Below are 115,343 nucleotides of genomic sequence, written 5' to 3'. Positions count from 1 at the left end.
CGACAACAGCTCTGTCATGAATGAAATACTTAAGCTGCGACATGAAAAAGCAAAACTGCTGGGATTTGCCAACTATGCAGAATTGTCATTGGCCACAAAAATGGCAAAATCACCTCATCAGGTGATGGAATTTCTTATGGATTTAAGTCAGCGGGTATACCAACAAGGACAACGTGAATTTCAACATTTAGAAAAATTTGCTGCTGAGCATCATGGAATCACCTCGATTCAGCCATGGGATGTCGCCTATCTGTCAGAGAAAAAAAGGCAGCGACTATATGCTTTCTCGCAAGAGGACTTACGAGCTTATTTTCCCCAGCAGAAGGTTTTTGCAGGCATGTTTGCCATTGTCAATAAACTTTATGGTATTCAGTTTGAAGAAGTGGAGGGAGTTGATATCTGGCATGCCGATGTGAAATGCTATCGTATTCTTGATGAACATAAGACGCCACGAGGCTATATATATACCGATCTCTATGCGCGCTCGGCCAAACGAGGAGGAGCCTGGATGGATGCCTTACAAAGCCGGCGCAAATTGAACGATGGAAGCATTCAGCTTCCTATAGCCACCTTGACTTGCAATTTTGCCAAAGCTTCTGTCAATAAACCTGCCATGTTATCTCATGAAGAAGTGCTTACCATGTTTCATGAGTTTGGTCATTGCCTGCATCATGTATTAACTCAGGTAGATTATCTCAACGCCTCAGGAATTCATGGTGTCGAGTGGGATGCCGTTGAGTTTCCCAGTCAGTTTTTTGAAAACTGGTGCTGGGAAGAGCATGCTTTGTCTTTTTTAACAGCGCATGTTGAAACCGGAAAACCATTGCCAAAGGATTTATATGATAAATTATGGGCAACCAAAAACTACCAATCAGCCATGGCCATGTTGCGCCAGCTTGAGTTTTCCTTGTTTGATTTCAAAATTCATCTTGATTTTCGTCCACAGGATGATTTTATCATGACAACCCTGGCTGAAGTTCGAGAACAAACCTGTGTAACCCCGCTTGTTTCCTATAACCGTTTTCCTCACAGCTTCAGTCATATTTTCGCCGGTGGCTATGCCGCTGGGTATTACAGCTATAAATGGGCTGAAGTCCTTTCAAGCGATGCCTATGCGCGTTTTGAAGAAGAGGGTATTTTTAATGGCGAAACAGGACGCGATTTTCTCCATTTTGTGCTTGAAGCTGGTGGCTCTGCACCAGCTATAGAGGCTTTTATGGCCTTCAGGGGGCGTGAGGCTGAACTCGATGCTTTCTTAAGGCACAATGGCATTCAAGCAGAAAAAAGCTAAAATCGAACTCCCAGTCTTTTTTAACAAGAAAGCGGGGGAAGAATCGTGGTTAAAAGGAAGAAAGCACGCATTTACCCACGCTTTTCCCGCTTTCAATCAACTCATGGGCGCGGCTTAGATTGTTGGCATTGATGGTTCCAAAATGATTTGCCGCCGTTGATTGAATAATTTTTTTATCGACCAGTTCCGCCAGGGTATTTAAAATATCGTGGTGTTTTTGCATATCTTCTGTTTGATATGTGGGGCGGGTAAACATAAACTCGCTGTGAATGGACACGCTTTTTGACTTAAAAGCCATCACATGAAAGTTCTGAGGATCATCAATAAAGGCAATTTTACCTCTTGGCGCTATGATTTCGGCATATTGCTCTATATAATCCTGAGTATGTGTCAGGCTGATGATGGCATCGACCGCTTTAATCTTATTGTCGTTTAACTGAGCTTGAATATTTTGTCGATGATTGAGTGTCAAATCAGCCCCTAAACTTAAAAGCCATTGTTTCGATTCTTCCCGGCCAAAACTGGCAATCACATGACATTTCGTTAATGTTTTTAAAATTTGCAGCAATATAGAACCCACGCCTCCTGCTGCACCAATGACCAGAACATTAAGTGGTTCATCCTTAGGCAAGGCCAAACTGTCAAAAACCAGTTCCCAGGCCGTTATCCCTGTTAAAGGCAAGGCGGCTGCCTGCTCAAAGCTGATGGTTTTGGGCTTGTGCCCGACAATGCGCTCATCCACCAGTTGATATTCGCTATTACTGCCATCACGAGTAATATCTCCGGCATACCATACTTCATCACCCGGTTTGAATAAACAGACCTCACTGCCAACCTCTTTAACAATACCTGCTGCATCCCAGCCCAAAACCCTGTCTTGTTGATTTGCTTGTTTGAGCCTGTTTTTTACTTTATAGTCCACAGGATTAACAGAAACGGCTTTAACCTCAATGAGCAGATCCCTTCCTTTGGCTTCAGGTTGGGCGAGTTCAACGTCTTTAAATCCTGATTGCTCCTGCGCATTGGTAGCAAGATGATAAACAACGGCTTTCATGAAAATGTCCTTGTTATTTATGGATCCCATTATATTATAAAAATAAAGGAAAATTGACCATGATGAGAGAGAGGGTTATTGGAAGTAAAACACATTGCTTGTTAAGTGTATGCCGCCTCTTTGATTTTATGTTATAATTAAATAGTAAAGGGGGCGACCTGGCTTCGACGCGGGTTGCGAAACCTGAAGTGCATGCCGAGAATGAGAACTCTCGTAAAAAAGACTCACTTAAATATAAATGCAAACGATGAAAACTTTGCAGGTGATGCTATCGCTGCGTAAGCATTGATAGATAAACCGCACAGCGTGCTGCCACAAAACCAGCACCCCGTTGACCGAGCCTGCTTATCGGTATCGAATCAACGGTCATAAGAGATAAGCTAGTGTTCAGCCCTGTCCCGGGACTGAATGCAAAACTTAAGGGAATCGCCGTTAACCATCCTGCCTGTCGGAGGGGAGACGGTTAAAATAAAAAGACAAGGCTAAGCATGTAGACCTGAAGGCAGAGGACTTGCGGACGCGGGTTCAATTCCCGCCGCCTCCACCAATTATTAAAACCACTCCTGACCACCAAAGACCATCATAAACTCTTGTAAATCAAAGGGTTAAAGCTCGTTTTTTCTCTATTAAAGTTGTCTTTTGTGGTCTCCTATTGGCTCAAAAATCACCCAAAAAATGCCCAAAATTCTGAAAAAAACATCCAATATCTGCCCAAAATATTCGGTCATTTTTGGAGTAAACATGAAATATAATTGGCTAGAAAGGCCATGGGATTGAACACGCTACACTTAATTTTGACCCAATCACGATAAACAACAAACGGCCACTAAAAACCATAAGAAATCAGATAGTTAACGTGAATTTTAAGAGGTGGTCATGTTGTCTATAAAAGTCGGTTATTGTCAATAAATAAATTCGCAATAAACTCTTTTTTTATTTAACGAATTATTCACTCTACCCTTGCCTTCACGCATGGCGTCCCTGGTCGCCTTATTAGGAACGCTGACTTCAAAAGTCATACGCTTTTCATCAGCAATACACAGCATCAGCAGGCGAATGGCATCAGATACTGAAAGTCCTATCGCTTCTAGGCACCGGTTGCTCGCATTTTCGTTTCTGAATCAATTCTGGCACGTACATAGGTATCTACATTACCCATGATAGCCCTCCAAAAACTCTATATTTTATTAGCGTAGTCTCATCGTGACTACAAGCTCAATGGTTATCGGGATGGGGTAATCATTGGAAACGAAAGGATAGCTAATGCAATTCAAATTTCACCCAAGTACATATCTACCAATAGCAGAACGCCCATTTTAACGATGATACAAGTTTTCCTGGATGATCTGAAAACCACGCCATCCCCAATAAACTCGATGGTATTGGATTTTTCCTTCTTTTATCTCCATTACTTCCATAAAATCCATTTGTTCGCCATCAGGTGTTTGTCTAGGATATTCAAAAATCAGTGTTTTTCCATCTGTAAAGAAATTTTGTTTAAAATGTTTGCGTATGAAAGGCTTACGTTCCGCGACTTTTTCAATTAATAAGCGCAATTCACTTTTTCCTCTTAAAATTCCACTGTCCGTTTCCAATAAATGGGGTATAAGTGGACTTTCTATAACGGCATCATCTGCATAAAGCTCTAAAAGGCTTTCAATATCATTATTTGCAAGTGCTTTATCCCATGCTTTGTAAATATTTTCTGCTTGTTGTTTTAACTCATCTTGATTAGCCATATTATGCTTCATAATTTTACCTTATCGGTTTAATTAGTTATTTAAGGCAAGGTATCAATAAAAATAAATGCGCGGAAATTTTATTGAAAGCAATCGCGTTAGTATATCAGAAGATGATAGCCGTATTATAGAAAGGGCTGGTCTTGTGTCGCGACCAAACCCATTGGATTGACACAAAGCAAGTCCAACCTCGCTTGTTACGTAACATTATACAAATATATGATTGAGCATCAATATAGAATTATTACTAATCTTAAGAATGAGAAATATCTTACAAACCATTCAGAATTTATACTCGTGACTTCATGCTTTATTTTGTTATGATGAAAAAACGAGAAGGCGGATTTAAGGCATCAAGCAGGATGTAAGCCATATGGATAGTGGCCTTCAATTCCCCCTCGACCAGTCTTTTAAAAATCCTAGCGACTGGCGTAAGCCACCGAATAGGGTTGGCCAAAATATAATAGATTATCGACAACATCTAGATTAGGTTTCTTTCCATTTAAAATGGGGCCATCAGCAATTTTATTTCGCCGAAATTTTAATTCAGTCAAATCCTTATTCAGAAATGCAATGGTTGCATAAACATAGTCATTCCAAAGAGTGGGGGTATTATCGGGTTCGCTTGGATTGATGGAATGTATAAATCGATGTTCTGCCATCTCATAATCATTACCAAATGCATACATTTGTCCTGCATGCCAGGTGACTCCAATCACCTGCCAATCTGAAAGGATATTTCTATTCTTATCGAGATATTTATCAATCAAAACTCCCATTTCATCATAACAAGCGAGCTTAGCATATTTCCGCCATCCAGTTTCGGATTGATCGAAACTGTCATAATCCATGGACAAGAGTTTTTCTTCTTCGATAATGGATATATTACAACTTGCAGAAAAAGCCGACGGTATTAAATTGCATAACAATAAGGCAAAACAAATAATTCTTGTATTCATATTTTTTTATAATCTTTGGGGATAATTAATAAGGCATCTCAAATATAGCCATTTGCATCTGGTGCTTTATTTAAACTCAGGGTTTCTTTTTTCAGCAATAACCAGCATGATAATATGCTGGAAAAAAACTTGGATTCCTTAATAACGTGAATTCGATATAACTGGTCAAACGACAGCCACGAACGTTTTTTCAATATTCAAGGAAGGTTTCTTTGGCTTAAGTGCATAAGCTGCCAAACCAGCCAAGATATTGACCATAAAATTAAAGACAGAACGATGCCTTGAGTGTTCGATATTTGAAATATTTTTTAATTGGTCAATAACAGATTCAACAATGACTCTTTTTCTCAGCAGGACTTTGTCAAAGGCATCGAGCACTTTTTGCTTCATATTTTTTCTGACTTTGGTCAGTAGTTGCAAGCCTCTTTCAGCAAGTTTCTCGGTCAGATTTTGGGAAATATATCCCTTATCTCCAATCATTTTACCCAACAGATTTTTACTTAAATCGGGCACAACCGTTCGGTCATCTGTTCGGCTTGAGGTTATTTTAAAAGCCATTAGCTCACCTTTATCATTGGCCACCAAATGAAGTTTAAAACCAAAATACCATCCCATAGTTGATTTGGACTTCTCCGCTAACCCCTTAAATGTTTTATTCTGTTGCGCTCTTTTAACGTGGCAGACCTCAATAGGGGTTGAGTCTACGAAATAAATGCCAGTTAGAGTCTTTGATTGATTGTGGCAAAATGCCGTTAATGGCACTATACAAGATGACATCAGCTCAGTCATTCTGCTATAGCTGACCAGTTTTGGGAAATAGGGACGTAAATCTTTCTGCAAAACATAAGAATAATAGCTTTTGAAGTTTCGATAATTGGATTGGTGATAGTGTATCACTATCGTCATTATTTCGGACATAGACAGGCTACAGGGTTTCTTCCTGACTTTGCCTGAAATATTTATAAGTTGCTGCTCAAAGATTGGTAAAAACTTTTGACAAAAATCATCGACAATACAGAATAATTCGACTAACTTATCCATTCTAGGCCTCTTGTATCCTATTACTGTTCTTAGAAAAAACAAATAAGATCACAAAAGGTCTGGGTTTTCAATATATTTTCTCTTTGCAGGATAATCCTTAAACAGTTACATCGAATTCACGTTTAATATGTAAACTATACGATTATTGCGTTCAAAGCAGAGGATGTGGAAATCGTAATACATCTTTAATTAATAACGAAATTGCTACTTTTTCCTTATCTGCAGAAGATATAAAAAATGCTGAAAAACATCCTAACAGCAATAACTTTAAAAACAGCAGGTTTACGAGAAAGATAGATAAAAACTGTATAATATCTCGGCTAAACGATTTAATGGAGTGATATGACTAAAACAATCTATAAAAAAGAAGTCTTTGGTAATGGCGATACAACCTTTGTACTCGATAAAAATAACCACTTTCCCTGTTTAACCAATATCAAAAAACAAGCTAATGCGCGCTGGGATCTTCATTCGATGGCCTTAACAATGGATGGTTCGGTTTACGTTTTTGGTTGTAATTATGAGGGACAACTTGGCCTTGGTGATACAAACGAGCAAAAAAAACCCACTAAAATTGAAGGATTACCGCCAATCAAAGATTTTGCCTTAGGTCATATGTCTTCATTTCTTATTGATGAAAAAAATAACGTGTATAGTTTTGGTGAAAATCGATATGGTCAATTAGGTTTGGGACACAAAAATAATGTTTCAGTGCCCCAAGAAGTGACGGCTTTAAAAGGTTGCAATATAACAAGAATTCATTACTGGCACTCCGCAGCCTTTTTCTTGAGCACGGAAGGTAAGGTTTATTACAGTGGCAGCTTTGATCACTCTGCGATGTTCTCACCTACAAAACCAAGAGTTTTTTATGGCCTGCCACCTATAACTAAAATTCATTCAACAACTGATTTCACAGTGTTCCTGGCCGGTACAGGTGAAGTTTATGTGCAACCAGATAATAATTGTGTTCATACCTACCATAAGCCTGCTAAATTACAAAAATTACCGTTTAAAGACATCATTGATATTGGTATATATAACATTACAACTTATTCAGGGTGTGGTATATCCACGCAGCTGTTACTAGATAATTTCGGCAAAGTGTTTGTGAGTGGTTTTTTAGATGAGCCTTTGGATTTGCCTAAAGTCAAACGTATGACTCAATATATTCAATTAGAACAAAGTAAGTGTCTTGATAATATCTTTGAGTTATGCGATGGATCATTTGCCATTGTGGGAATCAAACAAAAGTCTAACCTGGACTTTGAAATAATAGATAACAGGGTTGTACCAGATAGTAAGCTAGCGGAGCAGCTCAGAAAAGCTATGGATGAGCGTGCGATGGAGGAAGCACCATTGAAGCTTGAAAAGGATACATTTGGCTTAGGTATATGTCAGATATTTTAATAGACCATTTTGATGAACTGCCTGATCCGAGGACAAGAGGCATACAGGCGGATATCAATGCTATATGTCTAATAATTGTCAGTAAATTGCGGGGTTTGCGGCTAACTCGCCAACTTAGATATTTTTTATTTGCTTGGCTAAAGAAACAAGGATAGATAATCCATGAATACAGCCTTATTCGGGTAACGAAAAGTCGAAAATAGATTGAAATTTAGTCAAAATTATCACCTTCGGATGCTCAAGAAATTACTGACATTATCGAGCACGTGAAAGAATATAAGGGTTCGGATAGCCTTCAATTTTAGCGACTCTCCGCGCCCATTCCTTTTCCCAATCGCCTGGCGGGTGCTCTTTGTTCCATACCTCAAAAAGCTTTCTTTGTGCCTTGCTTAATCGTATGTGGTATTTTTCTGCCATAAACAAATTGGCTCTGGCTACAACCCCCTTCACGCGCGCAGGCGGCTCTGCTTTCCTTAAACTTCGATCGGCGGTGAAATCACAACCATAAGTTAAATGCTTATGGCTTAAGGGGGAATAGCGATAATTTGAGCGCAGCTGATTAATCACTCCTACAGCTGGCCAAAGGTTATAAAGTTCAGCTTCGGCTTTTCGAAAGTCAGCATCCACCTTCTCACAGCATGGACGCCCTTTATAAGGTTTACCGTGTTTGCTGCATATCGGCTCACGCCAGCATTTAAAATGCTGTCCAAAATGTTCAGCGGGCATCATGTGTTCCCATTCCATACGGTGCGCCCTTTTGATAATGGATGCTTTTTGCATATGACAGCTCGCCAAGTCCACCTGCTTTTGAGCATTGTACTTACAGCCGCAATACAAGGTTTCGCGTTTATCATAGAAGATTTGAGCGGCTATTTTTTTGGCTTGCAGGAAATTGGCAGGAGCCTTAGCGTAAGCCACTGTGACCGCGCAAAGGACAATGAGAAGTCTTGAAATAAAGCTCATTTTTTATTCTTTTTCATTAAGGGGTGCTAACGGTATCACATATTTTTCAAAAAACAATCAACCGTTCAACCAAACGACAAGCGCTACTCCAATGCTTGGTGTCTTAAAAATTTTTTTATTCAAGATAGTTTGATTTTACATGCACTTAATGATGCCCTGCCCTCTTTTGCGCAAAATCCCTGTTTACAAAATAAGCAACGCTGTCTATGATTTGATAAATGTACGATTATCAAATGAGGTATCACATGACCCATCAAAGCAAAACTCATGGCGGTAAACGAGAGGGTGCGGGTAGACCAAGAGGAAGTAACGTCTATGGTGAGCCCACCAGGCCCCTTCGTGTTCCTGTATCCCGTCTTGATGACGTTAAGGCTTTTCTCGCATCGGGGCAAGGTATGGAGTTACCGCTTTATTCAAGCACCGTTCGTGCCGGCTTCCCCTCTCCTGCGGACGATTACATTGAATGCAGGCTCGATTTAAACCAGCATTTAATCAAACATCCGGCCGCCACCTTTTTTGTGAGAGCCTCTGGTGATTCCATGAACCATGCGGGCATTCAATCCGGTGACATGCTCGTGGTTGACCGAAGCATAGAGGCCATACACGGTAAAATCGTCATTGCCGCCATTGATGGAGAGCTCACCGTTAAACGGCTCTTTAAAAAAGAAGGCCAGGTCAAGCTTTTGGCTGAAAACCCAAATTATCCGCCCATAGATATCACCGAAGAACAGGATGTCATCATCTGGGGCGTGGTGACTCATGTCATTCATGAGGCTGAATAAATGTTTGCCCTTATCGATTGCAATAATTTTTATGCCTCATGTGAACGGCTTTTTCGACCGGATTTACGGGATAAACCTATCGTTGTGCTGTCCAACAATGACGGTTGCGCCATTGCGCGCTCCAATGAAGCCAAAGCCTTAGGCATTAAAATGGGAGACCCTTATTTTCAGATTAAAGACCTCTGTACAAAACATCAGGTTCAAGTCTTTTCTTCCAATTACACGCTGTATGGTGATTTATCTCAACGGGTGATGTCTGTTATTCAAAACAGTTGGCCAGAGGTGGAAATTTATTCCATCGATGAAGCCTTTCTGCATTTAAAGCATTTACCGGAGCACCAACACACCGCATTTTGTGAACAACTACAAAAAACAATCCTAAAAGTCGTGGGCATTCCAACCTCTATCGGTATCGGCAAAACCAAAACTCTGGCTAAACTTGCCAATCACATCGCTAAAAAACGATTAAAAATTCCTGTGTTTAACATCCACTCTTTTTCGGACTGGCTCGATAAAATTGACGTCGAGGACATTTGGGGTGTCGGAAGGCGTTGGAGTTCTAAACTACGCTCCATGGGCATTCAAACCGCAGGGGATTTATCCCGCGCTCATCCAGCGCTCATTAAAAAACGCTTTAATGTCGTCTTACAACGAACCCTGTATGAGTTAAGGGGCTTAGCCTGCCTTGAGCTTGAAGAAATAGAGCCCAAACAGTCCATCGTCTCATCCAAATCCTTTGGCATCATGCAGACAGACTATCACCAACTGGCTGAAGCCATCAGCGCTCATGTCGCCAGCGCCTGGGGAAAGTTACGCCAACAACATCTGGTTGCACAATACCTGTCCGTCTTTGTGCTGTCCAACAAACACCGTAAAGACTTAGACCAATATTCCAATTCGCTGGGCTTTAAACTCATTAACCCCTCCGATGACATCAGGCAACTCACCAAATGCGCGAAGTTCTGTCTCAAACGCATCTATAAACCTGGCGTTTATTATAAAAAAGCAGGCGTGCTTTTAGATGGATTAATCCCTAAAGAGCCAAGGCAAATCGACTTGTTTAATCCCCTACCCCATGAGTCCACAGTCCATTCAGAACAATTGATGAAACGATAGAGCTTATCAATCATCGTTTCGGAAAAAGTACTGTGCATCTTGCATCCGAAGGACACACCAAACTTTGGAAAATGCGGCGTGAGATGAAATCACCCAATTACACCACTCAGTGGAGTGAGCTGCCGGTGGCTAAGTTTACTTAGCAGCACTATATCAATCAGATACGACCGTACCACCAAGGTTGATAAGCTTAGATTTGTATTTTACAGATCAAGTAACCTATCGGGTGGTTAATATAGAAAAGTAACGTTATTAAAAGACTACGAACCAGCTTCTTCAAATTGAGTTTAGAACAATTGTCAGACAACTTGTCCCCCAAAATATACAAGTAGAAGTTGACTCATGAAGTTTTGTCCTGCACAGAGCGGGCCTCCTTTGTACGGGACAAAAAATCATAAAAAAATAATGGTGAGGGAGGGGGGGTTAGAAATAACTCGCTGATTTTAAAAGTATTTCATATAATCATTTCGTCTAAAAAAGGATGTAATATGAAATATATCAGCGAGTTGGTGGAAATTTTAGGTCAACAATTATCTTGGCACAAGTCTCGATTGGATTGTTTTGGACAAATGTTATTAGCTTTATTTATGGTACGCAGTGTAAATCTAAGTGAAATTGCAGTGGCAATGCCAGGTGAAGCCTTAATCGAATCACGTTATAAACGAGTAAAACGATTTTTTTCTGGATTTACCTTTCCCTTTGAACCGATTTCTCGCTGGATTTATTTATTATTTTTTTCGCAATCGCAATCAGTCTATCTTGCGATAGACAGAACCAATTGGTTCTGGGGAAAGGCAAAAATCAATATTTTTATGTTATCAGTTTGTTATGAAGGTCTCGCTATCCCCTTGTTTTGGACGCTCTTGGATAAAGCAGGCACGACCACTGCAAAAGAACAAATCAATCTTATTTCTCGCTTTATCGCCCTTTTTGGTAAAGAACCTATTCAAGGTGTTCTAGCCGACCGTGAATTTCCTAATAAAGCGCTTATAGCCTGGCTCGTTGAAGAAAATATCCCTTTCTATTTACGAATTAAGGGCAATATGGATGTCTGTATCGGTAAAAAGAAATTTAAAACTTCGGCACAACTTTTCTCACATCTTGCTCCCTTTCAACAACAGGTATTTGGTATGCGGGTCCATGTCTTTGGGCAGCCTCTCTATTTGGCTGGGAGCAAAAATTCACGTGATGAACTGATGATTGTAGTGACCAATAAAAACCCCAAAAATGCTATTGCATGCTATTTGCGCCGCTGGGAAATTGAAACGCTTTTTTGTGCCTTAAAATCTCGTGGATGGCGGTTTGAAGAAACCCATATAGTCGATCAAAGTCGGATTGAAAAACTTATTGCTCTTCTTGCTATTGGTTTCGTATGGGCTCATAAAATTGGGGAGGGGAGAGCTCAGCTAAGACCAATCCCTCTTAAAAAATTACGTCATCAAAAAAGACCTCAAAATTCGTTCTTTAGGCTGGGTCTTGATACCTTGCGTGATTTTTTAACCAATTTTAAAATCAATTCTAATTTGTTCCTTAAATACTTAAGCTGTATTGATATTAAGCCAATGGAGAATTGCTTTTAAAAAATTGTCCCGTACAAAGGCGGGCCTCAACAGGGCGATTTCATCAAAGTTCAAAAATCAAACGATAAGAGTATCTCAACTGTAGAAGAGAGCGTTGATTTATCTGGCAAATTAAAATAGAAAGTGTTAATAATCAGGCACCTACGTTGACCGACGTAGATTATAAAAATCTTAAGAAGGAGCCTGATTGTGTTAGAAAGTACGCGTAAATTTGGAAAAAATCAATATTTGTTTCATTGTTTCCTATCCATTGAGGACCCACGTGTTGGAGGTCGTTGCACGTATTCACTTTTAACGACACTGATTATTGTTTTATGCGGATTAATTTGTGGCTGTGATGGATGGAAAGCCATGGAGATATTTGCCAGGAGCCGCAAGCGCTGGTTAAGCCAATTTATTGATGTAAGTGAAGGTTTGCCAAGCCATCACACATTGGCACGGGTATTTTCTCTGATTGACCCTTTAGAATTTGAGCGTTGTTTAAGTTCATGGATAGAAGGAATCAGTCAATTTTTTATGGATGAGCTGATTGCGATTGATGGTAAGACGAGTCGTGGCTCCTCTTATCACTGTTGCTACACAAACATTTGATTACGATGGGAACATATTTTACTGATGCTACAATCGAAGAACCAGAAGCAAAGGATGTGTGAGAATTTACGGTTTCAGAGCAAATCTAACCTTCAAACCGTAAATTTTGCCACGACTGGGTCAATACCCCACTTAATGGTAATTTCTGATTTTATTTAAAAAATGTTCTTTTATTCTACAGATTAATATATTATCTTCTTTTAAAATTTCTAAATAATTTAAGTCTATTAAATACCTGATGCCATCTATAACAAGTGGGGTTTTGTCAGTATAGTAATAAAAACGCACTCTACCTGGCTTACTATTAAAAATACAATGGCTGTCTAACACTACTAGTTCTCTGATACTTTTATTCTCTGGCTTGGTAATGTCATCTTTCATTTCGTTCGCAAGCTCTTTATAGGTCTCAAAAAAATACTCTAAATTTTTGTTTTCTTCTTTTAATAAAAATTTTCGTTCTGATCGTGCAGACAATTTATTTGTTATAAAGTATGTGCACAATGCAGTAATTGGGGCTGTAATAATTACTGTTAAAAAAACGGTCCACACTAAATTTATTGTACTTTCCATACATCAGTTCCTTAGAAATGGTTAATTATCAAAAAGAGATTCAATGGTTGACTGCATTTCTTCTTCACTTGGCTTGACATAGCGAAATATCTCTTTAATCGACACATTACCGCTGACCTCCTGAGCAAAATGCACGCCATGTTTGTCAGTCACTCTTTTTAAAAAAGTGTGACGAAGTTTATGTGAGCTAAAGTTGAATTTTTCTTCATCCGGCAAAAAGGCCAATGCCTGTTTAACTAAGCGTTGACAACCCCGATACACATCAAGTGTTTTTAAGCGGGTATTATAACGAGAAATAAATAATGGATCTTCTATATCTGGCTGCCTTTGCTCTAAGTATTGATCTAAAAATTGTCTGGATTCAATTGGTAAAGGCACTCTTCCAGTCACCCTCTTGCTTTTATGTCGAACCACATTCGATAGTCCTTTGCGTTCATACTGATAAACATCCAAAGAAACCAGCTCCGATGCCCGAAGGCCACTTCCTAATAAGGTATAAAAGATAGCCACTTCTAAAAGTGGGTTTTGATTTCTACGAGTGCAGCTTTTGATACGTTGTTCACAAGCTGATTTAAGTCGCATTAATTGTTTTGAATTTAGTCCATTCCAGTCTGGCGAATCAACCTGAACATCTTTGACCTGGGATAAGGGCTCACCAGCCAAAAGTGGCCGATGTTGATGTAACCACCTACCCACATGACGAATGGTAGCCATCGTGCGATTAACCGTTGTTGCCTTATAGGGTTTTCCTGTCACTGATGAAATAGTGGAGGATAAACTTTTTTGAAACTGTTTGCTTACAGCTGGCGTCCAACTGTCCACATGATCATGCCCTACTTCCATTTCAAAGAACTGAATAAATTTTGTCAGGTCCTTCATTTTGGCTTGTTCAGTTTTTTCAGGTGCTCCTTTGACATGAACCTCATAATAATATCCAAGCCATGCCTTCAAAGAATTGATATCAAATTGAACACTCACCTTGCTTGAAATCTTATCTAGGAAAGTAGACCAGCGGACCTTCCCCGCCAGCCCCCTCGCAGAACCGTACGTGAACCTCTCGATTCATACGGCTCCCATCAAGCAAAGTAACCACCTATACCTACTCCCCAATGGACAAACAAGGCTGGATGTTTTTGTCTCATGGACTCTAACATCTTTCCTGCTCTCATTTTTCCATTAAGTTTTCTATACTTACGCATGACCCATTTTACTAGTACTGAGTTAAATTGATTCCATATTGGTCCAAGGCTCGAGGGACAATATTTACCGTAATATTGCATCCATCCTCTTAGAGTTGGATTACAATAGGTAGCTATTTCCTCAAGACTTAGTTCCACTCTGTATTTCAACTTCCATTGCCTGACTCTTTCTCTCATTGCTTTACCGGCAGAAGAACTCACTGCGGGAGTGAAACTCACAAATAATATCTTGGTGTCACGACTTCTGACTAATCTAGGTTTAAATTCATAACCCAAAAATTCAAAAGAAGTTACAGAATATTTGCCCTTACGGTTACTGTCTTTGCAATAGATCACCTTCGTTTTTTCAGGATGTATCTCTAGGCCGCATTGTTTAAATCTTTGTTTAAGCTGATTAAGCATATCCAACGATTGCTTTTCTGTTCTACAATGCACAAGCCCATCATCAGCATATCTACACCACGGTTTCCCAGGGTGATTGATCTGCATCCACTTATCAAAGACATAATGTAGAAATAAATTACTCAATACTGGACTAATAACCCCGCCTTGTGGTGTGCCTTTTACTCTCAGGACTTTACTACCGTCAGGCATTATGATCGGCGCAGTGAGCCAACGTTTTATGTAAAGGATTATCCACTTTTCTTGGGTATGTTTTTCTACTGCTTTTATAAGAAGATTATGCGAAATATTATCGAATAGACCTTTGATATCAAATTCGAGAACCCAGTTATGTTTCCAACATCTTTTTCGTGTAATTCCTACTGCATCAAGCGCAGATTTGTTAGGTCTATACCCATAGGAATCTTCTAGAAAATATGGCTCCACCTTGGGTTCAAAAGATAATTTGACCACCATTTGAGCTATTCGATCACTTACTGTAGGAATACCTAAAGTCCGTGTTCCTCCTGATTTCTTTGGAATTAAAGCTGCCATAACAGGTGGCGGAAAATAACTACCCGATGATAACCGATTCCAAATTTTATAAAGGTTCCCTTTCAGATTTTGTTCAAAATCTGTGAGACTTTGTCGATCAATACCAGCTGAGCCTGCCTTAGCTTTAACAAGTTTATAGGCTTCCAAAACCTGTTTCTTCGGTATATTAAACACTTTTGTCATCTTTAATATCTCCTCCCAGCTATCGCTGGTTGAATATTTAATCAGACTACTTGACCCAACCCCTTTGCTCTACGATCATTACAACCGCTTCATAGCTACTACGAGCTGGTCCGCCCCAGTGCCTTGCTTTGGTACTCTAATCCTTGTGGGATCTCCACTTGGACATCTCCCTTAACATCAAGACGACTGGTTCCCGTAGTTCCACAGAAAAGCCTGAATTAAGATCACGCCACCTTTACGCCGAGCACCACTTACCCAGAATCCAGATTGCCGATAAGTTTATCTCAAAGATTTGTGACGTCCTTGATTTTGATGCTACTTAATTCAATTTCGACGCGTCAACAGTGGTTCGCTGCCACTCGTCTTCTTAATTCTTACCTTGCCAGATCATTGTCTGACGTTCCTCATCACTCACGACCACTGCTCTTAACAGCCGCCGCATGAGGTGGTTTGAGATCTACCGCTGGTGATCGATCTCGGTGGGCCTACCACCATCTTTTCCGTAGCTTGCTACGGCATACTCACAAACTTCGGATTTTTGTCGTTTTGCGGATCGAGCAAATTCAAGGGTCACTCCTGTGGCTTTTTCTTGATATTACCCTATTTGAGATGGATAAGGTACCGACCTGTTGTAAAAGTTGAAAATGTTATTTACAAAACATATAGATAGTGATCTAATCTGTTTTTTATTAATGCTCCTTTTTTAAATGCAAGGTAAACTGATTCTAAATCATAACGATCATGACTACCTTTATTTGGATAGTCTAATCCCTAAAGAGCACTTCCTTAGAAAAGTTAACAGCAGAATTGAGCTGTCATTTATAGGCTCAATAACAGAGGATTTATACTGCCCCAATAATGGGCGTCCTTCCATTGCCCCAGAACTATATTTCAGAATAATGCTGCTAGGTTATTTATTTTCAATCAAATCTACCAGAAAACTTATGGAGCAGATTCAATATAACATAGCCTATCGATGGTTTTGTGGCCTTAGCTTAAAAGATAAAATTCCCCATCATGCAAGTTTGAGCAGAATAAAGAAAAGATTAAAAAAAGATATATTTGAACAAGTATTTTTTAATATTGTTAGTCAATGCGAACAGGCTGGGTTAATGGATGGCCAGAGTATAATGGCTGACAGTACCTTTATTCAAGCAAATGCATCACTCAATTCAATGAATCCCATAGATGAGAATTCACCTCGTAATAGAAGGCCGAATGAAGCTAGGGAAAACTCAAAATGGCAACTTTCAAATAAAACTCACCGCAGTAAAACAGATCCAGATGCAAGTCTTGCTTTTAAGACAGGAACAGCAAGAAGCTTGAAATATAAAGCACACGTTTGTTGTGACAGTAAAAACAGGGTAATAACAGATATTCTTGTTACTACAGGCTCAACACATGATTCACAGCCGTTTATTGGCTTAATTAAAAAGTTAAAAACCAAACTATCCTACCCAGTCAGTGAAGTGATAGCTGATAGAGCTTATGGTTCTGGAACAATTTTATCCTTTCTTAAGGATTATAAAATTCGTTCTTTCATTCCTCTTTTTACAACTCGTACTGGCAATAATAGTACTGAATTAGAGGGAATAACCTATGATTATGACCAAGAAACATATATTTGCAGAAACAATGTTCCATTTCATGCCAGCAAGGTAAGTTCCCAAGGGTTTATTACTTATCGAACAAGGGTGAAAGATTGCAGAAACTGCTCATTAGCTGGATCCTGCCAAGCTCCTATTGCAAAAGGGAGAGGCATTCGAGTCATGTCACGACATATTCACGACGACATTTTTAAGCAAGTCAAAAAAGAGATGGAAACAGATATTTTCAAGCAAAAATTAAGAGAAAGACTCTGGAAAATTGAAGGTGTTATGAATGAACTAAAAAACCAAAATGGTTTGCTTAGGGCACAGTCTCGAGGAATAGAAAATGTCCAGAAACAAGCATATTTAGCAGCTATCGCTATCAACATTAAACGGTTGGTATTTTTTGTTCTAATAATAATTAGCTTAAGATGATTAAAAAGATCAAAATATGCCATCTTTTACAACAGGCCGGTACCTTAAATATCTCAAACATAAAAGACACTATTTCCATATCAAACAAGGAAATTGGGGCTTCACTTAACCTTAAAATTGATCACCTAACACTGGCTTATCTTCTGCATAACTTTTCCAACTATCTCAATTTCAAGTCCATCATCTACTTTAATACTCGGCCAATTATCATTAAGCGTCAGCAATTCAAATTCAGAAGAGGTATAAGATAGTTTCTTATACTGGCAAACGATTGTTTCAGGTTTATCCGCCAACTTGACTAAGACAAAATCCCCTGGCTGAGGCGAAGTTGAAGGATCGATCACGAGTATATCATTCACCCTAATTTCAGGCATCATGCTCTCATCAGTCATCTTCAGCGCAAATGCTTCGTCGCCTAATTCAGGTAGTAGTACAGCGCTCACAGAAATCAAAACCACATCACTAGATGAACTCCGATCATGAATGGCTTCGATATGTGACTTAGCATCACAAGCCTGATGACGATCCAAAAGCGGGATTAAATGGCTAGGGCTTTTGGTTTTCTTTACCTGTTGCTCATCTGACAAGCACATTAAAAAAGCAGGTGATACGTCTAACGCCTGTGCCAGTTGCTTAATTTCTTCCGGGCCAGGAGTACGTGTGCCTTGTTCCCAATTAGTTAGGCGCGTTTGTTTCAAACCGCCAGCAAGTTCCCCGAGAGCTTTTAGCGTTAAGCCCTTAGCTTTCCTAGCCTCGAGAATGCGTCTGCCAATTTCTTTTTTAATGTTTAGCTCAGCCAAAGTTGCTCCAAAAAATAAGGATTATGTATTGCAATGTCACATTTCGTGATATATATTGAAACCTATTATTCACATATTGTGATTTTGTATTCCATTTTTTATAAAGATATCACATTATGAAAATAAAAACGAGGATTAACAGGAATATGTACCGATGATGGATTTTGTCATTAATGGTGAGGAGCTGGCGGCAATGAGTGGCTTGCCTCATATCCAGCAATTGGCTTATCTAAGAGGAATAAGACCGTATATGGATATTAAAACAGGAATAACTGGTATTAAGCGGCGAATCAGTTATCAGTCGATATCTGAACAGCTTTATATCGAGCCGCATCAAGGAATTAAAAGCCAAAGCTTTTCTCGTGATCAAGTACGTCGTGCAGTTTCAGGTTTGGAACGTGCGGGCATGATTGAAGTTCAATCTGACGGCATGCAACTCATTTTAAAATGTCCATTAGCTTCAAAGTATTATTCTGTCCAAAATAAAGCCGCCATAAACCAGCCACAGAAAGCCACCACAAAGCCGCACGATAAAGGCCTTGAAAATACTGGGGTTTTTGAAGGTGAGGCTATAAAAGCCGACATGGCTGAACCCCAAAAAGCCGCCACACCTCTTAAAGATAATAATTATATTTATTTATTAAGCCGCTTCGAACAATTTTGGAATTTATATCCCGAGAAAAAGTCACGCGAGCGTGCTTTTGAAACCTTCAAACAAATTAATCCAGACAAGCATCTGCTACGAACGATGCTGCAAGCACTCGATCAACAAACCAAAGCAAGAAAAGCAAAAGAAGCACACGGCGAATGGGTGCCACCCTGGAAATACCCAACCAACTGGCTGGCACAAAAATGCTGGGAAGATGAAGTCAAAACTGAAGTAATACAGGAGAAAAGGAATGCAAAGCGCCGCTCAAGTACTGAAACAACAGCCCATGATCCCTTCTGGAACCCAGAAACAGAAGACACAACAAGCACCGCAAAAGATGAATACGAACAGGACAACGTCGTCAAACTGCAATGCTACCGACAGCAATAAAAAGCGGATTGAGAACTTGTTTACTCGCTTTGCTGTTTTTTACGGGCACTTGTGGCGCAGCCAGTTCAAGAGCGATGGCTTTTTGGAGTTTGCTAAAAAGGAATGGCTGGAAGGCTTGAATCAATTCAGTGATGACGTTTTGCATCAGGCCATCATCGAATGTCGGGACTATTGTGAAATGCCGCCCAGCTTGCCGCAATTGATTGGCATTTGTCGTGGCATAAAAAAGCGTAACAACTTTTACGTCACACCCAAAGAATATACACCTGCCTCAAAAGAGGTCGTAAAAACAAACATCAAGCAATGCAAAGCATTTTTATTTAAATAAACCAAAAGGAGAAAAGACATGTTGGTTTTAACAAGAAGAATTGGGGAATCTGTTGTTATTCACGATGATGTTTATTGCACGGTTTTAGACTATCAAAACGGTGAGGTTCGCCTGGCTTTTGATGCGCCGATTTCCATCCCTGTTCACCGTGATGAAATCCAGCGCCGCATTTACCGCGATCGAATAAGGGATAACTGGTTTATCGATAAAACTCCAAACAAAGAAAGCATTGTCGACAGGCTCATTAATAAATTTAAAAGCAGTGCGGCTTAAGTCAAATGCTTAATGGGAATGATTCGATGAATATTGATGAACAACAGCTAGTAACGGTTAAAGACCGAGCCAAAGAAAAGCTAAGGCGGGATTTAGGTGGCTTGATTGAACAGGCTTTAAATGATCCAAAAACTGTCGAAATCATGCTTAACGCTGACGGCAGACTTTGGCAGGAACGACTCGGTGAAACAATGCGCTGCATTGGAACTATCACCGAGGCGCGAGCTGAAAGCATCATCAAAACCATCGCAGGTTTTCACGGTAAAGAAGTGACCCGATTGAAACCGATGATTGAGGGTGAATTGCCGCTGGATGGTTCACGCTTTGCGGGTCAACTTCCGCCAGTTGTCTCAAACCCGACCTTTGCTATCCGTAAAAAAGCGATATCGGTGTTTACATTGGATGAATACGTTCAATCGGACATTATGACGGCTGCACAGTGTGAGGTGATTAAAAAAGCAGTATCGAATCACCGAAATATTTTAGTCATTGGCGGTACGGGTTCAGGCAAAACCACATTGGTGAATGCCATCATCAATGAAATGGTGCAAAGCGCACCGGAAGAGCGCATTTTTATCATTGAGGATACTGGCGAAATCCAATGTTCAGCTGAAAACTGTGTTCAGTACCACACCACGCTTGATGTCAGCATGACCCAGCTTTTAAAAACGACGCTCAGGATGAGACCTGACCGCATCCTGGTTGGTGAAGTTCGAGGCAGTGAGGCTTTGGATTTATTAGATGCCTGGAACACGGGCCATGAAGGAGGAGCAGCCACCTTGCATGCCAATAATGCTCTTGCAGGGCTTCATCGTTTGAAATCTCTGATTACCAGAAACCCTGCTGCCCCGGCTGAAATTGAACCTTTAATTGGTGAGGCAGTTCATTGTGTAGTGCATATCGCAAGAACACCACAGGGACGTAAAGTTGAAGAAATCATATCCGTTAATGGCTTTGAAAACGGCCAATACCTAGTCGAAAAACTTGTTTGAGGAGAATATGAATGAACTATTTTGGCACTTTGAATTATAAAAGAATTGGGATGATAGGATTGGTCGTTTTATTTTTATTGTTTATGACCCATCCCGTCCTTGCATCTACAACGGGTGGAGGACTGCCCTTTGATTCATGGCTGACTAAAATCCAGAAATCCATCACCGGCCCTTTTGCTTTTAGTGCTGCCATCATTGGACTGGTTGCCGCTGGTGCTACGTTGATTTTTGGCGGTGATATGAATGGCTTTATGCGAACCCTTGTCTTTTTTGTTCTGGTTCTTTCATTTTTGGTTGCGGCACAAAACACCATGACGGCCATTACCGGCAAAGGTGCAGAAGTTACCAAACCATCTGTGGAATTATATAAAGCGGAGCATAAGTCATGAGTCTTCGCACTATACCTATTCGTCGCTGTGGAAACCGCGCAAGTCTTTTTATGGGTGGGGATCGTGAGCTGGTTATGTTCTCTGGATTGTTGTCGGCCATTTTAGTGTTTGCCGCTCAGGATTGGTTAGCTGCTATTGCTGGTATTGTTATGTGGTTTTTATCGCTGAAAGGACTTCGCTTAATGGCGAAATCAGATCCTTGCATGCGCGCAATCTATCTTAGGCAGCGAAGTTATCAAGCCTATTACCCTGCGCGTTCAACTCCATTCAGGGTTAATAAAAGAGGTAAACATGATTGAATTAATCACTATTTTACTCAGTATAACGGGGCTTGTCTTCTTAAGTTTCCTGTTTTACCAAGCTCGCCTGAAAAGCCAGGCGTATCATTTAAAAAAACATCGAAATACTAAGGCGGGTTTTGTTGATTTACTCAATTACGCTGCGGTGGTTGATGATGGCGTGATTATAGGCAAGAACGGCTCTTTTATGGCAGCTTGGCTTTATCGAGGCGAGGATAATGCCAGTACCACCGATGAAGCTCGGGAGATGGTGTCGTTTCGCATTAATCAAGCTTTGTCTGCTATGGGCAGTGGTTGGATGGTGCACGTTGATGCCATTAGACGTGCTGCCCCCGGGTACAGTGAAAGAGGTGGTTCGCACTTCCCAGATGCCATATCACAGGCTGTAGATGAGGAAAGAAGGCAGCTATTTGAAAGCATGGGGACATTATATGAGGGCTATTTTGTCATTACCTTGACTTGGTATCCACCGGTATTGGCGCAAAAACGTTTTGTTGAGTTGATGTTTGACGACAGCCAGGAACGTTTAAGCAAGAAAGCCAAAACCCATCAGCTGATTGAAGAATTTAAGCAATCCTGCCGGAACTTTGAATCACGCATGAGTTCAGCCCTTGATCTTGAAAGGCTACAGTCTGAACAGTGTATTGATGATGAAGGACAAACGGTTACGCATGACAACTTTTTAAGACATCTACAATTTTGTGTTACTGGCCTAAATCATCCGGTCAACTTACCTAAAAATCCTGTTTATCTTGATGCCTTAATCGGTGGTCAGGAATTAACGCCAGGTATCACGCCAAAGATTGGTCGAAAGTTCATTCAGTGCGTGGCCATTGAAGGATTCCCCATGGAGTCCTACCCTGGCATTTTAACAGCGCTCACCCAACTCCCTGTTGAATATCGATGGAGTTCTCGTTTTATCTTTATGGATGCGCATGAAGCGGTAGCGCATTTCACCAAATTTCGTAAAAAGTGGAAGCAAAAAGTCAGAGGCTTTTTCGATCAGATGTTTAATACTAATTCAGGTATTGTCGATGAAGATGCGCTTAGCATGGTAAATGATGCGCAGTCAGCGATTGCTGAAACCAACTCAGGCATGGTGGGGCAAGGTTATTATACCTCAGTTGTTGTTTTAATGGATGAAGACAGAACTTTAGTAGAAAAATCAGCGCTTTTCATTGAAAAGAATATCAACGCGCTAGGATTTACCGCAAGAACTGAAACCATTAACACCATGGATGCTTTCATGGGTAGCCTTCCTGGTCATGGCGTTGAAAATATCAGGCGGCCACTCATCAACACCATGAATTTGGCCGACTTGTTGCCTACATCCAGCATCTGGACTGGAGAAAACAAAGCGCCTTGCCCGCTGTTTCCACCGATGTCACCGCCTTTGATGCATTGTGTCACCAATGGTAATGCGCCATTTCGCTTGAGCCTTCATGTTAGAGATTTAGGCCATGGCATTATGTTTGGTCCTACCCGTTCTGGTAAATCTACTCATCTTGGTTTATTAGCTCTGTCCTGGAGACGTTATAAAGATGCTCGCATTTATTCCTTTGATAAAGGGATGTCGATGTATCCAACTTGCAAAGCCACTGGTGGTGAGCATTACACCATTGCTGATAAAGATTCACTGCTTGCATTTGCGCCCTTACAGTTTTTAGCAACCAAAGGGGACCGCGCCTGGGCCATGGAGTGGATTGATACCATTCTGGCACTAAATGGCTTAAATACCACAGCAGCACAACGCAATGAAATCGGACATGCCATTATCGGCATGCATGAAAGTGGTTCTAAAACCCTATCTGAATTTGTCATGACCATTCAAGATGAATCTATTCGCGAAACACTTAAACAATACACCATTGATGGATTGATGGGGCATCTGCTGGATGCTGAAAGCGATGGTTTAGGCCTTTCTTCATTTATGACGTTTGAAATCGAGCATTTAATGGGATTAGGTGAGAAATTTGCGCTACCCGTTTTGTTGTATCTGTTTCGGCGCATCGAAACTTCTCTGGATGGCCGGCCAACCCTAATTTTATTGGATGAGGCATGGCTGATGCTGGCACATCCTGTCTTTAAAAACAAAATTGCTGAATGGCTAGATTCGATGGCCAAAAAGAACTGTGTGGTGTTCATGGCAACACAACATTTATCCCATGCAGCGGGTTCTGGCATTTTAGACATTATTGTTGAATCAACCGCCAGTAAAATTTTCTTACCTAATCTCTATGCCAGAGATCCAGAAACTCGTGTGATTTATGAGCGCATGGGTTTAAACCCTCGCCAGATAGACATCATCGCGTCTGCCCAGCCAAAACGTGATTACTACTATGTCAGTGAAAAAGGACAACGCCTGTATCAACTGGCATTAGGTCCCTTGGCTCTGGCGTTTGTGTGTGCCACCGATCCCGACTCCATTGAGCGTATGAAGCAACTTGAGCAGAAATACGGTACTGAGTGGGTGTCTTATTGGCTGTCAGAAAAAGGAATTGAACTCAATCAATACGGAGAAGCCGCATGAGTAAACTAAACCTTTGGCTTAAAAAGCTAAGCCAGAAAACAAAAAATGAAGCATTAACTGATAATCCTTATCTCAATGCTAAACGAGCCTGGAATGTCCATACCGCGGGATTGATGAAATCCTTACAGGTCTGGCAGTTAGTTGGACTGAGTAGTTTATTAATAACACTGGCCGCCGTTGGTGGACTGATATCAATTGGCAGTCAGTCTAAATTTATCCCACTGGTGTTTCAACAAGATGCCAACGGCAATACCCTTTCAGTAACTCGCGCCGATAGAGTGGGTCAACCCTCCATTGATGATTATCGAGCGGCAGCGGCGCATTTCATTGAAAATATTCGCATGGTCAGTGCAGATGTCGAGTTACAAAAAAAGGCCGTTTTTCAAGTCTATTCCTATTTAAACCAAAACGATGCAGCGCTTAATAAAGTCCAGGAATTTTATAACGACAAGCAGCGCTCTAATCCTTTTGAACGCGCCACGCGTGAAATTGTGAACATTGAAATTCGTTCAGTTCTTCAGGAGTCAGAAAACACCTGGCAAGTGGATTGGGTCGAGACGGTAAGAAATCGTGACGGCACTGTTAAAGAAAAACCATCTGTCATGAAAGCAATGGTAACGATGTATCAAGACAACGAACTTAACGATATTTCCAGTGAGTCCATTTTGAAGAATCCTCACTTGATCTATGTGCGCGATTTCAACTGGTCTTATGACCTAAAGCATGGGGAACAATAATGAAAAGACTATTTCTCTTTATGATTTTGGCTTTGCCGCTGAGCGCTTTCGCCCAGGATAATGATGAACTGGGCAATCTCTATTTTTCTAAAAATATGCCGAAATTATCCGGCAAAGACAAGTTGGCTTTAAATATAGCCGAGCGCTTTCAACAAGGCGATAAAACCAGCAAGCCTTTTCAATCCTCGGATGGTTCAGTCAGTTTTGTCTATGGCTCAGGTCAAATCAGGGTTGTATGTGCGCCCTTGCAGGTTTGTGATATCGCTTTGCAAAAAGGCGAGCAGTTTAATGATATGAATGTTGGCGATCCTCGCTTTATTGTTGAGCCTTCGATTACGGGTGTTGGAGCCAGTCAGCAAATTCATCTCATTATCAAGCCAAGAGATGTGGGACTTGATTCTTCTTTGGTCGTGACTACAGACAGGAGAACTTATCATTTCCGCTTAAAATCTGATCGCTATGAGTTTATGCCCTATGTCTCATTTATTTATCCAGATGAAGCCAAAGCAAAATGGCGTTTGATACAAAAGATTCAAGCAGAACATAGAGCCGCCAATACCTTCCCTGAAACGAATGAATACTTAGGCAATCTAAATTTCAATTACCGAATCCAGGGCAATGCCCGCTTCAAGCCAGTACGAATATATAACAATGGCGTTAAAACCATCATTGAAATGCCTAAAGCAATAATGCAAAGCGAAGCGCCTGCTCTCCTGGTATTAAGAAAAGGTGGTTTCTTCCAGAAATCAGAGACAGTGATGGTCAATTATCGCTTGCAAGATTGTCGCTATATTGTCGATAGCGTGTTCGACAAGGCTATGTTGGTTGTCGGCAGTGGCTCATCTCAAGAAAAAATTACCATTACGAGGTGCTAATAATGAAAAAATTAAGCGTGTTACTTCTGACTATTTTGTTATCGAGCTGTGCCAGCATGCGTTATGGAAATTTTACGGAAACCTCCCAAAACAAGGATATCTATTTGGCTAAAGATGCCGTATCCCAATTAACTCGTGTTTATCCGCCAGCTAGAAATACCTTTTGTATCAGTCAGAAAGTAAGGGATGCTTTTGGTATCAAGCTTATTCAAGAGATGCGCAAAAAAGGGTATGGCGTAGTTGAAAATATCCGCCCAAGGCAAAAGGCAAATTTCTTTTATGTGGTGGATGAGGCGGAAATTGGCCGTCTGTACCGAGTCAGTCTTTATATTGGTCAAGAGACTCTGAGTAGAGTCTACGCAAAAACGAATGGCAAGCTTACCCCAATTAGCCCATGGTCACATAAGGAGTGATAAAAATGCGTCAGAATAACGATCTATTATCACCGGATTCCTCGCCCCAAAAGCTCTCCACAGCTGGCGTCAAGCGGGTAAACAATATGCCCTTGTTCATTGCGGTTGGTGTTTTGACGGTTTTTGTTGTGTTGATAGCGCTCGCAGCCCTTAAAAGAGCAAATGCACAGAACCAAATCGCAGAACCATTAAGGCTAAAAACAGCCAAGAAAAATACCATGAACCTTGCTTATGAGGTTGTGGGGGATCATAAGTCAGGGATGATTGCAGCAAATAATGTAGCAAAGGCAAATCCCTTGGAACCTTCATTGCCAATGCCTATACCGCAGCAACCAACGGTAAAACTTGAAACAGAGGATCAGTCTATATCTGATAATGAAGTTGAACGTATTCGCCAGGAAAAGACCCAAGCGTTTGAAGAAGCAGTGAAAGCAAAAACATCCATCATGGTGGAAAACGCTCGTTTCAATGTTAGAGACAATACAGTTGGGGATAATGTCAATGGTACCAACTCTTTTAAAGAGCATCTTCAACAGTTACAAACTATGCAAAACTCCAGACCAATGCCACAAACTTTGGGTGGGGCAGAAAATGAAAGTCGCTGGCATTTAAACTCAAAACTTGAAAATCCAAACAGTCGCTATGAATTAAGAGCCGGAGGTGTGATTCCAGGGGTGATGGTCAGTGGTATTTCCTCAGAATTACCAGGGCAGATTATCGGCCAGGTATCACAAAATGTTTATGATACGACAACAGGCCGCTTTCTTTTAATCCCACAAGGCACAAAGCTGATTGGAATATATTCTAGTGATGTGAGCTTTGGTCAGAATTCAGTATTGGTAGCCTGGCAGCGTCTGGTTTTCCCAGATGGCAAAGCATTGGATATTGGTTCCATGCCTGGGGCTGATAGTGCCGGATATGGCGGGTTTAGAGATCAGGTTGATCATCATTATGCAAGAATTTATGGCTCGGCCCTTTTAATGTCGGGCATTGTTGCGGGTATTACCTACAGCCAAACCGCCAACCAGTCTAACCAAATTGGTTATAACCAACCTACTGCTGGCAATGTTTTGAGCCAAGCATTAGGTCAGCAACTCGGTGAAGTGACCTCTCAATTGGTGTCCAAAAATCTAAATGTTTCACCGACCATTCATGTTCGACCTGGTTACCGTTTCAATGTCATCGTCGTAAAAGATTTAACGTTTAAACAGCCCTATCGGCAGTTTGTTTATTGAATAAGGGGAGTCCAATGAAACTAAAATTAATGCTTGTATTTTTGTGGTCTGCAAATGTTTTTTCCAGTGGCGCACCTGTGTTTGACTTCGCCAACTGGATTGAAAATGGAAAAATTATCATTAATCAGGTGAGCCAATATAAGACTCAAGTCGATCAATACCAAAATCAACTCCAGCAATATCAGAACATGCTGGAAAACACAAAATCCTTGACCTCTTTTCAATGGGATAATGCCAACTCTGTCATCAATAACCTGCTTGATACAACGAATACGATTGATTATTACAAACAGGAAGCTGGCAGCCTACAAGGTTATCTCGACCGTTTCCAAAGCCAAGAGTATTATCAAAAAACAGCCTGTTTTAATGAAAGTGGCAGGTGTTCACCAGAGGAACTCAAAAAAATTAAACAAAACAAAATGGCGGCCTCCGTGGCTGAAAAACGTGCCAATGATGCCATGCTCAAGGGCATTGATAAGCAACAGCAGAACTTAAAAAAGGATTCTGAAAAATTACGAGTCTTACAATCCCAAGCCCAAACTGCACAAGGACAAAAACAAGCACTTCAAGCCGCTTCACAATTGTCCAGCAATCAAGCGCATCAATTATTGCAAATCAGGGGACTATTAGTCGCTCAACAAAACGCACAGGCGGTAAGGGATGCTGCGGCGACAAATAAAGAAGCCATACAGACCGCTGGAGATGATCGTTTTCGGGAAGGCGTCTACCATAAAAGTTCCGGCAAGAAATGGTAACTAATTCATAACATCAAGGAGAATAACAAATGAAAATTTTAACTTTATCTTTAGCACTTTTGGTTTGCTTGCTTTCAGGCTGTGACAGTGCTGAAACCAAAGCGAGAAAAAAAGCAGAGCATCTTGCCTCACTGACCTGTGACAGTTCTAAAAAAGGACGTACCAAAGAAGAACTGCAAGCGATAGCAGATGCTTGCTTTAAACGCGGCAGTTACTCCAAAAGTTCCGGCACGAAATGGTAATACTATGAAAAAGACAATAACAAGCTTCACTCTATTATTTTTAATTGGATTTTCAGGCATTTGCCACGCCCAGGGGGTTGGTATGGATAGCAGAGATTTACTTGATAACATCCTCTATCGCTTCTCCAATAATGCCTCAATGTGGAGTCACACCATTTTAAGCTATGCCCGATACCTGTTTTGGTCTTTGGCTACCATTAGCATGGTATGGACCTATGGCTTAATGGCGTTGCGCAAGGCAGATATTCAAGAGTTTATGGCAGAAACCGTTCGGTTTTTAGTGGTAGTCGGTTTTTTCTACTGGATTTTAGATAATGGTCCTGCCATTGCAACCGCCATCATGGACTCTTTGCGCAAGCTCGCAGCAAATGCTTCTGGTATCTCGGCTACTGTATCGCCTTCTGATATCGTTGATGTGGGTTTTGATATTGTTTCAAAGGCAATTGATAACTCATCCATCTGGTCACCAGCAGCAACGACGGTTGGACTGATAGTCGCAGGCATCATCCTCATCGTTTTGGCATTAGTCAGTATCAATATGCTCATCATCCTGATTACCGCCTGGATTTTAACTTACGGTGGCATCGTTCTATTGGGTTTTGGCGGTGGCCGCTGGACGCAGGATATTGCCATTCAATATTACAAAACTGTACTTGGTATCGCATTACAGGCGTTTGCCATGATTTTGATTATCGGCATCGGTAAGTCGTTTGTTGACCAATATTATGCTGCCATGGCCAAAGACATTCTCTTAAAAGAAATGTTTATCATGCTTGTTGTAGCCGTTGTATTACTGGTACTCATCAACAAAATTCCACCTGTTTTGGCAGGTATTGTTTCTGGTGGCGGTTCAGGTGGCGGTGGTGGCGGTCTTGGCTTGGGTGGTGCCTTAGGTGCTGCGGGCATTGCAGGCACCGCTTTAGCGGGTGCGGCAGGAGCAGTAAGCGCTCATAGTGCTGGCGGTCTTTCTGCACTGAATGCCGCATTCAAAGCGGCTTCTCAAAGTGTTGGCGCAGGTGACACGGGTGCCTTTTCAGGCAGTAGTTCGGGTTCAAAACTAGGTAGTTTAGCTCAAGCCATGGGACAAGCTTCAAAATTTGCCGGCTCTTTTGGTTCGCACTTAGCTTCTGGTGCATTTGATGTAGCTCGTGAAAAAGCAGGTGGCATGAAGGCTTCCTTTTCTGCAAAAGCCTCTGATACCACAGGTGGAAAGATTGCCGATGCTATTCATCAACGAGCATCAATCAATACCGAATCATCTTCGTCAGAGCATCAATCATCTGAATCTCAAAATGTCACATCCATGGGTGCGCCAGAAGGTAGCTTTAGTTCTGGAAGTGATGACTTCGTTCCTCAAGAAGATTGCTCTGATGAAGTCAGTCAGTTTGTCAATCAAAAGGCATCGGGAGACAGTCAATGAGTCTGATTAAGCCCAATAAAGCCATTGGTCCGCAAGTGAGGCAAAAACACCAGGACAAGGTGAGTAAACAGCTAATTATTTTAGTCGTTCTCTCGCAGATTTTAAGCATGCAGATTGGCACACAGTATGTGGCTTATAAGCTGCATTTTAGTGATGGATTGGGCATATCTTGGCATCATGTCTATTTGCCCTGGCAGTCACTCTGGTGGGGCTTGAAGTACCACCATTTTTACCCTGATTATTTTAATGCGGCTTTTGGGCTAATGGTGATGAGTGGCTGCCTTTTTTTAATGCTGGTCGTTTTTGCAGGCAAGCATTTAAAAAAAGAAAATGTCAGTGAATATTTACATGGATCTGCAAGATGGGCTAACCAAGAGGATTTACAAGATGCTGGACTTATTGGCAATGAAGAAGGCGTCTATGTAGGGGCTTTTGAAAATGAAAAAGGTGATATTCATTATTTACGCCATAACGGACCAGAACACATACTAACCTATGCCCCAACACGTTCTGGCAAAGGTGTTGGCCTTGTTATTCCTACCCTTTTATCTTGGAAACAGTCTTGTATCATTACCGATTTAAAAGGAGAGCTGTGGGCATTAACAGCTGGTTGGCGTCAAAAACATGCCAATAACAAAGTCATTCGCTTTGAGCCAGCAACCTTAAAAGGATCAGCCCGCTGGAATCCATTGGATGAAATCAGGGTTGGTACTGAATATGAAGTTGGTGATGTACAAAATCTCGCTACACTTGTGGTTGATCCCGATGGAAAAGGGCTTGAAACCCATTGGCAGAAAACATCCCAGGCATTGTTGGTTGGATTTATTCTGCATGCCATTTATAAGCTGAGAAATCAGGGAGAACCAGCCACCTTTCCTAACATTGACAGGATGCTTGTTGATCCCAATACCAATATCGCTGATTTACTGATTGAAATGACTCAATATCATCATGTTGATGGCAAAACGCATCCCGTAATCAGTGCCTCTGCACGTGATATGATTGACAGGCCGGAGGAAGAAGCAGGTTCCGTATTATCCACCTTAAAGTCCTATCTGGCTTTATACCGAGATCCAGTCGTGGCGCACAATGTGTCTGCCTCTGATTTTTGCATCAAAGATTTGATGCACCATGACAGGCCTGTCAGTCTTTATATTGTGACACAACCCAATGATAAAGCACGGTTGCAACCCCTGGTTCGTGTCATGCTGAATATGGTTGTTCGCCTTTTGGCCGATAAAATGGAATTTGAGCGGGTAGATGGATTTATAAGAACGAAGAAAACCTATAAACATCGCCTGTTGTGCATGATTGATGAGTTTCCAAGCCTTGGCAAGCTTGATATTTTACAAGAGTCATTGGCTTTTGTTGCCGGATACGGTTTGAAGTTTTACCTTATTTGTCAGGACATCAACCAGCTTAAAAGTCGAGAGCGAGGCTATGGACCTGATGAAACCATTACGTCTAATTGTCATATCCAAAACGCCTATCCCCCCAACCGAATTGAAACCGCCGAACACCTTTCAAAACTGACAGGCCAGACCACCATTGTCAAAGAACATATCACCACCAGCGGTAAGCGAATATCAACCTTTTTAACCCAGATATCTAAAACGATGCAGGAAGTATCCCGTCCACTTCTAACCATTGATGAATGCCAACGTATGCCAGGCCCAAAAAAAGATGAGAACGGCTTAATTCGTGAGGCAGGCGATATGGTGGTCTACGTGGCAGGCTTTCCCGCTATTTATGGGAAACAGCCGCTTTATTTTAAAGATCCCGTTTTTATTGCCAGAGCATCGGTTGAGGCCCCAATTCAATCAGATATCTTACGCGCTCGTTTAAGCAAAGATGAGGAAATCAGGCTATGAGGAAATTGACGGCCTGGATTAGCATTTTTTTACTGAGTATTTTAAGTGCAGTACTTCTTCTGATTGCTATGGGTTTTAGGATTAACATGACCGATTCTATTCCTATTGGTCTTTATCGCATATCAAACATAAAAAATCTAAAAAATGCTTTTGTGATTTTTTGCCCAGAGGACAAGCCAGTCTTCCAACAAGCAAAAAATAGAGGGTATATCGGTAGTGGTTTTTGTCCAGGTGGCTATGGGTATTTAATGAAAAAAGTCGTGGCCATCAAAGGCGATATCATCTCTGTCACCGATGAAGGAGTACTCGTTAATCATCAACTTATTTCTTTTTCAAAACCAATATCAACAGATGGAATAAACCGTCCTTTACCGCAATGGCGCACAATAGATTATCAGCTTAAAGAAGATGAAATATTGACCATGACCAGTCAAAGCGCATGGTCTTTTGACAGTCGATATTACGGTCCTGTTCACTTAAGCCAAATCAAGGGAATAATCACACCCGTATGGGTCAAAGCAACAATGGAGAAATTGCATGAATAAAGAAACCAAGCTAAACGATGTGATTTCAGAAAAATTAGAGGACTTGATGGTCCCTGGTTTTATCACTGAGGTCACACCCATCGAGGCAGACATCATGGGCGCCTTTTCTGAGGACGCCTTAAGTGAAATTGATGCTCAGGAGGCAGCCTATGACTAAGATGTCTCACCACCAAATGGTTGCCAATCAAATCATTGAAAGCTTAAAACTTGGAAGCGCGCCCTGGTTAAAGCCCTGGGAGCCTGGCATAGGTGATGGTCATATTCCCTTTAATCCCGTTACCGGAAAGCGATATCGTGGTATCAATGCCCTATATTTAATGTTGAACCAAGATGGCGATAACCGCTGGCTAACCTACAAACAGGCCCAAAGCATCGATGCACAGGTCCGAAAAGGTGAGAAAGGCACAACGGTACAATACTGGAAATTTAGCGAAGAAAAAATCAAAAAAGATAATGCAGGCAATGCCGTTATTGATGAGCAGGGCAATCCAATCAAAGTGCAGGTTAACCTTGAAAGACCCAAGGTGTTTTATGCCAGGGTATTTCACGCCTCCCAAATTGATAATATGCCGGAACTGGTTCAAAAAGAGCAGGACTGGTCCTTAATCGATAGAGCTGAAACTTTGCTATTAAATTCTGGTGCTGCCGTTTTTCATTCAGAAGCAGATAGAGCATTTTACAGGCTATCAACCGACAGCATTCATTTGCCTCCAAAGGAGAAATTTAAATCTGCCGCCCATTATTATGCCACTGCCCTGCATGAGTTAGGTCACTGGAGCGGCCATCCTTCAAGGCTTAATCGAGACTTGAGCCATCCTTTTGGCAGTGAAGGCTATGCCAAAGAAGAATTAAGAGCTGAAATTGCCAGCATGTTGTTGGGCGCGGAGCTTGGCATTGGTCACGACCCTTCTCAACACACGGCTTACATCAAGTCATGGGCTCAAATTTTAGAAGATGATCCACTGGAAATATTCAGAGCCTCAGCCGATGCGGAAAAAATCGTCAATCATATTTGCGCTTTGGAACAGGTCCAGGACTTAAATCTTGAGCTGCCCATTGAAACCAGGGATGAGCAACCAAAAGAGGAAATCCTCATGGAATCCAAACAATACATCTCCGAGAAAATCTGGCTCAGCATCCCTTACAAAGAAAAAGACAAAGCAAAATCAATAGCAGGTAAGCTTGCTGATGGGACAACTGGGATTGCCTGGGACAAACATCAGAAATGCTGGTATGCAAAGCCAGGTGTTGATATTGAAAAAATCAAACCCTGGCTTCCAGAAAAGCAAATTTCACCAGAAGATAAAGCCCTAACACCAGCTGATGAGTTCAAAGCAGCATTAATCAGCTTAGGTGCCATCGTAACAGGCGAACATCCCATCATGGATGGCAAACCCCATCGAATACAAATGGATGATGATAAACAGGGTGAAAAGGCAGGATTTTATGTGGCCCATTTAGATGGTATTCCCGCAGGCTATATCAAAAATAATCGCACAGGTAGTGAATTAAAATGGAAATGCAAAGGTTATATATTAACCGATGAGCAAAAATCAGCTCTTAAAGCTCAGGCACTTGAAAATCAGAAAAATCGAGAACTTGAACTTGATGAAAAGCATGAAAATACTGCTCTCAAACTAAAGCTTAGGCTATCCAAAATGAAAGAGGCCACCGAGCAAACCCCATACATGAAATCAAAAGGTATTCAGGTCCACCCCGGTGTTTATACTAGCCCAGCACACAAAATGACCTGTATTCCTGCAATGGATATTGATGGAAAAATCTGGAGCATTCAATATATCGGTGATGATGGCACCAAAAATTTTGCTAAAGACTCCAGAAAGGAAGGCTGCTTTCACGCATTAGGTGGCATAGAAAAACTTGCTGACTCGCCCGTCATCGTCATTGCTGAGGGTTATGCAACCGCGGCAACAATAAAAGAAGCCACTGATCTGCCAGCGGTTGTTTCGGCCTTTGATGCGGGAAATCTTAAATCAGTAGCGAAAGCATTACATGAAAAGTATCCCCATACTCCGATCATGCTGGCCGCTGATGATGATAAACATCTTGAACAGTCGAAAGGTGTCAATCCCGGTAAAGAAAAAGCCGGTGAAGCCGCCGATGCTGTCAATGGCTTTATTGTTATACCAACCTTTGCACCAGGTGAGCAGTCATTAAATCCTAAGCAATTCAGTGATTTTAATGACTTGGCCGCCCGCAGTAAGCTAGGCATCGAGGGTGTTAAACGTCAAATAAAGCCAAAGATAGAAAAAATTGCGAATCGATATAAACGTTTACGCCAGTCGCAAGCACGTAATATTGTGCATAATAAAGCTATTGCCAGCATTGTACATGTCGGCTTTGATGGCAGACATGTACAAACAACCGGAAAATATTAAATTCACTTTTCCTATAAGGTTTCCTGAATATTTAAATAGTATTATAATTCAATTATCATGATTATTTATGAGCTAATAAAAAATGGAATCAAAAACTGCGCGCTTTACTATATTAATGGATCCTTACAAAAAAGAAGCTTTTGAAAAATTGTGCGCTTCACAAGATTTAACCCCATCACAAGTAGCTAGACAATTAATTCGGGAATATCTAGATCGCCATGGTGTAAGTTATGGTGAAGGGAAACAATCAAAAAATCCGCAAGTAAAGACATAACGACAAATTTTCACAGCTTGATAGTTTTAACTTTGATCATCAATATTAAGTACGCTGTACACTTAGAACTGCTTAGCTGGTAGTTAATTATTTGTCTGTACCAAAACGAGTGCCTCCGCTAAACTTTTAAAATTGTTTTTTTCATCTATCATGTTAAAAATTCCAGCTTTTTTTAGCTTCCTGAGTACACGCTGATTCACCCCTGAAAGTATGACGTTTACGCCTCTTTTTTTGAAATCTCCAATGACTTCCTCAAGCGTTTGCAATCCTGTGATGTCAATAAAAGGGACCCATTTAAGGCGTATGATTAAATGTTTCGGATCTGAGTGTGAAGATGCGATCGCACGCTCAAAACTTTCCATTGCACCAAAAAATAAAGGCCCTTCTACTGTAAAGACCAGAACATTATCTGGTAGTTGATGGTATCCACTATGCGCAAACTCATCAGTTAGCTCTTGCTCTGTCGCTTGTTTTACTTCGACACTGGTTGCCATTCGACGAACAAAATGAAGCATGGCTAAAATCACACCAATATTTACTGCTACTACCAAATCAACGAAAACGGTTAAGAAAAAGGTAATGAGTAGAATAACTACATCTGCTGTTGGTGCCCGTTGAACCATTTTAATAAAGTGCTTTGCCTCACTCATATTCCAGGCAACAACAAACAAAATGGCGGCAAGTGCAGCCAGAGGAATATGAGCAGCCAAAGGAGCCAAGAGCAGTAAAATGATCAGCAAAGTAAAGGAATGTACAATTCCTGATAATGGACTTGTACCACCATTGCGAATATTAGTCGCCGTTCGAGCAATGGCCCCAGTTGCAGCGAATCCACCAAACAAAGGAGTAAAAATATTAGCTAAACCCTGACCTATTAATTCTTGATTGGAATCATGTTTAGTACCTGTCATTCCATCAGCAACAACAGCAGATAGTAGTGATTCAATAGCACCTAGCATCGTTATAGTAAAAGCTGGACCAACTAGTACTATAATTTTTCCCCAACTTATAGAAGGTAAAGTGAGTTTGGGTAAGCCTTGGGGAATTCCCCCAAATGCTGAACCAATCGTTTTAATACCATCAAAATGAAAAGTGGATTGAAGCAATGTAGCTACAAATAAGGCAATAAGGGGGCCTGGAACACGCTTGAATCCAGGTATTTTCGGACTATAAATGACAAGCACTAAAGAAAGAACTGCCAGTATAGTGGTTGTCAGATTAAGATGAGGAAAGGACTGAATCAAATTAAGTAGTTTTGTATGAAAGTGCTGACCTGATACTTCGGGCAATCCAAAAAACTCTTGCCATTGACCAATCCAGATAATTACCGCTATTCCGGCAGTAAAGCCAACAATCACCGGAGCGGGAATGAATTTTATAACAGCGCCCATTTTTGCCATTCCCAAAAATAGCAACATAAATCCTGCCATTAATGTGGCAATCTGTAAGCCATCGATCCCGTATTTATTTGTAATACTGAACAAGACCACAATGAAAGCACCAGTGGGTCCTGCAATTTGGAATCGGCTTCCTCCAAAAATAGAAACAATAAAGCCAGCTATAATCGCTGTAAACAAACCTTGCTCAGGTTGGGCTCCTGATGCAATAGCAAAAGCCATAGCAAGCGGCAATGCGACAACACCAACTATTACACCGGAAACAATATTGCTTAACCAATTTTTCGATTGGAGCAATCCCGCTTTTTTTGCTTCCATTAACGCAATCATATTCTACTCAACAAACCAAATGATAATGGGATTATAATGTCATTATAATGTTTTCACAATATTGCAATAGGTACGTGGCAACACAATATGTAATGAAATCATGATTTATAGCATTGCAATTAGATATCAATGAATGAAAAACTGCTTGTAACAGTTTATGAAAGGAAGCATTAATGACCTTGAGCGAAGGAGAGCTATATCATACATATGTCATTTAAATTTATAGAGAAAGTTATCGATTTAATGAACAAAAAACATGCTTTTTTGTGACTCAACAAAATTCTATAATCTATGACAAATTATAATTCATAAGATTTGGGAACAAAGATTTATTATGATTTTTTAACAAAATCCGACTTTAATTTCATGGCGCCAATACCATCAATTTTACAATCGATATCATGATCCCCATCAACCAATCGAATATTTTTTACTTTTGTACCAACTTTAACCACCAATGAGCTACCCTTAACCTTTAAGTCTTTAATCACTGTAACCGTATCACCATCATTCAGCTCATTCCCATATGCATCTTTTATTGTTCTTTGTTGTTCAGAGTCGTTTGTATCAGCCTGAGGATCCCATTCGTATGTACACTCCGGGCAAATTAATAAATTGGCATCTTGATATGTATATGCAGAATTGCACTTTGGACAGTTTGGAAGAGTAGTCATAATTGAACCACTAATAAATATTCATAGACCATACTATAGCGGAGTACGTGATAAAATATAAATAAATTTCCCAGTTAACCACTTAAAAAGTGGCAAGGGCTGTTTTAAAAAATACTTTTTTTTAACGAGATGCTGATGTCAAGTCAAGCTGATAACGATTGGTATAAAATATTAACTGATGGTATAGAACTTTTCTTGTATATAAAGCCAGGATCTAAAAAAAATGAAATTATTGGACTACACGCAGGCAAGCTTAAAATTAAAGTTAATAGCCCTCCTCAAGAGGGCAAGGCCAATAAAGTGCTAATTAAATTTTTATCATCAAAATGTAACATACCAAGATCTCGGTTTATTTTAAGAAAAGGAGAAAACTCAAGAATAAAAACTCTCTTTATACACTGTGAACCAAGGCAAATTTTTTCAGCATTAAAAAAAGACTTATTAAATCTATGAGTGTAATTATATAACTGAAACCACACAGCTTTTCTGTATACTGATCTTTTGACAAGCTTCATACATGTTTATTATTTTTCCCTTTCTGCTTCAATCCAAAAACTTTCCGTCGCACATGGTTATCAGGTTCGAATCTTTGCCGCTCCAGCTGAGCATGTGCATCAGCCGACAATAGCACTTTACCTCTTCCGGAGAACTGAACCATATCGAGTTGGGACAAGTCTCGCAAGCCGTTTTGACCTTCGGCTGGCGGGCCTTGTCGAGTGCTGATAGCGTTGGGCTTCGTCCTGGAAAGGCTTCTTTCTCCATGGGCTGTTCCAGCAACTTCATTGCTTCTTGCAGTTCTTCTTCCATCATTAAATCCGTATCGTCTTGATTGCTCATCTTGTTTCTCCAGTTGTGAAGTTAATTTTTGGCGCTGAGATTCCATTTCAGAATCAGCAAAGGTGATTGGGATGTTGTTCTGAACGGTTAATTGAATAATGATCTTTTTGAAAAGAGGCGAGCCATTTACCTGTATACGGCTTCCATATCTCTGCTGTGCCATCTCAATTGCTTTTTTCAGTGTGGCAACAGAGCCACCTTTAGAAATTTTGATTTCACTTCCGTTATTTCTGATGACAGCCTTGCCAACTTTGTAAATCTCAGTTCCTTCTTTGGTAATGGAATCAACTTGGTTAATATCAGCTGAAATAATGTTGGGTGATTCGCCAGATAAGGTGTAGTCACTTTGATTTTTTCGGTTGCGGTAACGCATGACTGTTAAGGCATCTTTATCACCTTGCTGAGCTTTGTATCTCAACCAATCAGCCCAGGTATTTTTTTTATGTAAATCAAGCAGATTGTTTCGCTCTTTGGTGTAATTTTGCCGTATTTTTTCAATGTCGTTCAAAAGGGTCTTGCTGATTTGCTTGTATAGATATTTTTTTTGAGTCCTTGAAGCTTTCAATAGTTTTAAAGCAGCACGTTTGATTCTGCCACGCTTTTTGGCTTTATCAATCAATCTGGTCTTAGCTTCACGAAGGCTCTTAAGTTTTTCGGAAAGAATTGTTTTGCCATGCTCTCTTTCGTGGAGGTAACGCGCATAAATTTCTTTGCCAATCACTTGTTTATTTAGAGGCTCATAACGATAAACATTTTGACTGGCTTTTTCCATGCGATAAGGTGATGGTTCAAATTCGCCCAGCCTGGATTTCAGGTTCTTTTTAGAAAAGCCTCGTGAGACAGAACTTGCCTTAACCATGAGTCCTTTCTCATTACAAAAGACAAGGCCATTGGCTTTGATGTGTATTTCCAAGCCATGAAGGGCCAGAATTTTATGCACCGCCTTCCAGTTGTTGGCCTGTTCAATTTGTTCCCGACAATTTCTCTTGATCCAGTTAATCAAGCTTTCAATGCCTGCATGCTGTTCCATATCGTCGGCAAGGTTTTCTGAACGACTTTTTCGAGTTTGATGATTGGTTATTTCAAGTCCATGCTCAATTTCCAGTGTTGATGCTACTTTAGCAAAAGCCTTGTATGCCCTATATGGTTCAATCATATTAAAAGTTTTTGGATGAATTTTGTTAATTGCTACATGAATATGCAGGTTATCCGTGTCGTGATGAATGGCGCTGATTCTTTGATGCTCGTTGAATCCAATGCTTGATACAACCCGCTCCTCAATGGCTTTCAAGACATCTTCAGGAGGATTTTCCCGCGGGGCAAAAGATATGAGTAAATGGTAGGTTTTATCGCCCTTGGCTCTTTGGTTTCTTGCCTGTGTTGCTAATACTTCTTGAATGGCCCAAATGGGGTCGATACTGTTACAGTTTGATATCTTGACCTTGCCCACTCGTTCCTGCTTGTTTTGTTCATCGATAATATATTTAACCAAGCTTGAAAAGCTGCTTAGTTTTGCTGATTTCATGGGTATATGGCGAATAATCATAATTTTTTTACCACCTCAAACATGGCATCCTGCGTGGTTTGAATACGATCCAGTAGTGCTTTTACCGTACGGTGATCAAAGTGTGCGACGCGTCTATCCTGGGTAAGCCAGAGCTTAAACAGTCCTCCAAGCCTTCCCATATCAGCATTTATTTTGGATAGCTGGAGAATATACTCCTTATCAATAGCGCTTTGGATTGGGTGGCCCTGGCCGACACGGCGCAGGTATTCCGCAATGGAAAGTCCAGCCTGAGCTGCATTCGATTTAATTGATATTTCTTCATCGGGAAGAACGGGAACACGAAGGTGGCGTCCGTGTTTTCTGGTGGGCTTTTTATTCTTATTGTCCATAAGGATGCTGACCTCTTAATAAGTGGTTATGCAATCCTTTAGGTACTGTTTAATTGTTTGCTTTTTGATCTCAAAAAGCAAGATACCCGTTGAGCACCGAAGGTGCGAATAAGCCATGTGAAGTTTGGTGACCAGCTTGCTGGTTAGCTAACTCCACCTATCTTGCCCAGAGTTCTAACGTTTCTTATAGATATCATAACAGGTTTTTTTTCTTCCCATCAAGGGTTTTTTGAGATTATAGGAAGAGAAAGAACCTAAAAAAACCAAAATAAACTTTAAAGAAGATAAAAGGAAGCAAAAAAACATTTTAAGGAAATAAATAGGAAAACAAAAGAACTATAAAGAACATTTAAAAGAACGTTTTTATTGTGGATGTGGAAAATTTCTAATAAGATGTATTGAGAGCGATTAATCAAAAAATATATGGTATGAGATGAATATTTCACTCAGTGAGAGAATTGCAAAAAGACAAGCAAAAAAAAATGGCGCTAATAACACCAAAAATAAAGTGGCCTTTCTTGCTCTTAAGGAAGACATCATTGGCGCGTTATCCGATGGCTGGTCAATGAAAGCAATTTGGGAGACGTTAACTGAGGAAGAAAGAATTTCCTTCACATACAAAACATTTCGCTTATATGTAGCACAGTTCATTCGCAATGACTTAAAGAATGAGCCGCAGGAGAACACCAAGGACGATAAAAAGAAAAAAAGTAAGGCCACAAATGAAATCAAAGGCTTTACTTATAATCCCATACCTAACTTGGAGGAACTCTTGTAATGGCCAAAATACATATTACGATGCAAGGCAAAGGCGGTGTCGGTAAATCCTTTGTTTCAGCAACGACAGCCCAATATAAACACCATAAAGAACAACCCCCACTTTGTATAGACACCGATCCCATTAACGCCACATTCCATGGCTTCAAAGCGCTCAATGTGGAGCGACTTGATATCATGGAAGGCGATGAGATTAATCCACGACATTTTGACACCTTGATTGAAAAAATTGCTGCATCAGATCAAGATATTATCATTGATAACGGCGCCAGCTCTTTTGTGCCATTGTCACACTATATCATCAGCAACCAAGTACCTGCATTATTGCAGGGCATGGGGCATGAACTTATTGTCCATTCAGTTATCACTGGCGGACAGGCATTATTTGATACCATTACAGGATTTATTCACTTGGTGAATCAATTACCCGAAGATATCCGCTTCGTTGTATGGCTTAACCCGTATTGGGGCAGAATTGAGCATGAAGGGAAACCTTTTGAGCAACTGAAAGTCTATAAGGAGAATAAAGATCGTGTCGCAGCACTCATTAAAATCCCTGACTTAAAGGAAGAAACCTTCGGCCGAGATCTCACGGATATGCTTCAACAAAAAATGACGTTTAATGAAGCAATCGACTGCCCTGAGCGAAATATTATGACCAGGCAGCGATTAAAGTTAATTCGAGATCAACTTTTTAGCCAGATTGATAACGCCATGGTGATCTAATGTCTGATAAAATGAATGAAACCATTCAAGATATTGCGGTCAAACATGGTGTGGTTTTGGGAAAAGATGATCCAATCTTAATCCTCCAGACGATGAACGACAGGCTACTTGAGGAAAACCGGAAGGCCCTGCAGGATATGCTTGCCCAATTCAAGGAGGAAATGGAAAACATTTCCTCTCAGTGGAAAGATGATGCTAAGGAAAAAGCCGAGAAAGTGCTGAGTGCCGCATTGGTTAGCAGTAAAGAAGCTATGACAAGGTTATTACATGAGACTACAAACGAATCGGTTCATGTGATAAAAAAATTGATATCAGACTCACTGGTGGAATCTCGTGAGCTGTCGCGAACAATAAGGAAATTTAATCAGTTTACTTTGTTGACATCAGCAGCAATATTTTGTCTGATGCCAGTTTTTTATTGGTTTCTTTTACGGTATTAGGATAGAAATTTGAACAAATGAATATGAATAATTATTATTTTCATTCTGATGAAATGATTGGGTTAGGGCATAAAATCCTGTCACTTCTTTATGCCTACTATGAGTTTGATAAACTATATCGAGAACCTTCATGCAGAGACCCTGACGTTGTTGATGAGTTACGCATTTATGAAGAAGATATTTTTAAAAATTCCTTATTAAAACTGGCGACTCTGGCAAGAGGTTGTGACGATACTAATAATTATTTGAGCAATGCTAATAAGGTATTTCCAAATGGGGTAGGTGACTTAAAGAAGAATAGTCAAACAGAAGTATTAAAACCTAGAGAAGCTTGTAATAAAATTATCCACGCAAAGTCAGCATTTATTTCTTATGATACTACAAATATTAATCCCTTATGGGAGGGCTATCTACAAGAAGAAAAAAAGCCATCTCGCTCGCAAATATATGCGAATCCCATACTTACAGTTAAAGGTACACATCGGCAGGATAAGTGGGAGGCTAAAATCTATTTAGTAAAGTTTATTTTTTCTATCGCTCTTGAAAACATAAGTGCTTGGAACTTATCAGGTAAAACATAATAGACTTATCTTAAGAATAACAATTTTTATAGAACCTAAGTATTTCAGGCTCTTATACTGATTACTCAACCAACAACAACCGATTGGTATTTTGATTACTTTTTATTACATAAAGCGTCAGTGCAATTAAGCTAATCGTACCAATAAACATTAAAATATAACTAGGTGAATAATGATGATGTTGACCTAGTTTTATCGCGATTACTGGCAAAATCCCCCCGCCCAGGACAGCTGCAATTGAATAAATCAGATTAGCGATTGAGCATCTAACAGAATGTGGGAAAATATCTGTAATAAACACGGGCGTTACTGCAAAAATACTGGCGCAGGGTATGGCCATTAAGCAGTGAAACAATATTATTTGTGAAAACGAGCCTGTCGTTAAACATATAAAGTAAGGCATGATAAACAGCATTAGAGTGATGGTTCCCATTAAAATAATGCGGGTACGTCCATATAAGTCGGACGTTATTCCCATGAGAGGAACTAGGGCAGTGACAACCCCTAGACCGACTGAGTTGACTACAAATGCTTGAGTATGAGAAAAGTTATTGACGGTTGTCATGTGAATGGGAGCATAAACAAACATCAGGACAGTTGTGCCAACACCAAACATAACAAGTGCAAATACAATAAACGATTCGAAGGGCTGCTGCTTCAATTGCCTGAAAGTGTCTATAAGAATGTTGAATAATGATCTTTGCTCACTTCTCGCATGATTTGAGATAAACTCTTGGCTCTCTGGAATAGAGTTACGTATCCAGAAGCCAAACATCATGGTTATGAACGCCAGAATAAAGGCCAGTCGCCAACCCCATGGCGGGAGTATATGCATATCAATTAAAAATAAAACCAGAGCTCCTGTTAGAGAGGCCATAAGCATACCGGCATTAATACCAAAAGCAGCCCATGAACCAAAATAACCCTTCTTATTTTTTTCACAGCTCTCAATGAGTAAAGATACCGAGCTAATGTATTCGCTTCCAACAGAAAATACCTGTATTAGCCTAATAAACAAAAGGAGGTAAACCGATACGACACCAATTTGGCTATAAGACGGAAGAATTCCAATTAAGGCCGTACAAACACCCATCATTATAATACTAAGCGTCAACACACGTTTTCTACCTGCTTGATCAGCTAGCATACCGCCAAACAGACTACCTAGTGGCCTTAAAAAATAGGTAATTAAGAATAAGAAAAAAATATCAGATAGATTGGAATGTGGTGGCAAAAATTCTTTGGATAAAAAGACCGAGAATAATCCCCATATTATGTAGTCATACATTTCTAGCGCGTTGCCAATAGCCCCGCTAATGATGATTTTTTTAGAAGATTTAAACATGTATATTTACGCAGCTTTTCTTGCTTTAAGCTCACCTGATCGAACCAATTCATCATGAAAACCTAGTGAGTTAACATCTGTAACTTTATCCAAAAAAATTACACCTTCTAAATGATCATATTCATGTTGCAGAACGCGAGCATGAAGATCAGAAACTTCCCGCTCTATCAAATGACCGTTGACATCATAACCTCGATAACGAATATGTTTGTATCGCGATACTTTTCCACGAAGCGTACCAACACTCAAACAGCCTTCATAATCCTCAACGCATTCTTCTGAGATTGGTTCATATGAGGGGTTGAATAGAATCGTAAATGGAATTTCAGGCAAATGAGTATGGACTGGATGTTTTTCCATGCCAAATACAAGAGCCCGCCTACTAATCCCAATTTGAGGGGCAGCTAAACCCAAGCCATTTTCCGCTTTCATCATTTCAAACAACGTTTTTTCTAACTGCTTAAGTTCTTCTGATCCAAACTCTTCTTCTCTAATAGCTTGGGCTTTTTGTCGTAAAAGCGGATTGCCCAATAGAATGATTTCGTGTTGATCCATATCCAATCACCTTATTTTGTTTATTTCCTACACTAAGCGCAGGAAAGGTTTAATACTTAGAGCCGATGCTTTGGAGTTAAATTCTTTTAACTGAGGCGGTACATGGTTCAAAGCATAGCTACTATATAACTTTCTGAGTGATTTATAGAAATAGTCACCCATATCAATCAAACCAAACAAGTTGTCATTATAAAATTGACGCAACCCTTCTGCTGCCTCGTTAGTTGCGAAAGAATACATAAAGGAAAAATCGCCGATTGGCCTAAAAATTGTCATTCCCAATGTAAGACGGTTATTCTTTAATTTTATTTTTTCAATATTTTCGTTTTCGTAATACCACCAAAGTAATGAGTTTTTATGCTCAAGAACGGGGGTAAAACAGTGATCCTTTGCCCATAAATTTTGATGGATGAGATTACACTCAATATTAGGCGTTGTTGAAAACACAATTAATTCATATGAAGGGTCTATACAAGCCATTCCCATATGAGTGATCCCATATAATCCTTGAAGATTTAAGAAAACATTTTTTATTAACCGACGATTTTCAAATAAAATCTCAATAGCATCTGGATGCAATGTAATTTTTTGCTTTTGACCGGCTAAATGCTCAACCTGCTGTTTTACTTCGTACATCATCTTTTATTCCATGAAAGCGTGTAATGGAGTTTATAGACATATCTATGACTTTTAAAATTTCCTTATGTTCAGCTTCAATGTGTGTCGCATCATGGATGATATCCATAATGTAGCTGATAAGTTCTTGTCTATTTTTTGTAATATCAAATAGTGGTGCGCATTTTGAAAGGATATATTCAAGCAAGTCTGGTTCGATCTGAATTAGGTTTGTTTGACCAATATTATTGGGTATTTCCCCTTCTTCACCATACAAAAGCCAACCAGGAGAGACTTTCAACCATTTTGCAATTTTGTAGGTCGCGTCAACGTCAGGCAGCGCCTCACCTAGCGCATAGCGTCTTGCCATTTGCTGTGAGCACCCACTAACCTCAGCGAGTTTACTGATTTTGACACCAGCTTTGGATTTTGATGATCCGAGATTCTCTTGCTGCATAAGAGCTGTAAGCCTCCTAGCAAAACCTCGAACAAAATGTTCTCTTTCCAATTAATACTCCTATTCAATATAGGAGATCAGTATATCTTCATTGTTTATTGTGTTCAATAATTTCTATATTTATTCAATTTTAAATATAAATTTATTATAAGTTTATTTTATTTAACTTTATGTTGATATTTATCGAAACTTAAAATATTATTTTATGGAGTGTTGCCATTAATTCAAAAATAGGTAGCAGGAAGGTTAATGCTCTTTATGCTGAGCAATAATAAGAAGAATTAAGGATCAAGGGAGCTAAAATGACACACCGCCCCAGAGTAAGAATCTACAAGGGGATGATCCAATATATATTGGACTCAACCCACTACACACTAAAGCATATCGCACAACTGTCGCATTCATCACTCGATAATATTCGAATGATTTATTGCCATGACTCTGTGCCAAACAATTTTAAATCTGAAGTCGAGCTGATGAAGCTATATCAAATTGTTCTCGAAATAAATATGCACAAGGAAGATTGCTCTCTTGTTGGCTGGTCCATTGAACAATAAAAAGAAGGAAATTTTGATTATGAATTGGGTAAAATTAAAAAGATATTGTGAGATATCTGGTGACACTTCCAATGCTGTACATGCCAAAAGAAAGCGTGGAATGTGGCTTGATGGTGTACAATGTAAAGTAGGACCAGATGGTAATATATGGATCAATTTAGTTGAGGTTGAAAGATGGGTGGAAAACGGAAACAAGGCGACCAATCAGAGACTCCGCGCGGGGTAAGTATTCGTGAGTGGGGGACGGGCCAGGCCATCCGTATCATATTCAGTTATCGCGGTGTGCAGTGCCGTGAAACCCTAAAGCTTGAGCCAACAAAGATAAATTTAAAATACGCCGATCGTTTACGCGGAGAAATCATCAATGCGATTGCATTGGGCACCTTTAATTATGCCGACTATTTTCCAAACTCCAAACGAGCTAGATTATTTGGGCATGCAGTAGTTAAAGCAACAGTTGGTAAGATGCTCAAGGATTATATGGCCATTGCTGAAAAAACTTTGGAACCAAGTACATATAATGGTTACCGGAAGGTATGCGAAGGCCATTTATATCCAACCTTTGGAAAACTTCCAATTAGGGAATTATCACCATTGATCATCCGTAACTGGGTGACGGGGTTGAATCTAACGGTAAAAACCGTTCGCAATATTATAATCCCACTTCGTAATATGCTGGATCAAGCTCTAAATGATGGCATTATCGAGCGAAATCCACTGGATAAATTGGTCCTGTCTAAGTTAATCAATAAAAAGACCAGCCAAAGTAATTGGGAAGTAGATCCATTCGATCAAGATGAAATCAAAACCATATTAAGCACCGCCACAGGGCAAGCAAGAAATTTATTTCAATTTGCCTTTTTTGCCGGTCTCCGCACATCGGAGCTTATTGCTTTAGAGTGGGATGATATTGATTGGTTGAAAGGATTAGTTCGTGTTTCAAGAGCAGTTGTTCTAAAGCAGGAAAAAGGAACCAAAACAAAATCTGGTTCACGTAATGTATTGCTGCTTCCTCCGGCATTGGAAGCATTAAAAAATCAAAAAGCATTCACATATCTTGAAGGTAAACGAGTATTCTATAATCCCCGTACAGAAACCCCTTGGGAAACCGATGCTCAGATTCGCAAAACTTGTTGGGCGCATATATTGAAAAAAGCAGGGGTTCGTTATCGCAATCCGTATCAGACCCGGCATACCTATGCATCGATGCTACTGTCTGCCGGTGAAAACCCATTGTGGGTAGCCACCCAGATGGGGCATAAAGATACTGAGATGATTATCAAGCATTATGGACGATGGATACCGGATAAATCCACTGTTGCTGGATATCAACCGGTGAATGATTGGAATTTAAACATGGGCACCACCAAGATCGGATAGTTAATTTATGCAGTCTAGTTGAGATTCTTAACAAGATATGTAAAGTTACTCAAGCAAATTGCAGAGTACATGTTTCTTGCGGACGCTCGATTTTTGACAAAATCAGGCGGCATTACTAATTTATTTAGTGATACCGACAAATAAGTCAAACCCATATGAGTGCTATAATTGGTTTTTTGCACTGTATATGTTAATTGAGCAAACTAAGTAATCTATGTATCTGCCCCACAAGATAAAAGGGAATGGATATAAAAGTATAGTTTACGGATTTCCCTAAATTATCTTTTACATCTACATTAGTTTTACTTGGATAATCAGAATTAATTCGTATGGCGAGAGGTAATTTTTTTAATCCCATGAAAACATGTAGTGATTTTAGGCTTCCTGTGGCACCAGCTTTTACTTCAATAGGTATTATTCTATTACCATGTTGGATTACATAATCAATTTCAGCACTTGAACCGGCCTCTTCTCTATGCCAATAATACAAAGCTGGTTCAATATAGGGTGGCTCAATTGTTCTTAGCAATTGGCCAACTACCTGTTCAGCGATGCCGCCATTATTAATCAAAAGAATTTCATTTGTTGAATTAATTTGGTTTAAACTCAGTCCTAGTGCGGTACTACATAAGCCTATATCAAGGAAAATTTCTTTAAAAAATTTTTCTTTAATTTCAGATGCGAGGGGAACACCATTTGCTGAGCTACTTTGTACTCGGTGGCTAATTCGGGCTTTTTCTAACAGATCTAATACATGCTTTATTGTCGATGCTTGAATCGTTTTATTAACTCTACTAAATACAAATTTTTGTCCAAGCATTTTTGGAATAGAATTCAGTACTTCTTCTAATCTTTCTGTCGCTAAACGACCTTTATATTTTGAAAAGTCATCGCGATAGGTGGCCAATAAGTCATTTTGTATTTGACTAACTCTATTCAGAGAACGTTCAGCAGCCCAATTAGAGACTACAGCGGGCATACCGCCGATTATCAGATATTCTTTAAATAAAGTAGTTAATTGCTCGTGAATCGCAGAGGGGAGCTCGACACTTAAGTCATATTGATTTAAATAGTCATAAAGTGATTCTTTGTCATTTGCTAATATAAATTCATCAAATGACAATGGTTCCAAATGCATATAGCTAACTCGCCCAACCGGCATACTAAATGAGTGCTCCGCTAGAATAAATTCTAATAGAGAGCCAGCGGAGATTACTGCTAATTGGGGTAAATCTTCAGCAAACCAACGGAGTTTGCTAAGCAGTTGAGGTGCTGCCTGTATTTCATCTAGGAATAATAAGCATTTTGGGGGATCTATTTTCTGATTTAATATCGTACTTAAATTTAATAAAATTTGATTTATATCATTAGAATCAAAAAGGCTGGCATAAGAAGGTTGCTTCTCGAAGTTCAGTTCAATTAATTGCATTCCTGTCTTTTCAGCTAAGTGTCTTACCAGCCATGTTTTACCAACTTGTCTTGCCCCACGAATGACTAATGGTTTCCGGTCAGGTGAAACCAGCCAGTTGTTCATATAATTTAATAAAGTTCGTTTCATTTAATATGCCTATCATTCATAATATACTAAATTATAAGTAATAATATGTTTAAGTCAATAAAACAGATGGTTGTTTTGATTATAATATTAACAAAACAGCACCCTGTTTTAATTGATAGCCACGGAAAACATAGGGTTGTTATTTGGGTTTGTAAAAACATTGAAGCCCAGTAACATCACATGATATTGACTTTAATCTCCATTAAATACTAATACTTACCTATTACTGGAGATTAAAACAAATGACGGTAGAACAATTTTTTTTATGACCACTCAACCAGCCATAAATTGGGTTATCAAGCAATGCTAAAGGTTAATTAAAAAAACATAGCGATTGTAAGAGAACAAATTCAATTCCCATATACGGAATTGAACTGAACAAAAACGCAATTATTAACAAAAAACTACCCAATATCTGCCCAAAAAAGTTGGGCTAATAATAAAATGCAGCAATATCAATAGATTACAAAAAATTGTCGCGGGTTCAATTCCCGCCGCCTCCACCAATTAAGTTGTTGATTTATAAGGGGGAAAAACACATGCCCCTATATCGCGGCACCATACCGGCACCATACCGGCACCATTTACCCTAAATGACGACTCCAATCATGAACAGGACGATACCCTGATTGTGATGAACTGTCCGGTATCCAACGACCATAAGTTTTAATCACCATCTCAACATCCACATGACCCAATTGCTTGGATACCCACATGATATTTTCTCCCTGAGAAAGCATCATTGAAGCGTATGTGTGCCGAGTTTGATAAGTGTTTCGATAGCGGATACCTGCTCTTTTTAAAATATGCATCCACTGAGTACGACGAATTTGTTGTGAAGTTTCCCATGGCTTATTAGTTTGCGGGTTATGAAATACTCTTCCTTTTTGTGAAAAAGTGTATTGCTTTTGTTGTTCCAATGCTTCTAATGCTGGAGGCAATAAAAGGACATCTCGAACGCCTGCTTCTGTTTTTGGGCCTTTTGCTTCCTTGTATACAATGGTTTCCTCAACATGAATAATCTGATTTTGCCAGTCTACGTCCTCCCATCTCAACCCAATCAGTTCAGATACGCGTAATCCTGTAAAAAATGCAAATTGAAACAGTAATCGCACTTGACCCTCTGATTCATTTAATATGGCGTTGATTTCATCCACACTGAATGGATCAGGCTTATAGTCGCTTTTTTTGGTTTCTTTGTTTAGTAACTTATCAACAATAATGCTGTTTAGGGGATTTTCTTTGATATATTGATCAACCAAGGCTTGTTCGATGACCGCCCGTAGGGGAGTTAAAATATTTGCCACCGTTTTTGTGGTGCAGTTAAGTCCTCTGATCCATTTTCTGAGTATGGCTGGTTGTAAATCTTGTACTTCAACTTTATCGAACATTGGTAATAGATGCCCATCACAAACCCGCTTATAACCACGGTAGGTACTAGCTTCTTTGGTTGATTTTGCCTCGATTAAAAATTCTCGGAGTAATTCACCAATGGTGATTTTAGATTGCACATGCCCAAAGATATGAGCGCGTTTGGAATTAGGGAAGTAATCAGGATAAGAAAAAGTACCGCGTTCAATTGCATTTAAAATCTCACCACGTAGGCGCTCAGCATATTTTATATTAGCTGCGGTAGCTTCAAGTTTAAGTGGCTCAAAACAGCGCACTCCTCGATAATAAAAGCTGATGCGTAAAGTTGTTTTTCCAGACGGCCATTTTCTAACTATAACCCCGTTTGCACTTTTTGGAGTGTCGCTTGATCGCCGTTTTCCACCCATTTCTCAACCTCCACCAAATTTACCCATAGGTTACCGTCTGGCCCTACCTTGCAATGAAGTCCATCAAGCCACATACCACGCTTGCGTTTGCCATGTACGGCGTTGGTGGTATCTCCGGTTTCCTGACAATATTTTTTGAGTTTTACCCATTTCATATTAAAAATGTCCTTCTTCTTATTTTATGAAAACGAACTAACCAACAAGAGAGCAATTGTCTTTGTTCATATTTATTTCAAGAACGATCTGATATAGCTTCATAAGCTCAACCTCAGATTTAAAATTGTTGGGCACAGAGTCATGGCAATAAATCATTCGAATGTTATCGAGGGATGAATGTGACAGTTGAGCAATATGTTTCAATGTGTAATGGGTTGAGTCTAAGATATACTGAATCATTCCTTTGTATATGTTCAGCCTTGAATGATGTTCCATGAATTGTCCTCCTCCTTACTGCCGCTTATTGAGCTAACTGGGTAATATTTCCCATCAAAATGTACATAACCTACATGAAATTTTCGTAAACTATGTTAATATCAACTTTTACATCAGTGTAATTAGTTACATAGATGTAAATTATTACATAAATGTAACGAAGTCAAGGTATGTCGACAACTTTTTTAAATGAATCAAGCCAATTGCAATTGGCACAGACACTAAATCAACTAATTGGGCGAGATAACAAACTCACTCCCGCTGCGCTTGCGCGTAAATTAGGTATACCAACCAATAAAATAACCAGAATTTTGAATGGTGATGTGACTGATCCCAAGGCCAGTACGCTGGTTCAGATTGCAAATTATTTTGATATCACCATTGAGCAGTTGCTTGGCCTAGAGCCAATTGCGAGACATGGTGAAGATCTGCAACAAGAGAGTACAAGACGACCACTACCTGTTTTTGAATTCAGTAAGGGAGCAGAGAAAAGTCCGCCTAAAGAATGGTATCGATGGGCTGAAAATGATGTTGATGGGGAATACTGTGCTCTTTCAATTGATACGGATTTATATGAACCGACATTCCCACAAAACTCTATGCTAATTATAAATCAGGATATTTCACCAGATGATCGCTCATTCATAGTCGTAAAAAAGAATGATAGTTCAACACATTACTCAATTAAAAAATATGTTGTTGAAGGGAACCAAAATTATTTATATCCCATCAACCCCAAATTACCTGTAGAAGTTTATGATGGTAATTTGTACACTGTTGTTGGTGTGATCCTTGAGGTGCATCAAAAATTGCGTTCTAAAAAGTAAGTTGTAAGGATGTAACCATGGAAAAATGGAGACCAAAAAGCAAATTTCTTCGGTTTGTATATCAGCAAACTGTTGTACGTTTCACAGGACAGGTCAGAGAACCCTATCTAATCCGCATCGATCGAATTTTTACGCATCCAGATACCAACGAGTTAACAATCGCATTTCACATCGCCAACAAGCGTGTGAATCAGGAGATGTCAGTAGCAGATTTTGTAAAGTCGGATATGATTTATCTTATTGATCCCCGCGTTGTTTTTGATATAGGTCAACAGTTTGGTGCACATTCAGAACAACTCACCATCCTTGAAAAAAAGCAGCCCAGCTTGAAAACAAAATGCTTTACAGGTCTAAAGCGAGTGTTTGTCGATGAGTAACCGACCCTGTAAATAATTCTGTGTAACTGCCAAGGGTTAAACAAAATCAATTAAGCGTTCTTCAAACTCGATCATAAACCGGTTTAAAGCAGCCTTCCAATATTTAATTGGCATAGTCCATTTTTTGGAAGCATCCATTATAGCCAGATAAACGACTTTTTTAGCCGAATCATCGGAAGGAAAGAGCTTTCTTTTTTTAATGGCTTTTCTGATGACACTATTTAGAGACTCGATGGCGTTTGTTGTATAAATAGCCTTTCGAATGTCCTCTGGATAATTGAATAAGGTATTGAGATTATGCCAGTGACTGCGCCAGGAGCGGCTTATCTGAGGGTATTTATTATCCCAGCGTTCAGAAAATTGCTCTAATGCAAGCAAGGCCTCATCTTCGGTTGCTGACTTGTAGATGAGCTTCAAATCAGCGGTAATTGCCTTATAATCCTTCCAGGGAACGTACTTAACAGAGTTACGCACCATATGGACAATACAAAGCTGGATTTTTGTTTCCGGGAATACAGTATTAATGGCATCGGCAAAGCCCTTAAGCCCATCAATGCAGGCGATAAGAATATCTTTGACGCCACGATTTTGCAGTTCTGTCAGCACGTTCAGCCAGAATTTAGCCCCTTCATTTTCAGATAACCACATTCCCAACAGCTCTTTCTGGCCTTCAAGATTAACACCCAGCGCAAGATAAATGGATTTATTGATAACCTGCTTATCCTGTCTGATTTTAACCACAATGCAGTCCAGATAAACGATAGGATAAACGGCTTCCAGAGGACGAGATTGCCACTCGATAACGCGCTCAATTACTGCATCAGTAACTTTAGAAATCAAGGTCGGAGAGACATCAGCATCGTACATTTCTTTGAAGGTTGCAACAATTTCCCGGGTTGTCATGCCCTTGGCGTAAAGTGTAGTAGTTCAAACTTGATCTGACAGTTACCGGTTTTTCAGAAGTGTCTGTCAGGTCAAATTCAGCCTATCAATTTTTCCTTCCAGATTTGTTTGCCATCAATCAATGTTTGCATTGGAGTACGTCCACAGCACATTTTGCCTTGATGGGTGCGCTCATTATTATAATAATGAAGCCATACGTCCAGATCTTTTTGCAGTTCATCCATGTCATCGTAAACTTTCTTACGGAATGTGATTTGATAAAACTCCTGCAAAATCGTTTTGTGGAAACGCTCACAAATACCGTTTGTTTGCGGTGATTGTGCTTTAGTTTTCGTGTGATCAATGTTGTTAATAGCTAAATAAAGCTGATAGTCATGCTGTTCTACTTTCCCACAATACTCTGTACCCCGGTCAGTTAAAACACGCAGCATAGGTAACTGCTGCTGCTCAAAGAACGGCAAGACCTTGTCGTTAAGGAGATCTGCTGATGTAATAGGCGTTTTTGTTGTATAGAGCTTGGCAAATGCCACTTTGCTATAAGTATCAACAAAAGTCTGCTGATAAATGCGGCCAACTCCTTTGATAGTTCCCACATAGAATGTATCTTGGGAACCAAGATAGCCAGGATGTGCTGTTTCAATTTCGCCGCAAGCCTCATCATCAAACTTCTTCTTCTCCAAAGCTGCAATTTGTGCTTCTGTGAGAATAATGCCCTCTGATGCTACTTTGGCTTCAAGTGCCTTCAAACGGTCTTTAAAGTTAGCTAAATTATGCCTAAGCCAGACGCTGCGAACGCCACTAGGGGATACAAAAATCCCTTTCTTACGCAACTCATTACTGGTGCGTAGTTGACCATGAGCTGGATATTCTATGGCGTACTCTTTTACCGCTTGCTCTATAGAATCGTCAACACGGTTCTTGTGATTAGGTTGCCTTCGTGACTTATCAAATAAGGCATCTACCCCACCAGATTCTACCGCTGATTTATAACGATAGAAGGTGTCTCGTGATAAACCCATTACCTTACAGGCTTTCGATACATTGCCTAATTCTTCAGCTAAATTTAGTAAGCCAACTTTGTGTTTAATAATTTTAACGTTATTATCTATCATGAGAGTTTTCCTTTTGGTTTTGTTAAAGTTTGCACTTCTATCAAAACCGGAAACTCTCACCTTTTCAAGTGGTTATGTCAGATTAAGTCGAAACTAATTCACGTAAAGACTAAGGATTTTGCTATCCATTGAGGTTAAACGAGTTTGGTGCTTCTTTACTAACTGCGGCTCAAAGCTTCCTTCTCTGTCTCTTGGGGTGCTCAACTCAAACTGGCCTTCCTCAGTGCTTAATATTTTCTTGCTATAGCCATTACGGCTATTTGAGATATCAGATTTTTCATACTTGTCATAACCAAGATGCTCATCCAGTTCGGCATTAAGCGCTGCCTCAACTGTAATCTTGGTTAACATTTGACTAAAATCATTCAAGTCTTTTTCGGTCTTTAATGTCTTTGCCGCTTCGCGGGTAAAAGCTTCTAATTCTTCTCTATTCATTACTATCTATCCTTAGCCGCAAAGGCTGTTATGATAGACAGTTACACAATTTTATCTACAGTCTCATTTCAATATGCCCACCACCTCATTATTCCTATGCGAATAACGGTTAGGTATTCCCATTTAGTGGGATTATTTTGACAAACTGCTGTTTTTATACATACAATGCTCTGCGGTTACAAGCATAAGCTTGTATGAAACTCCTTAATTGAGGTATTCATGAATCAAGCACACTCTACTACTCCATCAAACCCCAACCATTTTTTTCCTCAAGAGTCACTTTCCATATCTAAAGTATGCGATACATTATCAGCACATTTTATGGATAACCATGCCAAGCTAGCTCAATATCGTCTGGAACACATTGAACATATCATCCTTTATAAAAATGGTTATTTAACTTTATTAACACGTAATAAAGACAATGATTATAAAGAAGAGCAGCTTTACGCAACGGCTGCATTACAAGAACGCTATAAACTGGTTAAAGCGATATCACACTTGTCTGTTTCTATCGTTGAAATGGTTAACATGTATCTCGAAAAGAAGATAGGCCGAGATAAATTAATGGATCTCTTGCGCTCGTTATCCAAAGATACATCCAGTATTCATTCTTTTTTAGATAAAAAAAACGAAACAGACCAAAAATCTCTTCAGCTTACTCGTGAATTTTTATCTAAAGTGCTCAATTGCCAGGCGGATTTTCCAACAAATGAAGCCCTTTTGTGTTCACTAAAAAATTACCTCGGGAAAATTAAAGGTCTTAATGAGCAACATGCGAAAGAGGCAGCGGCCTTGCAATTAAATTCACTTCACGACATCATGCAAAAGTGGCTTAATATGGAGTCGTTTCATTTGAATACAAGCCGAATCTTGATTGTAGGTATACATGGCCCCCGAAAAAATCTGATTGAAATGCAATTTTTCAAAAAATTATTGTCCGATAATCAATTAACATCAAAAGCGGATGATTTGCTTGTTTATACTGAAATGCTGCCTCACCAAATTTCAAAGGTGACCACGGATGAATTAATTCATGACTTTCTTGCTCCACATGAAGCGAACAAGAAGATTGCCGATTCACTTTTAGGTGATGAAAGGGCTATGTTTAAAGATGTTTTAGCCCCTTATGGCAAAGAAGTTCTGCAAGAGATGTCATTATTGCATTCGGCGAAGAAAAGTGAATGTCCATTTTATCAACGCAGTTAGATAAATTTCTTCTCGTCATGCCAAAGAACAATATTAAAATAACCATTCCCAATTTACTTTCCTAGCATCCTGGAGATGGATTCTCTGGAATCGGCTGGGAGGAGCATTCGTTCTTCTTTTTTGCCTTCTTTCCTGTCGAGAAAAGGCCATGCACTAAACTCGCGATTTTTATGTCGTGGGTTGTTCGTTCGCTCGCGTTTTTTAACGCAGGCTTAGGTTTTTTGGAAGAGAGTTTTTGATTTTGCTGTTTTTCCATACTTTTAAATAATACATCATAATTCCATTGATTTACGAGATTATCAGAAATGAGTATTCTCATTGTAGATACGGAATGCACCAGATGGTTTTCAGCTTTCCCATGTTTAAATTTCTGAAGATGTCGCTTCTTGATATCTGTTAGTATGCATTTTGCCAATTCCTCAATACAAGCATCGCTTAGCATCCGAGGCATCAGTTTAACCTCATCTCCTTTGAGCAAATTTTCCAAGGTAACACCTTGAAAATCCAAATCATTGACCCACTTTAATAATTCTTCTTGCAAGATCCTTTCATTTTCTTGATAACTTTTAAAATCACGGATATTTCTAATATCCTTGATGCGCTGGGTTAATTGACGGGAGGCATCTTCTGGTTTTTGACTATGAACAAGGATGTTTTTGAAATCCTGGAGGGTGTTTTGGATAATACTGGTGAGCTGATCACTGGTGATACGATGTTTGGTATCTTGCTCCATGGAATTTCCTTTAGACATGAATCCTTACTCCTTTTTGCCAAAAAGGAGCCATGCTAACAAATAAAAATACTGATGTCTATTTTTTTGTCTCTTGGAGTAAAATCAAAATATCTCCTTATTGATTAACAAATAATGATTGTCATTGGGATTGCGGGTGTGTGGTCAAGAAACCTGTAAGGGCGCATAAACCATGAATAACATTCTACCCAGTTTAAAGACGCAAGCCCTCGTCCTTGTCCTTCTTTTGCAACGGGGCTGAGAGCAATTTCCCAAGCTCGGCAACTTCTTGGGTTCTTACTTCGCACAGGGTGGACAGGGCCGTTAAATTATGACGTGCCATATGGCGCACCACCCCATTTTTTCCTGCCTCAGGGATGGTCACGGCTCCCTTGGGAACCGCTCCTTTTCGAGTCAAGACGACATTGAAGATTGCAAAATTAATACCTAAGCCATGACCCTTGGACAGTGGAAACCAAGGTTCTATTTTCTTGGATATTTTATTAAAAAACTCTAGCTCACGAGGAAAATCATCTTCCTTAAATGAACGGGATTTATCCAATTGACGATCACTGCGGCAATATTCCTGTGCGACATGGGCAGGGATCAGACGTTGCGCGCCGCCGACTTTACGACACCAGTGCTCTTCTCGTTGCGGTCGTTTCCACTGGCTAAAATGTTGAACATAGGTGGCTAAGGCCCCGAGGAGAGGTTGAAAATTAAAGTGGTGCTCTCCTTCAACGCGGGTGCGATCTTTATCATTCAGAGTGTAATGTAATCCTTTGTCCTGAACTTCTTGATACTGGGCAAGTAATGCGGTTCTTATTTCTTCCGCCAGGTCATCATTTCCTTCATTGGCTGCTTCCTGAAGACACTCAAGCATCATCTGCCACATGTGAGAATCCATGGCCCATAGGGCGTACTGGAAGGCGCTGACCTTTTCAAAGGTGCGGCCAGAGTAATCCGTGACACATTCCTTTTTTAAGAGCAAATTAATGTCTGTCTTTAGCATGGCTTTGGCAGCGTTTTCTTCTCCACGAGCCACAAGATGTACGAATTTACGGGCATTCAATATCGGTTGAAACAGGCGATAGTGATTTGTTGAGGACTGGGAAAATGCAGCCAAATCCCGTGATGACAAATTTCCAGCTATTTCCACCTTTAGTTCAGGGGGTAACTCGCTCTTATCCTCTTTTTTCGACGGAGCTGAAAGTGACTTTTCAAGCTCGACAACCTCTTGAGTTCTCACTTCGTACAGGTCGGATAAAGCTGTGCAATTAAAGCGTGCCATCACCTGACTTGACCAGCCCGTATTTTTCCACACCCGAGCTTCCGCACTAGACTCCGAGTGACCATTATAAATTGCAAAATCAAAGCCTAACCCATTGTCCTCAGACAGAGGAAACCAGGATTCCATCTTATCCGATATCTGATTATAGAACGTCAGTTCACGAGGAAAATCCGCTTCCTTAAATGAGCGAAACGAATTGAATGGAAAGTCAGGATGACAATATTCCTGTGCGATATGGGCAGGGACCAGGCGTTGTGCGCCGCCGACTTTATGGTTCCAATGATCTTCCCGTTGCGGCCATGTCCACTGATCAAAATCTTGAGCATAGGTATCTAAGGCATCGAGGAGAGGCTGAAAATTAAAATGACGTTCTCCTTCAACGCGAGTGTGAGCCTCATCATTCAGGGTGTAATTTAATCCTTTGTCCTGCACCTCTTTGTACTGGGCAAGTAATTTGGCCCTTATTTCTTCCACCCGGTCATCTTTTCCTTCATTGGCGGCTTCCTGAAGACACTCAAGCATCATCTGCCACATGTGAGAATCCATGGCCCATAGGGCATATTGAAAGGCACTTACCTTGTCAAAGGTGCGTCCGGAGTAATCCGTGACGCGTTCTTTTTTTAAGAGCAAATCAATGTCTGTTTTTAGCATGGCTTTGGCAGCGTTTTCTTCTCCACGGGCCACAAGACGCACCAATTTACGGGCATTCAGTATCGGTTGAAAGAGATGCCAATGATATTTTACGGTCTTGGAAAGCGCTGCCAAATCTCGTGATGACAAATTTCCAGCTATTTCCACTGTTAGCTCAGGGGGTAACTTTAATTTTTTTACGAACTGATTGCTTATTGGCATCATAACCTCTTTATTATCACTAATCATAGTTTGAAAATTTACTCATTTGATTATTTATAGGAAGAGGAATAGTATTTGATACTAATCTGTACGATTTTTCAGACTGAGTAAAAAACCGCTATGGCTAATCATTTCTAAAGGCCTGAAATCATATTTTTTGTAATAAAGTTACTTATGCCTTATGCCTTATGCCTTAGCTCGGCATTGTTTATATTATCAAGCGCGTAAGACATTTAGACACAAACCTTCGTTCTTGTCCTGCTTTTGCAACGAAGCTAAGAGTGATTCTCCAAGCTCGGCAACCTCTTGGGTTCTCACTGCATGCAAGGTGGATAGAGCTTTTGAATTAATGTCTGACCAATGGACAGACCTGCCTAACGTGACTCGTGACCCGGCCCCGACACAACCAGGTAATCCCGCCGTGCCATTATAAATTGCAAAATTAAAGCCCAACCCATCGTCCCCAGACAACGGAAACCAGGATTTCTCTTGATCAGCCCCCCAATGATAGAACTTCAGGCCACGAGGGAAGTTCACTTCCTTAAATGAGCGGGATTGATCTAATAGAAGATCACTGCGGCAATATTCCTGTGCGACGTGGGCAGGGACCTGACGTTGCGCGTCGCCAACTTTACGACACCAGTAATCTTCTCGTTGCTCCCTTCCCCATCGGTGATAATTTTTAACATAGGTATCTAAGGCATCGAGGAGAGACTGAAAATTAAAGTGATGCTCTCCTTCAACGTGGGTGTGAATCTCATCATTCAGAGTGTAATTTAATCCTTTGTCCTGCACTTCTTTGTACTGGGCAAGTAATTTGGCTCTTATTTCTTCCGCCCGGTCATTATTCCCTCCATTGGCTGCTTCCTGAAGACACTCAAACATCATCTGCCACATGTGAGAATCCATGGCCCATAGGGCATATTGGAAGGCGCTGACCTTTTCAAAGGTGCGTCCGGAGTAATCCGTGACGCGTTCTTTTTTTAAGAGCAAGTCAATGTCTGTTTTTAGCATGGCTTTGGCAGCGTTTTCTTCTCCATGGGCCACAAGATGTACGAATTTACGGGCATTCAGTGTCGGTTGAAATAGGCGATATTGATTTGTTGATGCCTGGGAAAACGCTGCCAAAGCCCGTGAAGATAAACCCTTGGCTATTTTCACTGTTAGCTCAAAAGGTAACTCATTAGTTTTTTCAAACTGACTGTCTGTTGCTACCATAAACCCCATTCCACTAATTATGGTATTAAAAAAACATAAGATACGCCATACTAGCATATATCAATAAATAAGGCTATCTTTTTGTTTATATTGAATTTTTTGTTCAATAACAAGAGGGGGATTTAATTTAAATAAATATTATAGGGTTGTACGAGCCTGGATGTAACACAATAATCGTTTCATTGGTAAAACGTCGACGTATTATTACAAGATAAGAGTACATAATAAAAAATCAAAAAAATTATCTGTAATGCCTACATTCCTGCGATTTCCGGTTGAATTCCATAAATTTGGCAAGCAGTTGTACCAAATAAAATAGCCTAATGATTTTACACTTAAGGTCATTTTGGGTCGTGATCATTGTTGTTACTGTGGTTCTAATGATGGATATGTCTTCCATACATGAAATAACCACTTAACCGTAGGATTTTTAATCGGTTTCCCTAACTGATTGGGGTGCAGTTTCATCAGATTTCTGCAGTTTTTTCTAACACGATGCTGCGCCAGGTTGTAGACCAGCAGATGAGTTATTATTAGATATGATTTTTTTATTCAGAAATTTACAGTTTGAAGTTGATTTGAGAAACCAAAACCGTAAGTTGCTGTTCAAATGCCCGCTGGTCCATATTGTTAAAAAAACAAACCTGCTCGTGTTATAGTTTGTTTTTTTAGCAGAGCGGCTTCAAAAGTCGCTCTTTTCATACAACCATCAGGAGCGCCTCGATATGCCAAGCCACGGAAAAGAAGAAGCCGCAAACCATTTAAGTGAAATCTACGTGATAAAACAACGCGAATCCGAACAAATCCGACAGAAAAGAAACACCCTGATACAAGGCAGGATTTTTTCAGAACTGATACCTAAAGAACAATTTAAATTCTGCCGGTTGAATAAAGCGCTCATGGGGAGCCATTGGGACTGCTTTGAATGCGCAAGAGGGGGCGGAGACTATAAGGCTGCGGTCGAAGATTTTGCGCTGGCTTTTGCAATGGGTTTTGAGAAAGCTCGTGACTTATATTTCGATAAAAAAAACAGCACACACACGCTATCGGGAGGAAAATTAAATTCTTCCCCTTGTCCAACCGAGAATTTTTATACAGGGCTGCGTTATCAGCTGGGCTTGGGCCTGCTTAAAAATCATGAAGAAGCCATGCGCTGGTACCGAATGGCGGCAGAACAAGGACATGCTGATGCACAAAACAATCTGGGGTTTGCCTATGACTATGGCATAGGCGTCAAGCAAGATACTGAAGAAGCCATGCGCTGGTACCGAATGGCGGCAGAACAAGGACATGCTGCTGCGCAAAACAATTTGGGATTTGCCTATGAACATGGCGAAGGCGTCGACAAAGACGAGAAAGAAGCGGTACGCTGGTACAGAATTGCGGCAGAACAAGGAAATGCCGCTGCTCAAAACAATCTGGGGTATGCCTATGAACATGGCGTAGGTGTCGACAAAGACGAGAAAAAGGCTGTACGCTGGTACAGAATGGCGGCGAAGCAAGGAAATACTGATGCACAAAACAATTTGGGGTATGTCTATGACCATGGCATAGGCGTCAAGCAAGATACAGAAGAAGCCGTTCACTGGTACAGAATGGCGGCAGAACAAGGAAGTGCCGCTGCACAAAACAATCTGGGGTATGTCTATGACCATGGCATAGGCGTCAAGCAAGATACAGAAGAAGCCGTTCACTGGTACAGAATGGCGGCGGAACAAGGAAATGCTACCGCACAAAACAATCTGGGGTTTGCTTATGAATATGGAGAGGGTGTTGACAAAGACGAGAAAGAAGCGGTGCGCTGGTACAGAATGGCGGCAGAACAAGGAAATGCTGCCGCGCTTGATAACCTTAAAAGAATGGAGACCCCTCTGGCCTTATATGCCAGCGCTCTGGTTGAGAAAAAAAACCCTGAAATCATACAATTAGCCTTGAAATATGACGAACTTCAATTCCAATTTTTTGAAAAAGATTTTGTGGGCATTGTGGGTCTGGAGGAAGACCAAAAAGCGATGAGCGCTGCACTCATCGCTTTGCAGGAAACGGTCAAGCCGCTCGACAAAAATCCTAATTTGCTCCTTATCAATGCCCTTCTTGCCCTGAGCAAGAACATAGAGAAAGGCCTTATCGAACGTAATGAAAACATAGCCGCACTAATGACAGACTTGCTTCAAATCACCAGCTTTGCTGATGCTGACGCAGGTCAAATTAAACCATTGATGCATCTGTTATGTAACTTTTATTATGAAGATGAAGATAATACCCAAGATATCCTTGAACCTCTAATCATTCTATGGTATCGAGCGCAAGCTCTTAAAGTCTCGATAACGGACTTCGGCTTGAACAAACTGTTTGCAAATATTGTAATTAAACGCTATTTTACAAAAGATGAGTACAGCTTGACACTTGACGCCCACATCACTGATGCCCAGATGCATGCCCTGGTATTTGCTTATGAGGCAAGACCAGGTCTTTCTGCTGATGAACTCAATACACTGCTCGAGAAAAACCTGCTCATCGCATCAAAAAAAAATCTCAATCAATTCAAAGATTTGCTGGCGTGGATGAGCAAGCCGCTTGCTGTGAAACAAGAAGAGAACGCTCCTCATTATATCGCAAGTGCCTCGCCATAAGTTCTCGCGCCCTTCGGCAAGCAGAACAAAACCAAAGACAGCCTTTGGCTGCTGGTTTTGAGGTATAAGCCATCGTCATTTAATGGTCCTAAAATAACCCGGGTTCGGAGTTTTTATGCCTTATAACCTTCGATAAATCAAGGATTGCTTCGTTAACGGTCCTCAAAAATGCTCATATTAGCCCTGCTAATGCTGTGTTTTTTGAGAACCGTTGCCTCGCTAGGTTTCCAAGATAAGATAAATATGAATAAATGCATATTGTTTAAAAATTGAAATCACAAATCGCGACAATCAATAAAACTGGTGCATTAAGTCTGGTATCTAATCCCATCCTTTAAATTGTGACATAAAGCAGGCAGGTGATTTTCAAGAAGGAATTTTCGGTTTGAAGGTAATTTGAACCGTAAGTTTCTGTTCAAATACCCCGCTAGCCCAACCTCAAGTACTGATGACCGGTTCGCTGTTCCTGATATGAGTGAACATTTGTTTGGTAAAATCATTGGAGACTAAAGGTGATATTTCCCAAAGATTTGATAAAAAACTTGCCGGCAGAGGGTTACAACTACTGACCAAAATTTGAAAAATATGAAGTAAAAACTCCCTTGATGCGTTTGATAAATCTCAGTTGAAAAAGAGGGCTATTTTTGAACCTGTTATTGATGGGCTAAAAAATATTCAAATATTGAACACTGTAATATCTTGGATGAATTGGCTGCTTATTCTTTGCCTAAGAAACTATCATTGAATATTGACAAAACAATCATAGCTGTTGTTTGATCAATTATATCGATTCGCGTTAAAATCAAAAACAAGTATTTGATAATTATCAAGAATTGGTTTATCCTCTCTTTTGTCTTTCAACCGGCTGGCTTCCAAAGAAAAAAGCAAAGAAATAGACAATTTATTGGCACAAAATCCTATACTAAAAAATCATTTTAACGATGAAGGTAATATTTTTAGTAAGTTTTTTTGCAATGCACTTAGACAAATGATTTGTTTTGCGCTGCTTGGCAGGGAAGAATCTTTTATACTAGTGTTCAGGAGGCAAATCATGCCAGAAACGTTTTTTTTTCATAATAAAGACCAAAAAAGGTCCATTGAAGAAGGGCATGAAGCCGTTAGAAAAAAGGTAGGGAAAGAACTTGAATCCGTTAGAAAGCAAATACAATGCACAAAAGAAGAAATAACAGATTACATGCAAGAAAGCAACTCGGGCGATAGCGCTGACAGGGCCGGACGCTACATGATGCTTTTGCAGTTAAAGCAAAGAAGAGATGAATTAATAAAATCAGAAGCCAAACTTGAAACCAAACTTACCGACCTCCTGAAAGAATGCACAGAAGTTAGCCAAAAGAACGATTTTTGTATATGAGCCCTGCAGAAATACTAATTGGCCTAGGTTCCGTGAACAAAAATTTTCACGGCTGCAAATGCGGCTAATCGTTCCCATTGTATCTTTGAATTCGTTAAATAGAGCCAGCTATTCGCCTCATTCAAAGACACAATGGGACTCAATTATCCACATTTTCGCTCTGCTAAAAATTTTGTTCACGGAACCTAGTACCCTTTCAAAAAGGTTATGACGGATTGAGTGCATCATAAGCTCGTGTCAATTTTGTACGAGCTTTATCCAAATCAAACATCCAATTAATAGTCGCTTTCTCGTCATTTCTTGTATTCTCCCATAGGGTTAATTCATTTTTAAGCATATTCCAATCTGAAATCCGTCGGTCAAGGCATTGTTGATTCATATTATCGATTTCAATTTCGACCATATTTAACCAGATGCATGTTTTGGCGTGTAAGGAAACTTAATTTTACGCAATATACGACGGGCCTCTTGGGGAGGAGAGGTTTTGTATAACGATGCAGGACGGTGAGTATTTAAATTATCAAGTATAAGATGTATTTTTTCTGCATTTGGATAATGCAAGTCGACCAGATCTTGCATGCATTCCGCAAAGTCTTTAGCTGTTTTTTGTTCCATTACTTTTGCCTTTCTCCAGCCCCGATAGCGGTCAAAAAACAAAAAAATATTGCTGTCCCTACACGTCTATATTCATAATCTTGCTTTGCTGTTTGACCGGACTGGCAAGTATTGAGTCATGAGTATCTGTTATCTGTTGTTTCATGGCTTCATCCAAATTAACAACTGGTTGAAGAGGATCCTCAGGTTTAAAATATAAATCAAGAATTTCCTCCATATGTGCAACATAGTCTGCGTCAAATGTTGGAATACACCACATCTTTTTTTGTCAGGGTTTGATTTCTTTTTCTTTTTAAGCGGTTTCGGATAATTTCAATTGAAATACTCTCTAATTCCGTCAATGCAACCGAGCGATCAGCGAGTACGAATGCCCAGCAGGTGCTTTACTACGACACCATTTAATAAGCGAGCCGCCAGGTCGGTCTTCATCAAGCAATAGATATTAACAATGCTTCTTCTTTATCTAACGCAGCATCCAGACCATTTTCAACAAAGGAACGTTTTGTTCAATATACCGTAGCTATGCCAGCGGATAGTGCTTTAGCGATATCAATATCCTGATAAATTCGCTTATCTGCTATCAGTAAAATATTCGCCCGTTTTAATTTTCTTGAATTAACGATGCCTTTCGATATCAAATCCAGTAAAAACTCCCGTTCTGATTCATTAAGTTCTACGATATATTTGATGTTCATACCATGCTCCAATAGGGGAAGGGGATTAATTGCATGACTGATCATAAAAACACGGATATGTCGATCCAAAAAAAAAGAACAAATAGATGAAAATTCATATACAGAAAAAGCAGGGACAATATTTAGCTTTTATCTATTACTACACAAAAATTAATGGCCAACCACCAGCTGAAAGGGATATGCGACGATACTTCAAAGTTTCTAATAAGTCTAGTGTATTAAGGAGGGAGCAAAGCCCTTCTAAATAAAGCAGGTTTTGTAAATTCAATTCCATATTTCATTTGTGTGCCACTAAGCCTCACTAATATTTTTCGTAATTCGCCAGCTCAGGGCCTTTTGCTGCTGCAATTTGCCAAACTAACACACAAGCCATACAAGCAATTAATAATCGTCGGGCAATTGCTTCCCTTGATTCCTGTTGTCATGATCCCAACTGCATTTCTGCTGATTTAAGCAGCTTAAAAAAGTTTCTATAGACCAGCGCCAATAATACCAAAGCGCAATAACGGTCATACAAGGGGTCTCACATTCATTAATAAATACTACCATGCGAATGTTTTGCCATTACTGTCTTGAATTCTGCTTACAATAAAGCGACATTTAACCGTCTGACCTTTTATTTTTTTCGCTTACTGCCTTCCGGCTTTTTCGGTTGGGCGGCGCGAGTAATTAAGACTTCTGCTTCGGCCAAGTATTGCTCCGCCTTCTGCCCTTTATATTGAATAGTCCTTGCCTGAGTGAACAATAACTGTTTAGCCAGCGAAAAGGAAATCATATAAGCCACCAATATGACAGCAAAAGCTTTTCATTATCTGATTGAGCCTTTGCAAGCCGAACAGCTTCAAAAAGTCGCTTAAACAATATTGCATGGGATAAATGTCGCGGCATCTCTTATCACCCAGGGTTTGTTCAAGCAGTATGTCATTAAGAAATCGTGCAACACGACCGCGAGGTCAGAGTGTCACCGTCCGTGACGGGCTGTCCGAGACACTGTGCGCCACACTGAAGTTTAAGTAGCTCTGTTGTATTTGCTCTACATAGTTTTTCAAAACCAAGATGCACATATGGGTATGTAATGTACACTAGTTCCCCATCGAAAATTGCGTAATCGAAACCAAGACCAGATGAAGAGGAAGACAAAGGATAAAACACCTTGGAGTCATTTTCAAATGTTAATGAGCGAGTGAACGACTTCTTTTCTTCGACAAGAGAATCAAGCCTTTGGCAAAAGACCTGGGCGTAGTAAGCCGGCAGATAGCGTTGAATATAACCGATAATCTGACACCAGAATAAACTAAGTTGATTGAAGCTCCAGGGAATAAATTGTTGGTTATAGACGTTGAAAGCCTCAATTAAGTGCTGAGGATTAAAATATTTTTCTTTCATTGATAAATCCGTAAATTCTTTTCTAAAGATGTTCAATGCCTCGCAAATTCGTGTGTTATTTTGTTTCTTTTCAAGTGCGTCCAGAATATTGTCATCTGAACTTGTCGTTATGACTTGAATCAGAGTGCTAAAATCATAAGATGTCTGGTCAGGAAAGCCATTTGGAAAGGCCTTGTTAAACTGTCTGGCCTTTTCTTCGGCTTCGTTGGGCAGTTTATCAAAGTAGGGTTCTATTATTTTCACCAAATTAACGTTGTGCGTGAGTAAGGCGGTTTGAAAGAGGGTAACCTTTTCATAAATACGGCCTGAAAAATCCGTGGCTGTGCCTCTGTAAAAAAGCCAGCGCGAGTCCCAAGGATTCGCTTTTATTATTTCTTCAATCTCGTTTTGTTCGCCCTGAAGTGCGTGGGTGAGTAATCGGTTGATAATTTTTTGAAAGTTGTCCCGCTCTGCTTTAAAAAATGGATACATGCTTTTTGAGGTGAGCGACCATTGGGATTTCGATTCATCACTCAGGAATGAACCAATATACTCCAACATCTCATCGGGCAGGTCAGAGAGGTAATCGGGTTGAGGTGCCGAGGAATCGGAAGCAACATCATCTTCCATCATTTTAATGCTTGGCTCACTGCTTTTTTTAAACTTTTTTTCTTCATATCAATCTATGCTACCAGTTAAAAATTAAATGAGTTTATCAGAAATCCAATTGACTTTAAATTTGTACATAAAAATGCTTAAGGCAAGCTTCTCTGTGTTAGACAAAACTTTGCTAATCATTTAGGATTTAGAAAAAATAAAAGCTAACTCCTGATAAATTAAAATAATTTATACTTCGAATCGCGAAAAAGGAGGTATAAATGAAGAACATCAGCGATGTTACGGCATAGTAGAGCAACATTTAGATTGGCACAAGGCCCAGATTGATTTTTTGCACGGGCGCTGATGGGTTTTTTGCCGGCAAAGAGCATTAATTTTAAAGAGATTTCAGTTTTCATACCCTCATCGGCGTTGATTGAATCGCGCTATAAGCGGATTCAGCAATGCATATTGTTTGAAAATCGAACCTTATCATCACTAAACACGATAATCAATAAAACTGGTCTTATCCATGATTCTTCGTAGTCACCAGTTTTGCACAGGACAAAAATCAAGAGTTTATCTTCTATAAAAAGCATGCCCAACTCTTGCACAAATGTAACTTACGCTTTAAACTCCTGCCTGCTTTGCTGAGGAGTTAACACAGCTTCCTTTTACATAAGACTCATGATTCATCAAACATGAGTCTTTATAATTTTAAGGAATTTAAGTTTTTTTGAGAGGCAAAAATTAATGAATTGACTGAGTGTAATGGGTCTTTTACCCCGCGCTTCGGGTAAGGTCTAAAAAGGAGAAGATACTTATGAGAAAAATCGCTTTCTTTCCAAAAGCGGATCATTCCACCACTAATATCCACATCCAATGCCTGGAAATAAAGGTAGATTTTGGATGGATCACCGGCAATTTCAATCACAATGAAATGAGTGCAAACATCAAGGGAAAGGCTCTGTTTCCTCCGCACCTGCCAGCACGTAACCCCCATATTGAGGCTGCAGGTGAAGAAAACATCCAGTGGCTTCTTAAGATGGGGTTGATTCAAGAAAAAGAAGAAGTTCAGAAGGCAAGGAGCTCCCGGTTTTCCGCGCTCTTTTCAACACCCTTGCGCGAAAAATCACAGGCGGATTTAAAACTGGTTGCTGATTTTATTGCCTTTCTGTTTATATTTGATGGTGTTGTCGATAACTGGGCAGTAAAAAATAATTTCGGACCGGTTTTGAATAAGGTTTTAGATGTTTTTTATCGTATTTTAAGCGGAGACTATGCGGACATCTCCAAGATTCCTGAAAACGAATCTTTCCCCCGTTATCAAGCCTTCGCTAAAGCGCTGTTTGATATTCGAGATCGCCTGAACGTTAAAATAGACGCTCATTCCTGTGGAACTGAAGCTTTTGCAGGGTTTTTAAAAAAAATAAAAAACTATTTTGACTCTCTTCGATGGGAAGAAAAAGTACGCTCTAAAAGATGGGCTATGTCGGAGACGGATTATATAACGATGCGTGAGCACACCGGCGCGGTCTGGGAGACGTTTGCCTTTATAGCCCTGGTGATGGGCGTTCTTGAGCCGGAAGACCCTCTCAGTGTGCGGATCATTAAGGCGGGCGTACATGCTCTGGACGTGATGAATGACTTGGTTTCTTTCCAGAAAGAACTTGACGAACCTGACCACCCCAACATGGTATGGGTCATGCTGAACAAGAACACCTACTCGCCAGATAAGGCCAGGAAAGAGGACTCGAACCCCTTGCAGCAGGCTATCGATGAGACGTTCATTTACCATAATCAAGAGGTGCAATCCCTTTTAATTTTACCGAAGTACTTGTCGCCCGAAAGGCGCGAAGCCTTCGAGCCTTATCTAAAGATCGTCACTGAGTGTCTTTATGATAATTTATACTGGTCTGTTTATGAGACGCCTCGCTATCAAGAAAAGGCAAACGGAACATTCCTTTTTAGTTCTGAATCTGGCAGTTTTAAGCTTAATCAATCTGTACAGTCGCAGTTTGAGGCTCATGTGTCCTCACATGAAGCGGACATCAGTTTAGGAAATAAAAGTAATTCGTTTTCATAACCGATCATGCCCTTCTGATGTGATCCGCCGCGGAATATTCTCTTCGCTAAAGCAGGATAACATCATACGGGGTGAGCGGTGCCGCATTTTTATCAAGCAACGACCAGGCTTCCTGTTATATACCTGGCGGGGCGTTATCAAATGAGAGCAATTAATCAACAACATTGGGAGGTATTATGCCAGGTATCTTAGGAAGACATCCTGCTTTAAAAAAAGAACTGGTCAGACTGGTGACTAAAAACACAAAGCAAGCCAAAGCGGATAAGAAAAAAACAATAGAACAGAAGCGAGAGAAGAGAGAATGGGAAGCTTTGCAGCAGGACCTAAAGGTTTTCGAGACTATTGCAGCGCTCACCAAAGCGGGTGCGCTAGGGTATTCTGCTTTAAGAGAGTTGGTTGATGAACTCAGTAAAGAGATTAAGCATCCCAGGCTGATAGGCGAAATGAGGCTCGCTCTGGAAAGAGTTTTCAGCGAGAAGGAAATCATTGCCTTGATCAACCGGTTGTTGGTTAATGACATCATTGGAACATTGCAGAACCAGGATCTCGTTTTTTTTGACCGCTCTGACAAGTTTAGCACCTCCTTATTAAGGGCAGTGTATGATGGAGCCGATAATAAGGGCTTTACGGAAGACTTCATGAAACAAATCATACCGCCCATGATGCTTCAAATTGCCCAGGATTCAGCCGTGGCGGCATCTTTGGGAACCGTACGGGAGAAAGACAGTTATTCAGTCGCCACAAAGAATACCATTCTTTCTATTGTTACAATGTACTTTGAAAGTTTAAAACAATTTAGTGCAGATTCAAGCCGTTTCCCAGAAGCGATGTCCGAGGGAGCCGGCGCAGTTTATTACGCCCTGAATGTAGCTATAAACCGCTTGCAACATATACAAGAGCGCTATATGTATGAAAGATATATACCGGTAACGTTTAGCAAGGGTGAAATACCTGAATTATTAGAAGATAAGCGTGTGAATGCACAGGAGTTGGCTGTGTATCTGGTGGGTATATACCTTAATTTGAGACTGTTGCGCATCTCATTTGAATCTTATGTTAGCTCCCTTTCTGGCTATAATCCAACCCAACTGTTTCACTTAATCGACTCAACCATTGATAAAGATCAGATCCTGACTATGAAAAGGGAATTTGAGACAATAATGAAAAGACCTGATGCATCATCTGGTTTTGACGCTATGGTTCTGGAAAAAGCCTTAAACTCTTCTGAGCAGGATTTTAAAAAACAATTAAAACATCTGGTCCAAAAGCAAGGGAAGCCACTTAAGTTGTTGTTCAGCCAGGAAAACGTTTTATCTGAGTTCCCAATGTTATCCAGGTACGTTCATTTCTTGCTGTGTGGCGAAGAGATGCTTAAAATGGACAAGCTGACATTTATTAGAGAAATACGGAAGCTTGTGCTTTTCCTGCAAGAACCTGTGGAAGAACTTTGTGTAGAGGGTATTAACGGCTTAAAAAAAGAATCTCAAGAAACAGAGAACAAACAAGAAATTGATAGTGATGCTAGCGATAAAGTCAAATTGATCTGGAAGTTAAAGGAGATGGTCCAAATTGAATATAAGGATCCCATTTTAACTCTGTATGCAAAAATGGCGACAAGGCGTGAACTATCGTCTGATACAAAGCCGCAGAATGTCCCGATTTATTATAAAAAAGAGCACGTAGCCTCGCTTTTAGGTGTCTCTATTTTAGAAAAGCACAAAGGTAGTAAAGAACTGAATCAAACGGCTTCCGGAAGAGTTTTAAGCTCTATTTACAAAAATTTTCTTGAAGAAATCGTCATTTGTAATAACTTAAGTCTCCACGATCTGCATGCTGATTTGTTCTCTCTGATCACCTTTATCAGTATGACTAGAGAGAACAATGAGATTCAGACGCCAATCCAGCTTTTATTCAAGAAAACAATGCGTGTATTAGATGATGTTGATGCGAAGTCCATGGAGCCTGTTGCAAGGACTCAGGCGCAGGAGATTTTGGCTTGCCTGGCTTATATCGGCAGTGCGTTTAATGTGCAGCTTATGGATGATTTTACAAAGTTAACAGAGAAATTCGATGAGGAAGGGTATAAAAATGCGTTTCATCGCTTTAGCATAAGTCTTGAGAAGTTTGATTCAGATTTAAAAAGCTTTTCCCTCAAGGGGGTTTTGACCAGCGGCTTAAGCATTTTTACATCTACGCCACAGACTACTCCCCCTACAAAACCCAAAAAAGGCCACCCACAACCGGAGTTGAAAGATCAAGTAAGTCCATGATCTCTGAAAAACGGATGGTTTATCTTCTCCGACCACAAATCTCGCCTCATTGCCCGGCAGAACCTTTTAATTTGACTCCAATTTCATGGAGTCTACTGCTCTTTTTCGCTTGTCCAGGAGGGCAAAAAATTGAAAGCCTTAATGAAGAAAGAGAGCGGACTTTGCTGGGAGCCGATATTTCATCTTTACCGTTGGTATGGGCCTTAGACGAAGGGACTATCTGACCATTGCGTGGGGCGTAAACGTAACAAAAACGCTCCCCTCTGTTCATAATATGCAAAGGCAAGAAGCCCTTTTCGATGAATTCTTGTTTGGTCACATTTAAATACGTTAAGCCTGAGGCTATGAGTTGTCCGTCTGATACAAGCAGAGGCTTAAGAAGCTCCAAACACTTCAATGAAACATCCCTGGTGACAACCCGGTTATTCAGAGGACCCCCGCAATTGATAATGAGGTCAATTGTATTACGGTGCTGATTAATCCATTTTTGAGAAAGGGCTTCTAAGGGTTTATTGAGAATGATCAGGTTCATTCTGGAGCCATATGTCTTTTTTAAGGGGAAGAGTTGATTTTTAGCTGTTTTGCACTGGTTTTTGCCTGGTTCAATCAATAAATAGGTTAATCGGGTGTCAGGATGGGTCTTCAAAAATGCATCAATAACCTGCTCTGCGAGTTTTCCTTTGCCGGCGCCGATTTCCATAAAAACAACGGTATCTTTATGAATAGATGAGGTTCGTTCCGCTATTTCCTCTTGCATGAGCGGATAAATTTCATGGTCATATATTTCGCCCGACACATCGAGGTCGAAAGTAAAGAGGCTACTCTCCCATGCCAAGTCACCTTTGGCATCCCATGTTGTCATACCCACAGCCTTATCACGAAAACGGAGCGATTTTCTCAGATTTCTTTCATAATCAAAGGGATGGATGTTTTCTTTGATCGTTACTATGTGCCGGCTGATTTCTTCAGTAATATCCTCATTAGCCACTAAATAAAATCGTGACGCTTCATGAAATTTTTCTTCAGGAAGAAAAGTTAATTTAATGATCATTGTGGCTATTCCAAAACCCCGAAGGCAATTATCTCCTATTCTAATGATTTTGAGTTTTTTGTAAGGAAATGCCCTGGAGTCGAATTCGAATAAGTCGTATTTTTGTTCGAGATCATTTTCTACTGTATGCTTGTTTTCTAATTCAATCACTGCTCCTCTTAGAGAGCCAATATCCTCAGGAGAGACAGGCAAATTTAGATTAATACAATTCCCCGTGCACAAATCATAAATCTTGCCAACGGCTTCACTGATTAATTCATCGTGTGATTGTGATTGCTCAATTACTGCCATGGTCATCCCCGATAATGTCTATAAAGATTATTTGAAGTCTATTATAACTAAATTTTGTTCTGTCGCGAAAAATATAAAGATTCGTCATGCCTTTTGCATAAAGACTAAGAATTTTGCTATCCATAGTGGTTAAACGAGTTTGATGTTTCTTTACCAGCTGTAGCTCAAAGCTACTTTCCCTGTCTCTTGGAGTATTTAACTCAAACTGGCTTTCTTCAGTTCTTAAAATTTTCTTGCTATATCCGTTACGGCAGTTTGATGTGCTGGATTTTTCATGTTTTTCATAACCAAGATGCTCATCCAGTTCGGCATTAAATGCTGCCTCAACTGTAATCAATTGAACCACGTCAGAAAGATATTTTGGCATTTATCATGGATGCCCTTCAGCAGTGGGCTTCACCTCAAAAAACTCTAGGCGAACCTTTACAAGGGGCGTGAACGGGTACCAATTTTTTATCTTAAGGAAAACCCCTTAACACAAAAAATTATTCAAATTTATATGATTGCAAGTCAAGGGTCGTGGGCGGTTACAAGTAATGAGGTGTTTTTTTAAGACGATGAATTTCCAAGGTTATCCAATTTTGTTGCATATAACCATATCATTTAATAGGAAGGTGCCGGGATACATCAACTGGCTGAACAAATCAGAATGATTGAGCAGACCTGGCGAGAAGTTAGATGAACACTCTCGCTGCCGGGGATGTGCTAAATTTCTCTAAAGTGAATTAGTTTCGACTTAATCTGACATAACCACTTGAAAAGGTGAGAGTTTCCGGTTTTGATAGAAGTGCAAACTTTAACAAAACCAAAAGGAAAACTCTCATGATAGATAATAACGTTAAAATTATTAAACACAAAGTTGGCTTACTAAATTTAGCTGAAGAATTAGGCAATGTATCGAAAGCCTGTAAGGTAATGGGTTTATCACGAGACACCTTCTATCGTTATAAATCAGCGGTAGAATCTGGTGGGGTAGATGCCTTATTTGATAAGTCACGAAGGCAACCTAATCACAAGAACCGTGTTGACGATTCTATAGAGCAAGCGGTAAAAGAGTACGCCATAGAATATCCAGCTCATGGTCAACTACGCACCAGTAATGAGTTGCGTAAGAAAGGGATTTTTGTATCCCCTAGTGGCGTTCGCAGCGTCTGGCTTAGGCATAATTTAGCTAACTTTAAAGACCGTTTGAAGGCACTTGAAGCCAAAGTAGCATCAGAGGGCATTATTCTCACAGAAGCACAAATTGCAGCTTTGGAGAAGAAGAAGTTTGATGATGAGGCTTGCGGCGAAATTGAAACAGCACATCCTGGCTATCTTGGTTCCCAAGATACATTCTATGTGGGAACTATCAAAGGAGTTGGCCGCATTTATCAGCAGACTTTTGTTGATACTTATAGCAAAGTGGCATTTGCCAAGCTCTATACAACAAAAACGCCTATTACATCAGCAGATCTCCTTAACGACAAGGTCTTGCCGTTCTTTGAGCAGCAGCAGTTACCTATGCTGCGTGTTTTAACTGACCGGGGTACAGAGTATTGTGGGAAAGTAGAACAGCATGACTATCAGCTTTATTTAGCTATTAACAACATTGATCACACGAAAACTAAAGCACAATCACCGCAAACAAACGGTATTTGTGAGCGTTTCCACAAAACGATTTTGCAGGAGTTTTATCAAATCACATTCCGTAAGAAAGTTTACGATGACATGGATGAACTGCAAAAAGATCTGGACGTATGGCTTCATTATTATAATAATGAGCGCACCCATCAAGGCAAAATGTGCTGTGGACGTACTCCAATGCAAACATTGATTGATGGCAAACAAATCTGGAAGGAAAAATTGATAGGCTGAATTTGACCTGACAGACACTTCTGAAAAACCGGTAACTGTCAGATCAAGTTTGAACTACTACATCTAAAGCATGGCACATCCCTTCCGGAAGCAGTTGTTTTAAAATATTTTGCGTCCCAATGTATCCAAGGGTTATTGCTTTTTGGAAGACCGGAGACATCTGATCTACTGTAATTTGTTTATCCGAAATGTATTTTTTTATTTGTTCTGCCTGTTGCTCGGTTATGCCTCCTGAATCATCAGCTCTACATACGAATGGATACCATAGCCGTTCAATAAATTTTTCAGGCGGTAATTGAAGCAAGAGATCAACGAATATCTGAAAATGTCGGCTAATCAAAGGATCTAAAATCGTGTCTTTCAGCTTTGACGAAGCACAGTACATTTTTGCATGCAATAAAGAATTTGCCATAAATTGCTCATAATTATGAAATTTAATTTGCTCAGCCATCGATTCTGTAAATTTTGGCTCAAGTGCCTTAACGAGATCGGTCATCTTCTTTATTAATTTTTCTTTTAAATCGTCAGTAATATATTCCTCAGGAATGTTTGGTAGAAAACCCACCAGTTTCTCGATTGAGTGATCAGCAGCATCCAAGTTAAATTTATCCATCAATAACAAAACACAGTCAGCCATAAGGCCTGCTTCCTTAATATCTTTGCATAGATAATAAAATCCACCGAAGGATGACGTGCTTATATCAATGGTTGTATTATTCAGGCAAACAAGGATTGTTTTCAGCTGCTCGTCTCTGGAGACATCCAGCAAGATCGCAGCATTTAAATATCTTGATAAACAGTATTTATTGCCGCCTGAAGCTCTTACTTCGGTTCTTTCTTTAAGAGATATGCCTTGCTTGACATGCTCTTCACACTGGCTAAGATAACTGCCAATGATTTGTTTTTTCGTTTCCTGCGTCAGTCTGTCCATTTTCTTTAAATAATCCAATAAAACCAACACACAATCATCATCTGCATTTTCAATCATTATCGTAAGCTTTTGAAGTATAGCATCAATTTTCTTTTGTATTTCAGGCTGTTTTATGAAGCTCGAAAGCAACGCAACAATTGATTGCATGATTTAAATTTTCCAGTGTTGTGACGAGATGCTTAATATCTATGGAGGCAGCCTCTTCTTCTGCATCCCTTTCATCCCCTTCTTCATCTATATCCTGTTCAAGTTCAGAGCCTGAATCAATACCTGAGTCTGGCTCAAGGGAATTCATGATAGATTCCAGGGTGACGGCGGCAACTCCTTCAGCCTGCTCTTGAATTTTATTTTTTTCATCTTCTAAACCGAGCTTGCTGCATAAAGCAAACAATTTTATCAGCTTGTTTTTGTAGTATTCTTTTTTAAAGAGAGGATCATTGAATTTCTCGATGAGATCACAATTTAATAAATTGACAGTAATGCCTTTTGTGATTCGGGTATCAAGTCTGTCTTTATAATGGCGGGGTTAAATTCAGACAGTGTAACTGCTTGTAAATGCCGGCAAACTTCTAATGCGGCCTTTTCGCTGACAGCTTCCAAAAGTGAATCGTTACTGATAAGGTCGAAAAACACGGTTGATTCTAAAACAGAAAGATTGGCATTATTAATATTATTTATTACTTGCTGCTCATGCTCCTTTCGAAGGCTAATGTAGTTTTTCATGACCATTTGAGATATTTTTTTTCTGAGCACAGGATCATAATTAAGATCAGCAGGAGCAAGCTTGTCGGATTGTTCTCCCCGGAAGGTAAGACATCCAAACATGCTTAATAGTTTTAAATGACTGACTATCTTAATTTCCTGTTCGGGCGTAATGTTGTGCAGCGGGATGTGAAAGACTTCATGCGGAGAAACTGTTGTTAATTGTCTTCTAATGTAATCAGTAACCATCTCTTCCCATAACGAAAGTATTTTTTCATCGGTCAGTTGTTGTGGGTCATAATGTCTGATGTATTGATGGGTTCCCGGAGTATTCATAAATGGGCAGCTGGCTGCCGCCATATTGCTTATCGAACTCGACTCTGGCATTTGCTCCATGTTTCTTTTCATATTCTTCCTTCCTTTGCTGATAGCGTATTTCATATTGTCTTTTATATTTGTTGGCGAGAAAAAGATGGCTTGTAAAAGCGGTGTATTTGGATGAAAAGGTTTGTATTGATCATATAACCATTGATTCATTACACAACGATCCGGGCTAAAATAAATGGCGTCATATTGGTAAATATCAGCAATGATTTCAACGTGTGTTGATTGAAATCCCTTCGCTGAATAAGTACGCGGATCAGGTCCTCCCAGGATCAATGTATCTTTAAGATCGTCCAATGCTTTTTGCCTTTTGCTCAAGTGTAGCCTTTTCCAGGTTCATGGCTTTTGCCAAATTTCCTGTAATAAGTTTGCTTCTTTTACCTCGTCCTGAATCATTATCTTGGGCATCTATGCCCCTAATCGATCTGATGGCCGGATCAAAGATGATAAAGCCGACACTGGAATAAACGCTTGCTCCGTATCCAATCATAGAGGTAGAGCGCATCGGATTGCCTGATTTGCCGGTTCGATCAAATTTCCGGGTTCGTGTTGGTACATTTTTTTCACGGCTCACTTTACGCAGTTCCATACCCGCAAGTGTTTCGAAAAGCTCAGAACCAATCCATTCAAAGAGTTCAGGCCCTGATTTTTCCAGGATTTTATTAAATATAATGTCCGGGCCTAGTTTCTCATAAGCTTTGAGAAGCCGCTCTTGATCTAATACATTTTTTATGTCTTTGGTCGCATTGAAAACTTCACTATCTGCCAGCAAGATAGGACAAAGCTGGGAATGAAATGAATCGCACAATGTTTTGAAAAGCGAATCTGCAGTCTGTTTTGAAAGCATGATTTTTTGTTTTTTTGCAAAACCTGTTGGAAGGAAAACGCCTCTTATAAAGACTTTCCCTTCAGTCAGTGCCGCTTCCAAATTTTCTTGAGTTATTCCCTTTGAGTTTCCATAGGAGCTGATAAATGATATTTCCCGGAGTGCCTCAGACGGCAACAGCTTATACAAGACAGGAATCATTTTATGATGATAAATATTTTGACGAATATCTTTTTCAATGGCTTGATGAGCCTTCTCATGTTCATATTTTTTTTGATATCAAAATCAACATGACGACGGGCGTCGCCTTCTAACTCAATCAGGCTTCTCGCCTCTGCAATGAGCAAACCCATTTCCTTGAGTGCCGCGTTATTCGATGAAGCAATATTTTTATAAAAATCCAAATGCTTTCCGTCAAAACGGTCACGTGCCCGAATGATATCCAAACAATCTGCGTCATGCAGTAATTTCTGAAAAATGTTTTTATCCTTTTTCGCTTCTGAAGTATTGAGCTGCCAGATAAGGTCTCCATCCTCATCCAGAGCGAGCTCACGATAACCTTCTTTCAGAGGATCTTTATTTGCAATGGCTTCAGCGAAAATTTTTGCTTTTTGATGTGGTAAACCTAAGGTTTCGGTTAAAGTAATAATAAAGAAAAAGCGCACTGTCATTATCCCATAAATCTGCATCTTCACCTTCTCTGGCAGCATCATGGAATAAAACAGCAAGCTGTAATAATTTAAGGTTTATTTCCCGATCTTCATCGGTTTTACCTAATAAAGAAAATGTGGTTGGATCATGTCTTTGATATAAATTCACCAAAACAGGAATATATGCAGCCGCACGGGTGACATGCTCTATACCATGATATATTCGTGCGGGTTGCCCTTTTTTTACGGTAATATTTGGATAAGGTACGGAATATATATATATCTGAATGCCCAAGCCACATGAGCAGTCAAGTCATGCTCCAGAGAAATATCTTTTTGAGAAAACAGCTTTGGATTAAGTTTCTTTTTTTTGAGTATATGATCTATATTAATACAACTGCCTTTGGATTTTTTTAACACAGGATCCAGTTTCTTCCTATCCTCCTCCTTATAATCAATGGATTCCAGTTGCTTTTTTACATAAGCTAGAAATTGACGCGTTTCACTGGATGCCGCCAAGCCGTCTATATTTTTGTTTATCTCTTTGACGATTATTATTGAAGGCTTTTCATTTTTAAAGTCTGTTTTTTCTAAAGATGAACGGATAGTTTCAATAACGGCAAGGTTGTTTTTTGCTTTTTCAGCATTGAAAAATAACTGTGTTTTCGTCTCTGACATACCTACTTCAGGTTTTTCCTCTTGAATAGAAGATAATATGCTGAGAAAAGCCTGGAGCTCATTTGGGGTTTGGTTTTTTTGAATTTCATAGCTACGGATATATAAATCAAGATCTTTCATAATTCCATATGGTTTTTAAATGGATAATGTGTGCGTATTATAAACAAATAATTAAAAATAACAACACAAAAAATCTCTTCAAATATTATGAGAAAATAGAATGGCAAAATTAATAGGATACGATCGTGTCAGTTCTAAAGCTTGCCTTCTTGATAAGAGTGATACTCATTCTTCATTTCATCACGAAGAATTGCTTCAAATTATTTGTTGCTGCACATTATTGTTGTAACCGATTTTTAGTTATTAAATAAAGATTCGATCGTAGCATTTCATCTTCACTTGGTCTAACGTAACGAAATATCTCTTTAATGGATACATTGCCACACAACCCGGGAATTTCTGCTTAAGGCGCTTTCTAAGGAACCCATCGCCATAACTTGTAAGCTATCACCTACTTCATTAGCAAATAGTTGATCTACTCCAACCCCGCCAAATCCAATTTGTTCCTTTTGTCTAGATTTGAAGTTTAACTTATTGATCTATATATTTAAAGGATGAGGTGCTAGTGTATTCGCTACCAGTTCCACTTTGATGGGCCTTATACCTTTTTTCTAAATTATCAGTATAGCCAGTATATAAAGTTCCATTTTGAAAAATATACACCAAATATTTCTTCATTCGTATTAACCTCCGACTCTCTGAAGGGAAAATTCCACATCAAACTCGTCATACAACGCCTTAGGCATTAAAGGTACCCTTCCTCTATGAATTTTATGTGGACTTTCTTCTAGCTTAACCAGCCCATACTGTTCCATTGTTCTTAGTGTTCTCAGTATATTATTAGCCTTGCGTTTATAGCCAGTTAATGCCTCCAAATCAGAAACAGACTTAGGTTCATTTTCGATGATTAACCTGAGTAAATGTTGATTTTCTTCTGATAGTACATTTGCTAATGATTTCATTGATGTAAACCATATTTTTGGCTCATCACTTTTGGGTTTATATTTCCCTTTTGCAATTGCAATTGTTCGTTGTTTATATTGCTCAAGGGGCATAATACCAATTTTAGCTTTGTTCATTATCTACTCTCCTTAAGCGCATCAACACGCTTATCAACTTCTTTCCAAAAATCTTCAAGTAACTTGCCTGCATTAATGTAATTGTATGGTCTTCCTCGATCACTTTCATCATAATGCCAATGATCAAACGTTCTCTTAGGTCTAACACCTCTCTTTGAGCCATACTCAATCTCATGACTATTATCAAATCCCATGATTCTTTTTTAGATTTATCATGTAAAGTCAATGAGTATTTAATGCCTTGTGATCTAGGGCGTGTTTTTAAAGTTTCAGCCACAGCAAAATACTTATCACAGTTAAAGCACCTAAAAACATGGCGGCAGTTTTATCATACCGCGTAGCAATTCTTCTGAACCCTTTGATTCTGTTAAAAAATCGCTCGATATGATTCCTTTCTTTATAAATATGAGCGTCATGCTCAATAAAAAGGTATCGGTTCTTTTTACTTGGAATAACGGTCTCAACTCCGCGCCTTGCCAACTCTTCTCTAAATTCATTGCTATCGTAAGCGCGATCAGCTAATAAATATTCACTTTTATCTTCACTCAATAAATCTTTCGCCATCTTTATTTCATGTTCTTGGCCACCGGTTAATATAAATCCTAATGGGAGCCCAAATGAATCTACTTTTGCATGAATTTTCGAGCTAAATCCGCCGCGACACCGTCCAAGTGCTTGATAGTCCTGACCCCCTATCGCACCTGCCGCATGTTGATGTGCCCTAACAATACTACCATCCATCATGTGCCATTCGTGATCGCCATCTTTTTTTTAAAATTTCAAGAATTCCATTGAAATTTCCCTTTTTTACCCACCTATTGTAACGACCGTAAACACTTTGCCATTTCCCATAATCTGGCGGTAAATCTCTCCAGGGCGCACCAGTCCTGATTATCCAACAAACTGCTTCAATAAATAATCGATCATTTTCCCCATGGCGACCTTTCGGAGCAGGAAGTAATTCTTCTAATTTGATCCACATTTTGTCATCAATAACAAATCTTGACATCCATTTGCTCCATTTTCAGTATGGAGTCTTTTTATCAGATTTTTAATCGTTTGAAAAACTTTAAAAACACGCCCTAGTCGACGTTTCAATTACTTCGAATTTAACCCACAATCCAAGCTCTTCATCTATTACGATTCTCTCGCCATCAAGCTCTAACAAATTTTTTAAAGAATGATCTTCTGTATTCATTGTTTAATTATATCACGAGTTGATATATTATCAATTAAAAAGGAGGGTTATCCTGTCGCACATCGTAAACTTGACTTGACATACCTTTCTTAAAAGCCGGAGACTGATCAGATTAAGCCAAAACTAATTTATCTCAACGATTATATTTTTTCCAAGGAGAAAGCTTGATGATGGCTTTGATCTTTTTATTGCTGTGTTTCATTATTCTTTTTATCTGGCCTGCTCGGAAAGCATCATGGTGTTAGTATTTGATCAAAAACAGGTGGTAGGTGCATCTACAGCCATTTCTTTAGAGTTTGAACCGGAGGAATGCCAAGTCCCTTTTATTGAGCAGGGGATGAACATCAAGGATATTTTTATTTTGGTGAATCGGTTTTATTACCGGCTTATCGTGGTCAGAATATCTATCGCCGTTTTTTTCAGAAAACGCGAAGCAGTCGCCAGGCAATATGGAAGCCAAACAGCGACATTTTGCGCCGTTGAACGCTCAGCAAATGATCCGCGACGCCCCCAAGTGTACATACCCTTAGATCAGGTATGGCAACATTTCGGTTGGCGGGAAATTGGAGAGAAAACGATGAGTATGAAACCTCTGGTGTTCTGGCTTAAAAAGCTGGAGTAGCCATTTAGTCATTCAAGAAAAGCCATGTTCGGTCTATCTTGGATGAAAAATCTGACTTTGAAGATTTTAAAATTTGCAGTGAGATTGAAAGAGCTAGGGGAGAGTAACCCGTAGGAGAGAATCCCTATGGGTTAATTGTGGGCAATAGCGTTTTAAAACCTATCATATTTCTTGTCAAAGCTATCCTCATGGTTTGCTTCATCGCGCTTGAATATGGCATTAAAAGCAAGTTCATCGTATTTTTTATCACATGCTTTTTCATATTCGGATTCATCTTCGGTAATGTATTGTTTTGCCATTTCACGTGAATTCTCTTCGAATGCCTTTATGCCTTCCTTTAATTTCTCTTGTAATTCATGAAGAAGGAGTGTTGTCTTTAATGTAGCTGCCTGTGAAGTTAAGGCATATTTTTCCGCGATTTCTAGCATGGCGTTTGGTAAATTTAAGCGATAATAAGAAAAACTGTTATTTAACTGATGAAGATAGGCGTTGCTCAATACCATGTTTGCTGTGCTTATCTTTCCTGTGTTTTTATCTATATTTGCTACAACGGTAAGAACAGTACATCCAGCCTGGCTTCGGCTTGGTCTAAATCCGGATAAATTGTTTTTCAAAAGCTCCTCCAGAGAATTATAGTAGTGCTTTGATAATACGAGGCTGTTTGGAGCGGTATGTAACTTCGACATGACACTACTTAAACCTGTTTTGATTAGAGACGAAATATCTTCTTGTGATATTTCTTTTTTTTCCTGTTCAGAGGTTGGTTTTTTAAACATGCGTTTTTCTCAATTAGATTAGTTGGAGAATAATACAATAGCTAAGCTTAAGAAAACATTAGGTCCCTAAAAAACCAATTAGTCCTCCTCTGTGCAGGACAAAACCTCATGAGTCAACTCCTATTTGTATATTTTCGGGGACAAGTTGTCTGATAATTTTTCTAAACTCAGCGATTTTGCAATAAAAGGCGCTGAATTTATCGCGAATAAAATCCAGGCCGTATTTGAAGAAGCTAGCTCTTGGTCTTTGTTGTTTTTTATGGTTGTCCAAATCAACTAAACCACGTCAGTCCGGGGCTTTCACCCATTGAGCGATACGCATCGAGAGCTGTTTCAACGGTAGGACGCTGACAAAACCGGTTTTGTCGAAAATAGAAACGATTGGTTAAAATTCTCGTAAAAAATATTAACGAGTGAATCATCCCTTACTATCACTCATCCTTGGATAGAATTTTATTTTGATGCCGCTGGGAATGATTCAAGTGGCACCGTTGAAATCAGTTCATATTCCTGGCATTTTTTCAGAAAATCAAGCATGGAATCCTTTCTATCATAATTTTTGATTCCAATGGCATTAAAGAAATCTTTTAACCCTTTGGTGAAATTTCCAAAAGCAGATTCATAGGCTTGTTGAGAGATGGTGTGGACACCTTTTAATAAATCCATGACGCTCTTGGATTCTTCAATTATTTTCTCCATCTCTTTATTAAGCTCAACGTTTGTTTTTTCCTGACCTGTAGCTTTTTTAAATAAGCCGCTGACCAACCTTGATTTGTCTGCAAGAAAATAGTTCATTTGTTGTTTTGTTTTAATCGATATCCCTTTTAATAAAGATTTCATTACATCCAAGTCCATGTCTTTAGCCGGCTCCTGCGCTGCTTTTCGCAAAGGATTAACTGTGTCGTCGCAAGATACAATATTGTCTATAGTAATTTGTTCTTTAGGAATGTAGAGCCCATTACATGATTCAAATTCCAAGCTAAAATTTTCCGGTAAAGCTAATTCTAAAATGGCATGAAAACCGCCGCCAACTACGGTATGACTAGATAAAGGTTTTCCATTTTCAGCAATATGTATATGAGGACCTGGATTGGTTTGATTGATGTTTTGGTTAAATAAAGTGACCAACTGTTGAAAAAACTTTCCTGGCTCCATATCTTTATCACAATCTGGAGATTCCTTTATATTCATTACAGCGTGATATTTACTTTCGGGTACAAGGCTTTTGTAACAGGACTTAAAAACTTTTTTGAAGTCAAGTTCTTTGTTTTCTGATGAAACCGGGTAATCAGGAAAATGTATCTTTAACATGACTTTCCAAAAATTAGGACTTTCATCAAATTGTCTATATTGTTTGTTTGTTGAGAGAAAATGGACAACATCTTTTGGAGACATGAATTGAAATATCTCTAAAATTGGGTCAGTTGGCAGGTCTGTGATTTTTGTCATTACATCATCCTATTAGAGAAGTTTAATTTATTGATATGTGATCGGTTTTTGAACTTATCTTCTTTTTCTTCCTTCCCATTTAAAGACGAACATCTGATGTTTTATTAAATATCCAATCAATATGGATTGATATTATACACAACAGAGCGCCATTGTCAAATGTGGTATATGGTATCAGGCGGCGTCCATCGCTGATTGTTTACCAATTTGCACTCCATCTTTAACTCGACATTATTAACGATTAGTGTCGGGTCCGTTGCAAAATGAAGTTAGGATGGGTGTCTAGCCATAAACCCCAGAAATTTACGGACAAATATTAATCATCTCAAAATTCTTTAAATTTAACGGCAGCAATTTCAGTATATCTCACAGTATGTTGAATATTTTGCAAGGTACTTTTGATACATTATGGTTGTTTCAAACAGGATGATACTATCTTTTTGAAGTAAGCGTTTTGTGGCTTCCTGATGCTCTCCTCTACAAATCGTTGACGAATCCGAGCCCTGTTTTACTGCTCACATGCATTTCTGTGACTATTACTTCATCTGTTTTTTGTTTTAATTTTGCATCATTTTCATCTGCGGATAATAAAACTCGCGCGCGCATTAATTTATTAGCTGCTTTTTTCCCATTCGAATTAACTCCAATAATTCACATCGTTCTTCCGCAGTTAGTTTTACGATATACTTTTCCATGTGTGCCTACTTTCCAATGTGCCTCAAGAACGCGGAAGATTAGCACACATCCCTATGCAGGACAGAATCAGTGAAACGTTGTACTAGGCACTTATTTGGGGTAGAGCCTAAAAGTAGAGGTTGGCGAGCTTTTTCCAGCCATCAAAGAGCTTCATATTGAATAAATTAAGATCTATTTTTACTAAGTTTTGGATATAAGCTGATTTATTTATTACTTTTAATTGCTTTGATTATCTCTTCTAATATCAACGGAAAAACCTCAGCCTATTCTTCAAGCCTGTGAAGAGTTTTTCTTCATATATTTTTCCGGTTAAATTGGGAGGAATCGTTCGGGGCATACCTACAAACTACGCAGCTCTCTTAAAAGAGCAGATTATAAGGGGAAATGATCCAATCCCTGTTTGGCCTTATGGAGAAGGAGAGGAACGAGGTGTCGCTCTCAAGCCTTTATACTCTTCTGTCCCAGAGTCTATTACAAAACACCCCAATCCTTTATTTTATGATTTGTTAACCTTGATTGATGCAATTCGTTCTGGGCGTGCGAGAGAAAAACATCTTGCTATGCAACAACTTTCGGAAATATTAAAATCCAAGGCAGCTAAAAATAAGTGACGGGCATCTAGTGCATAAAAAGGTTCCGCTCAGATTTGTTTCAAATCGCCCAGAACCCAAAGCTTATAAGAGTTCTGCATAAAATTCATAACCGCATCTAGGGCGGTTCCAAAATCAATATTATTACCAGTGAATTAAAAATCGGGCATCCAGACTTAAGCTTAATTAATCAACAAGCAAATTCACAACTAAACGAATAATAATATCTTTCTGAGTAGGGTTACTTTCCGCAACCAATAGAGCAAGTGCAATTAAACCGTTTTCATTGAACTTAATCGGTAAAGATTGTGATTTGAGATAAAGTAGAAACATAAAACTGCCTTCTTTAATGACTCAATCGCTGACAATGCAGCTTGATAAGTTAACTCATAAGACAGTATAATTTGAATTGCTTCTTGGCCTAGATCATTCACTAATTCGTGATTTATTAATGTTTTCTGTAATAACTCTACAGTTTGCTGTAATTCACCTATACCTCGCTCAGATAGCCTTTTGTCATAAGTCGTGTATCCGCGAATCAGATGCTCTTTGAGTACTTGGGTTGCCCATATGCGGAATTGTGTTGCCTGATTTGAGTTCACGCGATAACCACAGACAAAATAGCATCCAAATTATAAAATTTAGTATTATATTCCGTCACTGGCAGTACGTTCCAAAATGGAACATACTGAATTTTCGTCTAGTTCATTAGAATTAAAAATATTTCGCAAGTGTTTAGTAATAGCAGGACGCTGAGTGCCAAATAATTCCGCAATTTGTTGCTGAGAAAGCCATATGGTTTCATCAGCAAGACTGACATCCAGCTCTATATGTCCATCCTTTGCAGTATATATAACTATCTCAGACACACATTCCTCTTTGCTTTTTTGTTATTGTGATTAAAAGAATGATTTTATGTAAACGCTTAATTAACCCCACTCTTCTCAGGCATTTCCAAAGCAGGTAAGCTGCGCATGTTTTCAAGTTCGGAAGGGTTTACATGAAAGGGCAGCAAAGCTTCGAGCTGTTCGATGGTTTCAGCATATTGGATGTTGGTCAGTGCGTATTTCAACCATGCGAAAGCATCAACCTGGTGTTGCTTACAGGTTTCGATGAGGGAATAGAGGATAGCACCTGCTTTGGCGCCCGTTTCGTTGCCATGAAAGAGCCAGTTTTTTCGTCCGATGACGAAAGGTTTAATGGAGCGCTCTGTTCGGTTGTTATCTATTTCGAGACGGCCATCGTCAAGGTATCGTTTGAGCGCAACCCAGTGCGTCAACAGGTAATGAACGGCTTTGCCCAATGGGCTTTTCGGTGGGATATTGATTTTTTTATCTTCAACAAAGTCTTTGAGTTCATCAAGAATAGGTTTGGCCTCTTTTTGTCTTGCCTGATAAATATCGTCTGGTGCAGCCTTTGCCTCTTTGAGGGAAGCTTCCAGCTGATAAAGCTCGGTAAAATAGGTCAAGACTTTATGGGCAATGCCTTTTTTCTTGCCGGCAAGTTTGACCACATCGACAAAATACCTTCTGGCGTGCGCCATACAGGCAACATGGGTAACATGGTCTTCTTTGTCTAAAGCGACATAACCACCATAACAGTCAGCATGCAGGTAGCCGCTGAAGTCGGAAAAGAAATCAGCCGGTATCTGGTGAGTGCGTGACGGATGGTACTGATAAACATAACAGCGTTTATCCGGTGGACCGCCAATGAATAGCCACATATAGGATTTTGATGTTGGCGGTTTGTTTTTCTGCTTGAGCACCTGCACGGGTGTTTCATCCGCATAAGCGATGTCATAATCGTGAATGGCCGCAACCATGAGTTTAACCAGCGGCGTTAATAAATCAGCGGCTTTTACCACCCAGTTGCAAAGCGTTGCTCTGGTAACGGGAATGCCCGCTTCTTTAAACATCGCCTCCTGGCGATAAAGCGGCATGTGGCGGTTAAACTTGGCATCAATCACTGCTGCCAGTAAACCAGACGATGCAATGCTTTGTGGAATAGGTTGTTTCGGCAGTTTGGCCGTTTGAATGGTTTCTTCACATGTCTTGCAAGCGTATTTTTTACGAACATGAACCACACGGAAGGTCATTTGCGGTACAACATCCAGTTGTTCTGAGATGTCGTCACCAATATGAGTTAACTCACAACCACAGTCGCAATGTTTTTCTTCATCGCTTAAGTCATGAATCTGCTCAACATAGGGTAATGACTTGGGCAGTGCTTTGCGGCCTGTGCCTTTTTTAGCACGGGTATAGGTAATGGTTTCAGTTTGAGAAGGCTCAACAGTCGATTCATCCTGTTCACTGGATGGCTCTGCTTCGTCAAATTGCAATGCCATTTGTTCCGGCACGACACCTTTTTCGCTTTTGCGGCCAAAGCGTGCATTACGGAATAAGTGCAGCTGGTGGCGAAGCGTTTCGATAGTGCTTTCCTGCTGAGCCAACAATGCCAACAAACGCGCATTTTCTTCGCGTAATTGCTCTACTGTTAAGTCAGATTGTTGTTTCATCGTTGGTATTATTTGTGTTGTTTTAATGGGCACTATTATACCAAAATAAGCATGCAATGTAACGGTTTAATTTAATAAAATCATGAAGTTAACTTAAAAATAATGCTTGAAATCAAGCATGGGAAATTCAGACATCAACTTAAATTCAAGCCCCGCCAACAACCAGTCCAACTGTTGGTGAGTAATGGCTTCAAGCTGGGTTGACGTCTTCTCCATCTTAAATTTTCCACGCTCTAAGCGCTTGTGATAAAGCACAAAACCATTCTTATCCCAAAACAAACACTTAACCCTGTCACGGCTACGATTATAAAAAACGTAAACAGAACCATCGTTCGCCGGCGATTCAAATTCCTCAATCACCATGGCAGCCAAGCCATTAATGGCTTTTCTGAAATCAACAGGTGTTGTTGCAACATAAATCGCTGTCGTTTCCGGTAAGCGCAACATTATAACGCCCCTGCAAACGTTAAAACTTCACGTAAAATGACTTTGTCGGTCTGACCGCTGATTCCAAGGCGTACACCATTTGGCAACATTAACTGAATGGCCGGCTCATAGGGCGTGTTTGCCGAAGTAGGTTCAACAGCTGACTTAACCGCTAGAAAATGAGGGGATGTTCTCTGCGCTTTTGAAGCTTTAGGACGAAGACGTCCTCGCCAATAACAAAACGCTGAATGACTTATGCCTTGCTGTTCACAGTAAACAGCTTGGGTTAAACCACTGACTTCCCATGAGTCATTATGAGATTGCCAAAATTCGCGTCGTGATCTTTTCGGATTGTCTGTCATGCTGATTTTCTCCGTTGTTAAAAATAAACGGAGTATCAAGGTTGGGAAGGAACTTTGCTAGGTGAGGTTAATTAAGCGCTTACGATTTTATCGTTTATCTTGTCGAAATAGAAAATATTCAATGAAATAAGTTAGACAAAAATTCATGAAATTCTAGTGTTGGTCTTGAGGCGGCTAAAGGGTTCAAATAATTAATTGCGTTCACAGGGAGCCTTAATGCAATTCACTTTATATACTTAACATTTCTTGTTAAGTTTAGAGAGCAAATTACATAAAGTTAAGTTTTGATAGCAGCTCCTTTAATGCTATGTAGCTCATTATTTATTGGCAATGCTAAGAATATAAATTGATCAAATGATGGCATGGTAGATAGGTTAAAAAATTCTTTGCTAGAAACTGGAATACTTAAATCTCTAAAATCGAGTTTATTCGAGCAATATGAAAAAGGGGTTACTGCGGGTTTATTCACTGACAATAAACGACTCTCAAAGACAACATGACCACCTCTTGAAATTCAAGTTAACTGTCTGATTTCTTATGGTTTTTGGTGGCCTTTTGTTGTTTATCGTGATCTGGGTCAAAATCGGGTGTAGCGGGTTCAATTCCCGCCGCCCCAATTAAGTTGTTGATTTATAAAGAATAAATAGAATTACCTTCATATTGCGGCACCATATCGGCACCATTTCTCGGCTAAATAATTATTTTATGATTTATTAACTTTGATTGATGCAGTTCGTTCAGGGCGTACCAGGGAAAAACATCTTGCTATGCAACAACTGTCGGAACTATTAAAATCCAAGGCAGCTAAAAATAAGTGACATTTGTTGGCGGTTGGTGGTGATAACCCTAATGCGTAGTTCTTAAAAAAGATCGCGGGAATGTGGGATTCTAAATTTCTATTTTGGAAATCGGAAACCAACTATTTAGACAATAATTACTAAAGGGACGATTGTGTCGGAAATTGTTATATACACCTCAAAAGATGGCCATATAGAATTAGATGTCAATGTTGTTGATGAGATCATATGGCTTTCTCAGCAACAAATAGCTGATTTATTTGGTACCCAGCGTCCTGCTATTACAAAACACTTGAGAAATATATTTAGTTCCAAGGAGTTAGACGAAAATTCAGTATGTTCCATTTTGGAACGTACTGCCAGTGACGGTAAGAGATATAGCACAAAGTTTTATAATTTGGATGCTATTCTATCTGTGGGCTATGGAGTGAACTCAAATCAAGCTACACAATTTCGCATATGGGCAACAGAAGTACTTAAACAACATTTGGTTCGTGGATATACAACCTATGATAAAAGACTATCTGAACGAGGATTGCAAGAATTACAACAAACCGTTGAACTGTTACAAAAAACTTTAATCAATCATGAATTGGTAAATGATCTTGGTCGGGAAGCCATTCAAATCATATTAACTTATACTAAAACCTGGGATTTGCTCTTGGCTTATGACGAAGGTGAGCTCTCGTTGCCAAATATATGCTCCTTTTTTGTCGAAGCTGAGTATATGAAAATCATTGTAAGTCAGCGAGTTATTTCTTCTATCCCTTCCTTAATTTAAAAAATTGTCCGGTACAAAGGTCAGACTAATCAGGGCGATTTCATCAAAGTTCAAAAATTCATCATTGAGAATGAGCTAAATTGTAGGGATATGTTTTATTAATCTGGCAAATTAAAATAAAAAATGTTAAAAATCAGGCGCCTACGTTGGTCGACGTAGATTATAAAAATCTTAAGAAGGAGCCTGATTGTGTTAGAAAGTACGCGTAAATTTGGAAAAAATCAATATTTGTTTCATTGTTTCCTATCCATTGAGGACCCACGTGTTGGAGGGCGTTGCACGTATTCACTTTTAACGATACTGATTATTGTTTTATGCGGATTAATATGTGGCTGTGACAGTTGGAAAGCCATGGAGATTTTTGCCAGGAGCCGCAAGCGCTGGTTAAGCCAATTTATTGACGTCAGTGAAGGTTTGCCAAGCCATCACACATTGGCACGGGTATTTTCTCTGATTGACCCTTTAGAATTTGAGCGTTGTTTAAGTTCATGGATAGAAGGAATCAGTCAATTTTTTATGGATGAGCTGATTGCGATTGATGGTAAGACAAGTCGTGGCTCCTCTTATCAAAGGGGCCATAAGAAGGCGACCCATCTGGTGAATGCTTACTCCGCACGCTTATCCGTGACCCTTGGCAGCACGGTTACACCTGACAAGTCTAATGAAATAAAGGGGATACCTATACTATTAAAGGCGCTCAGTATCAAAGATAAGGTGATAACGATTGATGCAATGGGAACGCAAAAGGGAATTGCCAATTTAATACGTCTCAAACAAGCTCATTATGTGCTTGCTTTAAAAAAGAATCATAAACGCATGCACCGGAAAGTGGATAATCTCTTTCAAAAAGCGGACTCCCTAAATTACAAGGCCATGGTTTACCAACAAAAAGACACCAATAATTATGACCACAGCCGTTTTGAAGAAAGAACATACACCGTATTACCAGCCATGTACCTTCCTTCCTGCGGTCAACAATGGAAAGATTTAAGCGCCTATATCCGTGTGCAATCCACGCGGCATCTACCCACAGGAGACATTGAAACGGCTACACGTTACTACATGACATCCCTGCCTTATAAAAAACACAACTTAATGCGTCAGGCAATTCGCGACCATTGGAAAATAGAAAATGGCTTGCACTACAAGTTAGATGTCGGTATGAACGAAGATCAATGCCCCATATATCGCGGCTATGCAGATAGAAATTTGAGCATTATGCGTAAAATAGTCCTTAAATTATTAACCCAGGATACTTCAAACCAAGATGGCATTGCTTTAAAACGAATGAAAGCTGCCCTTTCTACTCAATATTTGAAAAAAGTGATTGGATTTTGAACTTTGATGAAATCGCCCTGCAGACTAATTGATTTTTTAAGGACCTAATATTTTCTTAAGCTTAGCTATTGTATTATTCTTCAACTAATCTAATTGAGAAAAACGCATGTTTAAAAAACCAACCTCTGAACAGGAAAAAAAAGAAATATCACAAGAAGATATTTCGTCTTTAATCAAAACAGGTTTAAGTAGCGTCATGTCGAAGTTACATACCGCTCCAAACAGCTTCGTATTATCAAAGCACTACTATCATTCTCTGGAAGATCTTTTGAAAAACAATTTATCCGGATTTAGACCAAGCCGAAGCCTGGCTGGATGTACGGTTCTTACCGTTGTAGCAAATATAGATAAAAACACAGGAAAGATAAGCACAGCAAACATGGTATTGAGCAACGCCTATCTTCATCAGTTAGATAACAGTTTTTCTTATTATCGCTTAAATTTACCAAACGCCATGCTGGAAATCGCGGAAAAATATGCCTTAACTTCACAGGCCGCCACATTAAAGACAACACTCCTTCTTCATGAATTAAAAGAAAAATTAAAGGAGGGGATAAAGACATTCGAAGAGAATTCACGTGAAATGGCAAAACAATACATTACCGAAGATGAATCCGAATATGAAAAAACATGTGATAAAAAATACGATGAACTTGCTTTTAATGCCATATTCAACCGCGATGAAGCAAACCATGAGGATAGCTTTGACAAGAAATATGATAGGTTTTAAAAGGCTATTGCCCACAATTAACCCATAGGGATTCTCTCCTATGGGGACTTTCCCCTAGCTCTTTCAATCTCACTGTAAATTTTAAAATCTTCAAAGTCAGATTTTTCATCCAAGATAGACCGAACATGGCTTTTCTTGAATGACTAAACAGCTAATCCAGCTTTTAAGCCAGAACACCAGAGGTTTTCGTAAAACATTACCTTCATAAAGAGGGAGATATTCGTTGAAAACTTCAATACGCACTGTTGCCAGATCGGAAATATAAGGAAGAGTCTCTTTTCCTATTACTTGGATGATTTGCTCATGGCGCTTTTCTATTGTTTTTTATTATTTTTATCATAACACCCACATTTTCTGGAATGTGGTATTTTTAATGAATTGAGACAAAATGATTTGAGCAGTCAAAAAATCAGTTTTAACCCTCAAAAAAGAGCCGTCTTCGAAATATAGGATAACAAATAATGTTGCGGATTATCAGGGCATGCACTAAACCCGCATTCTGCCAGAACTGAAAAGAAGTTGGTAAGGCTTAGTGAAAGGATAAGAGCAAACAGGACATGGCTCACCCATCCAAAAAGCCGTTTTTCAGCAGGCTTTTGGTATTGTTTCTCCAATCCTAAAATCACCGTCGTCAACAATAAAATAAGCGTGGCAGCAATAAACGACCAGGTATACATATGCAGACCGAAAATGCTTGAGCCATAAGTTCCAGTACCAGGCACAACATGCAAGGCAATTTGTCGTAAAGCGACAAAGGAGGTAAATAAAGCACCGAGTTGGCTCAACGCATAGTGACTGGGGCGAAAGTCATAACGCAGATTAAGCAGGAACCCTGTTGCCGTGATAAGAAAGCCTGCACGTTGCAAGAGGCATAAAGGGCAGGGAATTTCTTTAAATACAAACTGGAACATGAAAGCCAGAGCCAGTAATAAAGCGATAGCCAACACATCCAACAAGTTGGCGAATAAAGCAAATTTTTGCGCTGAAAAAAATGTATTTTTCATAAGTTAAGATGTAATTGAGTACTGATATGATGAACAAAGGTAGCAGAGCTTATCATCAGAGTGAATACTAAAAAAAAGATAGCTACTTTTCTTCGACCAAGCCAGATAAGAAGAATAATGAAACACAGCAATAAAAAGATCAAAGCCATCATCAAGCTTTCTCCTTGGAAAAATATAATCGTTGAGATAAATTAGTTTTGGCTTAATCTGATCAGTCTCCGGCTTTTAAGAAAGGTATGTCAAGTCAAGTTTACAATGTGCGACAGAATAGCCCCTGGAATATACCACCTAAAAAAGAAAGGATTAAATCAGGAAATGATATTTTAACTATCTCTGCTGAGCCATGATGACCTTGTGGTCAAGTTGGGAATAGATAAAGCTGTGTATAGAGGACGCTATGAATTCCTTTGATCTCAAACTCATTCATTTCCAATTAGCTTTTATAATATGGCTGAAGATGGTCGAGGAAGAGGAGTATATTGTGAAGTTGAAGAAACTTACTCAAAAATTATTATAAACTATTGTGCCGATTACTTGAGGGAGGCAGAAACAAATATAAGCACCCTGTTTAAATAATATTGTTGGCTGTAATTTGCTTCGCTAAAAATTGCAATTATATGAAAGATCTCAAAACCACAAGATATTAATTAAGTGGTACTATTTATCTCGAAATTGAAATAACCTAAATTACATGAACAATGAAATGCAACAGCAAATACAACAGTGCTTCGATTTGATTAAGGCGATTCTTAACAATGATCTACTAGGCGTATATTTATTTGGATCATCAATCGCAGGAGGTCTCCAAAAATACAGCGATATTGACTTGCTAGTCATTTCTAATAGATCAACAACGCATGATGAAAAAGCTAAATTTGTTAAAAATTTGCTTGAAATTTCTGGTATCTACATGAAAGGAGAGAGGTTTCCTATTGAGATGACTATTATTGAGAAATCTCAAGTTAGTCCATGGCACTACCCGCCAATCTTTGATTTTCAATATGGTGAATGGTTACGTAGTCAATTTAATGATGGGATTATCGAGCCATGGGGCTCAAATGAAATGCCTGATTTAGCCATTATGATCACGCAAGTATTGTTAGCTAGCAAGACATTATATGGTGCAAATCCACATGAAATTTTATGCAAGGTTCCATACACTGATTATATGCTTGCCACTTTAGATGCTTTACCTTCGCTGATGGCAGACATTGATACTGATACTCGAAATGTATTGTTAACGCTTGCTCGTATTTGGAGAACTGTTGAAACAGATACTATTAGTTCTAAGCCAGCAGCCGCTAGTTGGTCTATTAAACAATTACCTCAAGAATATATTCTCGTTATGCACAGAGCGAAAGCGATATGTATTGGGGAAGAAAAAGAATACTGGGATGACATAAAAGCGCTTATAAAACCCTGTGCCGATTTCATCTCAGATAAAATCAATTTTAAGCTGGCTCGAATCAACTTATCAGAAAATACATATAAATCTATCAATATGCTGAATGAATAGAGAAATTCCTCCAAAAACCCAAGGTTTAGAAACTACGGCTGATGAGTATCAGTTTCCTTGCGTTAACGCTTTTACAGAGTCTGGCAGAAAATTATTAATAAGTTTCTTATTCTTCCGCTTTTTTTTCCAATTTGTGGCCATCTAGGTGACGTTCATTATGTTCATTTTCCTGTATTGCTATTTGTCGCTCTTTTTTTGTTCTTCCAAATTTAATGCGATTTTCAGTAGACTTCTTTTCTTTCGCTGAACGATTTTTAGCCTTTCTTTTTTTATTTAGATTAATGATATCTGCCATTACATTCTTCATTTGATAAATAACTGTTGTTTGCTAATTATACAACGTAAATTGCTTATGAGTAATCTGTTGTGCGTGAATAGCAAAAAACGGATAAAGCGTTTTTTGCTCAAAATTATTCTAGATTGAAAAACTCTGACTTTCGCTACCATTGGCGTGAGTCTGTAAGCGATATGATAATTTTTTTAGAAAAGGAGACAGAATAGATCAAAAAATACATTATGAAATAATAGCAAACAATCGTATATTGATTATTGATGACTATCAGTCTTGTTAACTCAGCTCCTGAGATGATTATTAATAATTCACTTGAGTTATTGGAGTTTATGCAAGAAATGATTTGTGAATGAGGATAGCTGTCCCAAAAATCCATTAATGATTGGATTTGAGCTCAAAAACCTCATATTCCTGATATTTGTAGGATTTATATGAAACGGATAATTTGTGAAAAACATCTAACCAAAAACGTTTTGCTTTGAAATTATCTTCCAGCACAGAAATTTCCCAACTTCCTGTATGAGACTTTATGGTTGATATGGCGGCTTCACAACCAAACCCCTGCCTTCTAAATTCTGGCATGATAAAGAACTCAGCAAGCTTCCAATCAATGGATTTATTAATTGTGATGTCATGGGCTAGAGAAAAACCTATAATAGACTCATTATGTTTTATAACATAGGGAAATCGATTTTTTTCAAGCCAATAGTTTTCAAAGTATGGATACTGCTGATACTTGCCAGTATCGTCTAAGCGAAAGTGTTTGAATGCTGAGATTTGGTTGAACTCAAACATGTAAAACTGTAATAAGTTGCTAATGACATTCTTGTCTTGTTTGCTTACGACTTCCAGCATGAGCATAATTTGCCCCATTGGATAATTATGATAATAATTCTATCACTTTATCGAGGGGATACTGAATTTTGTCCCAGAAACCGCCAGGGTTTCTGGGCGCTTGTAATAAAGTATTGGCGAGATGGTATAGAAACTTATTCCCCTTGGCCCGTTGGAAACTTATTAAACTTTTTCGTTTCAGCTAATGCATCTTCCCACTTGGCTCTACTTTTATAAAAAATATGGGCTGTTGGAGCTATTGGGGGTTCAAAATCGATGCTACCAGCAGGCACAACCAGTGTTTTCTCATCATACATATAAGGTAAAGCAGAGCCACAAACCTGGCAAAAGCATTTTGTATGCCTGGTTCCTTCTAAATTATAAATTTGTGTTTTTTCTTCACCACTTAACCAGTTAAGCTTTGCAGTATTCGATATGAGATTAGCACCATGTATTGAGCCAGTATCTTTCTGGCAGTAAGTGCAGTGACAAAATAGAAATAAATCAAAATTTCCCTCGATTTCGAAGTTAGCCTGGCCACACAAACAAGTGCCAGTTTGTTTTTTAGTATTATTATTGGATGACATAGGAGTATCTTTGAAAAAGAAACATAAATATAAATGATAACTATAACAAACAAGTAAGAGAAAGCCCCCCTTTTTTAATACTGCCCCAGAAATGCTTGGTTAATGAACTCACTAAATCGCTCAATTGATTAACTTTGAAATCTTAACCAGATTTCTTAACGGATTTTGGCTTGATTTATCGTTGATTTGTCATTTTCAGAAGCGTATTGCACTATTTTCATAAGTCAACTTGACTAACGAAATATCTAGCTCCCGTTATTTATGTTTAGTGAATAATTGATATGGTATAATATCGAGCACTCAAGTGAATGACAAACTAATTGATGCAGATACGAATGAAAATATTCCTTCTTACAAACACTAATTTTGTTGGTGATAACAATCAACTTAAAGGTATACAACTTGCGATTCAAACTAAACTCAAAGAGCAATGTGAGTTTCAACAAATTGAAGAATCAGAGTTTGATGTCAATTCATTAGGTGAGAAAGATATTGTTTTAGTTTCTGGTAGTCATGGTCTTATTATTACTGATCAAATCAAGCAAAGTAAGCCTGGAACAAAAATAGTTTGGTCAGGTCATCAATATTTCGATGAATTTAACTCGATAAAATATTTCCCAGATATTGTGGCACTACCTGGAACAGCTTTATTAGAAATCGATAAAACTGAAATAAAGAAACGTGCTAAATTAATTGTCACAGCTGGAGTTTCGCACTGTGTAAATGATCAAACCGTAACAGAAGATCATGCGAAATTTAAAGGTGACCTACCAGAGCATGCTCAATATCCAAAACAAGTTGGAATTATCTTGGCCGGAGACGCACCAACCGCTGAAGGCAAAATGATGTTTTTCACGGAAGAAAACGCTAGAAAACAAGCTGTCATTATATCTAGTCGTCTCAAAGCTAAGGGGTATAATACAACTGATACGGCAATTATGATTACAAATGGTCCCAGGACTGGTAAACATAATCCCGATACGGGAAATGCCCATAATCCTGAACCACATCGTTCTGGCGAAGTGGATGCGAGTTCAAAAGCTTTTCTGGATGCAATAAATGAAGAGATGAGTCAAAGTCAGGTATTTTTCTATGACTTCCAGTTTGCTGATTTGAAAAACGGGCCAAGTGCTTACAAGCCAATGATTAAGCAAGTTGCAGATAGCCAGACAGGTCTTTGGTTTGTTCCTTCTGAGTCTACTTCCATGGTAACTGAAAGTAGTTTCTTTTTAGAGAAAGGAATACCTGTTGTTATCTATCATCCGTCAAGTGAAAATCCAGCACATCTAGCTCATGCTAAGGATGCGGTTAATCAGAGATTTGCTGTGGACGTTACCAATGAAGCGATTTCTTTTGAAATCTCTAAAGGTAAAATGGAATCCGCAGCAACGAAAATTGCCGAAGCTTTTTATCAAGCTTTGGTTTTAACTAAAATACCAAAGGTATCTTCAGTAAACAGCACAATGTATGGCACGGCTGCTAAAAGTGATGCTGAGTCATTCGAGCCTACACAACAAGTGTGCAAGTGCAAATAAAGCTCAATAACCTCATTAATCTTTGTAGGCACGTTTTGACTGCTTTTATACCGAATATATCTATGAATTGAGATGTAGTAATTTTTTACCGTCTTTTCGTAGATCGCCAGTGGGTGAACGTGTCTATATAAAGTTTGTTTTGACAAGAGTCGCGCTACCTCATGAAAGATTTTGGGACATCCAAGTCCCCAAAATCGACTCGCCAACGCGCGAAGTGTTTGTGCCGCGAGCGTCCTGTTTACGGCACGTTTGCTCTGAACGAGCAAAGCGTACGCCTTCACCAATGACTTAACGGCTGCAGAAAGATTTTTTTAACATCCCTTCGGGCTGTTTAAAAAAATCGCAGCCTATCGCGGACTACGCGCCTCGGCTTTCAGCCTTCCATGGCGCGCAGCGAATGACCAGCTCCTCACATAAAGCGCCTTCAGGATTTCCTATCGATGCCATTGCTCCCAGAGTTATGAAAGGCACCGATGTGATAGTTAACTATACGAAGGTTAAGGAATAGAGTCAGGCATTTTACACGAGACCCAAAACTTTTGGTTTCATCGGAGAGTTTCACCGATTCATCAGTCGTGCTTTATTCAAAAATTCTTCATTTATCTTTTTGCGTACAAAACAATGGAAAATAGAACAAGTCCCATGCCCGCTAATTCTAGTGGAGTCAATCCTTCACCCAAAATAATCCAAGCCAGAATCACAGTTGCAATTGGCATGATGGCTGTAGAAAGAGAGGCCATTATTCCATCAACGTGTTTTGCACCAATCAACCAAAACACATAAAAGAATCCAGAGCTTAAGCCAATAATAAATAAGATGAACCAAGTTACCATATTAATGTTTGCTGGTTCCCAGGGCACAAGGAATAACAAAGGCAATAATAAGATTGCATTAATTCCATTAAGTAAAGCAGAAGTTAAAAACAAAGGCAGGCGGTTTTTATATAATTTACAAAGTACGTAGTAAGACGCCTCGGGCAGCAATGCTAATAAAACAATGCTATCACCCCAAAAAGAATGTGAGGCACCAACGCCATTTAATTTATCGTAGGAGATAATAACCAATCCCATTGTAGCAAAAAAAACACATAATGCTTTCTCAGCTGATATTTTTTCGTGCAAAATTAGCCATGATAGAATGGCGATAATTGCTGGTAAGGCGCTAGTAATGATCCCTGCCACATTCGCATCCGTATAATTCAATCCTGTTAGCATCAAACCATTAAATAAAACACCGGCTGATAAAGCTTGAGCAAAAATGAAAAACCAATCCCGACGTGCAAACTCAGAAAAATGAGTTCTTAATGAATTTTTTCGAGAAAATGGGTTTGCCCAATGGAGGAGAAGTAATACCAATGTTGCCAGTAAGAAGCGAATTTCTAATAAAATCAATACTGGAATGGAAGAAAGGAGCAGCTTTGAGGTAACGATATTTACCCCGACCATGGTCTGTGCCAAAACAAGAAAAACTGCCCCGATTATAAAATAATTCTTTTTCATCACATCTACTTCTTTTTATACATCTTTTTAAGTTAGAACAATGTATCAGTTTCTATTTTATTTTCGTAGTTTAATGTGTGCAAATCCATTAGACATATATGGACCCTGCCGAGTGCTGTGTTGTGTGGACACACTCATTCAGAGGCAAAAATAAAATTTTCTGATAACATGGAAATTAGAGTAGGAGAGGCTGAATATTATCAGCCTGCGATTCAGGAAATTACTTCTATTTAGAGTGAATATTCGTTAAACAAAAAAAGGGGGTTTTGCGGGTTTATTCACTGACAATAACCGCAAGATAAAAACTGTAACTTATAATTAAATCATTTTTTCAGCCATCGCTTCATCATCTCATTGGACGAGCTTGATTCATCTAATGCCTTTTTTGCTTGCTCAATCCCAGTAACGGGAAATTCATTGCTATCAAGTAAGCCTATTTGAGCCAATAACGAAGCCTGATCCCAATAAATATGCTCTCCATGCACTTTGTTATTTTGAAAATAAACGATAACAACATGAGGTAATTGTACAAACTTATGCGTAGCAGCAATGCCTGGCAGCATGAAATCTACTTCACGATCATGGGTAAAACTTAACACCAGCTCATCGACTAAGGCATGCTCACCAATGATTCGTGAAATGGAGGTCACTTCAGCATCAGCAGGAATCTTAGGAATAAAATGATGTTTATAAAATTGATAAACTTCATCATAACCACAACCACCCGTCATTGTTGGAATATGATTGACAAACGGCTGCGTTGTCATGGTTGACATCGTCGCTTCAACATCTTTCAGCTCAAATTCATAGCGCATGTGTTCTTCCCATAACTTTTCATAGTTGCTTGACATAGCATTTCCTTCTATTTAAATAATTGTTGATAATAGACAGCTATAGCCCCGGGCGTCGTTATCCATATTTCTTGAGCTGACTTCTTTATGTGAGTTAAAGCGCGACGAAGGTGTCTCAGACGAAAAGGCTGTCCAATGATATAAGGATGCAGTGAGAGACCGAAAACCAGCGGCCTTAGTTTTGACTGTTCTAACATTTCATCAAAATTATCCATGATCATGTCAGCAAATTCTGAAGCACTGGCTCTATTGGGTATAATGGCGGGAATATCATTTACCTCTTGGGAATAGGGTATGGAAAGAATTCGTCCATTGGTCGTTTCAAGCCAAGTCGGTTGATCATCATGACACCAGTCCAGTAAATATTCATATCCGTCCTCATATAGCAAATCAGGGGTATTAAAACTCTCGGAAATCCATGGACATAACCAGCCTTTCGGAGCTTGTTTCTCTTTCCTGGTGATAAGCTCGGTAACCTCCCGAATCAGTGCCTTTTCTTCAGGCTGATTTAACCCCCCCTGTTGCTCGGAATTGGTACGGCCATGAGCAACAATTTCATCGCCACGGGCACGGAATGCTTCGATGACTTGAGGACAGTAATCATAAGCAGAAGAATTAACCAGCAATGCTATTGTTAAATCCAGCTGATTAAATAACTCCAATAAATACCATACGCCTACTCTATTACCGTAATCACGCCAGGCATAATTTAGCACATCAGGCTGAGAGCGTGTCTCCGGAGTAAGTGTTGCTCCTAAGCCTTCGCCAAAAGAAAAATGCTCTATGTTAAGAGCTATATAAAATGCCAGACGAGTGTGATTCGGCCAATCAAAAACCGGGCGCTCAATGATGGGGGAGTAGCTATAACGATGATGAGGTTTTGGCATTTATTCCTCTTTGAATGAATGCATATTATAAATAATATAGCAATTGTTCAAAAAATAGCAAAAACGAAACAACAATGATAAAGAAGCGAGTTCGACATAAAAGGCATTGACACCTTTTATGTCGCTCAATGAACATATAGGTAAAAAACTAGCAACTAACAGTACCAAGTTTTAAAAAAACCATTTATCAAAATTCAATAAACGGTTTATGCTTGAAAATAAACGAGTGTCTTGCCCACACCTGTTCAGTGCAAGAAACATGGGAATTAATTTAACGATAATAAGGAAGAATGATCACATGATGCCCCAAATCAGTCTATCCTTCCAAGCTATATTATAAAGGGACTTAAATGCTTCGCAGTATTGTCGCTCATATATACCCTCCATTTATATTTCTATTTTGGGTAACTATTTTTTTGCTGGTTAGCAAGCTGACCTTTTATTACAAACCTAAAAGCTGGCATATTCGAACTGATATGCATGGCACAAGACTCGTTATCAGTATAATCGGAGGCTTCTTCAGTATATTTTTAGGGTTTGTGACTTTTATTTCCTGGAGTAATTACAAAGACGCGACTGGCTTAATTGCCCAGGAATCTACTGAGATATACAATATTTGGGAAAACAGTAAAGCATTCCCACCTTCTATGTTTCAAAATGTAGATAAACTGCTTGTAAAATATGTCTCATCCTTAATCAATGATGAGTGGTCCTCAATGGCAAAAGGAATGCCTTCGTCAGTTACTGAAAAAATAAGCAATGAGATGTATACGCAATTTTTGCACTATCGACCATCGGATTCTTATATACAATCCTATTATAATCGAGCGGTTTCTTCTTTACATAAGGCTATCGAAACACGTAATCAGCGCATCGGCATGCTTAAAGTTATCATTCCCTCAGCATGGTATGCTATGATTTTATTTGGCACACTTATCATCATCACCGTTTCCGTTTTTTTATTGGAAAAGAATATCTTAGGGATGTGTATCCAAGTGATGCTATGCATTTTTTTAGCATTTTATATCACCGCAATTATACTGCTAAGTCATCCTTTATCGGGCCTGATCACGATTTCTAATGAGCCATATAAAACCCTGCTTCATAAGATAAAAAATTAGATGGCTATCTTTATGAGCAAAGCCTTGAACGGTGGGCTCCAGAAATTCCAGCTCATTATGAATGAGGAAGTGTTAAGCTCAACTCGTGAACTGTTGCAAATTTTGCATTGCTTTAATTCGCTTGGCCAAGTCATTCTTTATTCTAAATTCTAGAATATAGAATAGATGGATTGAAAGACACTGAGTCTGCCGTATCTTTCTGGAAAAGGGTATTAGCGCATAATAGAAAACCAGTAAAACATGACCAATTTCAGGATTTTATTTACTATGAAATTCATAATTTTAATAAAAAGCAACTAAAATAATAAAAACTGAAGAAATTTTATACTCTAACGATTTGCTGCCAATCATCTTTTGAAAATGGTAGGATATATGATATGTCAAATCGGATCATATTTTTAAATCCATGGTTGCTGGCCGACTAACCGATCACTTACAATGCCGCCAGTCTGCTCTGTGGATTTTGGCTCTAAAAGCAATACATGAGCTTCTTCATCTGCAATTGGTTTATGTTCCTTTGGGGACAATGAAAAACTCGCCCTCATTTAAGGAAATAGATCCATCTCTTAATTCAATTCTGAGCTTTCCTTTTATCACCAAAAATAATTCATCTTCATTTTCGTGGCTATGCCACATAAATTCTCCTTTGAATTTTGCAAGTTTCACATATTGCCCATTTAGCTCACCAACAATATATGGAGACCAATGTTTTTCAAAAAGATTGAATTTTTCGGCTAAATTAATTTTTTTCATGAATGGCTCAAGGATGTTATAAATTACAATCTAATTATACTATAGGAAAATTAAGGGACTCCAATCTTATGTCATCCAATCAAAGTATTGTGGATTATATTATCGAGCAAATTTCAGAAGCAGGAGAGGTGTATTCAAAAAAAATGTTTGGTGAATACGCCATTTATTGTGGCCCAAAAGTGGTAGCGCTTGTCTGTGATGACCAATTATTCGTTAAACCAACAAAAGCAGGCAAAGAGTATATCTCAAATTATATTGAAGCATGCCCCTATCAAGGTGCAAAGCCATATCTATTGATTTCAGGAGATTACTGGGATGACAGTGAATGGTTAACAGAATTAATTAAAATCACTGCCTTTGAATTACCAATAACAAAGAAAAAGAAGAATAAAGTGAAATACAACCAGGAATAAATGTTTTGATGATATGGACAATGTGTAAAGTTTGTTATCTCCATATCATTAAAACTGAGAGATATTTTATGCTCAATGATTTTTTAGAGATGAGAGGATGTATCATGTTAAGAATATTATGCAAAAAAGCGAAAATTTACCTGATGCTCTTTTGCCTCTTTTCTATTTAATTCTTTACTATTTGATAGCATAACCGAACGTTTGTGTGGTGTCTTAATCGGTTTAAATTGGTAATCTATCTATTGATAAGAAAAAGTTAAATGTGTTGCCATAAAATTTCCTATATTGAACTTATAGTATAATTAATACACATTTAAATCTCATGACCTAAATATGACACAATCCAAAACAGATAAATCCAATATAGAATCTGATGTGGAAATCATTAGGAAGAAAGCTAAGATAGAGCAAGTAAGTGTCGCTACAGTGACGGGCAATGGCTCTCCTGTAACCCATGGCTACGGAGATGTTGCGGTGGATAAAGATACGATTTTCAAAGCCGCATCACTAAGTAAACCTGTTTTTGCTTACCTTGTATTAAAACTTGTAGAAGCTGGGAAGCTCACTTTAGATATGAATGGCCTTAATGACATTTTGCCCTTTAAGACCTTTTGTGAACAACACGGTTTTAAATGGAAAAATGATGAAGAAATCAATGAAGAGGATATTGCTCGTATTAATGCTTTTACACCAGAAATGATTCTCTCACATAAAACCGGTTTTGACTTAAGTAGGACAAATCAAGTCAATCATCAATTTGAACCTGGCCAAGAGTATTATAGGTATTCAGGATTACCCTTGTTTTATTTGCAAAAAGTGATTGAAAAACTTAACGAACCACAACTCGCTTTAATGCCAGATAATGATTCCTTTGAAGAAAATAAACTGTATATTTCAATTCATCCCCCGAATCTAAGATATACAATTTTTAATCTTAGCGGGATAGGTATATCCAGCACTATTGACTTAAAATCCCTAAATTGTAACATTAAGCAAATTACAGATATCCACGAACTTAATCCATATCTACCCAAAATTCTTGAAGAGGTTGCAAGACGTGGCCATACTTCAAATCTTGATGTGCTTGCTAAGAAATATGTATTCGAGCCTTTACATATGAACCATAGCAGTTTTGGGGAAAATCCATGTGCCGCCAATAGTTTAGACACTACTGCTGAGGATTATGCATTGTTTGTGCAAGCCTGGATGAATGATAAAAAACTGCAGTATGCATTCCAGTTTCAGATTCGTATGACTCGGGATCCTTGGGCGCAAGAGGTTGTTCCTAACAAAGAAGATTTAAAATACGTGGCTGAATGTTTGGGCTTTCAACTTGAAATAGATGAAAATGGCAAATCACTGTCAGCATTCAAGACCGGTGATATGGGGCAGTGGAGAGGATGGGTTACTATCGATTTGAATGAGGATAGAGAACAAAGGAAAGCAACCGTTTATTTTGCAAAAGGGCCAGAGCCTGATGGGAATGGGCATATTCTTGCTAAGACCTTAATGGACGGTTATCAATTAGAACATGGATTTTATTGGTTTAAAGAGAAATACGGTTTTTCCACTGGTATAGAAGAAGAGGAAGAAGACTGGGAATTTTCACAAAAAATGCGTTGTGCTCGAGGGATGGAGTATCAAGATAAATCACCAAGAGTGACGAACCTAAAGGAAGAAGTCGCTAATTTTATTGATAGCACACAAAAAATGTTTCAACGAATGCCACCCAGATTAGAGCCAAGGCCAAAAACGATTGAATCGCAAAAGGATCAAACAAGCTTAAATCATACGCCAGTCCAGGAAGTTAAAGAAAAAAAGGAAGATAATGAAGTGCAAGAGGAGCAGAAGTTTAATCCCACACCATTTCCTACTTCTTATGAGCCTAATAAGCAATGAGTTGCTTTGCCCTGTTGTTGATTATTTTCAGTTTGGGGCTGATTGAAAAAGACGGGGGCTTCATTATGTTGGGGTATGTAGCGACCACAATATACGTTAGCTTTGTTTCTTTATTTATTATGACAGCCATCCAACATATTATGGCCTGGATAGATATGGCTTTATAAATATTGTTCGTTTTGGCAGTTTTTTCAACTCAAGGTATTGAGTTCTCATAAAAATGGAATAAGGTTAAAAGAATTCTTGTAAAAATGAAAATATCATGACCTTTTTTGCTCAATATTTTTACTTTATCGCCAGTTTGATACTCACCTGTTATGCCTTGATGGTATCCAGCAGCTTTTTAAACCCTTTACTGGCGGCTTTTATACTGACTTTGGCATTACAACCATTGGCAAATGGTTTTGAAAAAATAAAGATACCACGGTTGTTAAGCTCAATCCTTTGTGTGGTTCTTTTGATATTCATTATTCTGACAGTGATTATTTTCTTTTCCTTACAGGTTGGAAATATGGATTTTGCATTAAATTCCATCAAAATCACATACAATGGAATCTTTGGAAAAATACAGCATTTAATTTCGGATACATTAAACATTACTCTCGACGAACAGGCCTCTTTACTCAAGGAATTTTATACCACCGCCTTAAAAAACAGTGCCTCTTTTATTAACAATACCTTGTCCTTTACGACTAATTTTTTAAGCTCATTGGTGTTATTTGCGATATCGTTAATTTTTATGCTTTATTACCGCAGGTTTCTGGTTTCTTTTTTATTTAAGGCAGTTCGTTCTGAATATCATTCAACTTTAAAAAGAATCATAAAAAAAATTCCATTAGTGGTTAGGCATTATGTATTTGGTTTATCCCTTATTATTATCATTGTAGCTGTCTTGAATTCGATTGGGCTTTTGATTTTGGGCATCAAAAACGCCATGATTTTTGGAGTCATGGCAGCCATCCTGACCCTTATTCCATACATCGGTATTGTGATAGGTTCTCTCCTTCCCATGCTCTTTGCTTTTCTCACAAAAGACTCCTTATGGTATCCAGTCGGTGTTTTAGCTGTTTTTATGTTGGTTCAATTTCTTGAAGGCAATTTCCTGACGCCTAATATCGTAGGCAGACAAGTAAGCATAAACCCCTTCGCGGCCATTTTGGGATTGATTCTGGGGGGAACTATGCTCGGCGTGGTTGGTATTTTATTTGCAATTCCACTATTAGCTATTTTTAAAGCCGTTTGTGATGAAATACCCGCTCTCAAACCTGTAGGCTACCTTATTGGCGATGCAACAAATAAAGTCTATTGAGGGTGAGAGAATGGCGAGTTTAAGCTTCGGCACTGATTAAATGGCGCTTTATTAATCTCGACTTTAGCCATTTTTTAGGGATCGAATCCCCGCTACTTGATAGCGGGGTCCATACGGAGCTTCGCATGGATACCGCGATCGATGCCGCGGTAATTCGTGCCATTCTATTTTCTCAAGTCATCGATTTAAAGCAACTTTGATCAATATAACGGTGTGCTTCTATGGTCTTTAGTCTATTGCATTCCTTTACCTGAAAAATGGCTAAAGTCGAGTTAATGCGGCTCTGGTTTCTTACCTCTGCCCTATTTTCATTGCATCCAGAAAAAAAATGCTTCTTACCATGAATATCAACGGACATTGGAAATGACATACCAGGTTTGCTATTTTACAGTATATGTTTAAACAGTAAGAATTCACTTATATGTGCACAAGGACGTTGTTTGTCGGAGACGATCATCTGGTTATCACTGGCCGAAACATGGACTGGAAGGAAGACATGCTGACAAATCTTTATATTTTTCCAGCATATGCCCAACGAAGCGGTTCAGTTACAAATAACCCTATAGAATGGATTTCCAAATATGGCAGCGTCATTGCAGCCGGTTATGATTCAGGCAGTGTCGATGGAATGAACGAAAAAGGCCTGGTTGCAAACCTTCTTTATTTAGTAGAATCCAGCTACCCATCACAGCTTAGCTCCCGTCCAGATTTATCTATCTCAATGTGGTTACAGTACGTCCTAGATAACTTTTCGAGCGTTAAAGAGGCTGTTAATGCATTAAGCAATGAACCTTTTAACTTAATACCGGTTGTATTACCGAATGGCGATCTCTCACCGCTTCATTTGTCCATTTCCGATTCCACTGGCGATTCAGCCATATTTGAGTATATCTCCGGCAAACTTTGCATTCATCATGATACAGCTTACAAAGTGATGACGAATTCTCCTCCATATGAGCAGCAGATTATTTTAAATGAATACTGGAAGCAAATTGGGGGACTTACTTTTTTACCAGGAACGAATCGAGCCTCAGATCGTTTTGTCAGGGCGTCGTTTTTACTGGATGCCATTCCAAAAACCATTGCTCCTCAATATATAAATTCCATTCCGAAGCAGTCTTTCAGGTATCAAGCGGTCGCTGAAGTATTAAGCCTGATGCGTGCTGTAAGTGTTCCGCTGGGCATTACCACGCCTGAGCAGCCAAATATTTCTTCAACCATATGGAGAACAGTATCTGACCAGACAAACCTTGTTTACTACTTTGATTCTGCGACCCGACCCAATGCCTTTTGGGTGGATTTTGCAAACCTGAAATTTAATGCAGGCGCCCCCATAAAGAAGTTAAGCCTGCAAAATGGGGAGATTTACGCCGGCGAAGTTTCTTCAAACTTTCAAAAAAGCGAATTATTCCGGTTTTTATCTGCATAACCGCGGGATTAGCTTTAATCTGCAAGCTCAAGCTTAAGTAGGGCGAAAAACACCATTTTGGTAGGAGATTATTTCTGGATATGAAATTTATAATGAGCGTTCAAGAATCAATTGCATGATTGATCTTTCTCTAAGAAAATTGAAAGGATCTTTGTGAATCACATATATCACCATAGCCTTTATGGTTAAAGATAGATAGTTACACAATTTAACTACATGATAGCCAGCAGAATTAAAAAAATTTTGATAAATAGGCTTGAGCGAATGAATTTCCTTTAGCCACTTCCTCCTTTAAAACTGTTTCCAATCTGGAGGCATCTGATTTTACCGTATCATTGCCTCTCGTCAATAAATGGCAAAGTGTATTTACTGCCAGGTCAGAATAATCAGGATCTTCTCCTCTGGAACATACACGTAAAAAGTAAATCGCTTTATCCGCATCCGGTTTAAATCGAGCTTTAATGCATTCATCCACATCTTTACCTGGCTTTTCAATACCAGCAAACCATAACGCAGCACTATAGGCTACTTGCTGATGGCCTTTATTTGCAAGTTCCTCACACAATTTGAGCCATCTATTGTAATCAGCCTTGATGCTACAATCGCAACCAGCTATTTTTCCAGTCAAATACGCATCCATCAGCAGTTTTATCGCCTGTTTATCACCTGCTTCTATCGATTGCCGCAAATAATGTATGGCTTTTTCTTCATCATGCTGTTTTAATTCAGGATACAATACACCCGCGTAAACCAGCCCTGAAGCAAGAGCCGCTTCTGCATCATCCTTGTCACAGTCTGCACAATCCCTAGCGCAACAAAAGGCCTCGGAAGAGCTACAGGAGTCGCTACCGCAAGATGTATCTTTATCTGATTCGTTTTGGTTCATCTTCAACCCCCGTATTTACCTCGTGTCTAATCAAGGTCGAAACTTTGACTTTTCTTGCAAAAAGTTAGTCTCTTCCTGTCCTGCATTTTTAAAGAAAGCATGTAAATCGTCTTTAAATTTGCTCTGCGCCTTCGCATTTTCTTTTGCTGATGGTTTAGAAACATCGCTAATCTGAGGTTCGTTTTCTGATAGGGCGTTTACCAGTTTTGAGCGTATATCTTCTTGTTCCATCGTCGTTAATTTATTTTCTTTATTGAATGTTGGTTGTGGTCTGTTCTCTGGAGAAAAACTGATGGTCGTTTCCTGTAAATTGCTTTTGGACTGTAAACTGTCTTCGGACTTAATTTCTATTGATTTTTTTAGGTTATGCAGAGCATCCTCTTTAATAATATGATCCAGCTCATTTTTAAAGTCGTTTCTATTTAAAGATTGTTCTTTAATTTTATCCTTATATTTTTTGTACCTGGCCATTCCCCAATCTGTAATTTTAACGCCGATAAACGCAGTAAGACTTAAGACCCCTAATCCTACCAATATGGCCGGGATGGCAGGAGGAAAAGCAAGCATAAATATAGGTCCAACAAACCAAGCCGAAGCTACAGCAAGCCCTAAAGTCATTTTACCTATTTTATAAGCCTGGTCTTGTTTCAGCATCATCAGATGATGATGAGTTTGTTGCTTTTCTTCTTTTAGTTGTTCATATTTTATAAGCAGGTTCAAATGCTTATTCAATTTCTCTTTTTCTTCTGTTGAAAGCTTGGCAACATCTTTTGTTTTATTGAGTGTTTCAATAATTGTTGGCAGCTCATCAAACTCCCCTTTCTCCCCTTTTTTTGCTTCATACAAATGAATTATTTTTTCTTGCGTCTTTATTTGTTCAGCAATATATTTTTTTTGCACGGCATCATATTTTTCAAGCTCTAATGCTTTCAATTTTTTTATTTTATCATTTGCATTATCGTAATCCTGTGGAGTTAATAATTGTTGATGTAATTTATCCAGTTTTTTCGGTAAAGTATTTCTTTTATAAACATAATTTCCAATGGCTGCCAGCTCCATTCCTATGTAAGCAGCCCCTATGGGAATGGCTAAAATGCCGCCGGTTCCAGTAACCAGTCCGGCTATAGCAAGTCCAAGCACCACCGTTGACAAAGTGATATTAGTGGTACGTGAAAAAGTAAATACCTCTTTTAGCTTTTGGCTGGTGGTTTCTCCTTTGGAAGTAATATAATCATATATTCCACTTCCTATTTCTCCCAGTATGGAAACACCTACTCCACCTATATAGCCAAAACCATAAATACGATTGGAAATTTTTAGAAAATCTGAAAATTTACTTGAATAATTGCGAAATAATGCACCTACCTTCACAAAAACAGACAATACATCTAAAAAACCGGTTTGAGCGGCTTCTACTTTTGCTTTTTTAGATGTAAATTTATCTTCTTTTACTTTGCGTTTTAACTCAGCTTTGTGCAGTTTTATTTGAAATTCAATAAGGCTTGTAAACATCAGATTTTCTATAATCTCTTTCAGCTTTTTATTATCTTGGCTGTCTTTAATTGCTTGTTCGTTTTGTTCTAATTTTTTTTTAAAAAAATTTTCAATGAACAAAGCATAATCCTGGCGTTTCATAAGGCCCTTTTGATTGGCCGCATTCAATTGATTTAAAGTATATTCGGCAATCGTTAATTTCTTTGCTTCGTCTATTTGCTCAAACCCTTTTATTTGTGCAATTTCATCCTTTATTCGCTCTACTTTGGATTTTCGCAATTGTCTTATTTTTTTTCGAAGCGACTCTGAAGAAATAGGCATACAAAAAATCGTTGTAATATACTTTGCATTAGTATAGTTCTTTTTATCGGACTCGTTTTATAAAGTCAGAGCCCCTGACGGGAGTTCTTAAGCGTTGGGGAATTCTACAGCAAAAGTGTACACTTTTTGCAAATCCTATCCCAGCTCTCCATGGAGTTGATACCAGGAGCTGTCTGATTGAATAGAAGACTCAATGTCAACACACCCTGTTTTTTCGCTCTGCTTACTAATCCAGGTAGCAGATTTAAAAGTTATAATTTTGAATGAAGAAATGGCGGTTGAGGTGACGATGAATAATGATAATGTTGCATACTGACAGTTTGTGTTTCCAAGCTTACTGGCAGAATCATTCCATCCTCATTCTGTTTATTGCTTGAAAGAACGATTTTCTTATCTATCGGCTCCACAAAATGCTTCAATTCTCCTTCAAACATTTCTTGTTTCAACCACATTTTGAAGTTAGCGATGTTATCAAAAACAGCAATTCCTGCATCTGGATCCACAAAATAATATTGTCCCTCATATTGGAGCATTGCTATCATATGATCTTGCCGAAATTCTTTACCCATTTGCGCATTCTTCAGTTTAAAAATAACATTCATTAAAATAATTTGATTTATATCAGGATCATTCGATATTGCATTGAGAAGCTCATTAGGTTCATGACAATAATGCTCATCGTCAGGATAACCTGTTTGGCTGACTTTTAAGCGATCCCTGAGGAAGATAGAAAAAAAATGCTCTGTATCTTTCTCATAACGAAATTGGTTTTTCACACAACTATCTGGGTGTGGATGTAAAGATCGAGGATCAAATTTGAAAAAATGACTGGAAAAGGGTTTTCTCAAAATCAGCGTTTCCAGAGTTGCAGCAACGGTGCCAGCGCATGCTCCGGTAAATCGCTCATGAGGTATGAGCTTGGCATGAGAAGCTTTGATGTCATCCTTGAAAAATGGCATATAAAAGCCATTAAATTGAGAAACAAACTTGAAATTAACCATACATCTCCCCAAATTAATTTTAGTATAGCAGAGCAAAAACAGATGTGTTTTTTATGCACTTTGATAATAGGTGTGTGGTCAGACGAGATGGAATTCAGGGGCATGAATAAAATCAATGTTTGTTTTTCTTTTTTTGGTACATTCTCTGATCTTCCACACGGATAATTTCATCTATTAGCTTACCGTCTTTTGGAACGCAGGCTATACCTATACTGACACTGCCCTCAATTTTATTCCCCGATAAACTATAGGTCGTGTTTAATGCTTTATAAATAGTTTATGGATTCAGTTTGTGAAATTAGGAAGCAATGCAGGAGTTGCTTGTGACAACACTCATTTCACGAAGTACTCACAGAGTTATCCACATATTTTGTGGATAAGAAAGGATGGTCATTACAAGTCAAATATGATGCAAAGCCTTGGTGGCTCTGATGTTTTAGAAATGGCCTGGGGAAATGTATAAAAATCAGGCTGCTTAGTAAATGGATTTATCCACAGGTAGAATTGATTTCTATTTTGCAGGAAGCACAACTACTATATCAGAATTTTTTTAGAAAAACAGACTTGTTTTTTATTTCCTTGTGATCGGCTAAGGAAGTCTTTCGATTTAAAACGCTCATTGTTCATTTTTAAGATCACAGGATGCGTGATTATTTAATCATTATCCTTAAAGAAACTAATGAGAGCCGACGGCGTTTTTGATTTTTTCCGGCTTATCATGCACAGCAAGTAACTTAATAATGGTAGCGCTTGCTTCATTTTTGCCAATAATTTCAACTTTTGTGTTTCGATCTCTGAATTTAAGCACAACTTTATCCAACGTTGAAACGGCTGTAATATCCCAGAAATGCGCCTCACTAACATCAATAATGACTTTAGCAATTGCTTCTTTCGTATCAAAAGCATTAAAAAACTGTTCTGATGAGGCAAAAAATATCTGCCCGCGAACTTTGTAGGTTCGACAGGAAGCGTTATCATCTTTACTGGATAAAACAACCACTAAACGACCCACTTTATGAGCAAAAAACAGCGAGGTAATCACAACCCCGACAAATACCCCATAGGCAAGATTATGGGTTGCCACCACGACGATGACTGTAGAAAACATCACAACATTGGAGGAAAAAGGATGTGTTTTTAAGTTTCTCAATGAATCCCAGGAAAACGTTCCAATGGATACCATGATCATCACAGAAACCAGGGCTGCCATTGGAATTTTAGATACCCAGTCATTTAAAAAGACCACCATAATCAACAGCATCATCCCGGCAGTCAAAGTTGATAACCGACCACGGCCACCGGATTTAACATTAATGACCGATTGACCGATCATGGCACATCCGGCCATTCCTCCTAAACATCCAGAAAATATATTAGCTAATCCCTGGGCCTTGCATTCTCTATTTTTGTTACTTTTGCTATCCGTTAAATCATCAACAATGGTTGCCGTCATCATTGATTCTAATAAACCAACCACAGCCAAACCGAATGCATAAGGAAAAATAATATTCAATGTTTCCAGATTAAAAGGAATATTTGGCCAAAGAAATACCGGCAAGGCATCAGGTAATTCCCCCATATCCCCTACGGTACGTACCGGCAAATGGAAAAATACTGCTAAGGCCGTCAAAACAAGAATAGCCACTAAAGGTGATGGTATGCTTTTATTAATGACTGGAAATAAATAAATAATGGCCAGTCCACCGGCTGTTAAAGCATAAACTTGCCATCCTACATGTAGTAATTCAGGCAATTGCGCTAGAAAAATGAGAATTGCCAGTGCATTTACAAAGCCTGTAACAACAGAGCGGGAAACAAAACGCATCAGACTGCCTAGATTTAAATAACCGGCAACTATTTGCAAAAGACCCGTTAGCACAGTTGTCGCAAGCAAGTATTGCAATCCATGTGTTTTGACTAGGGTCAGCATCAAAAGTGCCATGGCCCCAGTAGCAGCTGAGATCATTCCAGTGCAGCCACCTGTAAAAGCAGTGACAGTAGCTATGGCAAAGGAGGCAAATAAACCTACTTTAGGATCAACACCTGCAATAATTGAAAATGCGATGGCTTCAGGAATGAGTGCTAAAGCGACAACGATGCCTGCTAAAATATCGGCACGAACATTACCGAACCATTCGGTTCGCTTTGAGCATAAAAACATATCTTGGCGTTTCCTATTAAAATTAAATAAATTGAATTCACATGACCTCAAGCCATCATGTATAAAAACTATATTTAGAAAAATATTGTTGTTAGTTGTATTTACGATATGGTTATCTGGCTATGGTGGGGTCATCTAAAACTGCTGTGTATGTTATCAAGAAAAAAAGATGCGCACTGTACGCTATATTTTGACAGAAATAAAGGGGTGATATAAAAATATAATGATAAATTGCCGCTAAAGTAAATATATTGTGATGCCATATAAGGGATTGTGCATTGCAGAAATCAGATAAATTTTGTTACAATAGCCGCCTTGATTCATAAAAAACGAGGTCTCGACTCCAATGCGAATTATCTCTCAATAAATGCTTGGTGCGTTTTATACGCTGGCTTTATTTATTGTTGAGGTGGTTTATGTCGTTACTTTGTTCTATTCATCAATTATCTTTAATTTATCCTGAAAAAATTTGTTTTGAGCAATTTGATGCATGTATTTATGCTGGACAAAAGATTGCCCTCATAGGGGATAATGGCTGCGGCAAAACAAGTTTATTGCGTATGATTGCTGGACAAGACTCCATTCTTGATGGTGATATTCGTTTCAATCAAGATATACCTATTGGTTATGTGCCACAAATTCCGCCGGGGATGGATGGATTGAGTGGTGCAGAACGTTTTCAAAAAGCATTGTCAAAAGCTCTGTCAGTTCATCCGGAATTGCTAATTCTTGATGAGCCAACCAATCATCTTGATACAAATAACAGGAAGCAATTGCTGCAATTTTTGCAATATTATCCAGGCACATTATTAGTTGCTTCTCATGATAAGCAATTACTATCGATTGTGCCCAAGTGTTTGTGGTCTATTAAGAATAGCAAAGTTGAGCAGTTTGACGGCCAACATGAGGATTTTCTACGGGAAAAGGAAATACAATATGGCCAATTAAACGAGCAATTGTCTCAACTGGAAAAAAAGAAAAGAGCAGTT

General features: G+C 39.2%; 111 protein-coding genes, 1 other RNA gene and 8 pseudogenes (2 of these 120 cut by a window edge). 56 read left to right on the top strand and 64 right to left on the bottom strand.

The features are described 5' to 3' along the window. Nucleotides 1–1,291: the 3' portion of a M3 family metallopeptidase gene (locus tag E4T55_RS08050; protein ID WP_058501868.1), read on the top strand. It extends 725 nt beyond the left edge of the window; only the last 1,291 of its 2,016 coding nucleotides appear in the window; its start codon lies off the left edge, out of view; its stop codon occupies nt 1,289–1,291. 49 nt (nt 1,292–1,340) lie between these two features. Here the strand turns inward: E4T55_RS08050 and E4T55_RS08045 are convergent, their stop codons facing one another. Beyond that, nucleotides 1,341–2,345: a zinc-binding alcohol dehydrogenase family protein gene (locus tag E4T55_RS08045; protein ID WP_058501869.1), complete on the bottom strand. Its 1,005-nt coding sequence runs from the start codon at nt 2,343–2,345 to the stop codon at nt 1,341–1,343. A 149-nt stretch (nt 2,346–2,494) separates the two neighbouring features. Here E4T55_RS08045 and ssrA point away from each other — a divergent pair. Then, nucleotides 2,495–2,892: a transfer-messenger RNA gene (ssrA, locus tag E4T55_RS08040) on the top strand. A 355-nt stretch (nt 2,893–3,247) separates the two neighbouring features. On the opposite strand, the pseudogene E4T55_RS15445 reads toward ssrA, so the two are convergent. The 4 genes and pseudogenes from E4T55_RS15445 to E4T55_RS08020 all read right to left on the bottom strand — a co-directional run. Then, nucleotides 3,248–3,439 (bottom strand): annotated as a pseudogene (locus E4T55_RS15445) (type II toxin-antitoxin system RelB/DinJ family antitoxin); the annotation flags it as partial. Between the two features lie 222 nt (nt 3,440–3,661). Further along, nucleotides 3,662–4,084, bottom strand: a complete 423-nt coding sequence (locus E4T55_RS08030) for a nuclear transport factor 2 family protein (RefSeq protein WP_115325393.1) — start codon at nt 4,082–4,084, stop codon at nt 3,662–3,664. A 419-nt stretch (nt 4,085–4,503) separates the two neighbouring features. Further along, the gene (locus E4T55_RS08025; protein WP_058501871.1) at nt 4,504–5,043 is read right to left on the bottom strand and encodes a hypothetical protein; all 540 of its coding nucleotides are present in this window, start codon (nt 5,041–5,043) and stop codon (nt 4,504–4,506) included. Between the two features lie 165 nt (nt 5,044–5,208). Continuing rightward, nucleotides 5,209–6,084 carry an IS982 family transposase gene (locus E4T55_RS08020; RefSeq protein ID WP_115325326.1) on the bottom strand — a complete coding sequence of 292 codons (876 nt, stop codon included), beginning with the start codon at nt 6,082–6,084 and terminating at the stop codon, nt 5,209–5,211. Nucleotides 6,085–6,426: 342 nt separating this feature from the next. Between E4T55_RS08020 and E4T55_RS08015 the strand changes: the two genes are divergently transcribed. Beyond that, a complete protein-coding gene (locus E4T55_RS08015) occupies nt 6,427–7,491 on the top strand; it encodes an RCC1 domain-containing protein (protein WP_058502436.1) in 1,065 nt (354 codons plus the stop codon). 255 nt (nt 7,492–7,746) lie between these two features. Here the strand turns inward: E4T55_RS08015 and E4T55_RS08010 are convergent, their stop codons facing one another. Then, nucleotides 7,747–8,454, bottom strand: coding sequence for an endonuclease (locus E4T55_RS08010; protein ID WP_058502435.1), 708 nt, complete (start codon nt 8,452–8,454; stop codon nt 7,747–7,749). Between the two features lie 245 nt (nt 8,455–8,699). Here E4T55_RS08010 and E4T55_RS08005 point away from each other — a divergent pair, with 245 nt between their 5' ends. The 4 genes and pseudogenes from E4T55_RS08005 (at nt 8,700) to E4T55_RS07990 (ending at nt 12,523) form a co-directional block, all read left to right on the top strand. Further along, the gene (locus tag E4T55_RS08005; protein ID WP_115325325.1) at nt 8,700–9,236 is read left to right on the top strand and encodes a LexA family protein; all 537 of its coding nucleotides are present in this window, start codon (nt 8,700–8,702) and stop codon (nt 9,234–9,236) included. Further along, nucleotides 9,237–10,495 (top strand): annotated as a pseudogene (locus tag E4T55_RS08000) (Y-family DNA polymerase). Between the two features lie 345 nt (nt 10,496–10,840). Continuing rightward, nucleotides 10,841–11,932, top strand: a complete 1,092-nt coding sequence (locus tag E4T55_RS07995; protein ID WP_058502884.1) for an IS4 family transposase — start codon at nt 10,841–10,843, stop codon at nt 11,930–11,932. 189 nt (nt 11,933–12,121) lie between these two features. Continuing rightward, on the top strand, nt 12,122–12,523 hold the full coding sequence (locus E4T55_RS07990; protein ID WP_165475152.1) for an ISAs1 family transposase: 402 nt from the start codon (nt 12,122–12,124) through the stop codon (nt 12,521–12,523). Nucleotides 12,524–12,655: 132 nt separating this feature from the next. Here E4T55_RS07990 and E4T55_RS07985 read toward each other — a convergent pair whose 3' ends face one another. The 3 genes from E4T55_RS07985 to ltrA form a co-directional block, all read right to left on the bottom strand. Then, nucleotides 12,656–13,093, bottom strand: a complete 438-nt coding sequence (locus E4T55_RS07985; protein WP_058502883.1) for a hypothetical protein — start codon at nt 13,091–13,093, stop codon at nt 12,656–12,658. A gap of 21 nt (nt 13,094–13,114) precedes the next feature. Beyond that, nucleotides 13,115–14,071, bottom strand: coding sequence for a tyrosine-type recombinase/integrase (locus tag E4T55_RS07980; protein ID WP_223168285.1), 957 nt, complete (start codon nt 14,069–14,071; stop codon nt 13,115–13,117). A 98-nt stretch (nt 14,072–14,169) separates the two neighbouring features. Then, nucleotides 14,170–15,411, bottom strand: a complete 1,242-nt coding sequence (gene ltrA / locus E4T55_RS07975) for a group II intron reverse transcriptase/maturase (protein ID WP_058502881.1) — start codon at nt 15,409–15,411, stop codon at nt 14,170–14,172. 707 nt (nt 15,412–16,118) lie between these two features. Between ltrA and E4T55_RS07970 the strand changes: the two genes are divergently transcribed. Then, complete coding sequence (locus E4T55_RS07970; protein ID WP_058502880.1) at nt 16,119–17,435, top strand: IS1182 family transposase; 1,317 nt, start codon at nt 16,119–16,121, stop codon at nt 17,433–17,435. Nucleotides 17,436–17,560: 125 nt separating this feature from the next. Here E4T55_RS07970 and E4T55_RS07965 read toward each other — a convergent pair whose 3' ends face one another. Beyond that, nucleotides 17,561–18,235 (bottom strand): LexA family protein, encoded by a 675-nt coding sequence (locus tag E4T55_RS07965; RefSeq protein ID WP_058502879.1) that lies wholly within the window; start codon nt 18,233–18,235, stop codon nt 17,561–17,563. Between the two features lie 157 nt (nt 18,236–18,392). On the opposite strand from E4T55_RS07965, the gene E4T55_RS07960 reads away from it, so the two are divergent. From E4T55_RS07960 to E4T55_RS07875, 19 genes are all read left to right on the top strand, one after another. Further along, nucleotides 18,393–19,274 (top strand): hypothetical protein, encoded by an 882-nt coding sequence (locus E4T55_RS07960; RefSeq protein ID WP_058502978.1) that lies wholly within the window; start codon nt 18,393–18,395, stop codon nt 19,272–19,274. A gap of 16 nt (nt 19,275–19,290) precedes the next feature. Further along, nucleotides 19,291–19,602: a hypothetical protein gene (locus E4T55_RS07955; RefSeq protein WP_058502878.1), complete on the top strand. Its 312-nt coding sequence runs from the start codon at nt 19,291–19,293 to the stop codon at nt 19,600–19,602. Nucleotides 19,603–19,620: 18 nt separating this feature from the next. After that, entirely contained in the window at nt 19,621–19,875 is a 255-nt protein-coding gene (locus E4T55_RS07950; protein WP_058502877.1) for a carbon storage regulator, read from the top strand. Nucleotides 19,876–19,901: 26 nt separating this feature from the next. After that, the gene (gene trbB, locus E4T55_RS07945) at nt 19,902–20,867 is read left to right on the top strand and encodes a P-type conjugative transfer ATPase TrbB (protein WP_058502876.1); all 966 of its coding nucleotides are present in this window, start codon (nt 19,902–19,904) and stop codon (nt 20,865–20,867) included. 11 nt (nt 20,868–20,878) lie between these two features. Then, a complete protein-coding gene (locus E4T55_RS07940; protein WP_058502875.1) occupies nt 20,879–21,256 on the top strand; it encodes a TrbC/VirB2 family protein in 378 nt (125 codons plus the stop codon). Then, nucleotides 21,253–21,555, top strand: coding sequence for a conjugal transfer protein TrbD (locus E4T55_RS07935; RefSeq protein WP_058502874.1), 303 nt, complete (start codon nt 21,253–21,255; stop codon nt 21,553–21,555). The genes E4T55_RS07940 and E4T55_RS07935 overlap by 4 nt, the downstream gene beginning before the upstream one ends. Continuing rightward, nucleotides 21,548–24,085 (top strand): VirB4 family type IV secretion/conjugal transfer ATPase, encoded by a 2,538-nt coding sequence (locus tag E4T55_RS07930; protein ID WP_058502873.1) that lies wholly within the window; start codon nt 21,548–21,550, stop codon nt 24,083–24,085. The genes E4T55_RS07935 and E4T55_RS07930 overlap by 8 nt, the downstream gene beginning before the upstream one ends. Continuing rightward, nucleotides 24,082–24,822: a conjugal transfer protein TrbF gene (locus E4T55_RS07925; RefSeq protein WP_058502872.1), complete on the top strand. Its 741-nt coding sequence runs from the start codon at nt 24,082–24,084 to the stop codon at nt 24,820–24,822. Before E4T55_RS07930 ends, E4T55_RS07925 begins: the two co-directional genes overlap by 4 nt. Continuing rightward, nucleotides 24,822–25,697 (top strand): P-type conjugative transfer protein TrbG, encoded by an 876-nt coding sequence (trbG, locus tag E4T55_RS07920; protein WP_058502871.1) that lies wholly within the window; start codon nt 24,822–24,824, stop codon nt 25,695–25,697. Before E4T55_RS07925 ends, trbG begins: the two co-directional genes overlap by 1 nt. 2 nt (nt 25,698–25,699) lie before the next feature. Further along, nucleotides 25,700–26,110, top strand: coding sequence for a conjugal transfer protein TrbH (locus tag E4T55_RS07915; RefSeq protein WP_058502870.1), 411 nt, complete (start codon nt 25,700–25,702; stop codon nt 26,108–26,110). Nucleotides 26,111–26,115: 5 nt separating this feature from the next. Further along, entirely contained in the window at nt 26,116–27,345 is a 1,230-nt protein-coding gene (locus E4T55_RS07910) for a TrbI/VirB10 family protein (protein WP_058502869.1), read from the top strand. A 14-nt stretch (nt 27,346–27,359) separates the two neighbouring features. Beyond that, complete coding sequence (trbJ, locus tag E4T55_RS07905) at nt 27,360–28,100, top strand: P-type conjugative transfer protein TrbJ (protein ID WP_058502868.1); 741 nt, start codon at nt 27,360–27,362, stop codon at nt 28,098–28,100. 29 nt (nt 28,101–28,129) lie between these two features. Next, on the top strand, nt 28,130–28,342 hold the full coding sequence (locus tag E4T55_RS07900) for a hypothetical protein (RefSeq protein WP_058502867.1): 213 nt from the start codon (nt 28,130–28,132) through the stop codon (nt 28,340–28,342). Nucleotides 28,343–28,346: 4 nt separating this feature from the next. Next, nucleotides 28,347–29,762 (top strand): P-type conjugative transfer protein TrbL, encoded by a 1,416-nt coding sequence (trbL, locus tag E4T55_RS07895; protein ID WP_058502866.1) that lies wholly within the window; start codon nt 28,347–28,349, stop codon nt 29,760–29,762. Then, on the top strand, nt 29,759–31,633 hold the full coding sequence (locus E4T55_RS07890; RefSeq protein WP_058502865.1) for a type IV secretory system conjugative DNA transfer family protein: 1,875 nt from the start codon (nt 29,759–29,761) through the stop codon (nt 31,631–31,633). Before trbL ends, E4T55_RS07890 begins: the two co-directional genes overlap by 4 nt. Further along, complete coding sequence (gene traF / locus E4T55_RS07885) at nt 31,630–32,178, top strand: conjugative transfer signal peptidase TraF (protein ID WP_058502864.1); 549 nt, start codon at nt 31,630–31,632, stop codon at nt 32,176–32,178. The genes E4T55_RS07890 and traF overlap by 4 nt, the downstream gene beginning before the upstream one ends. Next, nucleotides 32,171–32,335: a hypothetical protein gene (locus tag E4T55_RS15205; RefSeq protein WP_058502863.1), complete on the top strand. Its 165-nt coding sequence runs from the start codon at nt 32,171–32,173 to the stop codon at nt 32,333–32,335. Before traF ends, E4T55_RS15205 begins: the two co-directional genes overlap by 8 nt. Then, nucleotides 32,328–34,577, top strand: coding sequence for a zincin-like metallopeptidase domain-containing protein (locus E4T55_RS07880; RefSeq protein WP_082636580.1), 2,250 nt, complete (start codon nt 32,328–32,330; stop codon nt 34,575–34,577). The genes E4T55_RS15205 and E4T55_RS07880 overlap by 8 nt, the downstream gene beginning before the upstream one ends. An 82-nt stretch (nt 34,578–34,659) precedes the next feature. Next, nucleotides 34,660–34,851 carry a ribbon-helix-helix domain-containing protein gene (locus E4T55_RS07875; protein ID WP_058502862.1) on the top strand — a complete coding sequence of 64 codons (192 nt, stop codon included), beginning with the start codon at nt 34,660–34,662 and terminating at the stop codon, nt 34,849–34,851. A gap of 83 nt (nt 34,852–34,934) precedes the next feature. On the opposite strand, the gene E4T55_RS07870 is transcribed toward E4T55_RS07875, so the two are convergent. Beyond that, complete coding sequence (locus E4T55_RS07870) at nt 34,935–36,578, bottom strand: SulP family inorganic anion transporter (RefSeq protein WP_058502861.1); 1,644 nt, start codon at nt 36,576–36,578, stop codon at nt 34,935–34,937. Between the two features lie 332 nt (nt 36,579–36,910). Next, nucleotides 36,911–37,252, bottom strand: a complete 342-nt coding sequence (locus tag E4T55_RS07865) for a zinc ribbon domain-containing protein YjdM (RefSeq protein WP_058502860.1) — start codon at nt 37,250–37,252, stop codon at nt 36,911–36,913. Nucleotides 37,253–37,387: 135 nt separating this feature from the next. On the opposite strand from E4T55_RS07865, the gene E4T55_RS07860 reads away from it, so the two are divergent. Next, nucleotides 37,388–37,705: a DUF167 domain-containing protein gene (locus E4T55_RS07860; protein WP_058502859.1), complete on the top strand. Its 318-nt coding sequence runs from the start codon at nt 37,388–37,390 to the stop codon at nt 37,703–37,705. Between the two features lie 58 nt (nt 37,706–37,763). Here the strand turns inward: E4T55_RS07860 and traI are convergent, their stop codons facing one another. Together traI and traJ are read right to left on the bottom strand one after the other, a co-directional pair. Then, the gene (traI, locus tag E4T55_RS07855) at nt 37,764–39,635 is read right to left on the bottom strand and encodes a TraI/MobA(P) family conjugative relaxase (RefSeq protein WP_058502858.1); all 1,872 of its coding nucleotides are present in this window, start codon (nt 39,633–39,635) and stop codon (nt 37,764–37,766) included. Continuing rightward, a complete protein-coding gene (gene traJ, locus E4T55_RS07850) occupies nt 39,632–39,985 on the bottom strand; it encodes a conjugal transfer transcriptional regulator TraJ (RefSeq protein WP_058502857.1) in 354 nt (117 codons plus the stop codon). The genes traI and traJ overlap by 4 nt, the downstream gene beginning before the upstream one ends. 433 nt (nt 39,986–40,418) lie before the next feature. Between traJ and E4T55_RS07845 the strand changes: the two genes are divergently transcribed. From E4T55_RS07845 to E4T55_RS07830, 4 genes are read left to right on the top strand one after another with little or no spacing between them, the layout of a single operon-like run. Beyond that, nucleotides 40,419–40,763, top strand: coding sequence for a TraK family protein (locus tag E4T55_RS07845; protein WP_058502856.1), 345 nt, complete (start codon nt 40,419–40,421; stop codon nt 40,761–40,763). Further along, a complete protein-coding gene (locus E4T55_RS07840) occupies nt 40,763–41,488 on the top strand; it encodes an ArsA-related P-loop ATPase (RefSeq protein WP_058502855.1) in 726 nt (241 codons plus the stop codon). The genes E4T55_RS07845 and E4T55_RS07840 overlap by 1 nt, the downstream gene beginning before the upstream one ends. Then, entirely contained in the window at nt 41,488–41,928 is a 441-nt protein-coding gene (locus tag E4T55_RS07835) for a conjugal transfer protein TraM (protein WP_058502854.1), read from the top strand. The genes E4T55_RS07840 and E4T55_RS07835 overlap by 1 nt, the downstream gene beginning before the upstream one ends. A gap of 17 nt (nt 41,929–41,945) precedes the next feature. Further along, nucleotides 41,946–42,509: a hypothetical protein gene (locus tag E4T55_RS07830; RefSeq protein ID WP_131780739.1), complete on the top strand. Its 564-nt coding sequence runs from the start codon at nt 41,946–41,948 to the stop codon at nt 42,507–42,509. Between the two features lie 61 nt (nt 42,510–42,570). On the opposite strand, the gene E4T55_RS07825 is transcribed toward E4T55_RS07830, so the two are convergent. From E4T55_RS07825 to E4T55_RS07810, 4 genes are read right to left on the bottom strand one after another with little or no spacing between them, the layout of a single operon-like run. Further along, nucleotides 42,571–43,854, bottom strand: a complete 1,284-nt coding sequence (locus E4T55_RS07825; protein WP_058502852.1) for an MFS transporter — start codon at nt 43,852–43,854, stop codon at nt 42,571–42,573. Between the two features lie 6 nt (nt 43,855–43,860). Continuing rightward, entirely contained in the window at nt 43,861–44,409 is a 549-nt protein-coding gene (gene def / locus E4T55_RS07820) for a peptide deformylase (protein ID WP_058502851.1), read from the bottom strand. A gap of 27 nt (nt 44,410–44,436) precedes the next feature. Next, the gene (locus E4T55_RS07815; protein WP_058502850.1) at nt 44,437–45,048 is read right to left on the bottom strand and encodes a hypothetical protein; all 612 of its coding nucleotides are present in this window, start codon (nt 45,046–45,048) and stop codon (nt 44,437–44,439) included. Next, entirely contained in the window at nt 45,020–45,532 is a 513-nt protein-coding gene (locus E4T55_RS07810) for a helix-turn-helix domain-containing protein (RefSeq protein WP_058502849.1), read from the bottom strand. The genes E4T55_RS07815 and E4T55_RS07810 overlap by 29 nt, the downstream gene beginning before the upstream one ends. Nucleotides 45,533–46,212: 680 nt before the next feature. Here E4T55_RS07810 and E4T55_RS07795 point away from each other — a divergent pair. Next, entirely contained in the window at nt 46,213–47,418 is a 1,206-nt protein-coding gene (locus E4T55_RS07795) for a tyrosine-type recombinase/integrase (RefSeq protein WP_058502847.1), read from the top strand. A 190-nt stretch (nt 47,419–47,608) separates the two neighbouring features. Here the strand turns inward: E4T55_RS07795 and E4T55_RS07790 are convergent, their stop codons facing one another. Then, on the bottom strand, nt 47,609–48,976 hold the full coding sequence (locus E4T55_RS07790) for an ATP-binding protein (RefSeq protein WP_058502846.1): 1,368 nt from the start codon (nt 48,974–48,976) through the stop codon (nt 47,609–47,611). Nucleotides 48,977–49,560: 584 nt separating this feature from the next. Next, nucleotides 49,561–50,754, bottom strand: a complete 1,194-nt coding sequence (locus E4T55_RS07785; protein WP_058502845.1) for a tyrosine-type recombinase/integrase — start codon at nt 50,752–50,754, stop codon at nt 49,561–49,563. 602 nt (nt 50,755–51,356) lie between these two features. Here E4T55_RS07785 and E4T55_RS07770 point away from each other — a divergent pair. Both E4T55_RS07770 and E4T55_RS07765 read left to right on the top strand, forming a co-directional pair. Next, on the top strand, nt 51,357–52,013 hold the full coding sequence (locus E4T55_RS07770; protein ID WP_058502842.1) for a helix-turn-helix domain-containing protein: 657 nt from the start codon (nt 51,357–51,359) through the stop codon (nt 52,011–52,013). A gap of 17 nt (nt 52,014–52,030) precedes the next feature. Next, nucleotides 52,031–52,390, top strand: coding sequence for a hypothetical protein (locus E4T55_RS07765; protein ID WP_058502841.1), 360 nt, complete (start codon nt 52,031–52,033; stop codon nt 52,388–52,390). Nucleotides 52,391–52,426: 36 nt separating this feature from the next. On the opposite strand, the pseudogene E4T55_RS07760 reads toward E4T55_RS07765, so the two are convergent. The 3 pseudogenes from E4T55_RS07760 to E4T55_RS07750 form a co-directional block, all read right to left on the bottom strand. Then, a pseudogene (locus E4T55_RS07760) lies at nt 52,427–53,311 on the bottom strand (IS256 family transposase); the annotation flags it as partial. Between the two features lie 71 nt (nt 53,312–53,382). After that, nucleotides 53,383–54,405, bottom strand: a pseudogene (locus E4T55_RS07755) (IS481 family transposase); the annotation flags it as partial. Nucleotides 54,406–54,507: 102 nt separating this feature from the next. After that, nucleotides 54,508–54,840, bottom strand: a pseudogene (locus E4T55_RS07750) (transposase); the annotation flags it as partial. Nucleotides 54,841–55,059: 219 nt separating this feature from the next. Between E4T55_RS07750 and E4T55_RS07745 the strand changes: the two are divergent. Next, nucleotides 55,060–56,049, top strand: a complete 990-nt coding sequence (locus tag E4T55_RS07745) for a hypothetical protein (RefSeq protein WP_058502840.1) — start codon at nt 55,060–55,062, stop codon at nt 56,047–56,049. A 61-nt stretch (nt 56,050–56,110) separates the two neighbouring features. Here E4T55_RS07745 and E4T55_RS07740 read toward each other — a convergent pair whose 3' ends face one another. The 3 genes from E4T55_RS07740 to E4T55_RS07730 form a co-directional block, all read right to left on the bottom strand. Beyond that, nucleotides 56,111–56,800, bottom strand: a complete 690-nt coding sequence (locus E4T55_RS07740; protein ID WP_058502839.1) for a hypothetical protein — start codon at nt 56,798–56,800, stop codon at nt 56,111–56,113. 193 nt (nt 56,801–56,993) lie between these two features. Beyond that, nucleotides 56,994–58,925, bottom strand: a complete 1,932-nt coding sequence (locus tag E4T55_RS07735) for an aldo-keto reductase family protein (RefSeq protein ID WP_135121923.1) — start codon at nt 58,923–58,925, stop codon at nt 56,994–56,996. Between the two features lie 213 nt (nt 58,926–59,138). After that, nucleotides 59,139–60,140 carry a hypothetical protein gene (locus E4T55_RS07730; RefSeq protein WP_058502837.1) on the bottom strand — a complete coding sequence of 334 codons (1,002 nt, stop codon included), beginning with the start codon at nt 60,138–60,140 and terminating at the stop codon, nt 59,139–59,141. Between the two features lie 725 nt (nt 60,141–60,865). On the opposite strand from E4T55_RS07730, the gene E4T55_RS15545 reads away from it, so the two are divergent. Both E4T55_RS15545 and E4T55_RS07720 read left to right on the top strand, forming a co-directional pair. Continuing rightward, nucleotides 60,866–62,773, top strand: coding sequence for a tetratricopeptide repeat protein (locus tag E4T55_RS15545; protein ID WP_207385698.1), 1,908 nt, complete (start codon nt 60,866–60,868; stop codon nt 62,771–62,773). 1,051 nt (nt 62,774–63,824) lie between these two features. Then, nucleotides 63,825–64,145: a hypothetical protein gene (locus E4T55_RS07720; RefSeq protein WP_131780759.1), complete on the top strand. Its 321-nt coding sequence runs from the start codon at nt 63,825–63,827 to the stop codon at nt 64,143–64,145. Between the two features lie 205 nt (nt 64,146–64,350). Here the strand turns inward: E4T55_RS07720 and E4T55_RS07715 are convergent. From E4T55_RS07715 to E4T55_RS07710, 4 genes and pseudogenes are all read right to left on the bottom strand, one after another. Further along, nucleotides 64,351–65,455 (bottom strand): annotated as a pseudogene (locus E4T55_RS07715) (IS630 family transposase). Between the two features lie 381 nt (nt 65,456–65,836). After that, nucleotides 65,837–65,968, bottom strand: a complete 132-nt coding sequence (locus E4T55_RS15540) for a hypothetical protein (RefSeq protein ID WP_262488612.1) — start codon at nt 65,966–65,968, stop codon at nt 65,837–65,839. A gap of 103 nt (nt 65,969–66,071) precedes the next feature. Beyond that, on the bottom strand, nt 66,072–66,230 hold the full coding sequence (locus E4T55_RS15200; protein ID WP_156411828.1) for a hypothetical protein: 159 nt from the start codon (nt 66,228–66,230) through the stop codon (nt 66,072–66,074). A gap of 149 nt (nt 66,231–66,379) precedes the next feature. Beyond that, complete coding sequence (locus E4T55_RS07710; RefSeq protein ID WP_115325320.1) at nt 66,380–67,453, bottom strand: hypothetical protein; 1,074 nt, start codon at nt 67,451–67,453, stop codon at nt 66,380–66,382. Nucleotides 67,454–68,240: 787 nt separating this feature from the next. Between E4T55_RS07710 and E4T55_RS07705 the strand changes: the two genes are divergently transcribed. Then, nucleotides 68,241–69,503, top strand: coding sequence for a terpene synthase family protein (locus E4T55_RS07705; RefSeq protein ID WP_058502831.1), 1,263 nt, complete (start codon nt 68,241–68,243; stop codon nt 69,501–69,503). A 176-nt stretch (nt 69,504–69,679) separates the two neighbouring features. Next, on the top strand, nt 69,680–71,773 hold the full coding sequence (locus E4T55_RS07700; protein ID WP_058502830.1) for a hypothetical protein: 2,094 nt from the start codon (nt 69,680–69,682) through the stop codon (nt 71,771–71,773). A gap of 46 nt (nt 71,774–71,819) precedes the next feature. On the opposite strand, the gene E4T55_RS07695 is transcribed toward E4T55_RS07700, so the two are convergent. Both E4T55_RS07695 and E4T55_RS07690 read right to left on the bottom strand, forming a co-directional pair. Next, nucleotides 71,820–73,115 carry an SAM-dependent methyltransferase gene (locus tag E4T55_RS07695; RefSeq protein ID WP_058502829.1) on the bottom strand — a complete coding sequence of 432 codons (1,296 nt, stop codon included), beginning with the start codon at nt 73,113–73,115 and terminating at the stop codon, nt 71,820–71,822. Between the two features lie 82 nt (nt 73,116–73,197). Further along, nucleotides 73,198–73,467, bottom strand: a pseudogene (locus E4T55_RS07690) (transposase); the annotation flags it as partial. A 470-nt stretch (nt 73,468–73,937) separates the two neighbouring features. Between E4T55_RS07690 and E4T55_RS07685 the strand changes: the two are divergent. After that, nucleotides 73,938–75,039 (top strand): annotated as a pseudogene (locus tag E4T55_RS07685) (IS481 family transposase). Here E4T55_RS07685 and E4T55_RS07680 read toward each other — a convergent pair. The 11 genes from E4T55_RS07680 to E4T55_RS07635 all read right to left on the bottom strand — a co-directional run bounded on the left by E4T55_RS07680 (nt 75,016) and on the right by E4T55_RS07635 (nt 81,291). Further along, nucleotides 75,016–75,960: a hypothetical protein gene (locus E4T55_RS07680; protein WP_058502418.1), complete on the bottom strand. Its 945-nt coding sequence runs from the start codon at nt 75,958–75,960 to the stop codon at nt 75,016–75,018. The pseudogene E4T55_RS07685 and the gene E4T55_RS07680 sit on opposite strands and share 24 nt — an antisense overlap. A gap of 43 nt (nt 75,961–76,003) precedes the next feature. Next, nucleotides 76,004–76,294 (bottom strand): hypothetical protein, encoded by a 291-nt coding sequence (locus E4T55_RS07675; RefSeq protein WP_058502419.1) that lies wholly within the window; start codon nt 76,292–76,294, stop codon nt 76,004–76,006. A gap of 71 nt (nt 76,295–76,365) precedes the next feature. Next, nucleotides 76,366–77,307 carry a hypothetical protein gene (locus E4T55_RS07670; protein ID WP_131780781.1) on the bottom strand — a complete coding sequence of 314 codons (942 nt, stop codon included), beginning with the start codon at nt 77,305–77,307 and terminating at the stop codon, nt 76,366–76,368. Further along, nucleotides 77,273–78,004, bottom strand: a complete 732-nt coding sequence (locus E4T55_RS07665; protein WP_131780780.1) for a hypothetical protein — start codon at nt 78,002–78,004, stop codon at nt 77,273–77,275. The genes E4T55_RS07670 and E4T55_RS07665 overlap by 35 nt, the downstream gene beginning before the upstream one ends. A gap of 8 nt (nt 78,005–78,012) precedes the next feature. Further along, nucleotides 78,013–78,504, bottom strand: coding sequence for a hypothetical protein (locus E4T55_RS07660; RefSeq protein ID WP_058502422.1), 492 nt, complete (start codon nt 78,502–78,504; stop codon nt 78,013–78,015). A 204-nt stretch (nt 78,505–78,708) separates the two neighbouring features. After that, nucleotides 78,709–79,263 carry a hypothetical protein gene (locus E4T55_RS07655; RefSeq protein WP_058502423.1) on the bottom strand — a complete coding sequence of 185 codons (555 nt, stop codon included), beginning with the start codon at nt 79,261–79,263 and terminating at the stop codon, nt 78,709–78,711. 471 nt (nt 79,264–79,734) lie between these two features. Continuing rightward, complete coding sequence (locus E4T55_RS07650; RefSeq protein ID WP_082636556.1) at nt 79,735–79,881, bottom strand: GIY-YIG nuclease family protein; 147 nt, start codon at nt 79,879–79,881, stop codon at nt 79,735–79,737. A gap of 5 nt (nt 79,882–79,886) precedes the next feature. Beyond that, the gene (locus E4T55_RS07645) at nt 79,887–80,282 is read right to left on the bottom strand and encodes an HVO_A0114 family putative DNA-binding protein (RefSeq protein WP_058502424.1); all 396 of its coding nucleotides are present in this window, start codon (nt 80,280–80,282) and stop codon (nt 79,887–79,889) included. Next, the gene (locus tag E4T55_RS15305; protein ID WP_209308135.1) at nt 80,269–80,559 is read right to left on the bottom strand and encodes a hypothetical protein; all 291 of its coding nucleotides are present in this window, start codon (nt 80,557–80,559) and stop codon (nt 80,269–80,271) included. The genes E4T55_RS07645 and E4T55_RS15305 overlap by 14 nt, the downstream gene beginning before the upstream one ends. Next, nucleotides 80,544–81,026 carry an IS5 family transposase gene (locus E4T55_RS15300; RefSeq protein WP_082636595.1) on the bottom strand — a complete coding sequence of 161 codons (483 nt, stop codon included), beginning with the start codon at nt 81,024–81,026 and terminating at the stop codon, nt 80,544–80,546. Before E4T55_RS15300 ends, E4T55_RS15305 begins: the two co-directional genes overlap by 16 nt. Next, nucleotides 81,013–81,291 (bottom strand): transposase, encoded by a 279-nt coding sequence (locus E4T55_RS07635; RefSeq protein ID WP_058503023.1) that lies wholly within the window; start codon nt 81,289–81,291, stop codon nt 81,013–81,015. The genes E4T55_RS15300 and E4T55_RS07635 overlap by 14 nt, the downstream gene beginning before the upstream one ends. A gap of 424 nt (nt 81,292–81,715) precedes the next feature. Here E4T55_RS07635 and E4T55_RS07630 point away from each other — a divergent pair, with 424 nt between their 5' ends. After that, entirely contained in the window at nt 81,716–82,102 is a 387-nt protein-coding gene (locus E4T55_RS07630; protein ID WP_131780765.1) for a hypothetical protein, read from the top strand. Between the two features lie 152 nt (nt 82,103–82,254). On the opposite strand, the gene E4T55_RS07625 is transcribed toward E4T55_RS07630, so the two are convergent. Both E4T55_RS07625 and E4T55_RS07620 read right to left on the bottom strand, forming a co-directional pair. Beyond that, nucleotides 82,255–82,878, bottom strand: coding sequence for a hypothetical protein (locus E4T55_RS07625; protein WP_058501326.1), 624 nt, complete (start codon nt 82,876–82,878; stop codon nt 82,255–82,257). 453 nt (nt 82,879–83,331) lie between these two features. Next, entirely contained in the window at nt 83,332–84,327 is a 996-nt protein-coding gene (locus E4T55_RS07620) for an F-box protein (RefSeq protein ID WP_058501327.1), read from the bottom strand. A 974-nt stretch (nt 84,328–85,301) separates the two neighbouring features. On the opposite strand from E4T55_RS07620, the gene E4T55_RS07610 reads away from it, so the two are divergent. After that, entirely contained in the window at nt 85,302–85,634 is a 333-nt protein-coding gene (locus E4T55_RS07610; protein WP_058501328.1) for a hypothetical protein, read from the top strand. Nucleotides 85,635–85,885: 251 nt separating this feature from the next. Here E4T55_RS07610 and rhuM read toward each other — a convergent pair whose 3' ends face one another. From rhuM to tnpA, 5 genes are all read right to left on the bottom strand, one after another. Beyond that, nucleotides 85,886–86,215 carry a RhuM family protein gene (rhuM, locus tag E4T55_RS15295; protein ID WP_209308134.1) on the bottom strand — a complete coding sequence of 110 codons (330 nt, stop codon included), beginning with the start codon at nt 86,213–86,215 and terminating at the stop codon, nt 85,886–85,888. A gap of 45 nt (nt 86,216–86,260) precedes the next feature. Continuing rightward, entirely contained in the window at nt 86,261–86,482 is a 222-nt protein-coding gene (locus tag E4T55_RS15290) for a virulence RhuM family protein (RefSeq protein WP_058501329.1), read from the bottom strand. Nucleotides 86,483–86,538: 56 nt separating this feature from the next. Beyond that, entirely contained in the window at nt 86,539–88,128 is a 1,590-nt protein-coding gene (gene tnpC, locus E4T55_RS07600; protein WP_058501897.1) for an IS66 family transposase, read from the bottom strand. 93 nt (nt 88,129–88,221) lie between these two features. Next, on the bottom strand, nt 88,222–88,575 hold the full coding sequence (gene tnpB, locus E4T55_RS07595; RefSeq protein WP_058501898.1) for an IS66 family insertion sequence element accessory protein TnpB: 354 nt from the start codon (nt 88,573–88,575) through the stop codon (nt 88,222–88,224). Beyond that, on the bottom strand, nt 88,575–88,916 hold the full coding sequence (gene tnpA / locus E4T55_RS07590; protein WP_058501899.1) for an IS66 family insertion sequence element accessory protein TnpA: 342 nt from the start codon (nt 88,914–88,916) through the stop codon (nt 88,575–88,577). Before tnpA ends, tnpB begins: the two co-directional genes overlap by 1 nt. A gap of 951 nt (nt 88,917–89,867) precedes the next feature. Here tnpA and E4T55_RS07585 point away from each other — a divergent pair. The 3 genes from E4T55_RS07585 to E4T55_RS07575 all read left to right on the top strand — a co-directional run bounded on the left by E4T55_RS07585 (nt 89,868) and on the right by E4T55_RS07575 (nt 92,562). Further along, nucleotides 89,868–90,494 (top strand): virulence RhuM family protein, encoded by a 627-nt coding sequence (locus tag E4T55_RS07585; RefSeq protein ID WP_058502885.1) that lies wholly within the window; start codon nt 89,868–89,870, stop codon nt 90,492–90,494. Between the two features lie 189 nt (nt 90,495–90,683). Further along, the gene (locus E4T55_RS07580; RefSeq protein ID WP_115325318.1) at nt 90,684–91,832 is read left to right on the top strand and encodes an ISAs1 family transposase; all 1,149 of its coding nucleotides are present in this window, start codon (nt 90,684–90,686) and stop codon (nt 91,830–91,832) included. Between the two features lie 106 nt (nt 91,833–91,938). Then, nucleotides 91,939–92,562 (top strand): hypothetical protein, encoded by a 624-nt coding sequence (locus E4T55_RS07575; RefSeq protein ID WP_058502739.1) that lies wholly within the window; start codon nt 91,939–91,941, stop codon nt 92,560–92,562. A 422-nt stretch (nt 92,563–92,984) separates the two neighbouring features. On the opposite strand, the gene E4T55_RS07570 is transcribed toward E4T55_RS07575, so the two are convergent. Together E4T55_RS07570 and E4T55_RS15620 are read right to left on the bottom strand one after the other, a co-directional pair. Next, nucleotides 92,985–93,566, bottom strand: coding sequence for a disulfide bond formation protein B (locus tag E4T55_RS07570; RefSeq protein ID WP_058502738.1), 582 nt, complete (start codon nt 93,564–93,566; stop codon nt 92,985–92,987). After that, entirely contained in the window at nt 93,563–93,715 is a 153-nt protein-coding gene (locus E4T55_RS15620) for a DUF5993 family protein (protein WP_418287828.1), read from the bottom strand. The genes E4T55_RS07570 and E4T55_RS15620 overlap by 4 nt, the downstream gene beginning before the upstream one ends. Before the next feature lie 554 nt (nt 93,716–94,269). Between E4T55_RS15620 and E4T55_RS07565 the strand changes: the two genes are divergently transcribed. Then, nucleotides 94,270–95,082, top strand: a complete 813-nt coding sequence (locus tag E4T55_RS07565) for an aminoglycoside adenylyltransferase domain-containing protein (RefSeq protein WP_223168289.1) — start codon at nt 94,270–94,272, stop codon at nt 95,080–95,082. Nucleotides 95,083–95,188: 106 nt separating this feature from the next. Here E4T55_RS07565 and E4T55_RS07560 read toward each other — a convergent pair whose 3' ends face one another. The 3 genes from E4T55_RS07560 to E4T55_RS07550 all read right to left on the bottom strand — a co-directional run bounded on the left by E4T55_RS07560 (nt 95,189) and on the right by E4T55_RS07550 (nt 96,795). Continuing rightward, on the bottom strand, nt 95,189–95,377 hold the full coding sequence (locus E4T55_RS07560) for a DUF4169 family protein (RefSeq protein WP_058502736.1): 189 nt from the start codon (nt 95,375–95,377) through the stop codon (nt 95,189–95,191). A 372-nt stretch (nt 95,378–95,749) separates the two neighbouring features. Beyond that, entirely contained in the window at nt 95,750–96,235 is a 486-nt protein-coding gene (locus E4T55_RS07555; protein WP_058502734.1) for a GNAT family N-acetyltransferase, read from the bottom strand. Nucleotides 96,236–96,363: 128 nt separating this feature from the next. Next, nucleotides 96,364–96,795 (bottom strand): GFA family protein, encoded by a 432-nt coding sequence (locus E4T55_RS07550; RefSeq protein ID WP_058502733.1) that lies wholly within the window; start codon nt 96,793–96,795, stop codon nt 96,364–96,366. Between the two features lie 335 nt (nt 96,796–97,130). Between E4T55_RS07550 and E4T55_RS07545 the strand changes: the two genes are divergently transcribed. Then, the gene (locus E4T55_RS07545) at nt 97,131–98,330 is read left to right on the top strand and encodes a hypothetical protein (RefSeq protein ID WP_058502732.1); all 1,200 of its coding nucleotides are present in this window, start codon (nt 97,131–97,133) and stop codon (nt 98,328–98,330) included. A gap of 599 nt (nt 98,331–98,929) precedes the next feature. Here E4T55_RS07545 and E4T55_RS07540 read toward each other — a convergent pair. The 3 genes from E4T55_RS07540 to E4T55_RS07530 form a co-directional block, all read right to left on the bottom strand. Then, the gene (locus E4T55_RS07540) at nt 98,930–99,829 is read right to left on the bottom strand and encodes a DMT family transporter (RefSeq protein WP_058501034.1); all 900 of its coding nucleotides are present in this window, start codon (nt 99,827–99,829) and stop codon (nt 98,930–98,932) included. A gap of 323 nt (nt 99,830–100,152) precedes the next feature. Continuing rightward, the gene (locus E4T55_RS07535) at nt 100,153–100,680 is read right to left on the bottom strand and encodes a hypothetical protein (protein WP_058501033.1); all 528 of its coding nucleotides are present in this window, start codon (nt 100,678–100,680) and stop codon (nt 100,153–100,155) included. Between the two features lie 11 nt (nt 100,681–100,691). Further along, entirely contained in the window at nt 100,692–101,567 is an 876-nt protein-coding gene (locus E4T55_RS07530) for a polysaccharide deacetylase family protein (RefSeq protein WP_058501032.1), read from the bottom strand. Nucleotides 101,568–101,917: 350 nt separating this feature from the next. Here E4T55_RS07530 and E4T55_RS07525 point away from each other — a divergent pair, with 350 nt between their 5' ends. Beyond that, nucleotides 101,918–102,688, top strand: coding sequence for a bestrophin-like domain (locus tag E4T55_RS07525; RefSeq protein ID WP_058501031.1), 771 nt, complete (start codon nt 101,918–101,920; stop codon nt 102,686–102,688). Between the two features lie 507 nt (nt 102,689–103,195). On the opposite strand, the gene E4T55_RS07520 is transcribed toward E4T55_RS07525, so the two are convergent. Further along, nucleotides 103,196–103,441, bottom strand: coding sequence for a cupin domain-containing protein (locus E4T55_RS07520; RefSeq protein WP_223168290.1), 246 nt, complete (start codon nt 103,439–103,441; stop codon nt 103,196–103,198). A 68-nt stretch (nt 103,442–103,509) separates the two neighbouring features. Between E4T55_RS07520 and E4T55_RS07515 the strand changes: the two genes are divergently transcribed. From E4T55_RS07515 to E4T55_RS07495, 5 genes are all read left to right on the top strand, one after another. Continuing rightward, on the top strand, nt 103,510–103,854 hold the full coding sequence (locus E4T55_RS07515) for a TfoX/Sxy family protein (protein WP_058501056.1): 345 nt from the start codon (nt 103,510–103,512) through the stop codon (nt 103,852–103,854). A 333-nt stretch (nt 103,855–104,187) separates the two neighbouring features. Further along, nucleotides 104,188–105,753, top strand: a complete 1,566-nt coding sequence (locus E4T55_RS07510) for a serine hydrolase (RefSeq protein WP_058501030.1) — start codon at nt 104,188–104,190, stop codon at nt 105,751–105,753. Then, nucleotides 105,750–105,920 (top strand): exopolysaccharide biosynthesis protein, encoded by a 171-nt coding sequence (locus E4T55_RS07505; protein WP_223168291.1) that lies wholly within the window; start codon nt 105,750–105,752, stop codon nt 105,918–105,920. The genes E4T55_RS07510 and E4T55_RS07505 overlap by 4 nt, the downstream gene beginning before the upstream one ends. A 95-nt stretch (nt 105,921–106,015) precedes the next feature. Further along, entirely contained in the window at nt 106,016–107,062 is a 1,047-nt protein-coding gene (locus E4T55_RS07500) for an AI-2E family transporter (protein WP_065235970.1), read from the top strand. Nucleotides 107,063–107,483: 421 nt separating this feature from the next. Continuing rightward, entirely contained in the window at nt 107,484–108,491 is a 1,008-nt protein-coding gene (locus tag E4T55_RS07495; RefSeq protein ID WP_058501029.1) for a linear amide C-N hydrolase, read from the top strand. Nucleotides 108,492–108,723: 232 nt separating this feature from the next. On the opposite strand, the gene E4T55_RS07490 is transcribed toward E4T55_RS07495, so the two are convergent. The 4 genes from E4T55_RS07490 to E4T55_RS15615 all read right to left on the bottom strand — a co-directional run bounded on the left by E4T55_RS07490 (nt 108,724) and on the right by E4T55_RS15615 (nt 112,404). Continuing rightward, nucleotides 108,724–109,377, bottom strand: a complete 654-nt coding sequence (locus E4T55_RS07490; protein ID WP_058501028.1) for a hypothetical protein — start codon at nt 109,375–109,377, stop codon at nt 108,724–108,726. A 30-nt stretch (nt 109,378–109,407) separates the two neighbouring features. Then, nucleotides 109,408–111,192 carry a hypothetical protein gene (locus E4T55_RS07485; RefSeq protein WP_058501027.1) on the bottom strand — a complete coding sequence of 595 codons (1,785 nt, stop codon included), beginning with the start codon at nt 111,190–111,192 and terminating at the stop codon, nt 109,408–109,410. A gap of 251 nt (nt 111,193–111,443) precedes the next feature. Then, nucleotides 111,444–112,193, bottom strand: coding sequence for a hypothetical protein (locus E4T55_RS07480; RefSeq protein WP_058501026.1), 750 nt, complete (start codon nt 112,191–112,193; stop codon nt 111,444–111,446). A 112-nt stretch (nt 112,194–112,305) separates the two neighbouring features. Continuing rightward, nucleotides 112,306–112,404, bottom strand: coding sequence for a hypothetical protein (locus tag E4T55_RS15615; protein WP_425339863.1), 99 nt, complete (start codon nt 112,402–112,404; stop codon nt 112,306–112,308). Nucleotides 112,405–112,485: 81 nt separating this feature from the next. On the opposite strand from E4T55_RS15615, the gene E4T55_RS15195 reads away from it, so the two are divergent. Beyond that, on the top strand, nt 112,486–112,656 hold the full coding sequence (locus tag E4T55_RS15195) for a hypothetical protein (protein WP_156411791.1): 171 nt from the start codon (nt 112,486–112,488) through the stop codon (nt 112,654–112,656). Nucleotides 112,657–112,869: 213 nt separating this feature from the next. Here the strand turns inward: E4T55_RS15195 and E4T55_RS07470 are convergent, their stop codons facing one another. Next, on the bottom strand, nt 112,870–114,354 hold the full coding sequence (locus E4T55_RS07470) for a SulP family inorganic anion transporter (protein ID WP_058501025.1): 1,485 nt from the start codon (nt 114,352–114,354) through the stop codon (nt 112,870–112,872). A 416-nt stretch (nt 114,355–114,770) separates the two neighbouring features. Between E4T55_RS07470 and E4T55_RS07465 the strand changes: the two genes are divergently transcribed. Next, a protein-coding gene (locus tag E4T55_RS07465) for an ATP-binding cassette domain-containing protein (protein ID WP_058501024.1) crosses the window boundary here: on the top strand, nt 114,771–115,343 show its 5' portion. It continues 840 nt past the right edge of the window; only the first 573 of its 1,413 coding nucleotides appear in the window; it begins with the start codon at nt 114,771–114,773; its stop codon lies beyond the right edge, outside the window.

Source organism: Legionella israelensis (assembly GCF_004571175.1).
GTDB lineage: Bacteria > Pseudomonadota > Gammaproteobacteria > Legionellales > Legionellaceae > Legionella_D > Legionella_D israelensis.
The sequence above is the reverse complement of the archived record's forward strand: the minus strand, read 5'-3'. Positions and strand labels throughout refer to the sequence as shown.

Excerpts from the sequence above, each read along its gene's own strand:
- E4T55_RS07645 (WP_058502424.1), bottom strand. The coding sequence starts at position 80,282 with ATGAACAAAGCTAAAATTGGTATTATGCCCCTTGAGCAATATAAACAA.
- E4T55_RS07830 (WP_131780739.1), top strand. The coding sequence starts at position 41,946 with ATGAATATGAATAATTATTATTTTCATTCTGATGAAATGATTGGGTTA.
- E4T55_RS07540 (WP_058501034.1), bottom strand. The coding sequence starts at position 99,829 with ATGAAAAAGAATTATTTTATAATCGGGGCAGTTTTTCTTGTTTTGGCA.
- E4T55_RS07815 (WP_058502850.1), bottom strand. The coding sequence starts at position 45,048 with ATGATGTACGAAGTAAAACAGCAGGTTGAGCATTTAGCCGGTCAAAAG.
- E4T55_RS07910 (WP_058502869.1), top strand. The coding sequence starts at position 26,116 with ATGCGTCAGAATAACGATCTATTATCACCGGATTCCTCGCCCCAAAAG.
- E4T55_RS07985 (WP_058502883.1), bottom strand. The coding sequence starts at position 13,093 with ATGGAAAGTACAATAAATTTAGTGTGGACCGTTTTTTTAACAGTAATT.
- E4T55_RS15540 (WP_262488612.1), bottom strand. The coding sequence starts at position 65,968 with ATGACCGTTATTGCGCTTTGGTATTATTGGCGCTGGTCTATAGAAACT.
- E4T55_RS07875 (WP_058502862.1), top strand. The coding sequence starts at position 34,660 with ATGGAATCAAAAACTGCGCGCTTTACTATATTAATGGATCCTTACAAA.
- E4T55_RS07930 (WP_058502873.1), top strand. The coding sequence starts at position 21,548 with ATGATTGAATTAATCACTATTTTACTCAGTATAACGGGGCTTGTCTTC.
- E4T55_RS07925 (WP_058502872.1), top strand. The coding sequence starts at position 24,082 with ATGAGTAAACTAAACCTTTGGCTTAAAAAGCTAAGCCAGAAAACAAAA.
- E4T55_RS07525 (WP_058501031.1), top strand. The coding sequence starts at position 101,918 with ATGCTTCGCAGTATTGTCGCTCATATATACCCTCCATTTATATTTCTA.
- traI (WP_058502858.1), bottom strand. The coding sequence starts at position 39,635 with ATGATTATTCGCCATATACCCATGAAATCAGCAAAACTAAGCAGCTTT.
- E4T55_RS07825 (WP_058502852.1), bottom strand. The coding sequence starts at position 43,854 with ATGTTTAAATCTTCTAAAAAAATCATCATTAGCGGGGCTATTGGCAAC.
- E4T55_RS07765 (WP_058502841.1), top strand. The coding sequence starts at position 52,031 with ATGGAAAAATGGAGACCAAAAAGCAAATTTCTTCGGTTTGTATATCAG.
- E4T55_RS07860 (WP_058502859.1), top strand. The coding sequence starts at position 37,388 with ATGTCAAGTCAAGCTGATAACGATTGGTATAAAATATTAACTGATGGT.
- E4T55_RS07790 (WP_058502846.1), bottom strand. The coding sequence starts at position 48,976 with ATGAAACGAACTTTATTAAATTATATGAACAACTGGCTGGTTTCACCT.
- E4T55_RS07915 (WP_058502870.1), top strand. The coding sequence starts at position 25,700 with ATGAAAAAATTAAGCGTGTTACTTCTGACTATTTTGTTATCGAGCTGT.
- E4T55_RS07660 (WP_058502422.1), bottom strand. The coding sequence starts at position 78,504 with ATGCAGATTTATGGGATAATGACAGTGCGCTTTTTCTTTATTATTACT.
- E4T55_RS07720 (WP_131780759.1), top strand. The coding sequence starts at position 63,825 with ATGCCAGAAACGTTTTTTTTTCATAATAAAGACCAAAAAAGGTCCATT.
- E4T55_RS07970 (WP_058502880.1), top strand. The coding sequence starts at position 16,119 with ATGCAAGGTAAACTGATTCTAAATCATAACGATCATGACTACCTTTAT.
- E4T55_RS07835 (WP_058502854.1), top strand. The coding sequence starts at position 41,488 with ATGTCTGATAAAATGAATGAAACCATTCAAGATATTGCGGTCAAACAT.
- E4T55_RS15620 (WP_418287828.1), bottom strand. The coding sequence starts at position 93,715 with ATGGCTTTGATCTTTTTATTGCTGTGTTTCATTATTCTTCTTATCTGG.
- E4T55_RS07880 (WP_082636580.1), top strand. The coding sequence starts at position 32,328 with ATGACTAAGATGTCTCACCACCAAATGGTTGCCAATCAAATCATTGAA.
- E4T55_RS07550 (WP_058502733.1), bottom strand. The coding sequence starts at position 96,795 with ATGTCATCCAATAATAATACTAAAAAACAAACTGGCACTTGTTTGTGT.
- E4T55_RS07500 (WP_065235970.1), top strand. The coding sequence starts at position 106,016 with ATGACCTTTTTTGCTCAATATTTTTACTTTATCGCCAGTTTGATACTC.
- E4T55_RS07480 (WP_058501026.1), bottom strand. The coding sequence starts at position 112,193 with ATGGTTAATTTCAAGTTTGTTTCTCAATTTAATGGCTTTTATATGCCA.
- E4T55_RS07650 (WP_082636556.1), bottom strand. The coding sequence starts at position 79,881 with ATGAAGAAATATTTGGTGTATATTTTTCAAAATGGAACTTTATATACT.
- trbG (WP_058502871.1), top strand. The coding sequence starts at position 24,822 with ATGAAAAGACTATTTCTCTTTATGATTTTGGCTTTGCCGCTGAGCGCT.
- traF (WP_058502864.1), top strand. The coding sequence starts at position 31,630 with ATGAGGAAATTGACGGCCTGGATTAGCATTTTTTTACTGAGTATTTTA.
- E4T55_RS07625 (WP_058501326.1), bottom strand. The coding sequence starts at position 82,878 with ATGTTTAAAAAACCAACCTCTGAACAGGAAAAAAAAGAAATATCACAA.
- E4T55_RS08005 (WP_115325325.1), top strand. The coding sequence starts at position 8,700 with ATGACCCATCAAAGCAAAACTCATGGCGGTAAACGAGAGGGTGCGGGT.
- tnpB (WP_058501898.1), bottom strand. The coding sequence starts at position 88,575 with ATGTTGCGCTTACCGGAAACGACAGCGATTTATGTTGCAACAACACCT.
- E4T55_RS07940 (WP_058502875.1), top strand. The coding sequence starts at position 20,879 with ATGAACTATTTTGGCACTTTGAATTATAAAAGAATTGGGATGATAGGA.
- trbL (WP_058502866.1), top strand. The coding sequence starts at position 28,347 with ATGAAAAAGACAATAACAAGCTTCACTCTATTATTTTTAATTGGATTT.
- E4T55_RS07700 (WP_058502830.1), top strand. The coding sequence starts at position 69,680 with ATGCCAGGTATCTTAGGAAGACATCCTGCTTTAAAAAAAGAACTGGTC.
- E4T55_RS07950 (WP_058502877.1), top strand. The coding sequence starts at position 19,621 with ATGTTGGTTTTAACAAGAAGAATTGGGGAATCTGTTGTTATTCACGAT.
- E4T55_RS08015 (WP_058502436.1), top strand. The coding sequence starts at position 6,427 with ATGACTAAAACAATCTATAAAAAAGAAGTCTTTGGTAATGGCGATACA.
- E4T55_RS15205 (WP_058502863.1), top strand. The coding sequence starts at position 32,171 with ATGAATAAAGAAACCAAGCTAAACGATGTGATTTCAGAAAAATTAGAG.
- E4T55_RS07495 (WP_058501029.1), top strand. The coding sequence starts at position 107,484 with ATGTGCACAAGGACGTTGTTTGTCGGAGACGATCATCTGGTTATCACT.
- E4T55_RS07840 (WP_058502855.1), top strand. The coding sequence starts at position 40,763 with ATGGCCAAAATACATATTACGATGCAAGGCAAAGGCGGTGTCGGTAAA.
- E4T55_RS07490 (WP_058501028.1), bottom strand. The coding sequence starts at position 109,377 with ATGAACCAAAACGAATCAGATAAAGATACATCTTGCGGTAGCGACTCC.
- E4T55_RS07890 (WP_058502865.1), top strand. The coding sequence starts at position 29,759 with ATGAGTCTGATTAAGCCCAATAAAGCCATTGGTCCGCAAGTGAGGCAA.
- E4T55_RS07635 (WP_058503023.1), bottom strand. The coding sequence starts at position 81,291 with ATGTCAAGATTTGTTATTGATGACAAAATGTGGATCAAATTAGAAGAA.
- tnpC (WP_058501897.1), bottom strand. The coding sequence starts at position 88,128 with ATGAAACAACAATCTGACTTAACAGTAGAGCAATTACGCGAAGAAAAT.
- E4T55_RS07655 (WP_058502423.1), bottom strand. The coding sequence starts at position 79,263 with ATGAAAGATCTTGATTTATATATCCGTAGCTATGAAATTCAAAAAAAC.
- E4T55_RS07770 (WP_058502842.1), top strand. The coding sequence starts at position 51,357 with ATGTCGACAACTTTTTTAAATGAATCAAGCCAATTGCAATTGGCACAG.
- E4T55_RS07560 (WP_058502736.1), bottom strand. The coding sequence starts at position 95,377 with ATGGCAGATATCATTAATCTAAATAAAAAAAGAAAGGCTAAAAATCGT.
- traJ (WP_058502857.1), bottom strand. The coding sequence starts at position 39,985 with ATGGACAATAAGAATAAAAAGCCCACCAGAAAACACGGACGCCACCTT.
- E4T55_RS07785 (WP_058502845.1), bottom strand. The coding sequence starts at position 50,754 with ATGGGTGGAAAACGGCGATCAAGCGACACTCCAAAAAGTGCAAACGGG.
- def (WP_058502851.1), bottom strand. The coding sequence starts at position 44,409 with ATGGATCAACACGAAATCATTCTATTGGGCAATCCGCTTTTACGACAA.
- E4T55_RS08010 (WP_058502435.1), bottom strand. The coding sequence starts at position 8,454 with ATGAGCTTTATTTCAAGACTTCTCATTGTCCTTTGCGCGGTCACAGTG.
- E4T55_RS07695 (WP_058502829.1), bottom strand. The coding sequence starts at position 73,115 with ATGGCAGTAATTGAGCAATCACAATCACACGATGAATTAATCAGTGAA.
- E4T55_RS15200 (WP_156411828.1), bottom strand. The coding sequence starts at position 66,230 with ATGATTTCCTTTTCGCTGGCTAAACAGTTATTGTTCACTCAGGCAAGG.
- E4T55_RS07960 (WP_058502978.1), top strand. The coding sequence starts at position 18,393 with ATGGATTTTGTCATTAATGGTGAGGAGCTGGCGGCAATGAGTGGCTTG.
- E4T55_RS07680 (WP_058502418.1), bottom strand. The coding sequence starts at position 75,960 with ATGATTGAAAATGCAGATGATGATTGTGTGTTGGTTTTATTGGATTAT.
- E4T55_RS07630 (WP_131780765.1), top strand. The coding sequence starts at position 81,716 with ATGGTGTTAGTATTTGATCAAAAACAGGTGGTAGGTGCATCTACAGCC.
- ltrA (WP_058502881.1), bottom strand. The coding sequence starts at position 15,411 with ATGACAAAAGTGTTTAATATACCGAAGAAACAGGTTTTGGAAGCCTAT.
- trbB (WP_058502876.1), top strand. The coding sequence starts at position 19,902 with ATGAATATTGATGAACAACAGCTAGTAACGGTTAAAGACCGAGCCAAA.
- E4T55_RS07470 (WP_058501025.1), bottom strand. The coding sequence starts at position 114,354 with ATGTTTTTATGCTCAAAGCGAACCGAATGGTTCGGTAATGTTCGTGCC.
- E4T55_RS07730 (WP_058502837.1), bottom strand. The coding sequence starts at position 60,140 with ATGGTAGCAACAGACAGTCAGTTTGAAAAAACTAATGAGTTACCTTTT.
- E4T55_RS08020 (WP_115325326.1), bottom strand. The coding sequence starts at position 6,084 with ATGGATAAGTTAGTCGAATTATTCTGTATTGTCGATGATTTTTGTCAA.
- E4T55_RS07735 (WP_135121923.1), bottom strand. The coding sequence starts at position 58,925 with ATGATGCCAATAAGCAATCAGTTCGTAAAAAAATTAAAGTTACCCCCT.
- E4T55_RS07530 (WP_058501032.1), bottom strand. The coding sequence starts at position 101,567 with ATGCCAAAACCTCATCATCGTTATAGCTACTCCCCCATCATTGAGCGC.
- E4T55_RS07555 (WP_058502734.1), bottom strand. The coding sequence starts at position 96,235 with ATGCTCATGCTGGAAGTCGTAAGCAAACAAGACAAGAATGTCATTAGC.
- E4T55_RS08025 (WP_058501871.1), bottom strand. The coding sequence starts at position 5,043 with ATGAATACAAGAATTATTTGTTTTGCCTTATTGTTATGCAATTTAATA.
- E4T55_RS07545 (WP_058502732.1), top strand. The coding sequence starts at position 97,131 with ATGAAAATATTCCTTCTTACAAACACTAATTTTGTTGGTGATAACAAT.
- E4T55_RS07870 (WP_058502861.1), bottom strand. The coding sequence starts at position 36,578 with ATGATTGCGTTAATGGAAGCAAAAAAAGCGGGATTGCTCCAATCGAAA.
- E4T55_RS07510 (WP_058501030.1), top strand. The coding sequence starts at position 104,188 with ATGACACAATCCAAAACAGATAAATCCAATATAGAATCTGATGTGGAA.
- E4T55_RS07575 (WP_058502739.1), top strand. The coding sequence starts at position 91,939 with ATGTTTAAAAAACCAACCTCTGAACAGGAAAAAAAAGAAATATCACAA.
- E4T55_RS07515 (WP_058501056.1), top strand. The coding sequence starts at position 103,510 with ATGTCATCCAATCAAAGTATTGTGGATTATATTATCGAGCAAATTTCA.
- E4T55_RS07845 (WP_058502856.1), top strand. The coding sequence starts at position 40,419 with ATGAATATTTCACTCAGTGAGAGAATTGCAAAAAGACAAGCAAAAAAA.
- tnpA (WP_058501899.1), bottom strand. The coding sequence starts at position 88,916 with ATGACAGACAATCCGAAAAGATCACGACGCGAATTTTGGCAATCTCAT.
- E4T55_RS07740 (WP_058502839.1), bottom strand. The coding sequence starts at position 56,800 with ATGTCTAAAGGAAATTCCATGGAGCAAGATACCAAACATCGTATCACC.
- E4T55_RS07485 (WP_058501027.1), bottom strand. The coding sequence starts at position 111,192 with ATGCCTATTTCTTCAGAGTCGCTTCGAAAAAAAATAAGACAATTGCGA.
- E4T55_RS07520 (WP_223168290.1), bottom strand. The coding sequence starts at position 103,441 with ATGAAAAAAATTAATTTAGCCGAAAAATTCAATCTTTTTGAAAAACAT.
- E4T55_RS07935 (WP_058502874.1), top strand. The coding sequence starts at position 21,253 with ATGAGTCTTCGCACTATACCTATTCGTCGCTGTGGAAACCGCGCAAGT.
- E4T55_RS08045 (WP_058501869.1), bottom strand. The coding sequence starts at position 2,345 with ATGAAAGCCGTTGTTTATCATCTTGCTACCAATGCGCAGGAGCAATCA.
- E4T55_RS08030 (WP_115325393.1), bottom strand. The coding sequence starts at position 4,084 with ATGGCTAATCAAGATGAGTTAAAACAACAAGCAGAAAATATTTACAAA.
- E4T55_RS07865 (WP_058502860.1), bottom strand. The coding sequence starts at position 37,252 with ATGACTACTCTTCCAAACTGTCCAAAGTGCAATTCTGCATATACATAT.
- E4T55_RS07795 (WP_058502847.1), top strand. The coding sequence starts at position 46,213 with ATGGGTGGAAAACGGAAACAAGGCGACCAATCAGAGACTCCGCGCGGG.
- E4T55_RS07705 (WP_058502831.1), top strand. The coding sequence starts at position 68,241 with ATGAGAAAAATCGCTTTCTTTCCAAAAGCGGATCATTCCACCACTAAT.
- E4T55_RS07995 (WP_058502884.1), top strand. The coding sequence starts at position 10,841 with ATGAAATATATCAGCGAGTTGGTGGAAATTTTAGGTCAACAATTATCT.
- E4T55_RS07900 (WP_058502867.1), top strand. The coding sequence starts at position 28,130 with ATGAAAATTTTAACTTTATCTTTAGCACTTTTGGTTTGCTTGCTTTCA.
- E4T55_RS07620 (WP_058501327.1), bottom strand. The coding sequence starts at position 84,327 with ATGACAAAAATCACAGACCTGCCAACTGACCCAATTTTAGAGATATTT.
- E4T55_RS07745 (WP_058502840.1), top strand. The coding sequence starts at position 55,060 with ATGAATCAAGCACACTCTACTACTCCATCAAACCCCAACCATTTTTTT.
- E4T55_RS07710 (WP_115325320.1), bottom strand. The coding sequence starts at position 67,453 with ATGATGGAAGATGATGTTGCTTCCGATTCCTCGGCACCTCAACCCGAT.
- E4T55_RS07505 (WP_223168291.1), top strand. The coding sequence starts at position 105,750 with ATGAGTTGCTTTGCCCTGTTGTTGATTATTTTCAGTTTGGGGCTGATT.
- E4T55_RS07570 (WP_058502738.1), bottom strand. The coding sequence starts at position 93,566 with ATGAAAAATACATTTTTTTCAGCGCAAAAATTTGCTTTATTCGCCAAC.
- E4T55_RS15300 (WP_082636595.1), bottom strand. The coding sequence starts at position 81,026 with ATGATGGATGGTAGTATTGTTAGGGCACATCAACATGCGGCAGGTGCG.
- trbJ (WP_058502868.1), top strand. The coding sequence starts at position 27,360 with ATGAAACTAAAATTAATGCTTGTATTTTTGTGGTCTGCAAATGTTTTT.
- E4T55_RS07565 (WP_223168289.1), top strand. The coding sequence starts at position 94,270 with ATGCAACAGCAAATACAACAGTGCTTCGATTTGATTAAGGCGATTCTT.
- E4T55_RS07535 (WP_058501033.1), bottom strand. The coding sequence starts at position 100,680 with ATGTCAAGCAACTATGAAAAGTTATGGGAAGAACACATGCGCTATGAA.
- E4T55_RS15545 (WP_207385698.1), top strand. The coding sequence starts at position 60,866 with ATGCCAAGCCACGGAAAAGAAGAAGCCGCAAACCATTTAAGTGAAATC.